We start from the raw sequence: 110,994 nt of genomic DNA on the forward strand, positions 1-110,994 counted from the left end.
GAAGACCGCGGGCCTGCTCACCCTCCATTTTGCCGACGGCGCAATCGATGCGCGGGTTGAGAATGGCGGCAAGCCGTCTTATGCGAAGCCGAAGGACCGGGAAGCGGCGGCGTTGCGCCAGCAGGACCTCTTCTAGGATGGCGTGGCCGATCCCATATATGTTGCGAAGGAGCCGAAGATGCTGATGAACGCGGGCCGCCTCGCCAAGCTCGATTATGCCGCCAACGGGTTTAGCGTATTGGTGCCGGGCGATCATGTCCTGTGCGCGATATCGGGCGCTGCCATCCCGCTCGACGAATTGCGTTACTGGAGCGTGGCGCGGCAGGAAGCCTATGCCGGCGCGGCCGAAGCGACCGAGGCGGAGCAGAAGGCTTGATCGCAGCGCGGTGCGGCCTCGGCGCCGCGCTGATCGCATCGCTGCTGGCGGGCTGCACCCCGGCCATCATCCCGGCTGCGCCACCGCCACCCGCGCCCTATCCGGCGCCGACCGTCACCGACAATGCCGACTTCCGGCTGTCGGGCGCGTTGGTCCAGGGCGGGCTGGCCCTCGGGACGGCCCCTGCGGGCACCCGCACCCTGCTGCTCGATGGAAAGGCGATCGGCTTCGCGCCAGATAATCGCTTCCTGATCGCCTTCGATCGCGATCAGACGGCTACGGCCATGCTCGAGGCCCGGCTGGCCGACGGCTCGATCCATCGCCGCACCCTGACGATCGCGCCGCGGAGCTGGCAGATCGAATCGCTGCCCACTCTGCCGCGCGGCACCACGCCGACCCCGGAGTTCCTCGCTCGCCGCAAGATCGAGCTCGAGCAGATCGCCGCGGCGCGCGCGCTCGATACCGGTGCGACCGGCTGGCGCCAGCGCTTCATCTGGCCTGCAAAAGGCCGGATCAGCGGCGTCTTCGGATCACAGCGCATCTATGCCGGCGAGCCCGGCGCGTTCCACTCGGGAGTCGATGTCGCCCGGCCGGCGGGAACGCCGATCGTCGCGCCAGCCGACGGCGTGGTAATCCTGGCGGCGGCGGCGCCCTTCACGCTGGAGGGCAATCTGCTGATGATCGATCATGGCATGGGCCTGAACTCGGCCTTCCTCCATTTGTCGCGGATCGACGTGACGGTGGGACAGGCGGTGCGGCAGGGCCAGCCGCTCGGCGCGATCGGCATGACCGGCCGCGCGACCGGCCCGCATCTCCACTGGGGCATGAAATGGCGCGACGCACGGATCGATCCCGCGCCGCTGGCGGGGGCGATGGGCGGCTAGCCATACGAGAAGGGGGGCTTCCCAAGGGAAGCGCCCCAATTTTTCATCGGATGACTGATCCAGGCGTCAGAACTTCACGTGCACGCCCGCATAGATCATCCGGCCCAGCACATCATAGGTGTCCGCCACGGTGTTCGTGCCCGGCCATTGGCTGTTGCCGCCCGGGATGAACGGAGGCTGCTTGTCGAGCAGGTTGTTGGCGCCGATGTAGAATTCGAATTTTTCGGCGACATCGAAATTAACCTGGAGGTCGTGGTAGGTGTAGGACGGGATCTTGAACGAACCCGAAGTCGCCGTGACGGGTCCCATATATTTCAGGCGATAATGTAGCGAGACCGGGCCGATGACATAACCGGCATTGAAGGTGAACTGGTCCTTGAAGCCTGTGCCCAGCTGCTGGCTGTTATAGGTATCGGCCGTGCCGAGTTCATTCTGAAGCGCGTCGCCCGCGAACGCCAACTGCTGCTGCTTGAACTTGTGGTTGTAGTAGAAGTCGAGAGACACCTGCTGCTCGTCGCCGAAGAAGCGGGTCTTGAAGTTGTAGCCCGCCTGGACGTCGATGCCCGCCACCTTGTAGGACGCAGCGTTGATGTAGAGCTGATCGACCTGGGTGATGAAGCCATTGGCATTGCGGGTGACGAGACCGCAAAAATTGGCCGATCCGGTCTGGAAGCACTGGTCAACCGCGGTCTGCGGATTGATCGACGCGACGGCGTTCTTCACCTTGATCGAATAATAGTCTGCCGTCAGGAAGAAGTTGCGCAGGAACCGCGGCGTGAAAGTGCCGCCCACGGTCAGGGTGTCGGTCGATTCCTCCCGCAGACCGGGATTGCCGCCAGTAAAGCCGAAAATCGTCTGCGCTTGCGCGAGCGTATAGGCGAAATTGGGATGCGTCGCCAGGTAGGTGGAGATGCCCGGAATGGCGGAGCAGCCGGCCGGGAGCGTAACCGTCGGTGCGCTCTCACCGAGACCCTGACGCTGGTCGCAAGGGTCGACGACCTGCTGCGCGGTGCTGGCCTGCGGCCGATAGAGCTCACCCAGGTTCGGCGCGCGGACGGCGCGGGCGTAGGTCGCCCGGAAGTTGAGGTCCGGGGTCGGCGCGTAGGTGCCGCCATATTTATAGGACCATACCGTGCCGACGGTCGAATAATCGGCAAAGCGCACCGCACCGTTAAGCTCGAGCTTATGGATGGCCGGGATGCCGCCCAGGATCGGTGCACTGATTTCGCCATACAACTCCTTGGAATCAAAGCTGCCGAACGCGTTGCCGTTCAGTAGCTGCGAGCTGTAGCCGGATCGGGTGAAGGGATCGTAGACTGCCGAAACCTTCTCACGGTGATATTCACCGCCGATCGCGACGCCAAGCGCCCCGCCGGGCAGGTCGAACGGCGAACCATCGACGTTCAATGAGGCGACGTCCTGATAGCTTTTCTGCAGGAAGTTCGCGATGACCATCTCGCCTGGCGTGGCGCCGGGGACGGTGACGCCCTGGCCGGTATAGGTGCTCAGCCATTTGATCTGCGCCGGCGTGTACGTCTGGCGACCGAAGGGGTTGATAGGCACGCAGCCCGCCGCGCGGGCCACCGGATCGGCGCAGACGATCTGACCGTTGAGCGTCGTCGCCTGCAGCGAAGCGCCATAATTGGTCATCAGGATCGCTTCGTTGAACGTATTGTCGCGAACCTGGCTGTGTTCGTAGGAAAGGTCATAGTGCCAGGTCGAGCCGATATCACCCTTGAGGCCGATAACGCCGCGATAATAGTCGCGCTTGTCGTGTGGGCTGCGATCGAACAGCCCGTTTGACCGCTTGGCGGGATGGAGAGCGGCATCGGGGCCGACCGCCGCAGCGATCGCCGCGGGCACATAGGGGTTGTTCGACGAGATGCCGGGAAAGGGCGATGCGTCGAAATTGAATACCGACCGGCCCTGAGTGCCCTGATCGTCGGCCCCGAATGGCTCGAGATGACCGCTCGCCTTTGTCCTGTTGTAGGTGAACTCGCCATAAAGTTGGATCGAGTCACTGAAGTCGTAATGGCCCAGAACCGATCCGGTGTAGCGCTCGACCGGCGTGGTCAACAGCCGCTCGGACGCGCGATTATAGAGCTGATCGGGCGTTCCCGTGAACGGGATGACGTTATTGGCAGGATCGAACGTATAGCCGTTCCCATGGGAATCGAAGAACAAGCCCTGCGGCGTATAGGGGCTGCGCGTTGGTGAATCATTCCGCGAAAAACTTCGCGCGCGCGATGGGACGGCTTTCGACCTGGTATAGGTGAAATTGGCGGTGATATGGCCCTTGCCCTCGAGAAAATCCTGACCGGCCAATGCCGAGAACAGCGGCGTTTCGCCATCGCCGCGGCTCGAGATCATGTCCTGAGCGTGAAGGTCGATGCCCGTGAAATTGTTCTTCAGGAGGATGTTGACGACGCCGGCGACGGCATCTGAACCATAAACCGCCGAGGCACCGCCGGTGACGACTTCGACACGTTCGATGAGATCGGTCGGGATGTTGTTGAGATCGACCGCCGAGGTGCCTGGCACGCCGACGCTGCGCCGACCGTTGATCAGCACCAGCGTTCGCGAGGAACCGAGGTTGCGGAGGTTTACGACCGCCACACCCTGCCCGAAGCTCGCAAAATTCGACGCCGAGGTGCCCGGCGATTGGCCAACGATCGGCAGATCACGCAGAGCATCGAGTAGATTCGTGTGGCCGACATTCCCGATGGAGGCCGCGGAAACGACGGCGACGGGGACCGGCGACTCTATCTGGGGACGCGCGATCCGCGAGCCGGTCACGATAATGAGATGGCTGTCGTCGGCCTCCGCATCCGCGGCTTTACCGGCGGGTGTCGTTTGCGCTGCCGCCGGCGAAGCCGCCAGCGCGATGCCGATAGCTAGCGCAGCAGCGCTGCAACCTAGCCCGAATCGGCCGAGGATCTTCATTTTCATGTACACTTTCCAGTCCCTTTTCTGGAGCGAGCGAGAAGATTCCGTTTCATGCTCAACCTTCGCAAACGTCGCCTGCTGGCACGCTGCGCCATTTCCCTCAGCTATGTCGGCAAATGTGCGGGAAACCTGATCTAAGTGTAAAGCATGAGTTAATATACGCCGCGTGTTGCCTTCAGGTTGTCGCGTTTATGCAACAGGTGTGACATATCCGTAAACTGAACCTCCACTACCGATTATTATAGCTCATCGCTGGAGACGGTGCCCCGTCCGGTGGAGGGGCGGTCAAGACGCTCGTCAAACTTCAGCCCCCGGCAACACAACGCCTCTTGGCGCCGACCAATGGGCGAAGGGGAGGACATCGACCCCGTCCGAACCTAAACATGGTCCGGCATCGGCTGACGCTTCGACAAATAAGGTCGCGCAGTTCACGCCTTCGCATGATGTGCTTCGCTCGGCCCGCGTTGATCATCGCGCCTGCGAACTGGCGGACCTGGCGCTTAGGTCAGCCCTCGATGTCGATCCGCAGGACTGCGTCGCACCCGCAACGACGGATCGGGTAAAAAATGCGACTAAACTGCTGTAAATAATAACTTTTGTTATCCGATCGCCGCCATTCCAGAGGCAGATGAGTTTCTCTTGAGCGTCAGCGAAGGCTTGAGTCGAGGGCTCTCCCCTTCTCCGGCGCAAGGCATGCCCCTCCGGGTCGCCAAGCAAAGGGACTCACGTGAACCAGATCAACCGCAAGATGCGCTGCGCCATTTGGGTCGCGGGAGCAGCGCCGCTCGCCATCAGCGCGGCGCTGTCCGCGCCCGCCCACGCCCAGGCGACGCCCGCGCCCGCAGCAGCCGCAGCCGAGCCTATACCCCCGGAAAACGTAATCATCGTCACGGGTTCGCGGATCGCCCGGCCAGAGCTTGCGGCAGCCACGCCGATCGCCGTGGTCGGCTCACCCCAGATCCAGGCCCAGGGCGTTACCAACGTCTCGGATCTGGTGCAGGAGCTGCCGCAGGCGGGCATCCCCGGCATCAGCACGACAAACAGCAACTTCAACACCACCGGCAACGGCATTTCGACGATCAACCTGCGTAACCTCGACACGGCGCGCACGCTGGTGCTCGTCAACGGCCGTCGCTTCGTGCCGGGCGTAGCAGGCACGTCTATCGTCGACGTCAACAATATCCCGACCGACTTCGTCGATCGGGTCGAGGTCGTGACCGGAGGCGCTTCCGCGGTCTACGGATCCGATGCCATCGCCGGCGTCGTCAACTTCGTCCTCAAGGACAAGGTCGATGGCCTGATCGCCCGCGGCCAATATGGGCTCACGTCACGTGGCGACAATCGCCGATATTCGGCGAGCCTGACCGGCGGCATGTCCTTCGGATCCGACGATCGCGGATCGGTGATCGCCAACTTCACCTATGACCGCGATTACGGCCTGCTCTCGCGCAAGCGCAAAATCTCGGCGCAGGACTGCCTCTTCACCTGCGGCCCGGAGGCCTACAGCTCCTTCGCCGAGCAGGGCCGCTTCGTGCTGGTCGGTGATTCACCCGAGATCCTGACGACCGCGGAAGGCACCCCGACCGACACCTTCACCTTCAATCCCGACAACAGCGTCGTGACGGGCTTCCCGGTAGGCTACGGCTATAACCGCAACTCGGCGCGCCGCATCTCGACTCCGGTGGAGCGCTATCTTGGCGCCGCATCGGCCAAATATGAGCTGACCGATCATGTCACCGCCTTCATCGAAGGCACCTACGCCCATACCCGGTCGTCATCCCAGATCGAGGCCGCGCCGTTCGGCGCCGGCGCCGGCATCCCGCAGCCCGACCTGCCGCTGGGCTACGGCATCGACAATCCGTTCATCCCGGCGTCGATCGCGTCGGCGATCGCGGCCCGCAACAGCGATGCCGATCCGACCAACGACATCACCTCGATCAGCTTCGCGCGCCGACAGACCGAGATATTCACTCGCAGCAACACCAACCGCCGCGACACCTTCCGCATCGCCGGCGGCTTCCGCGGCGATATCGCCGACAAGTGGAACTACGAGGTTTCCGCGGTCTATGGCCAACTCAAAGACCATACGCAGACCCAGGATGTCGACTTGACCAAATATGCCGCCGCGCTCGATGCGGTGCGCGATCCGACCGGCGCAATCGTGTGTCGCGACCCCGCTGCGCGGGCAGCCGGCTGCGTGCCGATCAACCTGTTCGGCTATAACAGCGCCTCGCCCGAAGCCTCGGCCTATGTGCGCTCCGCCGTCCCGCGCAGTGACGACGTCAAGAACACCCAGCTGGTCGTCACCGCGAATATTTCCGGCACGGCCGTAACGCTGCCCTATGGCGACCTGAAGGTATCGGTAGGCGCCGAATATCGCCGCGAGAAGAGCGTCGACAATTGGGACCCGCTCACCAATGCCGGCCTCAATTCGGGCAACCTGACTCCGGACACGATCGGCAAATATAATGTGAAGGAGCTGTTCGGCGAGGTCGACATCCCGCTGCTCAAGGACCTGCCATTTGCCCGATCGCTCAGCCTGCAGGGCGCGGTGCGCTATTCGGATTATTCGACGATCGGCAAGGTGTTCAGCTGGAATGCCGGCGCCGAATATTCCCCGGTCGACGGGCTGCGGCTGCGCGGCAATTATGCCGTCGCCAACCGCGCGCCGAACATCAGTGAGCTGTTCTCGGCGCCGTCGGAGACCTTCCCGACCGTGCAGGACCCCTGCAACGGCATCACCGCAACCAGCGGCGGCGGCGATTTCGCCGCGGCGTGCCGCGACATCCCGGCGGTCGCCGCGGCGATCGCCCGCGCCGGCATCTTCCAATATGGTCAGGCCGATCTGCAGGGCATCAACGGCTTTGATGGCGGCAATCCGAACCTGCAGGAGGAAAAGGGCAAGACGCTGACGCTGGGCGCGGTGATCTCGCCGCGCGCGTTGCCGGGCTTCAGCCTGACGGCCGATTATTTCGACATCAAGGTGTCGAACGCCATCGGCATCGTGCCGCGCCAGACCTCGATCCAGGAGTGCCTGACGACCGGCCTTGCGCAATTCTGCAACAACGTCATCCGCGATCCGAACACCGGCTTCATCACCACCGTGAACGCGCAGAATATCAACATCGCCAACCTCCGCACTCGCGGCATCGACTTCAACCTCAACTATAACCGCAGGCTGGGGCTGATGGCAGACGACCGGCTGGCGGTGAACATCCTCTACACGCGGACCCTGAAGTACAAGACCCAGTCCGACCCGTCGGCGCCGGTCGAGAGCGGCCTCGGCAATCTCGAATATGGCGAGGTGTTCAAGCACAAGATCAACGCCACCATCAATTACAGCTTCGGGCCGATCAGCCTAAACTGGACGACCACCTATCTCAGCAAGATGGTCGACACGCCGGTCGACGAGTTCGATCCGGCCGGCACGCTCGACTTCCTGATCAACAGCGCCGGCCTGACCCCGGAGCAGGCCGCGCGGGCGGTGTCGCACAACAACATCAAGGCGCGCCTATACCACGACGTCCAGCTGCGCGCCCGCGCCGGCGACAAGGAGCAGTTCGAGTTCTTCGTGGGTGTCGACAACCTGTTCGACCGCAAGCCGCCGATACTGGAAGATGGGCTGTTTTTCGGCTCGATCACCGGAACGACAACGGCCGCCGACGTCTACGATCCGTTCGGCCGGCGCTTCTATGCGGGTGTGCAGGTGAAGTTCTGATCGAGCGGCCTGCCCGAACACGCTGCGATTAGATTGACCCGCTCATCCAGAGTAAGGGCTGAGCTTGTCGAAGCTCGCATCGGAGGACGTCCTTCGACACGCCACTTCGACAAGCTCAGTGGCTGCTCAGGATGAGCGGATGATTCAACCTAAACGCCGCATCCTCTAAAAAGGCGGGGCGGGCTCCTCAGGTCCGGGTGGCGCCGGGCTTCCACAGGATGTCGCCCTCGCCGCCCAGGTTGAGGTAGCGGGCGAGCACGAACAGATGGTCGGACAGCCGGTTGATGTAGGCGAGCCCGACCGGATTGAGGCCGACATCGGCGTTCGCCGCCACCGCCGACCGCTCGGCCCTGCGACAGGTCGCACGCGCGAGATGGACCGCCGCCGCTGCGGGCGACCCACCCGGCAGGATGAAGCTGCGCAGCGGTTCGAGCGCCTCGTTCATCGCGTCGATCTCGCGCTCGAGCCGCTCGACCTGCGATCCGACGATGCGCAACGTCATGTCCGACGGTGCGAAATCGGGGCCGGGGGTCGCGAAATCGGCGCCCAGGTCGAACAGCTCGTTCTGGATACGGCCGAGCTGGGCGCGAGCCTCTTCGGGCAGCGCCTGCGTCAGCGCGACGCCGATCGCAGAGTTCAGCTCGTCGACATCGCCGATCGCGGCCATGCGCGGCGCATATTTGGGCAGGCGCGATCCATCCACCAGCCCGGTTTCGCCGGCGTCGCCGCCCCGCGTGTAGATCCTGTTGAGACGAACCATCGCGGGGAGGTCAGCTGCCGCGGCTCATGATCAGCAGCAGGATCACGAGGATCACCGCAATCGCCTGAAAGGCGATGCGCTGCCGCATCATCCGGTTCTGCTTGAGCCCCGACTGGTTGAGCCCGCCGCCCTTCAGATCCTCCTCGGTGGTCCGCAGGAAGGCGATGATCCCCCGCACCAGCGCCACGACGGTCGCGATCATGGCGGCGACGATAAGGATCAAGAAGAGCGTGTTTCCCATGGTCCCCATGTAGCGCGACAGGCGGTGAATTACACCCCTTGCTTTGGGGTGCGCTGGCATAGTTCCACTATCGAAAATACGTCATGCCAGCGCAGGCTGGCATCTCATGAGATCAGCGCGCCACCCTCGTCCAGCAGGTCACGCCACTCCGGATTAGCCTCCTCGATCAACCGGAGCTTCCACGTGCGATCCCAAGCCTTGAGCGCCTTCTCCCGCACGATGGCTTCCTCGATCATAGCATGCTCTTCGGCATGGACGAGCCGCGTCAGGTTATAGCGACGGCAGAAGGCCGTGCCCTGGCCTTGCCGGTGCTGTTCGACCCTCGCGGCCAGGTCGGCGGTCACTCCGATGTAGAGGACACCGGCAGGCTTGTTGGTCATGATGTAGGTCCAGCCGCCTCGCCGCATGCGGCGAGGGTAGCGCGACTCTGCTGAGATGCCAGCCTTCGCTGGCATGACGCTTTTGTTAGAGAGCTCGTCATGCCAGCGAAGGTTTGCATCTCAGTCTTGCGCAGAGCGCCGCCGCGTCCACCCCCTCGGCGCGCATCGTGGCGAGCGCCGGCGCGCCCGCGCGTTTTGCCAGGCGCTCGCCCTTCTCGTCGGTCAGCAGCCGATGGTGATGGTAGCGCGGCGTCGGCAGGCCGAGCAGCGCCTGGAGCAGGCGATGGAGGTGGGTCGCCGCCAACAGGTCCTCGCCGCGAATAACGTCGGTGATTCCCTGCGCCGCATCGTCCACGGTGACTGCGAGATGGTAGCTGGTCGGCGCGTCCTTGCGCGCGAGCACGACATCGCCGTGGATCTCCGGCGTCGCCGCCACCGTGCCGGCCGCCTCATCATGCCAGCTCAGCGGCCCGGCCGGCGCCGCGGCCATGGCGATGTCCAGCCGCCAGGCATGCGGCTCGCCAGCGCCGATCCGCCGCGCCCGCTCGGCATCGCTCAGCGACCGGCACGTCCCGGGATAGATCGGTCCATCCGGCCCGTGCGGCGCACTTGCGCTGGCGGCGATCTCGGCGGCGATCTGTGCACGGGTGCAAAAGCAGGGATAGGCCAGGCCCGCTGCCCGCAGTTGATCCAGCGCAGCGCGATAGAGCGGCAGCCGGGCCGACTGGAACAGCGGCTCGCCGTCCCATTCGACCCCCAGCCAGCGCAGGTCCTCCATTATTCCCGCAACATGTTCGGGGCGGCAGCGGGTCGGGTCGATATCCTCGATCCGCAGCAGGAAACGCCCGCCGCGCGCGCGCGCGAAATCATGCGCGAGCAGCGCCGAAAAGGCGTGGCCGAGGTGCAGCCGCCCGGTCGGGCTCGGCGCGAAGCGGGAAATTACACTTTCGTGCATTCGGACTCTTGACGAGGAGTCGCCGGAAATGCTGTCATGCCCATGTCACGCTTTCGAGCGAAAGAGTGGCCACGAGGGCGCGGCCGGTTCGGCCATAAGCGTTCCGGTGTGCGAACGGAAGGCTGTGGGCTGGTCCGGGTGGAGCTCTCCATCTCGTGCGGAAGGCTCTGGTGGTTCATGTACCATTCCGATCTCATGCGACATCCGGACAGTTGTCCAGCGCTCGTGCTCAACGCCGATTACACGCCGCTGAGCTATTACCCCTTATCCTTGTGGAACTGGCAAACCGCTATCAAGGCGGTTTTTTTGGAACGGGTCGACATCGTCTCGCAATATGATCGCGAGGTACACAGCCCGAGCTTCGCTATGAAGCTGCCTTCGGTGATCGCGTTGCGCCAATATGTGAAGCAGTCCGAGCATCCGGCGTTCACCCGCTTCAACCTGTTCCTGCGCGATCGCTTCTCCTGCCAATATTGCGGCTCGCTGGCGGATCTGACCTTCGATCATGTCGTCCCGCGCGCGCAGGGCGGGCGCACCACCTGGGAGAATGTCTCGACCGCCTGTGCGCCGTGCAACCTGCGCAAGGGCGGCCGCACCCCCCAGCAGGCGCGGATGCGCCTGTTCGAATCGCCGTTTCGCCCGACCAGCTGGCAGCTCCAGGAAAACGGCCGCAGCTTCCCACCCCACTATCTGCACCAGAGCTGGCGCGACTGGCTCTATTGGGACATCGAGCTCGAGGCCTGATCGAGCGCGCGGCTTTCAAGCCAAGTCACCCGCTCGTCCTGAGCAGCCACTGAGCCTGGCGAAGTGGCGTGTCCAAGGCCAAGCTGCGCCCCGCGCACCATTGCTCCTTCGATGCGGTCTTTGTCTATGCTCAGCCCTTACTCTGGATGAGGGGGTCAATGTAATCGCAGCGTGCCGTGATCGAATGCGCCGCCCATGACGCCACCGTGCCGAACGCCGTTGCCCCACAGGCCATCCCCGACTAAGTAGTTTCCCGGAACGCACGGCTCGGGTCCGGGGGACGCTGGTTCGGCGGCGGGGGAGTTTGCGTAATGTTTTCGTCCGAAGTGCTCCTGCGCGAGGGGCGAAGCCGCCGCGCCGCGCCGCGGAGTGCGAGCGCTTTCGACACCGATATGCGCAGCGTTTCGTCGCCTTCCCGGTCACCCTGCCGGATCATCGACATCTCGATGAGCGGTGCGCGGCTGCGGCTCTATCAGGATCTCGCACCCGATACGTCAATCCGCATCTCGCTGCCGGGAAAGGGGCTGATCGACGCACGGATCGTCTGGGCGGACGGCCGCGAGGCCGGTTGCAGCTTCGATCACCCGCTCGACGAGGCGAGCGTGAAGATGCTGCAAGCGAGCGCCGAACGCCCCGCGACGCGCTGAGTCAGCCGCGTACCGGCAACTCATCCAGCATTTCGTGGAGCGCCCCCAGACAGTCCGCGCCGAGCTGCTTGGATCGCTCCGGCGACCATCCGCGCTGGGCGTCGGGCAGGTCGCGATTGTCCTTGAACGGCATCTCCAGCGTTGCGGCGACGCAGCCGAAGCGGTTGGCGAGCTGATTGGTCGACATCGCGAGATTGGCCTTTCCCGCCGATGCCGCCGGATAGCCGTAGCGCGTCTGGAAATCGGGCGTGCGGCGCGCGAGCGTATCGCGGAACAGATGATATAGCCGGCCCTGCTCCGCGGTCCAGTTGGGGATGCCCTCGAAGCCGGCGATGAAGACGTAGGGGATCGCCTCGTCGCCATGGACATCCATCGCGAAATCGACGCCGGTCGCGTCCATCCTGCGCAGGACATGCACGACCTCGGGGCTGCGATCGAGGCTGGGCTCGTGCCATTCGCGGTTGAGGTTGATGCCGACGGCGTTGGTGCGCAGATGGCCGCGGCGCGAGCCGTCGGGGTTCATGTTTGGGACGATGTGGAAGGTGGCGCGCCGGCGCAGGCTGCGCGCGATCGGGTCGGACGGATCGGTCAGCCGCTCGAGCACCCCTTCCATCCACCATTCCGCCATCGACTCGCCAGGGTGCTGCCGGGCGTAGAACCACAGCTGCCGCGTACCTTCGCCGATCGTCAGCAGATCGATGTCCTGGCCGTCCAGGGTGGCGCCGAGCCGTTCATGGCGCACTCCCGGCGCAGCTGCGATCCTGGCGACCAGGTCGTGATGCCGTTCCATCGAATAGGGCGCGAAATAGGCGAGCCAGACGCTGTCGGCCTCAGGCGTGAAAGCGATCGTCAGCACGCCGTTGGCAAAGCTGGTCGGCACCCGGAACCAGTGCTGCCGGTCGATCGAAGCGCAGGCCCGATAGTCTTTCCAGCCGTCGGGATAGGCCGATCCGCCGGCATTGGTGATGCGCAGGCTCACCGGCTGCCCCTTGGCGCCGGTCAGCCGGAAGTGGAACCATTGGTAGAAGTCTGACTGATGATCCTTGACGATGGCGAGGTCCAGAACGGTGCCGTCGCGATGGAGAAGGGCGATGTTGCCGCTGTCGAAGCCGCTGGAGATATCGATGCTGTGGGGATCGGTCATTTCACCGTGATAGTCTCGCCCGACTGGCCGGGGAAGCCCCGGAACAGCGCCTCGGCGAGGCGCGCCGCGGCCGCTTCGGGATTGGCCTGCGGGCTGCCGTCGCGCGCCACCGATTCGGCCCGGCCTTCCCAGATCACGGTGCCTTCGGAACGCCGCTTGAGCTGGACCGACAGCTGCGTCAGCACGTCCATGCGTTGCCGCGCCTGGCCTATCGGGAAGCTCACCGCACCGCCGAGGCCGACGCTGGTGCCGCGATGCCAGCCGCCGCCGCTTCCGCCGCCGACGCCGATCGAAACCGACGAGCGCTGCGCCTCGCCGGCCGGGCGCCAGGAGCGGCTCACCTCGGTCACTGCCACCAGTTCGGACTTGGCGAGGTTCGGGGCGATGCTGAAGCCGAGCCGGTTGAGTTCGCCCTGCACGATGCGGGCATAGGTCTGGAACTCGAGATCCTTCGCCAGCGTGGGATCGCGCGGCTCCACGGCCACCGCGCCCGGGGCGATCGGCTGGCCAAGATGGAAGCGGGTGACCCGCATCTCGGGCGTCTGCGCCGCGCATCCGGCAAGGACGAGCGCTGTTCCGATCATCACCGCCCAGGCGGCGAATTTGTTGGCGATCATAAGTTCATCCCTCCAGAGATGCCTGGCATCGAAACGCATGGGCAACATTTTCGCTGCATATAGGATGAATGGTTGCGAGCAACCGCCCTCAAACGCCGGGCGCGTTTTTGATTTTGCCCTCAGACGCCGGGCGGCAGGCATCCGCCTGCCTTGGCTTCGCGCCAATAAGGCGCGGCGGCCGTCGGCCTTGCGAAGCCCTGGTCGGGCTCCGACGCCGAGCTTGGCGTCCCGCTTGCCAGAGCCCCGCAACGCCAGCCCCAGGCGCAAGCGTCGCGTGGTTCGAAGAGGCAAGCGCGCACAGCGCGTCCGAGCTTATTGCGAGGAAGCCAAGCAGGGCGGAGGCCCTGCGCCGGCGTTTGAGGGCCAAAACAAACTTGACTCCCTCCAGCCGCCGCCATAGGGGAGCGCCTCGTTTTTCCGATATCAAATAGAGTGAAGGCAGGCGTTACGGCCATGAAGATCCGGAATTCCCTTAAGTCGCTGAAGGACCGTCATCGCGACAATCGCGTGATCCGCCGTCGTGGCCGCACCTATGTGATCAACAAGACCAACCGCCGTTTCAAGGCGCGTCAGGGCTAATCGATCCGCTGCAGCAGCGCCGCACACGCGCCGTCATCTTCGATGTCGGCAATGTGCTCTACGACTGGAACCTCCGGCAATTTTTCGCACAGCTCGTGCCCGCGCACGAGCTGGAGCTGTTCCTGCGCGATATCGTCAATCTCGAATGGCACGGCCAGCATGATGCCGGCCGGCCCTTTGCCGAGACCAGCGCCGAACTGATCGCCATCTGGCCGCGCTTCGCCGAGGCCATCGCTGCCTTCGGCCCGCGCTTCTCCGAAACCGTCACCGGCCCGATGCCTGGCATGGAGGCGCTCGTGCGCGCCCTACACGGCAGCGGCGTGCCGCTTTACGCGATCACCAATTTCAGCCATGAATTCTGGCCGCCCTTCCGCGCCCGCGAGGCGGCGATCTTCGATCTGTTTACCGACGTGCTGGTCTCGGGCGAGGTGCGGCTGGTGAAGCCCGATCCTGCAATCTACGCGCTGGCACTGGATCGGTTCGAGCTGGCGCCCGGCGAGGCGATCTTCATCGATGACCGGGCCGAGAATGTGGTAGGCGCGGAGGCGGCGGGGATGCTGGGGCATCTGTTCCAAGGCGCGGGGCCGCTGGCGGAAGAACTGCGGCGGCTGGGCCTGCTGAAGGTGGACGGCCTCTAATCTCCTCTTCATTCAAACTGAAGCGTCACCCCGCCCCCTTCGACTGCCGGCAAGGCAGCCGCTCAGATAAACTCTAGCCTACTTCTTCCTTCGTCATTCCCGCGGACGCGCACTGCTGTCCGGAATTCTCTATCGTCATGCCAGCGAAGGCTGGCATCCATGTCTCTCTCCTTCTCGATGGCCTCGAAAATGGCGAAAGACATGGACCCCAGCCTTCGCTGGGGTGACGCAGGAGGGAGAGCATGCCCTCGATCAAGAAAACGATGTCTGAACGATGGTCTTCCGACCAAATCCCCAACAATTCCGGTCTGCACATGGCCGGACGCAAGAAAATCCCGGACAGCAGTGCGCTTTCGCGAGAATGACGATGAGGAGAGGGGAGATGAGTCACTCTCCGAACGGATAGGTATCGGGAACGCCCGGCTTGTGATGCTCCGGTCCGAGCGGCGTCACCGCCTCCGTCTCGTCGAACCAGACATAGGCATCGAACTGATCGGGCAGCACGGCCTGCGAATAGTGGCTCCAGAGCTCTGTTTCCGGCCGATAGATCACGCCGATGAAGCGCTCCAGCCGAGGCTCCGCCAACCTGCGGCGCAGCGCCTCGTGCCGGTCCGGCGAGAAATCGAACAGGGCCCGCGGCTGTCCGGCTTCATGGAATAGCCGCTCATAGCTGTCGCGGCGCGACGGCAGAACCCGCTTCACTTCCATGTCGCCGTCCCAGTCGCTCGCCGCAGCCACGGTGCCGCTGTGCGTCCCGAACCCGACCAGCGCCACATTACCGTCGAATGTCTCGCGGCATAGCTGGCCGATGTTGAGTTCATCGCGGGCGGTGCCCATGTCGGTGTGGCGCGCGTCGCCGATATGGCTGTTATGCGCCCAGACGATCGCCTTCGCCTCGCTGCCCTTCGCCTCCAGGATATTCTCGAGCGTCTCGAACATGTGGGTGTCGCGCAGATTCCAGCTCTCCGCGCCGCCATAATACATGATCCGGTAATAGCGCTCGGCCGAGGCGATCAGCCGTGCATTCTGCGCCGCATCGAGGAAGCCATCCTCGTCGCCCGCGGCATAATCGAGCTGTCTGGCGAGCAGCGCCCGGCATTGCTCGATGACGGCCGCTTCGCATTCCGCATAACCGCGCTGCAGGGCGGCGCGGCCATAGGTGGCGGGGTCCTTCTGCCACGGCGTCAGGCAGCCATAGCGCTCGCGGGCGATCCTGGCCGCCTGGGGATCGACGCGGTCGAGATAGTCGAGCACCGCCGCGATCGATCCGTGCATGTTGTAGATATCGAGACCGTAGAAACCGGCGCGACGGTCCATGGCGGCGATCCCGTCATTGTGCTCGCGCATCCAGGCGGTGAGTGCGACGATCTCGATATTGCGCCACATCCAGGTCGGAAAACGCTGGAATGGAGGTTCGGCCGCCTCCCGTTGTGGCCGATGGCGGACATAGCGGTCGACCGCCGCCGCATCGGGCCAGTCGGCCTCGACCGCGACGATCGTAAAGCCATGCTGTGCGATCAGGTGCCGCGTGATCGCCGCCCGGGCGCGATAATATTCCGCCGTCCCATGGCTGGCCTCGCCGAGCAGCACCACGCGGCGATCGGCGAAGCGATCGAAGAGGCGGCCAAAGGCAGGATCGTCGAAGTCCGGCAACGGCTCTGCGGCTTCTGCGATCATCTCCGGCAGGCTTTGCGCGCGGGAGGCGCCGGGGCGGTGATCGCTGGCCGCGCGGCGGCCGTCCTCGGGCCAGCCCTGCTCGCCGATTAGCGGCACGAATGTGACCGACCCGAGATTCTCCTCCTCGTAGCTTCCGGCGCTGGTGCGCGTCACCTTGCACAGCGACTGGTGTTCCGGCTTCCCCACCGGGACGACCAGCGTGCCGCCGACCTTGAGCTGCTCCTTGAGCGCGCGGGGCACCTCGGGGCCGCCGGCCGAGACAAGAATGGCATCGAACGGCGCGTGCTGCGGGAGGCCCAGAGTGCCGTCTCCGATGTGCACCTCGACATTACGATAGCCGAGCGCCTCGATGCGCTGCCGCGCCAGTTTGCCCAGCGCCTCGCGCCGCTCCACCGCGAACACCCGGGCGGCTATGCGGCCGACCACGGCTGCCGCATATCCGGAGCCGGCACCGACTTCCAATACATGGTCGCCGGAGCCGATCTCGGCCGCCTCGATCATCGCCGCGACGATATAGGGCTGCGAGATCGTCTGGCCCTGCTCGATCGCCAGCGGGGCATCCTCATAGGCGAACTCCTCCATGCCTTCCGGCACGAAGCGCTCGCGCGGCACCTCCTGCATGGCCGCCAGAACGGCCTTGTCGCGCACGCCCCGGCGCGCGATCTGGGTGGCAACCATGCGCTTCCGCAACTTCGCGAAGTCAGCCATCCGCCGGGACCTCCGATGGCTCGCGCACCGGCACCCCGAGTGCACATGGTTCGGTCAAGTCGAGATAGAGCTGCATCAGTCGAACCTCGCCGGCTGGATGCGTATGGCGATGGGCTGCGCAAGCGGCCGCCATCGGCGCGCGGCGATCACATCGTTGCTCTGCACCGCCTTCCGCCCGCGCCCGCGATCGAGCGACCAGGTGATGTGATAGGTGCCGCCGCCGGGCCGATCGGTCGTCCCGTCGATCGAGACCACCATTGCCTGCAGGCCTTGGCCGTCATCGATGCTTCCGACGATGGCTCCTTCGGTCGCGCTCGGCAAAGGCTCGTCCGCCGACGCACCGGACTTCAAGGTGATGTGGTCGGCAATGACGTCGGGCCAGACCGGCGGCAACCGATCCAGCAGTGCGGTCCGGTGCTCCGGGTCGAGCTTCCAGCCGATGACAGCCATGGCTCACCGCTTGGGATAGGGATCCGCCGGCGGCGCATGGTCGGCCCGCGAAGTCTCGCCGCGCGCGCGGTTGTCGGGCGACGGGTCCTCGCCGGCCGCGCGCGCATTGCCGCCGACCTCCGCCTCGCCGCCGGGCTTCGGCCTCGGCGCCCGCTGTCCCCCTTGGGCTGCATGCTCGTCGAGCGTCGGATCGCGCAGATTATTTTCGGCGGCGCCCTTGCCGCTATTCTCACGCATCCTTTCTCTCCTTGTCCTGGTTCCTCTGGGTCATTGGACGGTCGGAAGCGCCTCGCGGCAATCGGCAGCGCATTCGCGGCACATTTCTGCGCAGAGCGTGCAATGCTCATGGTCGTGCCGCGCGCATTCCTCGGCGCAGAGTTCGCAGATGCGTGCGCAGGTCTCGAGCATCAGCCGCAGCGCCTCGATATTCTGGGCGGTTCGCCGCACCGCCAGCCGGGCGGTCGCCGCGCAGACATCGGCACAGTCGAGACAGGAACGGATGCACTGCGACATGTCCATAGCCTCGGCCACGCAGGCGTCGGCGCAGGAGGCGCACATTTCCGCACAGAACATCGCGTGCCGGGCGGCGGTCGCGAGCGCTTCGTTGAAATCATCCCCCACGTCGGGGTGAAGCTGGATCATCTTGTGAATGGACATGATGCACCTGCAGGATCAGCCGACGGCTTCGCTCCTTCGAGCTGTGCCGAGGAAGCGTTACCGATCCAACGCGGTTCCCGAGGGCCAGTATGTTGCGGTGACATAATCTGTAAGTCGTGCCGAACTTGCGCCCGCTCAAGCCGCTGCTTCACATAGATTTGCCACCCGCTCCCTTGCCCATGGCCGGATGCGTCAATGGTCCGCCAGACGCTTTCGCGCGCGCCGCATGGGCGCGGTTTCCGGCATCCGAAGCAGCACGGGCAGCACGCCGCACGCCACCACCGCGATCATGACGCCCGGCGCCAGCGTCCAGCCGCTCCGCTCCAGCAGCAGCTGCGCGACATAGGGAGCAAGGCCGCCGAAGATCGCCGTCGCAGAGGTCACGCCGAAGGCGAGGCCGCTCAGCCGCGCTTCGCCTGGGAACTGCTCGGCGGTCGCGGCCGCGGCGACCGCGCTGACGCCGCCGGCGACCCCGGCGAGGACGACGGCACCGAGGATCGCCTGCGCGTAGGCCGAGTTCGACATCACCCAGAACATCGTGACCGGCAAAGCCGCGCCGAGGCCGGCAAGGCAGATGAGAACCGGCTTGCGCCCCCACCTGTCCGACAAGGCGCCGGTCAGCGGGGTCACCAGTATCACCGCGATCGCAGCGATCGTCGCCAGCCACAGCGCCCGCGCTTCATCGAGAGCACCAATCGAGGTCAGGAACACCGGCACATAGGTTATCCCGACATAATAGGAGATCGAGCCCAGCGCCGAGATCGCGAACCCGCGCAGCATGCCCTTGCGGTGATGGGTGAGGCTATGGCGCAGCGGGTTACGCGGCACGGTGCCGCTTACCCGCTGCCGTTCGAACTCCGGCGATTCGCGCATGCTCGCCCGCGCCAGCAGGATGGCGGCGGCCAGGGCGGCGCCGAACAGGAAGGGAATGCGCCATCCCCAGCTGATGAGCGCCTGTTCGGGCATTGCGCTGACCGTCAGTGCCGCGACGCCGGCGGCGAGCAGCGCGCCCACCTCGCTCGCCGCGGCCGCCAGCGACGTGACGAGGCCACGCCGGTGCGCCGGGGCGCCTTCGAGCAGATAAGCGACCACGCCGGTATATTCGCCGCCCACCGAGAACCCCATCACGCAGCGCATGACGAGCAGCAGCACGCCGGACGCCGGCCCGATCTGGGCGGCTGTCGGCAGCAGTGCGGTTATCAGCATCGCTGCGGTCATCATCGCCATCGAGATGAGCATTGTCGGCCGGCGGCCGTGGCGATCGCCGATATGGCCGAACAGCATCGCCCCCAACGGCCGCATCAGATAGGCCACCGCAAAGCCGCCCAATGTGACGAGGATCGAGTCCTGGCCCGTGAAGAACACCCGGGCAAGCGCGGTGGCGAGGTACAGATAGAGGGTGAAGTCATACCATTCGACGATCGTGGAGAGCGCCGCGATCGCTATCGAGGCGCGCGGCAGCAGGCGAGCGGAGTCCTCCGAATGTCCGCCAACGCGGGCATCGCCGGGCTTGGAACTAGCCTGTGTGATCGCCGGTTCTTGCGTGATCTTCCCCTGGGTCTGAACCTTGATATGGCGCTGAAGGCGATCGGCCTCAACTGCAGCCCGAAAACTTCGGAGGCGGCGCGCCGGTCGCCTTGCTATTGCACGATCGCGCCAATCAGGAGAGGAGGGCATCCATGAGCGAAATCGCGATCGAGCTGGCAAGCGACTTTGGCGACGCAGTGATCGCGGGCCTGTCGCAGCCGCGCAAGAGTATCCCGGCGCGCTACTTCTACGATGTCCGCGGCTCCGAGCTGTTCGAGGAGATCACCCGTCTTCCTGAATATTACCCCACCCGCACCGAGACCCGGCTGCTGAAGGACCATGCCTCTGACCTGGAGCGCTTTGCCGGACGCGGACGCGCCGTCGTCGAGTTCGGTGCCGGTTCGGCCGTGAAGACACCGCTGCTGCTCGATGCGACTCACGCCAGCACCTATGTTCCCATCGACATCTCGGGGGAGTTTCTTGAAGCGTCCATGGCGCAGCTCGCCTCCATTCGCCCCGGATTGCGGATTCTGCCGGTCGTCGACGATTTCACCCAGCCGCTGGACCTGCCGCCGCTCGAGGGACCGCTGATGGGCTTCTTTCCCGGATCGACCATCGGCAATTTCGATCATCGCGCCGCGGTCGACCTGCTCCGATCGTTCCGCAAGACGCTCGGCGCGGATGCCCGCCTCGTCATCGGCATCGACACCCGCAAGAACTCGCGCCTGCTGGAGGCGGCCTATGACGATGCCGCGGGCGTCACCGCGGCATTCAACGTCAATCTGCTGCACCGGATCAACCGCGAATTGGGCGGCACGATAGATGTCGAGGCCTTCGATCACCGGGCGGTCTGGCATGACGGCTATGGCCGCATCGAGATGCACCTCGTGGCGAACCGCGATGTCGCCTTCAGCGCCGCCGGACGGCGCTTCTCGATGCACATGGGCGAAACCATCCACACCGAGAACAGCTATAAATACACGCTGCAGGAAGCCCGCCTGATCGGCCGAGCCTCCGGCTGGGAGCCGATCGCCTTCTGGACCGACCCCGACGAAATGTTCGGCCTGCACGTCTGGTCCGCCGCGCCCGACGAGCCCCACCCATGAACCCGCTGGCCCAGCCGGACGAGAACGCCGGAGCGGGGTTCGAACAGCGCTATCGGGCGGTGCGCGCCGCCACCGAGGCGCTGACCGCCCCTCTCTCGGCCGAGGACTGCCAGGTGCAGTCGATGCCCGATGCGAGCCCGACCAAATGGCATCTCGCCCATACGAGCTGGTTCTTCGAGACCTTCCTGCTGGCGCCCCTGCTGCCGGGCTACCAGTGCCGCGACCCGGCCTATGCGCTGCTGTTCAACTCCTATTATGTCGGCGTCGGCGAGCGCTTCCCGCGCCCGCAGCGCGGCATGCTGTCGCGGCCGTCGCTGAAGGAGGTCCACGACTATCGCCGCCATGTCGATGCCGCGATGATCCAGCTGATGGCGCGCGTCCCCGCCACGTCGTGGTGCGACCTCGTCGAGCTCGGCCTGAACCACGAGCAGCAGCATCAGGAACTGATCCTGATGGACATCCAGCACGCCCTGTCGCTCAACCCGCTCCAGCCCGCCTATCGCCCAGCCCAGCCGCCCGTCGGCGGCAACGCCCCGGCCGAGTGGCTGAGCATGCCCGGCGGCCTGTACGAGATCGGCCATGACGGCCACGGCTTCGCCTTCGACAACGAAGCGCCGCGCCACCGCGTCTGGCTGGAGCCTTTCGAGATCGCCGACCGGCTCGTCACCGCCGGCGACTATCTCCGCTTCATCGACGACGGCGGCTACCGGCGGCCGGAGCTGTGGCTCTCGGATGGCTGGGCGACGGTCGAGGCGGAGGGCTGGACCGCCCCGCTCTACTGGCAGGAGGAAGACGGCGCCTGGACGCGCTTCTCGCTCGAAGGCCGCCAGCCGATCGCCCCCGCCGCGCCGCTTCTGCACATCAGCTATTATGAGGCCGACGCCTTCGCCCGCTGGTCGGGCTGCCGCCTCCCCACCGAAGCCGAATGGGAAGCCGCAGCGGTCCAGTCGCGCCTGCGCGACATCGACGACCACGCCTGGCAATGGACCGCCTCGCCCTACGTCGCCTACCCCGGCTTCACCGCAGCGGAGGGTGCGGTCGGCGAATATAACGGCAAGTTCATGGTCAACCAGTTCGCCCTGCGCGGCGGCTCGCTGGCCACGCCGCCCGGCCATGCGAGGCCAAGCTACCGCAACTTCTTCCCGCCCTCGGCGCGCTGGGTGTTCGCGGGGATCAGGCTTGCGCGCAATTCTTCTGGCTTGCCGGGTTGCGCTTCGGAACGTTCATGACGTGAGAGCGGCTCAGCGCCTAGCCGGCATGATATCCGCCATCGATGCACACCGGCGACCCCGTCATATAGCTGGCATCATCGGAGCACAGAAAGAGGATGACCTTGGCTTGCTCGCCCGGTTCGCCAAGTCGACCGAGTGGCACGGTGCTCTTCAGCCCTTCTCGAGCCGCAGATTCTCCGGGACCGACAATCTGGTCGATCATCGGCGTATCGACGGCGTGGGGCCGCACCATCAGGACGCGGACCCCATGCGGAGCAGCTTCAAGGGCGGCTGATTTGGTCAATCCTTCGACGGCGTGCTTCGAGGAAACATAAAGCGACATCATCGGGGCGCCACGACTTCCAGCCACCGACGACATGTTGATGATCACGCCCGACTTTTTTTCGATCATGACGGCGAGTTCGTGCTTCAAGGCGAAGAACATGCCGCGCACGTTTACGTTGAATACGGCGTCGAACTCCTGCGCCGTCTTTTGATGAAGCGGCTTGAACTCGCCGTCCAGGATTCCTGTATTATTGATGGCGACGTCGATCGATCCAAAGCGCTTGAGCGCGCTGTCGATCGCCCGCTGGATATCAGCTTCTATCGCGATATCGCCGGTCAGGCACAGCGCCTTGGCTTTACGCGCGGCCAACTCCGTACCCAATGCCTCATTGGCCGTCGAATTCCGACCGAGCGTGACGATATTTGCCCCGGCGTCGGCGAAGGCCTCGACAACGGCCCGACCAATACCCGATGTTCCACCGAACAGGAGGACGGTCTTCCCCGCATATGAATATCGGCTCATGGGCGCAGGTCATCCAACATTTGAGGATTGCAAAGGCGCACCGTTTGCCAACGATGTTCCGGCGAATGTCTCCGCGTCGTGTGCAGGCAGAGAGGCGCGCCTTGCACCCCACCGCCCGCCTCGAAATATCCTGCGAAGGTAGATTGTCAACAATCGCCCCTAGCCCCCATAATCCTGCACCTCGTCCCCCGTCCGCGTACGAGATGGATCGTCGACAAGGCGGCAGGAGACGACAGCGATGGCCGCCCCCCCCCCCGCGGGGCTACGGTCCGGCCCCGCGACCTCCGGTCAGCGTTCGCTGCGCGCGCGCAGCGCCGGGCGGTCGAGGATCGTTACGGCGCGAGCGCCCGGCAGGGCGATGGTGCCGGCACGCTTGAGGGCGGTCATCTGGCGGCTGACCGTCTCGATCGTCAGGCCCAGCACCGCCGCCATTTCGCCGCGCGCGAGCGGCAGATCGAAGGTGAGCGGGCCGCCCGGCGCCGCGCGGCAGCCGGTTGCCTTGGCGCGATCGGCCATGTCGAGCAGGAAGCCCGCGACCTTGGCCGCCGCCGAACCGCGCGCGAGGCTCACCATCCGGGCACGCGCATCGCCAAGCGCAGCGAGCGCGCGTTCGAGCAGCAGCCGCTCCATCCGCCTGTGATCGCCCAGCATCTGCTCGAACGGCGCGCGCGGAAAGACGCATAGCTCGGCGTCGGTCAGCGCGGTAATGCTGAAATCGACCTGTTCAGCAAAGGGGCGCCCGACGAAATCCGCCGGGTAGAGCAGGCCTACGATCTGTTCGCCGCCGTCGGCGGTGGTCGCGCCCAGCTTCAGCACGCCCGACAGGAGATTGGCGCAGACGATGTTCTCTTCGCCGGCCCAGGCGATCGTCTCGTTGCGCTGCACCCGCCGCCGCCGTCCGAGCCGGTTGAGCGACGACAGTTCGGCATCGGTCAGGCTGCCGCACAGCGCCTGGTCGCGCACCGCGCAATCGGCACAGATATCGATCTGCATCATCGCCACAGCATAGCCGTGCCGCGCCGGAAATCGAACCGGATTTGATCGCGATCAAAGCCGCGGCGCGCGAGGCGGTCCAGAGCCGGGCCCACACAGAAGGAGGTACATGATGCTCGGTTTCTTCGGCGACCATTTCCTCATCATTCCGCTGGCGGCCTGCGCCGTCTTCATAGTGGTGATGGGCTTCGTCAGCATAGAGGACGCGCTGCGGCGTCACTGACGGGTTCGCAGACCCGGAGCGTCGGCGCCCGACCCTTGCGCGGGCGCCGGCGCCGTCACTTTGCGGCGAGCCGTTATCGGGCATAACCCTTCAACTCATCCCCCGTCAGCCGCACGACATGGATCATGTTCGTCGACCCCGGCGTGCCGAACGGTACCCCGGCGATGATCACGATGCGGTCGCCGGCTTTGGCCAGCTTGTGGCGCAGCGCCATGCGGCGGGCCTTGCCGACCATTTCCTCGAAGCTGGCGACGTCGCGGGTGCGGACGGCGTGGCTGCCCCATAGGATGCCGGCCCTGCGCGCGGTGGCGAGTTTCGGGGTGAGCACCATCAGCGGCACCGAGGGGCGCTCGCGGGCGATGCGGCGGGCGGTGGAGCCCGACAGGGTGAAGCAGACGATCAGGCTCGCGGAGACGGTGTCGGCGATCCGTGCCGCCGCCTCGGCCAGCGCGTCGGCGGTGGTCGCGTCGGGGTGGGTCTCGGTGAAGTGGAGCCGCGCGGCATAGCCGGGGTCGCTTTCCACCGACATCGCGATCGCATTCATCATCGCGACGGCTTCCTCGGGCCACTGGCCGCTGGCGGATTCGGCCGACAGCATCACCGCGTCGGCACCGTCATAGATGGCGGTGGCGACGTCGGACACTTCGGCGCGGGTCGGGCTGGGCGACTGGATCATCGATTCGAGCATCTGGGTGGCGACCACCACCGGCCGGCCCATGCGCCGCGCGGTCTCGACGATGCGCTTCTGCATCGGCGGCACCCGCTCGGGCGGCAGCTCGACGCCGAGGTCGCCGCGCGCCACCATCACCGCGTCTGCGAGCTCCAATATCTCCTCGAGCCGCTCGACCGCCTGGGGCTTCTCGATCTTGGCGAGCAGCGCCGCCTTGCCGCCGATCAGGCTGCGCGCCTCGGCGACATCCTCGGGCCGCTGCACGAAGCTGAGCGCGATCCAGTCGGCGCCATGTTCGCAGGCGAAGGTCAGGTCGCGGCGGTCCTTCTCGGTCAGCGCCGCCATCGGCACGATCACGTCGGGGACGTTAAGCCCCTTGCTGTTCGACAGCGCCCCGCCGACCTCGACCATCGTCTCGATATGATCGGCGCGCACCGTAAGGACGCGCAGTACCAGCTTGCCGTCGTCGAGCAGCAGCCGCGCGCCCGGTTCCAGCGCCTCGAATATCTCGCGGTGGGGCAGCTCGACCCGGCTCGCGTCGCCGGGCGCCGGGTCCCGGTCGAGCACGAAGCTCTTGCCGGTGGCGAGCTGGACGATGCCGTCGGCGAACTTGCCGACGCGCAGCTTGGGGCCCTGCAGATCGAACAGGATTGTCGTAGCGCGGCCGAGCTCCTTCTCCATCGCGCGGATCGCCTGGATGATCGGCAGCTTGTCCTCATAGGCGCCATGGCTCATGTTGATGCGGAAGGCGTCGGCGCCGGCGCGGAACAGCTTGGCGATCATCGCGGGCGAGGCACTGGCAGGTCCAAGAGTCGCGAGAACGCGCACCTTGCGCAGGCGGGGGGTGATCTGGTTGTCCACTAGGCGTCCCTGCTGTTCGACGGGCCGAAGGAGGCGCCCGAGATAAAAGCAACGCCCGATATGGCAAGCCTTTCCGCCATCGTTTCGTCATGGTTCGTCGCATCGGATGCGGTTCGGATGATTCCCCGTTGAGCGGCCCGGCGGCACTCTCTACAGCCAGCGCCTTCACGAATCTCACGGGGTATCCGAATCATGGCCGAAGCCGACACGACCGAAGACAGCGGCAGCATCGCGGCGCAGGAGCTGCGCCTGTTCGTCGAACGCGTCGAACGGCTCGAGGAAGAGAAGAAGGGCATCGCCGACGATATCAAGGAAGTGATGTCGGAGATGAAAGGCCGCGGCTACGACACCAAGATCGTCCGCAAGATCCTCGCCATCCGCAAGAAGAAGAAGGGCGAGCATGAGGAAGAGGCGATGATCCTCGAAACCTACATGGCTGCGTTGGGTATGATATAGTTTTTGTTGAGCCTCAAACGCCGGGCGGCCGGCCTCCGCCGGCCTTGGCTTCGCGCCAATAAGGCGCGGCGGCCGTTCGGCCGCTTCTCGGCTGCGCCTCGCGCCATCGCCGAACTCGGCCTCGAACATGACAATCCATCCCTAGAGCCCGGCGTCGGAGCCTGCTAAGGCTCCGCAAGGCCAAGGGCCGCCGAGCTTATTGCGAGGAAGCCAAGCGGGGCGGATGCCCGGCGCCCGGCGTTTGAGGGGCTAAACAAAAATGTCCACCTTCCAGCTAGACAGCGCCACCAGCCGCGCCAATCCGACGCCCGCGCCGATGAAGCGGCTGACCGTGCCGGCGATCCGCAAGGCCAAGGGCGGCGAACCGATCGTGGTGCTGACCGCCTATACGATCCGCATGGCGCAGATCCTCGATCCACATTGCGACATGCTGCTGGTCGGGGACAGCCTGGGGCAGGTGCTGTACGGCCTGCCGTCGAGCGTGCCGGTCAGTCTGGACATGATGATCGCCCATGGCGCAGCGGTGGTGCGCGGCAGCTATCACAGCCTGGTGGTGATCGACATGCCGTTCGGCGCCTATGAGGAAAGCCCGGCCCAGGCATTTCGCTCGGCCGCACGGATCCTGAAGGAAACCGGAGCCGCCGCGGTCAAGCTCGAAGGCGGCGAGGCGATGGCCGAAACCGTCGCTTTCCTGGCGGCGCGTGGCGTGCCGGTGGTCGGCCATGTCGGACTGACTCCGCAGGCGGTAAACACCCTTGGCGGCTATGGCGCGCGCGGCCGCAGCGAGGAAGAACGCGCCAAGCTGGTGCGCGATGCCAGGGCCATCGCCGATGCGGGCGCCTTCGCACTGGTCGTGGAAGGCGTGGTCGAGCCGATCGCGGTGGAGATCACCAAGGCGATCGCCATCCCGACGATCGGGATCGGTGGATCGGCCGAATGCGACGGCCAGGTGCTAGTGGTGGACGACATGCTCGGCATGTTCGACCGGGTGCCGCGGTTCGTGAAGAAATATGAGCAGCTCGCCGAAAAGATCGACGCCGCGGTCGCGCATTATGCCGGCGAGGTCCGCGCGCGCACCTTCCCGACCATCGAGCAGACCTACCAGCCCAAGGCGTGAACCTTCCTCCGCGACGAAGGCGATGGCTCCAGCCGCGTTCATCCACCATCTATTGACTATGGCACCGCGCGCTAACGCCAGCTAAGAGGGCGGCGATCCTTGTTCTGGAGATGATGCTTGGCCTCGACGCCGCCCACCGAAGAAGCCTTTCTGCGCGAAGTCGACGATGAGCTGCGCCGCGAGCAGATCCAGACGATGTGGAAGCATTATGGCACGCTCGCGCTGGTCGCGATCGGCGTGCTGCTCGCCGGCTTTGCCGCCTTCCTGTTCTGGCGCGCCGAGAGCACTCGCAAGGCCGAGGAGCAGGGCGAGCGGATGAGCGCCGCGATCGCCGACATTCAGGCGGGCCGCAAGACGGCGGCGGCACAGAAGATCGAGACGCTGATCGCGGAAGGCGGGCCGGGCTATCGCGTCGCCGCGCTGTTCACCAAGGCGGCGCTGGCCGCCGACAAGGGCGACGCGAAGGCCGCCGCTGCCATCTATGCCGGCATAGCCGCCGACGGGGACGTCGCCCGGCCCTATCGCGATCTCGCGCTGATCCGCCAGACGCTGATCGAATATGACAGCCTGAAGCCGCAGCAGGTGATCGACAGGATGAAGCCGCTCACGACCGGGGATAATGGCTTCTTCGGCACCGCAGGCGAACTGACCGCCATCGCGATGATCCAGACGAATCGGCCAGCCGAGGCCGGACGTCTGCTCGCCGCGGTCGCCCGCGATGCGCGGACCCCGGCGACACTGCGCGCCCGCGCGGGGCGCCTCGCCACCAGCCTCGGCGTCGATGTCAAACCGGCTGCGACGGCCAATATTGCTGACAAGGACTGATTGCATGAACCGGAAGTTTTTCGCCTTGGCGGCGGCGCTGGCGCTGACGACCACCTTGGGCGGCTGCGGCATTTTCGGCGGCGGCGAGGGCAAGAAGCCTAAGACGCCGGTGCTGGGCCAGCGCATCGCGGTGCTGACGGCCGAAACCGGCGCCGAGATCGACCCCGCGCTCGAGGGCGTGCCGGTCGTGCTGCCCGACGAGCAGGTCAATCCGGAATGGACCCAGCCGGGCGGCAACGCCGCCAAATCGATGGGCCACCTCGCGCTCGGCCAGCATCTCGCCGTCGCCTGGGATCGCAAGATCCCGGGATCGAGCAAGAAGGCCAGGCTGGGCGCTGGCCCGGTGGTCGGCGGCGGCAAGGTCTATGTGCTCGACGTCAACGCCCAAATCCACGCTTTCGACCTGAAGACCGGCGCGCCGGTGTGGACCAGGGCCGTCACCGACAAGGACGGCAACAAGCCGTCGCTGTTCGGCGGCGGGGTGAGCTACGACAATGGCAAGGTCTATGCGACCAACGGCGTCGGCGATGCCGCGGCGTTCGACGCCGGCACCGGCAATCAGCTGTGGAGCGTGCGGCCCGGCGGCCCGCTGCGCGGCGCACCGTCGATCGGTAACGAAACCGTCTATGTGATGAGCCAGGACAACCAGCTGTTCGCGCTCAAGGAAGCCAATGGCGAGACGATCTGGACCGCGAGCGGCAGCCTCGAAAACGCCGCCGTGTTCGGTGCGGCCGCTCCGGCAATCGGCCAGGGCACCGTCGTTGCCGGCTTCTCCTCGGGCGAACTGACCGCCTATCGCTACGAAAATGGCCGCTCCGTGTGGCAGGACTCGCTGTCGCGCACCAGCATCACCACGTCGGTGGCCAGCCTGGTCGACATCGACGCCTCGCCGGTCATCGAGCAGGGCCGCGTCTATGCCATCGGCCAGGGCGGCCGCATGGTGTCGATGGACATCCTGACCGGCCAGCGGCTGTGGGAACTCAATATCGCCGGCATCAAGACGCCCTGGGTGGCGGGCGAATGGCTGTTCGTCGTGACCGACGATTCCAAGCTGCTGTGCATCGCGCGCAACAGCGGCAAGGTCCGCTGGATGACCCAGCTGGCCCGCTACAAGGACGCCAAGAAGCGCAACAAGCCGATCGGCTGGTCCGGTCCGGTGCTGGCCGGCGGACGCCTGATCCTGGCCAGCACGCAGGGCGATATTGTCAACGTCGCCGTGGCGGATGGCACTGTCGGTACCAGCACGAGGCTGGGCTCGACGATCTACCAGTCGCCGGTGGTGGCGGACAGCACGATGCTGGTGCTGACGGACGGCGGCAGGCTGGTGGCTTATAAGTAGCCGCTGCGCGGCGGCCTCAAACGCCGGGCGCAGCACATCCGTGCTGCTTGGCTTCCTCGCAATAAGCTCGGGCGGCCGTTCGGCCTTGCGGGGCCCAGTTGGGCTCCGACCATGAGCCCGGCGTCGGAACACGCCAGTGTTCCGCAAGGCCGAACGGCCGCCGCGCCTTGTTGGCGCGAAGCCAAGGCAGGCGGATGCCTGCCGCCCGGCGTCTGAGGCAGCCCCGAATTCTTCGGGGCTAACAAAAAACATCCGTGCCCTGTAAAGGGCGCGGATGAAACGCTTACCCACCGTCGCGATCGTCGGCCGCCCAAACGTCGGCAAGTCGACGCTGTTCAACCGCCTTGTCGGCAAGAAGCTCGCCCTCGTCGACGATCTGCCCGGCGTGACGCGTGACCGACGCGAGGGCGATGCAACGCTGATCGGGCTCGATTTCAGGATCATCGATACCGCGGGCTACGAGACCGACGACGCCGAGACTCTGCCGGGGCGGATGCGCGCGCAGACGCTGGCGGCGGTGCGGGGCGCCGATGTCGCGCTGTTCATGATCGATGCGCGCGCGGGCGTAGTGCCGCTCGAAGAGGAGATCGCCCGCTGGCTGCGCAGCGAAGACACACCCGTGATCGTCATCGCCAACAAGGCCGAAGGCAAGGCCGGCGAAAGCGGCGTGATCGAGGCGTTCGGGCTAGGCTTCGCCGAACCGGTTCCGCTCAGCGCCGAGCATGGCGAAGGCATGGCCGACCTGTTCGACGCGCTGCTGCCCTATATCGACCGGCCTGACGGCGAGGACGAGGAGGAAGACGCCGAGGACGAGGAGAACGGCCCGCTCAAGCTCGCCATCGTCGGCCGCCCCAATGCCGGCAAGTCGACGCTGATCAACAAAATCCTCGGCGAAGAGCGTATGATCACCGGCCCGGAGGCCGGCATCACCCGCGACTCGATCGCAATCGACTGGGACTGGACCGCACCGGATGGTACCGTGCGCCCTATTCGGCTGATCGACACCGCGGGCATGCGCAAGCGCGCCAAGGTGCAGGACAAGCTCGAGAAATTGTCGGTGGCCGACGGCCTCCACGCGGTCGATTTCGCCGAGGTGGTGGTGCTGCTGCTCGATGCGACGCTTGGACTGGAGGCGCAGGATCTGCGGATCGCCGACAAGGTCCTCCAGGAGGGCCGCGCCCTGATCATCGCGCTCAACAAATGGGACGTCGCCGCCGATCCGCCCTCACTGTTCCAGGGGGTGCGCACAGCGCTCGACGAGGGGCTGGCGCAGGTCAAGGGCCTGCCCCTGCTCACCGTGTCGGGGATTACCGGACGAGGCATCGATCAGCTGCTCCAGGTCGCCTATGAAAGCCGCGATGCCTGGTCGAAGCGGATATCGACGGGCCAGCTCAACCGCTGGTTCGAAAAGGCGATCGAGGCCAATCCGCCACCGGCGCCGGGCGGCAAGCGGATCAAGCTTCGCTACCTCACCCAGGCCAAAACCCGGCCGCCTGGCTTCATCCTGTTCGGAACCCGCGTCGACCAGCTGCCCGAAAGCTATCGCCGCTACCTCGTCAACGGCATCAGGCGCGATCTCGGCTTCGGTGCGGTGCCGGTGCGGCTGACCTTGCGCGCACCGAAGAATCCGTTCGGCTGATGGCGCCGCGGCGGCTGGACGCGCGGGGGATGCGCTGCCCGTGGCCGGTGCTGCGCCTCGCCAAGGTCATGCGCGAGCAGGGCGGGCCGATATTGATCCTTGCAGACGATCCGATCGCACCGGGCGAGATCGCCGCGCTGGCCGCGGCCAGGGGCTGGATGGTCGCCGCGGCCGACGAGCCATCCAGCTGGGTCGTCGTCGAAACGCCAAGTCCGTAACGACCTTGGAAAATCCGTAATAATACAATGGGCTCGCAGTAACCTGTCGTTTACGTCCCTGATCTATGGTGATCCTTCGCAGCTGATGGTGGCGAGCAGGGAACAGCTATGGGTCAGACGGGCAACGGTGTGGTGAACTGGACGACCTTCGGCCAGACGCGTGCGCTGATCGGCAATGATTTCGCCAAGATACTCGGCTATTATCGGGATGACGCCGCCAAGTGCGTGGTCGCGGTCGAGCAGGCCTATAAACTGCGCGATGCTATCTCGATGGTGCGCCCCGCCCACACGCTGAAGGGCGACTCGCTTCAGTTCGGCGGCGAAGCGCTTGGCAAGCTTGCCGAACATATCGAGCATAGCGCCCGCCGCTGCGTCGAAGAGCACAGCGCCCCCGATTCGCTCGACACCGAGATCCTGCGGTTGCGCCCGATGCTTATCGAGACGCTCGCCCACTTCGAACGCGAACTCACGAACAACGCGGTGCCGATGCGCCGGCCGGCTGTCTCGGCAGGATTCGGTCGCAAGCAGGGCTGATTACTTCCGCTTTCCCCCTCCTTTTCAAGACTCGGCTACAGAGCGCCTATCGAATTCCGCAATGTTCGAGAATAGGTAGCCGACGAAGGCACCGACCAAGGCGGCAACGGTGCTGCCATCAATGATCTTCTCTAATGCCAGTATGATGACAGCGGGAACGAAAGTAGCGACTGCAAGAAATTGGATCGCTCTCACCCCAAGGCCCTTACCACTCAAAATCCGATTGAGGACCATGCTGATGACCGCGAGCGGAATGGTACCGGCTACGATAAGTTCTACCCATTCGCGCGCTGTCATTGCGGTCCCTCCCTCGACTAGCCTATTTAGTGGCGCTGGCGGCGTTTTCCGCGTTCCAGCGCCGGAGGCTATTGTTCCTCGTACAGAGCGAGCAACCGGCGGAGCACATCATCTGCCTGTTGATGTTGTCGGTCATTGCAAAGTAGTCGTTGCATTTTGGTATGTGGCGAGGCGCATCATGACCTCGGTCTCTGCCCCACGATAGGCCAGCACGCCATCTAGGCGAGCCTGCGACATGGCATAGGTGGCTTCTCGCAACGGATTTTGTTTGGCTCGTTCTACCAGCAAGACCACGACGCATGGTTTGCGCTGGTATTTTTCCAGCTCCATTTTCAGAATTAGGGCTTGGAGCGCCTTCGAATCGCTCGTTGCGAGAAAAACCGCCAGTGGCGCGGTACCCGAGTTGAAATGAACGACAACATCCGCAGGGACTGCCGGCACCTCCGGCACAGCAGGCGCATGCTCCTCGACACGGGCGACATCATCAAATTGCTGGTGGATCGACTTCATCGCATCATCGTGCCAAGTACGCTTTACACGTTCAGGTGTGAGCAATTGGAAGTCCTGAAGGCGAAGCATGAATGCGAGGAGCTTTAGTGCGGCCTCCCCAACATCATGTTCTGCGACCTCGGGAGAGCGAACCACCATCGCTTTCTCATCAAAAGTCAGCTCGTATTCGTTTAACAACGATAGGAATGCTTCGCCACGCGTGCCATCGCCGAGGTCGATGCCCGCCGCCTCAAGCGCTGCGATCTGAACGCCGGCATCCTCAAGCTGATAGATGCCGTGGCGAATCAACAAAGCGTAGAGGACAATCGGGTCACCATCCTCGAAGGAATAAGGCGTGGTTATCGCATAACCGCTTGGCACCCTACGAACGTCAAGGGCATTGCAGAAAGCGCGGCATAAGGCCTCCTTCATGCCATCCCCCACGCTTCTTGCTGGACATTGAATATCTGGAAGGCGAGGGCGGTCGCCTCGCCTTTGCCCGCAATTGGTTCGCGCTCGCTAGCGCAGTCCTTCAGCCGCTCGCCTGACTGCTTTACGACGCCCCAGGAGAGTTGGTCGAGGTTGTTCGGCTTCAGGTGGACATGCCAGCCCAGATGACTCGCATGGTATTCGAGACGCGCGATCAATCCTTGATCGGTGTCGGACACCAGCGCGAGCCAAGCAAGGTACTCGTGCTTCCCGGCATGATAGGCGATTAAGAGGCGCATGGGCGTTTCATTGGACGATAGCTCATGAACGCACCAGTCCCAGCCTGTGCCCAGTCGGAAGCTATGATTCTTCGAGAGCGGAAATTCGCTCTTGGCCATTTTCCCAGTCTTCCACGCGCCGATCGTAGTGACCGTTTTGTGCGCACGCGCGGCCCAGATAACGCCCCCCATGGCTCGTCTTTAGCCAGATCGTTACCGTTCTGCAATTAAGCTTGCTACGTATATGATCGCGCTTTCAAATGGATGGGCGCAGGGGTGGGTGCGAACGCCAGCGAGCTTCGGCGATTGTTGCGGCGGGCTTCGCCAAGGGCATCGAGCCCTTGGCTCCGCACCCCACCCTTACGTCCCTCCCCTGAAGGGGAGGGAGAATATGTATCACTCCCCCGCCGGGCTTGACTGCAGCTGGATATAATTCTGCATCCCCATCCGCGCGATCATCTCGAACTGGGTTTCGAGGAAGTCGACATGCTCCTCCTCTCCGTCCAGGATCGACTGGAGTAGATCGCGGCTGATATAGTCGCGCACCTGTTCGCAATAAGCGATGCCTTCGCGCAGCAGGGGAATTGCCTCGTTCTCCAGCGCCAGGTCGGCCTTGAGCAATTCCTCGACCGTTTCGCCGATGCGCAGCCGCCCGAGCATCTGGAAATTGGGCAGGCCATCAAGGAACAATATCCGCTCGGCGAGCCGATCGGCATGCTTCATCTCGTCGATCGACTCTTCATATTCGGCCTTGGCGAGCTTCGCGATGCCCCAGTGGCCAAGCATCCGATAATGCAGGAAATATTGATTGATCGCGGTCAGCTCGTTCTTGAGCGTCTCGTTAAGGATCTCGATGACCTTTGCATCGCCCTTCATGTTCGCCTCCGCAGCTGGTTCGCTCCCGACGATAGGAGCATGCGCTGGGAATTACACGAAATTCTGCGGTCAGGCGGCGACCGCTTCTTCCTCGATGATGGTGCGCGCGAAGGGCAGGCACTGGCCGCAGCGCGGCCGGCGGCCGAGCACCTCATAGGCAGACCGCGGACAGCTGGCGCCTTTGCGGACGGCGGCGCGCACATCCGATTCCTTGATGGCATTGCAGACACAAACAACCATGTTGGGCACCTCTCTCGATTCGAGAAATAGCGCTATTGCGACTGACTAGCAATAGTAATTAGGTGGTAGCTTGCATGATAGGCGCGCGGATGCTCTAGCCGCGCCGATGACCGCCACACCGCTCGATCGTCCGGCCAGGATCGCCGCCGCCTTCGGCCGGGCCCATCGTTATGAGGAAGCCGCTGCCGTGCAGCGCGCGGCGGCCGTGGCATTGGCGCGGCGGATCGCCGCAGCCGAGCTGCCGCCGCGCCCGCGCATCCTCGAGCTGGGCTGTGGCACCGGCTTCCTGACTCGCGCCATCGCCGAGGCGATCGGCCCGGCCCGCTGGACCGTCACCGACATTGCGCCCGCGATGCTCGAACGCGCGCGCGCAGCTTTGGATTTCGACGCCGACTTCCGGGTCGCCGATGGCGAGGCCGTCGATCCGGCGCTCGGCGCCTTCGACCTGATCGCATCCAGTCTTGCCTTCCAATGGTTCGAAGATATGCCGGGCGCGGTGGCACGGCTGGCCGACCGGCTGTGCGACGCCGGGTTGCTGGCCTTCACGACGATGGCGGCCGGCAGCTTCCCGGAGTGGACCGCCGCGCTCGCCGCCGAGGGGCTATCGTCTGGCATGCCCGCCTATCCCGACCAGGCGGCGCTCCGCTCGATCGTCCCGCAGCACCTGTCGGGTGAGATCGAGGTCGTCGACATGGCCGAACCGCAGCGCGATGCCCGCAGCTTCCTGCACGGGCTTAAGGCGATCGGCGCGTCTATCCCCGCTACGGGCTACCGCCCTTCGCCGCCCGCCGCGCTGCGCCGAGCAATGGCGCGATTCGACGCAGGGCCGCGCATCGTCACCTATCGGATCGGTTTCTGCCTGCTGCGCCGGATCAGCGGCTGATCATGACAGTGACTTCGCCGTCCGCCATGCCCGACAGCGCCAGGACATAGCGTCCGGGCAGCAGATCATAGTCGAGGATCTTGGCGACCGCCGAGCCGGCCGGCCCGGGCCGATCCCCGACCGGCTCCAGCGCCTTGCCGTCGCGGACCATGTCGACCCAGCCGGGCGCGCCCAGCGCGACATGATAGCGGCCGCCCTCGTCGATATCGACCGACAGGATCGCGCCATGATTGGCGGGCGCATGCGGCAGCGGCGGTGCGATCGCATAGCTCAGCTCGCGCTGCGGGCTCAGCCTTATCATAGCGGTTTCGCCCGGATCGATCGGAACCTCGCCGAGGGCGGGCGCCGAAAGCAGCAGCGCCATCGCCATGCCCAGGATCTTTGCGCGCATGCATTTGTCCTTCATCCGCCGAGCGAATTCTCATCGCTGGCTGTCGCCATCACCGCCTCGCCCGCCTGCCGCATCTCTCTGGCCAGCTGCGCGACGAGCTCGGCTGCGGGCAGCGCGCGGGCGAGCGGTGCGGCCTGACCGGCCCATTGCGCGCCATAGCCATAGTCGCCCTTGGCCTTTGCGGCGGCATTCAACGCCTTTCCCGCATCATAGGCGATCGGATAATCGGGTATCGCCGCGGGATCGCAAGCGAGTGCCGTGAAATGATTTGCGAGCGAGCGGGCCGTCCTTCCGGAGATGGCGCGGGTCATCTCGGTCCGTTCGCATGCAGCCAGCGCGGCGCGATAGCCGCTGTCGGCAGACGATTCGGGACAGGCGATGAACGCGGTGCCAAGCTGTGCGGCCTGCGCGCCCAGCGCCAGGGCGGCGGCGATGCCAGCGCCATCCATGATCCCTCCGGCCGCAATCACCGGACGGTCGAGCGCGCGCACCAGCAGCCGGGTCAGCGCGATCGTGCCGAGCCGCTCGTCGCGCGCGTCGGGATCGAACAGGCCGCGGTGGCCGCCCGCTTCATAGCCCTGTGCCACCACCGCATCGATGCCGGCGGCGGCCAGCATGCGTCCCTCGGCGAGGCTGGTGGCATTCGCCACCAGGAAGATGCCGGCCTCGCGCAGCGCCTGCACCCGCGCCGTGTCGGGCAGCCCGAAGTGAAAGCTGACGATCGCCGGCCGCGTCTCCAGCAGCATGGCCAGCATCGCGTCATCCTCCACGAAGCTGCGGTAGATCTCGGTCAGTCCGGCCGGCGGCTCGGCCCCGTAGCGGGCGAAGAGCGGCCGCAGCGTCGCTATCCAGGCGGCCTCCTTGTCAGGATCGGCGCGAGCAGGACGATGGCAGAACAGGTTGACGTTGAATGGCCGGTTGGTGCCGGCCCGCACTGCATCGATCATGGCTCGCGCGCCGACGGCATCGGTGGCGCCCACGCCGATCGAGCCGAGCGCGCCGGCGTTCGAGACGGCGGCGGCCATCGCCGGCGTCGAGACGCCCGCCATCGGCGCCTGGATGATCGGCAGGCTGAGACCGAGACGGGCGGCAAGCGGGGTCATGCGGGCGCGAGGGCCATAGCGGTTCGCCTTCAGCCGCTGTTGCGCAGCGCCGTCGCGATGGCGTTGATCGACAGCTGGATGCCCTCGCGGACGCGCGGATCGTCCTCACCGTGGCGGTGGCGCTTGAGCAGTTCGATCTGGAGCAGGTTGAGCGGCTCGATATAGGGCAGACGCAGCCGGATCGACTGGTCGAGCGACGGGTTTTTCTGGAGCAGGCGGGTCTGGCGGGTGATCGACAGCAGGCGATCCTGGGTCATCTGCCACCCGTCGCGAATCCGGCCGAAGATCGCCTTGCCCATCGCCTGGTCCTCGACCAGCGCGACATAGCGTTCGGCGAGATCCATGTCGGACTTGGCGAGCACCATCTCCAGATTGGCCAGGGTAGACTGGAAGAAGGGCCAGGCCTCGAGCATCTCGCGCAGCAGGCCGATGTCGCTGTGCGCCTTCAGGCCCTGGCCGACGCCATACCAGCCCGGCAGCATCACGCGCGCCTGCGCCCAGCTGAACACCCAGGGGATGGCGCGCAGATCCTCGATCCGGTCGCTCTTGGTGCGGCTGGCCGGGCGCGAGCCGATCTTGAGGTCGGCGATCTCGGCGATCGGCGTCATCTGGCGGAAAAAGGTGCGGAAGCCCTCGGTCTCGTAGACCAGCCCGCGATAGGCCTTGAAGGCTTCGCCGGAAATCTCGTCCATCGCGGCGAAGAAGCGCTTGGAGTCGGCGGGGTTGAGCGCGGCCTCTTCGAGGCTCGCCAGAAGCGTCGCCGACGCCATCGCCTCGAGATTGGCCGCGGCGCTCTCGCGCGTGCCATATTTGGCGGCGATCACCTCGCCCTGCTCGGTGATGCGGATGCGGCCCTGCACCGTGCCGTGCGGCTGGGCGAGGATCGCCGCAAAGCTCGATCCGCCGCCACGCCCGACAGCGCCGCCGCGGCCGTGGAACAGCTGGATCGCGGTGCCCGCCTTGGCGAACACCGGCTTCAGCGCGCTCGACGCCTCGTGGAGGCTCCACACCGAGGTGAGGTAGCCGCCGTCCTTGTTCGAATCGGAATAGCCGACCATCACCTCCTGATGCCCGCGCGCAGCCGTCACCGCGGCGACCTCGGGCAGGTCGAACCATTTGGTCATCACCTCCGGCGCGCGCTGGAGATCGCCGATCGTCTCGAACAGCGGCACCGCCATGATCGCCGCGGTCGGCGGATCGCCCGGAACGTACAGCCCTGCCTCCTTGAGCAGGACGTTGACCTCGAGCATGTCGGAGACGCTCTCTGCCTTCGAGATCAGATAGGTGGTGATCGCCTGCGGCCCGTAGAGCTTATGCGCCTCGGCGGCGGCGGCAACGATCTCCAGCTCCGACAGCGTCTCCTCGCTATACGCCCCGAACGGCGTGCGCAGCAGCCGTTTCGAGGCGAGTTCGCTACGCATCAGTTCCACGCGCGCATCTTCGCCGAGCGACATATAGTCGGCTTCGACTCCCGCGACCTTGAGCAGATCGGCGATCACCCGCTCATGGACATCGGCATTCTGGCGCATGTCGAGCGTCGCCAGGTGGAAGCCGAAAGTCTCGACCGCGCGGATCAGCCGGCCGAGTGAGCCGCTGCCCGACAGCGATCCCGCACCCGTGCGATTGAGCGCCTGGGCGATCTCGATCAGGTCGGCGCACAGCGCGCCCGGCGTCTCGTAAGGTCCGCCTTCGGCGCTGGTCGCGGGCAGGCGCGCGGGCAGCCGGCCGGTGAGTTGCTGATAGGTCTTCGACAGCCGCGAATAGATGCCGGTGATGGCGCGGCGATAGGGCTCGTCGCTGCGGGTCGAGCTCTTGTCGCCGCTGGCTTCGGCGAGCTTCTCGACCTCCCAGGTGACTTCGGCCAGCTCGGTCGAGATCGACAGTTCGGCGCCGAGTTCGTGCAGCTGGCGCAGATAATAGCCGATCACCGTTTCCGCCGCCCGCGACAGCGCCAGGCGCAGCGAATCGGCATTGACGAAGGGATTGCCGTCGCGGTCGCCGCCGATCCAGCTGCCGGGGCGCAGGAAGCTGGCCGGCCGATGGCCGAGCGCGCGCTGCCAGCGCGAATAGAGCGCGGGCAGGGTCGGCAGGAAGATGTCGCGCAGATAGGCGAGCGCGGTCTCGACCTCGTCGGCGACATAGAGCTTCTCACGCCGCAGCGGGCGAGTCTGCCAGAGCAGCGCGATCTGGCGGTAGATCGCCTGGTCGATCAGGTCGCCATCGGCGGTTTCGACCCGGCCGATATCCTTCAGCATCATCAGCTCGGCGATCTTGTTGCGATGATCGATCATGCTCTTGCGCCGCACCTCGGTCGGGTGGGCGGTGAGCACCGGCGCAATCAGTGCGGTTTCGAGCATCTCGACGACGCTAGACCGCGAAATGCCCTGGCGCTCGAGCCGGTCGAGCGCCGCGGCCACGTCGGCGCCCGGCTCGGCGGCGATCCCCTGGCGGTCTTCAGCCAGGTTGGCGAGCATCGAGAACAGCATGAAGCCGCGGACGAAGGCAAGCGTATCGTCCAGGCTGAGCGCGTCGAGCCCGGAGTCGATGTCATCCGCATGCACGATCCCGCGCGCGCGATCGACCGAGGCCGAACGGATATACTCGATCCGTCGGAAGATCTGTTCGCCGCCATAAGCCTTTATGACATCGCCGAGCAGGCGGCCAAGGAAGCGGATGTCAGGATTTTGGGTGATCGGCGGCGTGCTGGACATAGCGCGAATGCTGCGCCGCAATAAATGGGGCGTCAATGCTATAGTTGGCGGGCTCAGCCGAACAGCTCGTCGAGAAAATACCGCATCGAATGCCAGCTGCGCCGATCGGCGACTGGGCTGTACATGTCTTCGCGCGTCGGATTGGTGAAGGCGTGGACGGTGTGGCCATAAGCGTGAACCTGCCAGTCGACGCCGGCTTCGGTCAGCTCCTTTGCCAGGCCCAGCACCGTCTCGGGCGGATCGAGCGGGTCGTCCCAGCCGTGCAGCACGAGGATCTTTGCCTTGACGGCGCCATTGGCGAAGGACGGGGGGTCGTAGAGACCGTGGAAGCTCACGACGCCCGCGACCTCGGCGCCGCTGCGCGCGAGATCGAGCACGCACTTGCCGCCGAAGCAGAAGCCGATCGCGGCCACGCGGCTGGGGTCAGCTTGCGGGCCGACCGCTCGGGCTGCTTCAAGCGCCGCCAGCAACCGGCCCTTGAGCAGCGCCCGATCGGCGTTGAGCGCGCCCATCGCGGCGCCCGCCTGGTCGACGTCGGCCGGCCAGTGCCCGACGCCGTAGAGATCGATCGCGACGGCGACATAGCCGAGTTCGGCGAGGCTGCGCGCCTTGGCCTCCTCGAAGCCGCTCCGGCCCATGAAGGTCGCGGCGATCAATATGATGGGGCGCGGTGCAACGCCCGCATCGTCCCATGCCGCATAGGCTTCAAAGGCGACGCCGTCATGATCGTAGCGGATGGACTTGTTGGCAATCGGCATGTTCGAAACTCCCTGGAAGCGCAGCTTCGCGCCGCCGATCTGTCATTGCAAGGGTGACAGGCCCGCAGCCGCCCCCTAAGAGGCCGCTTTCCCGCGAAGAAGAGGAATTGATGCCGACGCTCGTCCTGATCCGCCACGGCCAGTCCACCTGGAATCTCGAAAACCGCTTCACCGGCTGGTGGGATGTCGACCTGACCGACAAGGGCGTCGCCGAGGCGATCGCGGCAGGCGAGCTGATGGCCGCCAAGAGTCTCGATTTCGACATATGCTATACGAGCTTCCAGACCCGCGCGATCAAGACGCTGAACCTGGCGCTGGAGGCAATGGGCCGGCTCTGGCTGCCGGTCGAGAAGGACTGGCGGCTCAACGAACGCCATTATGGTGGGCTCACCGGCCTCAACAAGGCCGAGACGGCGGCACGGCACGGTGACGACCAAGTGAAGATCTGGCGGCGCAGCTTCGATACGCCGCCGCCGGTGCTCGAGGCCGGCAGCGAGTTCGACCTCGGCAAGGACCGCCGCTACGCCGGCATCCCGATCCCGTCGACCGAAAGCCTCAAGGACACGATCGCGCGGGTCATTCCCTATTGGGAGGCGCGGATCGCGCCCGACCTGAAGGCGGGCAAGCGGGTGGTGATCTCCGCCCACGGCAATTCGCTGCGCGCGCTGGTCAAGCATCTCTCGCATATCCCTGACGACGAGATCACCGAGCTTGAGATACCGACCGGCCAGCCGATCGTGTACGAACTGGCCGACGATCTGAGCGCCAGGGATCGCTATTATCTGTCGGAGCGCTGATATAATCGCGACAATCGTCATCCTCGCGAAAGCGGGGATCCATGGACGGCGAGGCATTCGAACAATAAGCCGTCCGTAATCGTGGATTCCCGCTTTCGCGGGAATGACGGAAAATGGATTGGATTGGGGGGTCACATGGCCACAGCGCCGCTGATCGGGATCATCATGGGCAGCCGCTCCGATTGGGAGACGATGAGCCATGCCGCCGCCACGCTCGAGGCGCTCGGCATAGCGCATGAGACGAAGGTGGTGTCCGCGCACCGCACGCCGGAGCGGCTTTACGACTATGCGAAGTCGGCGGCCGGACGCGGGCTGCAGGCGATCATTGCCGGCGCGGGCGGCGCCGCGCACCTTCCCGGCATGGCCGCGGCGATGACGCGGTTGCCGGTGCTGGGCGTTCCCGTCGAATCCAAGGCGCTCAAGGGGATGGACAGCCTGTTGTCGATCGTCCAGATGCCCGGCGGCATTCCGGTCGGTACCCTCGCGATCGGCAAGCCCGGCGCAATCAATGCCGCGCTGCTCGCCGCGGCCATGCTCGCCAACCATGATCCGGCGCTCGCCCAGCGGCTCGAGGCGTGGCGCGAGAAGCAGACGGCGGATGTCGCGATCGAACCGTACGACTGACGCGATGGCGATGATTGCTCCCGGCAAGACGATCGGCATCATCGGCGGCGGCCAGCTCGCCCGGATGCTCAGCATGGCCGCCGCCAATCTCGGCTATCGCAGCGCGATCTACGCGCCCGAGCCGAGCGGCCCGGCCGCCGACGTCTCGTCGCGCTGGGTGCAGGGCGCCTATGACGATAGGGACGCGCTGGCCGCCTTCGCCGCGACCGTCGATATGATCACCTATGAGTTCGAGAATATCCCGGTGGGCCCGCTGGAGGGCCTGCGCGTTCCGCTCGCGCCGCATCCGCGCGCGCTGGCGACGGCGCAGGACCGCGCCACCGAGAAAGCCTTCGTCCAGGCGATCGGCGGCCAGCCGGCCCCATGGGCCGTCGTCTCCGGCCGCGAGGATCTCGATGCCGCGCTGGCCCTGATCGGCGCTCCGGCGATCCTCAAGACCCGCCGCTTGGGCTATGACGGCAAGGGCCAGGCGCGGCTCAAGACGGCGGCCGACGCGGACGAAGCCTGGGCGTCGATCGGCTGGCAGCCGGCGGTGCTCGAAGGCTTCGTGGCGTTCGAGCGCGAATTCTCGCTGCTCGTGGTGCGCGGCGACGATGGCGCGATCGCGACCTGGGATCCGGTGCTCAACGTCCATGAGGACGGGATTCTCGCGTTGTCCGCGGTCCCCGCGCCGCTGTCGCCGACGACGGTCGAGGCCGCTCGCACCCTGGCGGAGAAGATCGTGGCGGAACTCGACTATGTCGGGGTTCTCGCGATCGAATTTTTCGACACGCCCGCCGGGCCGGTGTTCAACGAAATGGCTCCGCGGGTGCACAACAGCGGGCACTGGACGATCGAGGGCGCGGTCACCTCGCAATTCGAGAACCACATCCGCGCAATCTGCGGGCTGCCGCTCGGCGCAACGACGCGGGCAGCCGCCCGGGTGGAGATGCGCAACCTGCTCGGCGACCAGGCCGGCGATTGGGACATCATCCTCTCCGATCCCGCCGCCCACCTCCACCTCTACGGCAAGGCCCAGCCCCGGCCGGGCCGCAAGATGGGCCATGTGACGAAGCTGTTCTTCGACTGAGGTTTCTAAGCTACGTCGCCCCAGCGAAGGCTGGGGCCCATGGCTCTCGGCATGACAGGTGGTGCCGAGAGAGGCGACAGACATGGATGCCAGCCCGCGCTGGAGAGTGGTCCGCTATTCGTCAGGCGTTGAGGGTCTCGTACAGGTCTATCCAGTCCGGATTGGCGCGCCCGATCAGGTTGAGTTTCCACGATCGCCTCCACGCCTTGAGCGCCTTCTCCCGCGCGATCGCGTCTTCGATCCGATCATGCGGTTCGATGTAAACAAGGCGCTTCAGCCTATGCTGCCGACAGAAATCCGACCCGCTCCCTTCGCGATGCTGCGTCACGCGCGCTGCGAGGTTGGCAGTCACGCCGACGTAGAGCGTGCCACTGGGGACATCGGTCATGATGTAGATGTAGCCGCCAGCCATGAGCCGTAGCTTGCGACGAAATAGCCATGGATGCCAGCCTGCGCTGGCATGACGACACGCGTCTGGGCTTTGGTTTTTATATCAACCGTCGCCCCAGCGTAGGCTGGGGCCCATGGCTCTCGACAAGACAGATGGCGCCGAAAGCGGCGACAGACATCGATACCCGGCTCGCGCTGGCGCGACGCTTGAGAGTGATCGCTAATCGTCAGGCGTTGAGGGTCTCGTACAGGTCCATCCAGTCCGGATTGGCGCGCCCGATCAGGTTGAGTTTCCACGATCGCCTCCACGCCTTGAGCGCCTTCTCCCGCGCGATCGCGTCTTCGATCCGATCATGCGGTTCGATGTAAACAAGGCGCTTCAGCCTATGCTGCCGACAGAAATCCGACCCGCTCCCTTCGCGATGCTGCGTCACGCGCGCTGCGAGGTTGGCAGTCACGCCGACGTAGAGCGTGCCACTGGGGACATCGGTCATGATGTAGATGTAGCCGCCAGCCATGAGCCGTAGCTTGCGACGAAATAGCCATGGATGCCAGCCTGCGCTGGCATGACGACACGCGTCTGGGCTTTGGTTTTTATATCAACCGTCGCCCCAGCGTAGGCTGGGGCCCATGGCTCTCGACAAGACAGATGGCGCCGAATGAGTGGGCAGACATGGATGGACGGGCATATGTAGGTCCGCCTACCCCCGCCGCACGCCCGACATCTCGGCCCGGCCGAAGGCGCCCATCGTGATCGTGCCGGTAAGCCGGTCGCCCTCGATCACGGCCTTTCCGACCAGCGTCATCGGCATGGGTTTTCGCGTCGGCATCTTCCACATCAGCTTGTCACCCTCGATCCGGCCGTCGACCACCGGCAGCTCGCCGATGTCGGCGACGTTGCTGCCGGTGAAGCGATCGCCGTCGCGGACGATGGTGAAGACCGAGGCTTGTTCGCCGAACGGCGCCTTGGTGATGCAGTCCCAGATTTCAGATGTCATTTCCCGGCTATGGCCTTTTCGACCGGAATACCCAAGCCCTTAAGCTGCGGCTCGACCTTGGCGGCATCGCCGACGACCACCCAGATCAGCTCGTCCGGGCGGATCGCCGCACGCGCGGCCTGGTCGAGTTGCGCCGCGGTGAGGGCGCGGTAGCGGGCCGGCAGCTTCGTGTAATAATCATCGGGCCGGCCGAGCGTGTCCATCGTCACCAGCGCGCCGAGCAGGTCGTTCGACGTTTCGAATGATCCCGGCAGCGAGCGGATCTGGTTGTTGATGGTGCGCTCGCGCTCCTCCTCGTTCACGCCCTTGTCGCTGAGGAAGCTCTTCATGTCGGCCAGCGCCGCCGCGATCGACGGGCCGGTCTGGTCGGTCTGGACCGGCGCGATCACGTAAAAGGGCATCGTCTCGCGCAGCATCTGGGCCTGGGTGAAGGCGCCATAGGCCCAGCCCTTGGTCTCGCGCAGGTCCATGTTGAGCCGCGACAGGAAGCTGCCGCCGATCACGTCGTTGGCGGTGACCAGCGCCAGCGGATCATCGGTGCCCTTGGTTGGCAACAGTTCGCCGGCCATGATGTAGCTCTGCGGGCTCTGCGGGCGGTCGATCAGCACGATCCGCGACGGGCGTGCCATCTTGTCGAGGCGGAAGATCTTGGCGCCCTTGGGAGCGGCGGGGTTGGCCCAGCGGCCGAAGCGCGCCTCGAGCAATGGCTTGAGTTCGGCCAGCGTGGTGTCGCCGGTCACGAAGATCTTAGCAGTGTCGGGCCGCAGCCAGCTGTCGTGGAAGGCGAGCAGATCCGGGCGGGTGACCGCCTTGACGCCCGCTTCAGTGCCGCTGCCCGACAGCGGTACGCCATAGGGGTGCGCGGCGCCGAACAGCAGCGGCGGCAAGGTGCGCCGCGCCACGCCGCGCGGCTGGGCGTTCTCGGCGGCGATCCCGGCAAGGATCTGGCCGCGCAGCCGCTCGATCTCGGCCGGGGCGAAGGTCGGCCGCTGGACGATATCGGCGAGCAGGTCGAGCGACGGCGCGAGGTTGGCCTTGAGGGCGAACATCGAAACGCTGGTGCGATCCATCGACGCGCTCGAGCTGATCTGCGCACCGAGCCGCTCTTGCGCCTCGGCGATGCCAATCGAATCGAGCTTGCCGGCGCCCTCGTCGAGCAGCGCCAGCATCAGCCCCTGGGTGCCGAGCTTGGCCTTGGGATCGGCGGCGTTGCCGGCGTCGAACACCATTGACAGGCGCACCGTCGGCACCGTCGTGCGCTGCGCGAACACCACCTGGATGCCGTTCGACAGGGTGGTGCGCTCGATCGCCGGAAAGGTCAGGTCGTTGATCGCCTCGACCGGCGGCGGCGAGGAGCGGTCCACCGCGGCCAGCGGCTGCTGCGCCATCGAGATCGCCGGCGCCGCGGCCCCGCCCTCGAACTTCGGATCGCGATAATAGCGCGGGCTCATGCCGCCCGCATCGCCCACCGCGCTGCCGCCGGCGGCGACCAGATCGGACGGGGTCCGCTCGCCGGGCTCGACCACCAGCCGGTAGGCCGGCCGCGCCAGCCATTTCCGCACGGCCGCCTGCACGCTCGCCGGCGTGACGGCGGCGGTCGCCAGCAGGTCCTTCTTGTATTTCTCCGGATCGTTCGAATAGACCGCGCCCTCGGCCAGCGTCACCGCCTTGCCGTTGAAACCGCCGACCGTCTCCAGCCCGGCAATCTCGCCCGCAGCCTGCTTGGTCGTGGCACGAGTCACCTCGTCGGCGCTGGGTCCGGTCTTGATGAAATCGGCGATCAGGTCGTCGAGCTGCTTCGCCACCAGCTTGGCGTCGGTGCCGGGCTTCACGTCGGCGGTCACCTCGACCATCGAGATCTTCTCGAACGGCTGGACGCTGGCTGCGACCGACACTGCGGTCTTGGCCTTGCGCACCAGCGCATTGTCGAGCCGGGACGAGGCCAGCCCGCCGAGAATGTCCATGCCGATGTCGAGCGGGATCAGATCGGGGTCGTTGATTCCGGGCACCACCCAGTTGCGGTAGATGCGGGTGGTCGCGACTCGATCCTTCATGATCTGGTCGACCGGCGCCTTGAGCGTCGGCACCGCCACCTCGGGGCGCGGCGTCTCGGGTCCGCGCGGGATATCGCCGAACCACTTTGCGACTTTGGCCTTTGCGGTCGCGGCATCGATATCGCCCGCCAGCACCAGCACGGCGTTGTTCGGTCCATAATGGGCGCGGAACCAGTTCTTCACGTCCTCCAGGCTGGCGGCGTCGAGATCGGCCATCGAGCCGATCGTCGAGTGGTGATAGGGGTGACCCGCCGGGAAGAGCGCGGCGAGCTGGGCATATTCGACCAGGCCATAGGGCTCGTTATCGCCCTGGCGCTTCTCGTTCTGGACGACGCCGCGCTGGTTATCGAGCTTGGCTTTGTCGATTGCGCCGAGCAGGTGGCCCATTCGGTCGGATTCGAGGAACAGCGTCATGTCGAGCGCGCCGGTCGGCACCGTCTCGAAATAATTGGTGCGGTCGAACCAGGTGGTGCCGTTGAGATCGGTCGCGCCGATCGATTCGAGCGGCTTGAAGAAATCGTCGTTGGCGTTCTCCGACCCATTGAACATCAGATGCTCGAACAGATGGGCGAAGCCGGTCTTGCCCTGAGGCTCGTCCTTCGAACCGATATGATACCACACCGACACTGCAACGACCGGCGCCTTACGGTCGGTATGGACGATCACGCGCAGGCCGTTAGGAAGGGTGAAGGTCTCATAGGGTATGTCGACTGCCTTCACGAGCGTCGCGACGGACGCGGGCTCGGCGGCAAGGACGGGGGCGGTAAGGCTGGTCGCAAGCAATAACGCGGCAAAGGGACGGAACAGGGAACGACGCATCGGGGGGAGCTTTCCGCAAGGGGAGGATTGGCGCCAGTCTAGCCGCTGGCGCGCAAGGTGCAATATCCGGCTAATACGCGTTGCCTTCCCTCCCTTTCCAAGGGAGGGGGTCGAAGGGTGAGTGCGAGCGCAGCGAGCGTCCGTCATCGCCGCGGAGAACTTCGTCAGGGGCATCGAGCCCCTGACTACGTCACCCACCCCTACGCCTTTCCCTTGAAAGGGAGGGGAAGAAGAGGAAAGAGCAGCCACCAAACCCTTGTGTTGCACAAAAGCCACACCATATCGGCGGCGTCAGGAAACAGGGATCAGGCATGAACCTCGAAAAATTCACCGACCGCGCCAAGGGTTTTCTCCAGTCGGCGCAGACCGTCGCGATCCGGATGAGCCATCAGCGGATCGCCCCCGAACATCTTCTGAAGGCACTGCTGGAAGACGAGCAGGGCATGGCCAGCGGGCTGATCAAGGCCGCGGGCGGCGATCCCGGCGTCGCCCTGCGCGCCACCGACGCCGCGCTCGCCAAGATTCCGGCGGTCTCGGGCGGCGGCGCGCAGCAGACGCCCGGCATCGACAACGACCTCGCCCGCCTGCTCGACCAGGCCGAGCAGATCGCGCAGAAATCGGGCGACAGCTATGTCACCGTCGAGCGCATGCTGCTCGCGCTGACGCTGGCCACGACCAGCCCGGCGGGCAAGGCGCTGGCCGAGGCCGGCGTGCGCAGCGAGGCGCTGAACAGTGCGATCAACGAGCTGCGCGGCGGCCGCGCCGCCGACACCGCCAGCGCCGAGGACCGCTACGACGCGCTCAAGAAGTTCGCCCGCGACCTGACCGCCGCAGCGCGCGAGGGCAAGCTCGATCCGGTGATCGGCCGCGACGAGGAGATCCGCCGCACCATCCAGGTGCTGGCGCGGCGCACCAAGAACAACCCGGTACTCATCGGCGAGCCCGGCGTCGGCAAGACCGCGATAGCCGAAGGCCTGGCGCTGCGCATCGCCAATGGCGACGTGCCCGATGGCCTGAAGGACCGCAAGGTGATGGCGCTCGACATGGGGAGCCTGATCGCCGGCGCCAAATATCGCGGCGAGTTCGAGGAGCGGCTGAAGGGCGTGCTCGACGAGGTGCGCGGCGCCGAGGGCAGCATCATCCTGTTCATCGACGAGATGCACACGCTGATCGGCGCGGGCAAATCCGAAGGCGCGATGGACGCCGGCAACCTGCTCAAGCCGGCGCTGGCGCGCGGCGAGCTGCACTGCATCGGCGCGACCACGCTCGACGAATATCGCAAATATGTCGAGAAGGACGCCGCGCTGCAGCGGCGCTTCCAGCCGGTGTTCGTCGGCGAGCCGACCGTCGAGGACACGATCTCGATCCTGCGCGGGCTCAAGGAGAAATATGAGCTCCACCATGGCGTGCGGATCACCGACGGCGCGATCGTCGCGGCGGCGACGCTCAGCCATCGCTATATCAGCGATCGCTTCCTGCCCGACAAGGCGATCGACCTGATGGACGAGGCCGCGTCGCGGCTGCGCATGGAGGTCGAGTCCAAGCCCGAGGAAATCGAGAATCTCGACCGGCGGATCATCCAGCTCAAGATCGAGCGCGAGGCGCTGAAGCGCGAGACCGATGCCGCGTCGAAGGACCGGCTCGACGCGCTCGAAGCCGACCTGGTCGAACTCGAGGAGCAGTCCGCCGAGCTGACCACGCGCTGGCAGGGCGAGAAGGACAAGATCAACGCCGAGGCGCGGCTGAAGGAACAGCTCGACGCGGCGCGGATCGAACTCGACCAGGCGCAGCGCCGCGGCGACCTCACCCGCGCGGGCGAGCTCAGCTATGGCGTGATCCCCGGGCTCGAACGCGAACTGGCCGAGGCGCAGGGTGCCACCGCCGGCGCGATGCTGCGCGAGGAAGTCACCGGCGAGGACATCGCCGGCGTCGTCAGCCGCTGGACCGGCATCCCGGTCGACAAGATGCTCGAAGGCGAGCGCGAGAAGCTGCTGGCGATGGAGACCGAGCTCGGCAAGCGCGTGATCGGCCAGAAGGACGCGGTCGAGGCGGTCGCGCGCGCGGTGCGCCGCTCGCGTGCCGGCCTGCAGGACCCGAACCGGCCGCTCGGCAGCTTCCTGTTCCTCGGCCCGACCGGCGTCGGCAAGACCGAGCTGACCAAGGCGCTCGCCGAGTTCCTGTTCGACGATTCGTCGGCGATGGTCCGCATCGACATGTCCGAGTATATGGAGAAGCACAGCGTCGCCCGGCTGATCGGCGCCCCTCCCGGCTATGTCGGCTATGAGGAGGGCGGCGCGCTGACCGAGGCGGTGCGGCGCCGGCCCTATCAGGTGGTGCTGTTCGACGAGGTCGAGAAGGCGCATGGCGACGTGTTCAACGTGCTGCTGCAGGTGCTCGACGACGGCCGCCTGACCGATGGCCAGGGCCGCACCGTCGATTTCTCGAACACGCTGATCATCCTGACCTCGAACCTCGGCAGCCAATATCTGTCGAACCTCGCTGACGGACAGGACGTCGACAGCGTCGAGGATCAGGTGATGGACGTGGTGCGCGCCCATTTCCGGCCCGAATTCCTCAACCGGCTCGACGAGATCATCCTGTTCCATCGGCTGGCGGCCGAACATATGGGCCCGATCGTCGATATCCAGGTCGGCCGGGTCGGGCAGTTGCTGAAGGATCGCAAGATCCGGCTCGAACTATCCGATGGCGCCCGCACCTGGCTCGGCCGGGTCGGCTATGATCCCGTCTATGGCGCACGGCCGCTCAAGCGCGCGGTGCAGCGCTACCTGCAGGACCCGCTCGCCGACGCGATCCTGCGCGGCGACGTGCCCGACGGATCGACGCTTCGGATCGACGAGGGCGAGGGGAAGCTGGAACTCAGCGCGGCGTAAGGCCGCGCCCGGGCGGTGGCCGGGTCGGGCGACGGCCGCCGGGCCCGGCTACCGCCCTTCCTCTTGGTCATCCTCGCGAAAGCTGGCTGTCGCTGGCATGACGGCTATGGGTGGGGTGGTAAGGCGACGCGCAGCTTGCACTGGATGTGAGCTGTTAGCTGCCGCTGGTTCCTGCCGGGTTGTTGATGTTTGTGGGATAGGTGCCATGACCTTCCCGCACTAGCCCTCCATCGAAAACCAGCACCTCGGACACAGTGACGCCCTTCTGATTGAGGTACTGAATCACCAGTGTGTTGATCCCGGCAAACACTGCCTCGACGGTAAAGTGAAGGTCGGGAATGCGGCGCAGGCCCTCCGCCCAATAGGACCGAAGCGCGGCTTTTCCCCGCAATACGCCTGCCGTCTCGGGCAAGAGGCTCGCGGCAACAGGCGATGTAAAGACCACATCTTCGTGGAAGTGTGCCAGAACACGGTCAAGATCGTGAGCATTCCAGCCCGCGCACCATTGCGCTGCGAACGTGGTGGTATCGAGGTCTGTCATCTTGCCATTCTGTTCAAGCGGCCTGCGCCAAGCAAGCAACAAACGTCCGCTTATGGGTATCGCGCATAGCTCCAATAACGTCCGCAAGTGGGTCGTAGACCGCCCCTATCGCGCCTCTTTGCGCCGTACCAGCGCGGCGATGCAGGAGGCCCGGTCGATGTCCTCGCCGGTCGGCAGGCGCGCATCGACATGGGTGACGAGCGGTTCACGGCCCGGGCCCGGCGGGTAGAGATAAGCGTCGAGCACGCAGACGCCGCTGGCATATTGGAGCTTTCGCGCCGGCTCCTCGCGGACATCCTGGTTGGGCGTGCCGAACAGGGCGATCAGGGCGCGGGCGTCCTGGCCCAGCACCCGGTCGAGCCCTGCCTCGGCGCGCACCGGCGGGGGTGGCGCGACGACCAGTGGGGGCTGGGTCGGTCCGCAGGCGGCGAGGATCGCGAGCGGCGCGAGCAGGGTCAGGCGCTGGATGTTCATGCTTTCCCGAGAGCATCATCCGAGCGGTGACGCAAGCGGGTGTCGCCAAGCGGCTTTGCGGCGGCGGCGGAGTTGGCTAGGACGACGGCAATGGCTTCCGCCCGCTATGATGTGCTCGCGATCGGCAATGCGCTGGTCGACGTGCTTGTCCATAAGGATGACGCGTTCGTCGCGGCGCAGGGCCTCGATCGCGGGGTGATGCAGCCGATCGCGCCAGACCGCGCGGTGTTGCTGCACCAGGCAATGGGCGACTGCGAGGAGGTGTGCGGCGGTTCGGCGGCTAATACCATGGCGGCCCTCGCCCGGCTCGGCCTGCGGCTCGCCTTTGTCGGCCAGGTCGGCGACGATCGGCTGGGGCGGACGTTCGCAGCCGACATGGCAGCGAACGGCATCGACTTCCCGTTGCCGCCCATCGCTGCGCCAACCGGGCGTTGCCTGATCATCGTCAGCCCCGACGGCCATCGCACGATGAACACCGCGATCGGGGCATCCGAATATCTCCCCGCCGCTGCCTTCGATGCCGCGCTCGCTGCGGAGGCGGCGATCCTCTATGTCGAAGGCTATATGTGGCGCACCGAGGAGCCGCGCGCAGCGTGCCGCGCGGCGCTTGCTGCGGCGCGCGCGCATGGCCGCCGCACCGCCTTCACGCTTTCCTCGGAATATTGCGTGCGACAGCATCATCAGGATTTCGTCGGTCTGCTCGCCGAGGGCCTGGTCGATATGCTGTTCGCCAATGAGGGCGAGCTCGCCGCCTTGAGCGGGCTGGCCGATTTCGAGGCCGGCCTCGGCTGGGCGGCGGCGCGGGTGCCGCTGCTGATCGCGACGCGTGGCGCCGATGGAGCGATCGGCATCGAGAAGGGGCAGCGCTACGAGACGCTGGCAGAGCCGTGCGGGCCGGTGGTCGACACGACCGGCGCGGGCGACCTGTTCGCGGCCGGCGTGCTCGCGGGGCTGGCCCGGGGCCGCGACCTTCCGACCGCGCTCCGCATGGGATCGATCGCGGCGGGCCGGATCATCGGGCTGATAGGCCCGCGCCTGCCCGAGGGCGAGGATCTCGGCGCGACGATCGAGGGGCGGCTGGACCCAGCGGTTGGTCGGTAGACAGTTCTTTTGTTCGGTGGGCTATCGCTGTCAGCTGATCGGCGGCACCGGTAGCGGCGGCATGTCCTGGTCGGTCTCGTGGGTCTCGACGATGCCGCGGCCAAGGTTGCTCTTCCGGTAGCCGTAGACAAAATAGACCACCAGCCCGATCGCGGCCCAGCTGAAGAACAGCGTGATCGTGTAGTTCGACAGGCTGAAGAACAGATAGAGGCAGCCGAGGATCGCGACTGGCGCCACGATCGCGATCGCTGGGGTGCGGAACGGACGCTTGCGGTCGGGATCTGTCCTGCGCAGCACCAGCACCGCGATCGACACTGCCGCGAAGGCGAACAGCGTTCCCGAGTTGGAGATGTCGGCAAGCGCGCCGACCGGGAACAGCGCCGCGAAGATCGCGACGAACACCCCGGTCATGATCGTCACGACGTGGGGCGTGTGAAAGCGCGGATGGACCTTCGAGAACACCGCCGGCAGCAGGCCGTCGCGGCTCATCACGAAGAAGATGCGGGTCTGGCCGAACATCATCATCAGGATCACCGACGGTAGCGCCAGCCCGGCTGCGAGGCCGAGCAGGTTGCCGATCTGCGGCCAGCCGATCTCTCGCAGGGTCCAGGCCAGCGCTTCCTTCGAACAGACCACCTTGGCGTCGCCGATCGCCGAGCAGGCGGCGGTCAGCTCGGCCGAGCCGGTCGGCAAGGCTGCGCCGGATGCGTTCATCATCGGCTGCGCGCCCACCCCACCGATCACGCCGGCGGCGACGAGCATGTAGAAGATGGTGCAGATGCCAAGCGAGCCGATCAGGCCGATCGGCATGTTGCGCTGCGGGTCCTTGGTCTCCTCGGCCGCGGTCGAAACGGCGTCGAAGCCGACATAGGCGAAGAAGATCGAGGCCGCCGCCGCCGAGATGCCGCCGAAGCCGGTCGGCGAGAAGGGGTGGAAATTCTCCATGTTCATCACCGGCAGCGCCAGCACGACGAACAGCGACAGCGCCGCGATCTTGATGCCGACCAGGACGGCGTTGACGGTCGCGCTCTCCTTGGTACCGAGTACCAGCAGCCAGGTGACGAGCCCGGCGATGATCGCCGCAGGAAGGTTGATCATGCCGCCGTCGATCGGCCCGAGGATCAGCGTCTTGGGTAGGGTGATGCCGGTCAGATGCTGAAACAGGCCGACGACATAGCCCGACCAGCCGACCGATACCGCCCCCGCCGCGATCGCATATTCGAGGACCAGCGCCCAGCCGACCATCCATGCCACCAGCTCCCCCATCACGGCGTAGCTGTAGGTGTAGGCGGAGCCGGAAACCGGCACCATTGCCGCCATTTCTGCATAGCACAGCGCTGCGACCGCACAGACGAAGCCGGCGATGATGAAGGCGAGGATCATGCCGGGACCCGCCTTCTGGGCGGCCTCGGCGGTGAGGACGAAGATACCGGTACCGATGATGCCGCCAATGCCCAGCATGGTCAGCTGGAAGGGGCCGAGGGAACGGTGCAGCGACTTTCGGGCTGCGGTGGCGAGGATGGCGTCGAGTGGCTTTACGCGCCCAAAGATCATGCGGATTTCCCTTGTCCGGCGGGGCCGTACGCCCGCCGCCTGTCATGGGAAGCGGAGCCTAACCGGTAATTCGGCCCGCGCAATAGAATTGCGCGGGCGTGGCCTTCACGCCCTGGGCACCATCTCGCGGAACTGTCGGCCGCCAAAGATATGGACATGGAGGTGTGCAACCTCCTGATGGCCATGGCCGCCGATATTGGCGAGCAGGCGATAGCCGGGTTCGACCAGTCCCGCCGCGCGCGCGACATGGCCGACCGCGCGGATGAAGCCAGCTATTTCGGCATCGCTGCCCGTCGCGGTGAAATCGTCCCACGACACATAGCGCCCCTTGGGGATGACGAGGATATGGACCGGCGCCTGCGGGTTGATGTCGTGGAAGGCGAGCGCGAACTCATCTTCATAGACGGTCTTCGACGGCAGCTCGCCGCGCAGGATGCGCGCGAAGATGTTGTCGTCGTCATAGGGCAGGGTGGCGTCGATCGGCATGGCTTGTTCCCTTGATGGGCGTCATGCCAGCGGAGGCTGGCATCTCGGGCGGCAAGGACGGACCAATGTCGCGAGCTCCGCCTGCGATCCCAGCTTTCGCTGGGATGACGCGAATTAGGATGATGTCCGTCCGGCTTTCTCCGCCAGGCCGGATGTCCCTTCGCGACGGTCAAGCTCGGCCATCACGTCGCTGAGCGGAACGCCCGCCGCCGCGAGCAGTACTGTCAGGTGGAAGAGCAGGTCGGCGGCTTCGCCGGTGACAGCCTTCGGATCGCCGGCCATGGCCGCGATTACCGTCTCCACCGCTTCCTCGCCAAGCTTCTGGGCGATCTTGGGCATGCCCCGCGCGAACAGCGAGGCGACGTAGGACGTCGACGGATCGGCGTCGCGCCGCGCCTTGATCGTCGATTCGAGCTGTTGGAGGGTAGCGGTCATAGCTGCCGCTTCAAGCGCGCTGGCGCGATCAGGTCAACGCAGAAAGAACTCGGCCCCCGTCTTCCCGCCACCGATTAGATCGGCGGAGGGAGGACGGGGGCCGGCTAAGCATCGCAACGCTACAGGGGAAAGGATAAATCTCTAAGCAAACCGAACAGAAGCAAAACTACGGGTCCCGGCGTTTCCGGCTGGCGACGCGGCCGACGAACACGCCAGCGAGCGCGATCAGGAACATGCCCAGCGCGCTCGGCTGCGGCACGTTGCGCAGCCATGCCGATACGAGGCCGAGCTGCGCCCAGGCGGGAGAGGCAACCGCGAGGGCAGCAATCAACGCAATTACCCCCCGTAATGCGGCACTTACCATCGGATCACCTCCCCCCGCCTTCGCCCCCGGCGAGCTGGAAAATCGGGTACGCGGGTACGCCGGATATTAAGCCAGAATCGTGCCAGATGCTGGAATCCGCAGATTTCCGCCACCTCAGCGCCATGTGGGCCATTGTCATCGCTGATCTGTGTAAGGAATCCCGACGCTTGCGAGGCCTCGGGACCTAGTGCGGGGCAAAGAAAAACCGCGGCGACTCCCGGCAAGGGCGTCGTCGCGGTTCCGTAGTTCGATGATCCGTCGCCCCCGCCTGTCGGCGAGGGCTGCGGGATCAGGCGCCGAGGTCGGCGGTGTCGATCTTGACGCCCGGGCCCATGGTCGAGCTGACCGCGGCCTTCTGGAGGTACTTGCCCTTGGCGCCGGTCGGCTTGGCCTTGACGATCGCATCGACGAAGGCGTCGAAATTGGCGCGCAGATCTTCCGCCGGGAAGCTGGCCTTGCCGATTCCCGAATGGATGATGCCGGCCTTTTCGACGCGGAACTCGACCTGGCCGCCCTTGGCAGCCTTAACGGCTTCGCCCACGTTCATCGTGACGGTACCGAGCTTGGGGTTCGGCATCAGGCCCTTCGGACCCAGAATTTTGCCGAGCCGGCCAACCAGACCCATCATGTCCGGGGTCGCGATGCAGCGGTCGAAATCGACCGTGCCGCCCTGGATCGTCTCGAGCAGGTCTTCGGCGCCGACGACTTCGGCACCCGCCGCCAGGGCTTCTTCAGCCTTGGCGCCGCGCGCGAACACGCCGACGCGAACATCCTTGCCGGTGCCCTTGGGCAGCGTCACCACGCCGCGGACCATCTGGTCGGCGTGACGCGGATCAACGCCCAGGTTCAGCGCGACCTCGATGGTTTCGTCGAACTTGGAGGTGGCATTGGTCTTGGCGAGCTTGATCGCCGCATCGACGTCGTAAAGCTTGTCGCGATCGACCGAAGCGGCCTGGTTCTTCTGCTTCTTGCTGAGCTTGGCCATGATATCAGCCCTCCACCACTTCGAGGCCCATTGCGCGGGCGCTGCCTTCGATGATGCGGGTCGCCGCGTCGATATCGTTGGCGTTGAGATCCTTCATCTTCGCTTCGGCGATCTTCGTGAGCTCCGACCGCTTGATCTGGGCGGCGACGACCTTGCCCGGCTCCTTGGAACCGGACTTCAGGCCGGCAGCCTTCTTGATCAGGAAGCTGGCGGGCGGCGTCTTGGTGACGAAGCTGAAGCTGCGGTCGGCATAGACGGTGATGACGGTCGGCAGCGGCGTGCCGACTTCCTGGTCACCGGTCTGCGCGTTGAACGCCTTGCAGAACTCCATGATGTTGACGCCGCGCTGGCCCAGCGCAGGACCGATCGGCGGCGATGGGTTCGCCTTTCCAGCGGGCACCTGGAGCTTGATATAGCCCGTGATCTTCTTTGCCATGTTTCACTCTCTTTCAAGTTTAGCGGTCCATGCGGCACTCCCGAAGGCCTGCCTCCCGCAACATTGTGCCTCTAAGGCACGATCCGGTTTTAGCCGGAACCTCTTAGTCTCGTCATTCCAGCGAAAGCTGGAATCTCGCTACTTCTTCGTCTTTCGATCAGCCAGAAGGCAGGGAGATCCCAGCTTTCGCTGGGATGACGTTCAATCCTTACTTAACCCGTTCGACCTGCTCGAACTCGAGTTCGACCGGGGTCGCGCGGCCGAAGATCGAGACCGAAACCTTGACGCGGCTGCGGTCGAAGTCGAGTTCCTCGACGATGCCGTTGAAGCTCGCGAACGGGCCATCGAGCACCTTGACCTGATCGCCGATCTCGTAGTCGACCTTGAGCTTGGCCTTGGGGGCGGCCGCGGCGGCCTCCTCCTTGGTGTTCAGGATGCGCGCGGCCTCGGCCTCGCTGATCGGCTGCGGCTTGCCCATCGAGCCGAGGAAGCCGGTCACCTTCGGCGTGTTCTTCACGAGGTGATAGACATCGTCGTTCATGCTGAGCTTGGCCAGCACATAGCCCGGAAAGAATTTCCGGTCCGACGTGATCTTCTTGCCGCGGCGGACCTCGGTGATCTTCTCGGTCGGCACTTCGACCGATTCGACCAGCTGCTCGAGCCCCATGCGCGCGGCATCGGCCAGGATCGACTCCTTGACCTTGTTCTCGAAGCCCGAATAGGCGTGAATGATGTACCAGCGCGCCATGAACGCCAACGTCTCCGTATCCCGGAGCGATTTCCTGTCAGATCAGATCTGACGGCTCGGAAATCGCGACCACCAAAAAATCTAGCCCAAGAGCGACAGCAGGAACTTCACGATCGCCGCGAACAGCTGATCGAGCCCGAAGAAGAATATCCCCAGCAGCAGCGTCATGATTCCCACCATGATGGTGGTCGTCACGGTCTCCTTGCGGCTCGGCCAGACGACCTTCGCCGTCTCGGCCTTTACCTGCCGGATGAACTCGCCGGGTGAAGTCTTCGCCACGTCCTCGCCTATGCCCAATCAACGGGCAGCTGCCCGTCGAACCTCGAAATAACGACACGAGGCCTCAGTCCGCTTTGGAGCCTTGCGGCTGCGGACCGTGACCTCGCTTTTCTCGACCCCGTCGGCCTTCGCCCTACCAGTTTGACATGGCAGGAGTGGAGGGACTCGAACCCACGGCCCTCGGTTTTGGAGACCGATGCTCTACCAACTGAGCTACACTCCTCCGGGTCCGAGACGCGGGCACATAGCGGTGGCACCGTTGGAGTGCAAGGGGTTGACGACGTGCGAAGCGGTCAGGGCGTATATAGCACGCCCGCATCGTCGATGTCCCAATAGGCACCGCCAGCGCCGTTGGTGCGAAAGGAGATTGGCACGGCGATCCGATGACCGCAGGGCTCGAACGTCCAGATCTCGTTCCACGAGCCTTTCAGCCTGATGCCGTAGATATCGGGGCCGAGATCGGCGCTGCTGCCGGCGATGCGCATGCCCGTCGGGGTGATGTCGCGCGGGCTGCAGGCCGAGTCGGCGGTGCGCAGCTGCTGGAGCGCGGCATTGACCGCGCCTCGCAGTGCCTCGCGCGACAGCGACGGCCAGGCATAGCTGGTGCCCTGTCCGGCGAAGATCCCCTGCAGCGTCCGGCCATCGGCGGCGCGCAACAGCAGCACGCGGATCGGATCGGCCGGGGGGCAATCGTCGAGCGTGACCGGCACCAGCCAGCCATTCTCGATCTGGCCCTTGGCGATCATGGTGGTGATCATGCCATCGAGACTGACCGGCGCGAGCTTGCCGAGGGTGATCTTGTTCGGTGCGCAGCGACCGCGCTGGCGGGCGTCGACGGTGACCGCCGCGCCGACCGCGCGGGCGAGCGCCGCATCGTCCGGCAGGGGCTTGCGATTGAGGTCCTCGAGGTCGCGCTTGAAGATGGCGGGATCGCCGAGCGGATCGAGCGGGGCGGCGGGCAGCGGCGTGGCGACCAAGATGGAGATGAAAACCGCTGAGCAGAGCCCTGATATTCACACGGCGATCCGATGGGGACTATGCCGCGATGTCGTAGCCCTGGATCTCGCCTGCCAGATAGAGGTTGCGCGCCTTGGCACGGCTCAGCTTGCCTGAGCTGGTCTTCGGCAGGGTCCGCGGCGGCACCAACTCGACGACGCAGTGCATGCCGGTGATCGCGCGCACCTTCTCGCGGATCTGGTCACGCAAGCGGGCGCGCTCGCTGGGGTCGGAGGTGCGGCACTGGACCAGCACGGCCGGGGTCTCCTCGCCGCCCGGGGTGGTGATCGCGAAGGCGGCGATGTCGCCCGCCTTGAAGCCCGGCAACTGCTCGACCGCCCACTCGATGTCCTGCGGCCAGTGATTCTTGCCGTTGATGATGATCATGTCCTTGGCGCGACCGACGATGAAGATGTAGCCGTTCGAGATATAGGCCATGTCGCCGGTATCGAGCCAACCGTCGACCATGCAGGCATCGGTCGCCTCCGGGTCGCGAAAATAGCCCTGCATGATCGACGGGCCCTTGGCCCACAGCTTGCCGATCATCTTCTCCGGCAGCACCGCGCCGTCATCGTCACGGATCTCGACCGCCATGTCGCGCACCGGCTTGCCGCAGTTGACGATCGCGCGGAAGCGGCGCGGCCGATCCTGACTGTGGTCGCCGCCCGACAGCTGGGTCTCCTCGACCAGCTCCACGACGATGCCCTCACCGGGGGGCATGATCGACACCGCCAGCGTCGCCTCGGCGAGGCCATAGCTCGGCAGGAAGGCATTGGCACGGAAGCCGGCTTCGGCGAAAGCATCGACGAAGGCCTGCATCACGTCCGGACGGATCATGTCCGCGCCGTTGCCGGCGAGCCGCCAGCGCGACAGGTCGAAACGGTCCGACGCCTTGGTCTGGCTCGACATGCGCCGCGCGCAGATATCGTAGCCGAAGGTCGGCGAATAGCTGATCGACGTGCCCTCGTTGCGGCTGATCATGTCGAGCCACGCCAGCGGACGGCGCGCGAAATCCTCGGTCTTGAGATAGTCGGTCGACACCTGGTTGGCGACCGGCGACAGGAAGCAGCCCACCAGCCCCATGTCGTGATACCAGGGCAGCCAGCTGATGCAGCGGTCCTGCGGTTCGACCAGCATGCCGTGCGAATGCGCCGCGAGATTGTTGAGCAGCGCGCGGTGGGTGACGGCCACGCCATGCGGAAAGCGGGTCGAGCCGCTCGAATATTGCAGATAGGCGATATCGTCCGGCGATGCCTGCGGCAGGATGGCGTCGATCGCCTCGCGCGTCTCGAACACTTCGTAGCTCAGTCCCTCGACACCGCGATGGAGGGCTGCGGCCGCCGCCATCTCCTCAAGCTCGGCCGGGTAGAAGAAGAGTTTCGGATCGGAGCTGGAAAGCTGGACGATCAGCTGGTCTATGTAGCTGTCCTTGCCGCCGAACGAGGTCGGCAGCGGCAGCGGCACCGGCCAGGCGCCGGCATAGATCGCACCGAAGAACAGCGCGGCGAACAGCGGCCCGGTTTCGGCGACCAGCGCGATGCGGTCGCCGGGACGAATCCCGGCGGCGATCAGCCGACCGGCATTGGCAATGCTGTCGGCGCGCAGCCTGGCATAGGGATAGGGCTGGACAAGCGTCCCGCGCGCGTCGTGGAAATTCAGGCCGCGAACCCCGGCGGCCGCGTAGTCGAGCGCCGCTCCGAGGGTATCGAAATCGGCGAAACGGCGCGGCAGGGCGTCCATCGTGGGCGTCGGCACCAATGCCATTATAGTCTCGTTCCTCTGTATCGTCGAAGCGCTATCCACCCGGTCCAGCATCAGTGCGCCTCCCTTGGGGCCACCGTAGCCGCCGGGCAGCCTTGTTCACGCTGCCCGCCTTCGCCGATGCCCGCGTTCAAAATCCGGCCCGACTGTGGCACAATCATGGCGCATGCCCCGAACGACCCCCAAAAACCTGTCGCCATACGACGCCGCGACGCTCGAACGCGCTGCACTCGACTATGCGGCGCGCTATGCCACTACCCGCGCCAAACTGGCCGCCTATCTGCGCCGCAAGCTGCGCGAGCGCGGCTGGGACGGCGAAACGCCGCCGCCGGTCGAGGCGCTGGTCGAGCGCTTTGCCGAGCGCGGCTATGTCGACGACCGCGCCTTCGCGGCGGCGCGCGCCGATTCGCTGCTGCGGCGCGGCTATGGCGTGCGCCGCATCGGCATGGCGTTGCGCACGGCCGGCATCGATGCCGAGACGAGCGCTGCGCTGCGCGGGCAGATCGACGCCGGCGCGGAACAGGCGGCGATGCTCTACGCACGGCGCAAGCGGATCGGTCCCTTTGCCCGCCGCATTCCCGATGTGACGGAAAAGCGCCGCTGGATCGCCGCGATGGCGCGCGCGGGCCACCCCCTGGAGCTGGTTTTGCGTGTGCTCGGGGCTGAGCCTGAGGAAGAAGATGTTGATCATCGGCATTTTCCGGGCAATGGCGGATAACCGGTGTCGGAATAGCTTCGTTTCAAAGCCGGTCTGTGATAAAAAGCCCATCTAGGCAGCGGGTGTCTCGACGATGAATGAACAGTCTGTTGCGTCTGTGACGTTGCGCGACGTGAGCTTGGATAGCGACCAGGAACGCGTGTCGATGTCTGCAGGCGAACCTGCCGAAACTGTTGTAGGCGCGGTCAAATGGTTCGATGCCACGCGTGGCTTCGGCTTCATCGCGTCCGACAATGGGCGTGGCGATGTTCTTGTCCATTTTTCCGTGCTGCGCGACCATGGCCGGCGCACGCTGCCGGAAGGCGCCCGGATCGCTTGCGAGGTGGTGGCGCGTGACCGCGGCCTGCAGGCCCGTCGCATCCTGGCCATCGACCTGTCGACCGCGACGGGTCCGGACCCCGACCTGATCGCCAAGCGCAACGCCGATCGGGTCGATCCGACCCAACTGATCGATAATGCCGGCGAGCCCGAGGCAGTCGTGGTCAAATGGTTCAACCGGCTCAAGGGCTATGGCTTCGTGGTCCGCGAGGGCGACACCCAGGACATCTTCATCCATATGGAAACAGTGCGTCGGGCCGGCTTCGCCGATCTCGCCCCCGAAATGCGGATGAAGGCGCGTATCGCGGAGGGTCGCAAGGGCCCCCTCGCGGTGGAACTGATCCCCAACTGACGATGGTGTTCGCTGTGCGGCTTCTTGGCGTCCTGGCGCTCGCCGCGCTTGCGGGCTGTACGCCAGGCGCGGCGCGCTCGGCGGATACCCCGGCTGCCGCCTCGAGCGGCGGCGCGCTGCTCGCGCCGCTGGCGATCAAAACCGCCCGGGGCGTGGTCGAGTTTCGCGTCGAAGTCGCGAACACTCCGGACCAGCAATCGCGCGGGCTGATGTACCGCACCAGCCTGCCCCATCATGGCGGAATGATCTTTCCGATGGCGCCGCCGCGCTTCGCTGCCTTCTGGATGAAGAACACCTATATCCCGCTCGATATGATCTTCATTCGTCCGGACGGCACGATCGCCAGGATCGCCGCGAACACCGTTCCGGAAAGCCTCGAAACCATCGAATCCGGCGAGCCGGTGTCGGCGGTTCTCGAGATCGTCGGCGGCGGTGCGGCCGCGGACGGCATTGCCGAGGGCGACAAGGTCAGCTGGAAGACGCGTTAGTTTGTTTGCTCCTCAAGCGCCGTGCGCAGGGCCTCCGCCCTGGCGACCTGAGCTTATGCGAGGACAGCCAAGGCCGCAGAGGTGACCGCTGGCGCCTGAGGCCAAACAAACAACGGTTGCGCGCGCTAGCGCGCAACGGCTAAGCGAGGTTTCATGCTCAAGAAGATCTTCACCTGGTGGAATGGCGCCACGATCGGCACGCTTCTTTTCAGCAAGCTCAACGGCACCCGCGTGGGCGAGGATTCGCTCGGCAATGTCTATTTCGAGGGCGGGCAGACCACCGATGGCCGCGCCCGCCGCTGGGTGATCTATTCGGGTGCCAACGACGCCAGCCGGGTGCCCCCCGAATGGCATGGCTGGCTGCACCACAGCACCGACCTCACTCCGGATCAACTGCCGCAGCCGCGCAGCTGGCAGAAGAGCCCGCAGCCCAATCTCACCGGAACCGATGCCGCCTACCGGCCGGCGGGCGCGCTGGAAAAGGGCGGCGTCCGGGCCGCCGCGACCGGCGATTATGAGGCATGGAGCCCGAGCTGAACCATGAAGTCGTTGTTTCGTGAAAATATAGGCGAGGCGCTGGTCGGCCTGTTCGTCATCCTCTTCGCAACCTGGTTCGTCTGGTTCGCGTGGTCGGCCACTGGCGGCGGCACCAAGGCGGGAGCGATCCATGTCCACGCGCTGTTCCCCAACTCGACCGGCGTGAACGTCGGCAGCGAGGTTCGTGTCGCCGGCATGAAGGTCGGTACTGTCACCGCGCAGAAGCTCGATCCGCGGAGCTTCCAAGTCGATATGACGCTGGCGCTCGACCCGGCCGTAAAGCTTCCTGCCGACAGCAGCGCCGCGATCACGTCCGAGGGCTTCCTCGGCGCGACTTTCATCTCGCTGATCCCGGGCGGCGACCCTACCCCACTCAAGAACGGCGATACGATCGCCGATACCCAGGGCGCGATGGACCTGATGAGCATGGTCGGCCAGTTCATCAACAAGTCCGGCGGCAGCAGCGCGCCGGCCGAATCCGCGCCTGCGGAAGCCGCCAAGCCGTGAAGCGGATCCTGCTGGGCGCCGTCGCGCTCGGCGGCATTGCGGGCGCTGCGACCTGGGCGGTGAGCCAGGAGCAGGCGCCGATCGAGGCGGTGCCTTCGGAAGAGCAGACAGCGTCGCCGATCCTGGCGCCGGCAGCCGGCGAAAGCGAACCCGGCAACAGCAGCGCCGAGGTCGCGGCGCCGAACGCCGTGGTCGAGAAGATCCCCGACAAGCCGCTGACCACCGAAGGCACGCCGCTCGATCAACGAGTTGCGGTGCTGGGTCTGCTCAACAAACGCAACGGTGAGTCGCGCGACCTGACGCTAAGGCCGGGTCAGGCGGTCCGTGTCGGCGATGTCATCCTCCGCCTGCGGGCTTGCGAGACGACCGCGCCCTGGGAGGACCAGAAGCTGACCGGCGCCTTCGTCCAGACTGACGTACGCAACCGCGACGGCAGCTGGCGGCGGGTGTTTTCCGGCTGGTTGTTCAAGGAATCCCCGTCGCTGAATGCGGTCGAGGATGCGGTTTACGACGTGTGGCCCAAGAGCTGCACGATGGTGCATCCGGATATCGGCCCCGACACGGTGCGCATCTCCGGATCGGTCACGCCATCCAAGGCGAAGAAGTCCGGCGGCGACCAGCCCGCCGCTGCGCCGACGGCACCGCCCGCCACGCCCATCGCGGAATCCAACAGCGCCACATAGGCGTCGCGGCTCACCTCGATCGCGCCGAGCGACTGCAGGTGATCGGTGATGAACTGGCAATCGAGCAGGGTGAACTTCGCCGCCTTCAGCCGCGCGACGAGGTGCGCGAGCGCGACCTTCGATGCATTGCTCTCGCGGCTGAACATGCTTTCCCCGAAAAAAGCGCCGCCCAGCTTGACGCCGTAGAGGCCGCCGACCAGCCGGCCGTCATGCCATGTCTCGATCGAATGGGCGTGGCCGCGGCGATGCAGATCGGCATAGGCGACTTCGATAGCGGGGTTTATCCATGTATCGGGCCGATCCGAAGTGCTTGCCGCGCATTCCGACACCACCTGCGAGAAGGCATGGTCGGCGGTCACGGTGAAGCGCTCGGAGCGGATCGTCTTCGCCAGCGAGTGCGACAGCCGGAAGCCATCGAGCGGCATTATCCCACGCTTCTTCGGCTCGACCCAGTAGACATCGTCCGCCGCGCGGCTGTCCGCCATCGGGAAGACGCCGATAGAATAGGCTCTCAGCAGCAGGTCCGGATCGATCGCCTTCATCGATTCACCCCTCGATCCCGCAAATATAGCGGATCGCGGCGAAATCGGAAGACGCTACCCGGAAGGATGATCGGAAGGCGTCATTCCCCGTTCTTCATCGCCTCGCGCTCGGCGCGCGCAGCCTCGAGGAACTGACGCATGCAGCCGGTCTGCCCGTTCGACCCCTGCGGCGAGCAGCTATTGGGCAGGCCCTTGCGGCTGACCATGTCGAGCGTCCGCGCGCGGTCGACCCAGCTCTGGGTGACAGCCTCGCGCTTCTGCTTCCGGAACTGTTTCGGGATGCGATAGCGGTCGCTCTCCGGCTGGCGCGCGCAGACGATGATCTCCTCGTCGCCGCTGCGGGGGCAGGGATCGTCGCCGAACACGACGAGCGTGCTGATCCGCGGCGGCGGCGGTTCCTCTGCCTTGGGAGCGGCAGCGAGCGGCGTGGCGGCCAGAAGCAGCGGAATCAGGATCAGCGATTTCATGACAGCAGCTAACGCGCGAACGGCTTGCGGGCTGCTGAATAAATCCTCCCCGTCCCGGGGAGGATTAGAACTTGATGCCGCATTTCTTGCCGTCGGCCTTGTCCTCCTCGCAGGCCTTGCGAGCCAGTTCGCGGAAGCAGCCGGAAGCGCCGCCCGAGCCGCTGGTGGAGCAGCTGTTGACGCCGCTGCGGCCGACATATTCCAGGCTGGCAGCGCGATCGCCCCAGTTTTCGTTGCCGCGGTCGGTGGATTTGCGCAGCTGCTCCGGGATGCGATAGCGCTCCGCCTCGGGCATGCGCCGACACACGACGATTTCCTCGCCGTTGCTGGTCGGGCAGGGGTCGGTGCCGAAGATGGTGAGCACCCGTTCGGTGCGTTGCGCCTCGACCGGCGCCGCCAACGGCAGGGCTGTCGCCAGGGCGGCGATCGCCAGAGCCGGGGAAAGCAAGCGAAGGGTCTTCATCGGCTCGGATCCTGTCCTATGGGTGCTTCTTATATGTGGCGCGACAGGCGAATGGCAATGCGGCAACCGAGCCGGATCGCGCCCGACAGCAGTGGATAAGCGAGCGCCTGTTCCGCGCCTGCCGCCAGCGCGGTTTCGCGATGCTCGACCTCCTCGGCACGGAACTCGCCGATCGCGGCGCTCAGCTCGGGATCGCTGTCGCCGAGCTGGTCGAGCTGCTCGCCATAATGGCGGTCGATCTCGGTTTCGATCGCGGCGGTGCAGGCCATCGCCGCCTTCGGGCCGATCAGCGCGGTCGCCGCGCCCAGCGCGAAGCCCGCCGCATTCCATAGCGGGTGCAGCGCGGTCGGCCGGACACCCCGTTCCGTGATCATGCGGTCGAAGATCGCCCGATGGCGCGCCTCCTGCTCGGCCATGCGCGCGATCGCCCGCGCCTCGTCCGAACGCTGCCCCATCACTGCGAGCTGGCCGGCATAGATACGGGTCGCGCCGAACTCCCCGGCCTGGTCGACCCGGAGCATCGCCGCGCGTTGTTGCGCGTTGGCGACGGGTGAAGACGCCGCGCGTTGTTTGTCGTCTGCGCTCATCTGCGCCTCCAAAGGGCGATAATGGCGACCCCGCCCAGGATCGAGAAGATCGCGTTGAAGCCGGCCAGCGATATGCCGAACAGCGTCCATTGCGGCACGTCGCATTGGATCATCGGCGTCGCCATGATCTGCGCGAGCAAGTCTGCGCTCGATCCGCTGGTCATTGGGGCGGAACAGCGGGTGATGCCCGCCCACCAGTGATATTCGACGCCGGCATGGAAGACGCCGATCGCACCACTCACGAGGATCGCGACGATCGCCAGCGCGACGAGGGTCCGGCCGAGCGGCTTTTCGGGAACGGCGGAGGCGGTCAGCGCCAGCGCGATCGCCGCATAATGCGGCCAGCGCTGCCAGTGGCACATCTCGCAGGGAAACAGCCCGCCGATATATTGGGAGCCGACCGCCCCCGCCATCAACGCCGCGGGAAGCAGGAGGGCGGCGAGGCGAGCCTGGGCAAAGCGGGTCATCGGGAGGATATAGCGGGCTGGCGCGGAAGAAATAAGCCCCCGTTTCCCCCTCTCCTCCTTGAACGGACAGAGAAGAAAGTTCGGAGGGAAGCGGGCGCGAGCCTCCAGAAACCGTCATCCCGGACTTGATCCGGGATCCCGCTGCGTTTGCCCGCGCATAAACGGCCGAACGGAAGAGAAAAGCGAGATCCCGGATCAAGTCCGGGATGACGTCAGTGGGAAGGGGCTGACGGTGCTTTCTTACCTCGCCCCGCGTTTCGCGCCGGCCAGCGCCGTGCGCAGCGCCGGCTGCGACATGCGGGCGATCGTCTTGACGGCATAATCGAGCTGGAAGTCGTCGACGCCCTGCTTCTTGAGCGCGTCGGCGGTTAGGATGAAGCGCGGGTCGGCCTTGCCGTCATCCTCGAGCACCTTATCGTCGATCTTCGCCTCGTTGATCAGGTGGCGACGGAGATCGGCCTCGCGCAGGCGCGGGCGATCCTTGTAATCGGGATCGCTGAGCTGGGGCACGAGGATGTCGGGATTGATCCCGCCTTCCTGCACCGAACGGCCGGACGGCGTGAAATAGCGCGCCGTGGTCAGCTTGAGCGCGGTATCGTCGGACAGCTCCATGACCGTCTGGACCGAACCTTTGCCGAAGCTGCGCTCGCCCATGACGAGCGCGCGCTTCTGGTCCTGGAGCGCGCCCGCGACGATCTCGGCAGCAGACGCCGAACCGGCATCGACCAGCACGATCATCGGCAGGCCGTGCGCCATGTCGCCGGCCGTGGCGAAGCGGCGTTCGATATCGGTCTTCTCGCGGCCGCGCTGCGAAACGATCTCGCCGCGCTCGAGGAAGATGTCCGACACGTCGATCGCCTGGTCGAGCAGGCCGCCCGGATTGGAGCGCAGATCGACGACATAGCCGAGCGGATCATGGCCGAGCGACTTCTGGATGCCCGCAATCGCCGCGCGCACCGAATCGCCGGTGTTCGAATTGACGAAGGTGTTGATGTTGATGATGCCGACCTGGTCCTTGACCTCCCATTTGACCGGCTTGAGCTGGATCAGCTCGCGGGTCAGCGAGACGTCGAACGGCTTGTCCCGGCCGGGACGGACCACGGTCAGCGAGATCTTGCTGCCGGGCTTGCCGCGCATCTGATCGACAGCCTCATCCAGCGTGCCGCCATAGAGAAGCTTGCCGTCGAGATGGGTGATATAGTCGCCGGTCTTGAGCCCCGCCTTCTGCGCCGGGGTGTCCTCCTGCGCGGTCATGATCTTGACGGCGCCGTCCTCCATCGTGACCGACAGGCCGAGGCCGCCATAGGCGCCCTGGGTCTGGGTCCGCATATTCTGTCGATCGCGTGCGTCGAGATAGGCGCTGTGCGGATCGAGGCTGGCGAGCATGCCGTCGATCGCGCCCTTCATCAGCGTGCGGTCGTCGACCTTGTCGACATAGTCGGCGCGGACGCGCTCGAACACGCTCATGAACTGGTCGAGTTCCTTGTAGGTGCTCATGTCGACAGCACTGATCGCAGGCGTCAACGTGGCGACAAGCGCTCCAGCGCCGAACAGTCCAACCGAACGCAACAGGGTCTTCGTCTTCATCAGTCGCTACATCCCAGGAGAAGTCGCCATACTACAGGCATTTCGCGTTGCGGCAAATAGGTCGGATTGGCTCAACCCATAGCAGCAAGGTGGTTAGCGAAGCGTGTCCGGTCAATGCGCTGCTCCGCATTGTGCCCATCTACCTCCTCATCCCGGCGGAGGCCAGGATCTCAGTCGTGGTTCGCGACCTCAAATCCGTCCTGGACGACCGAGACCCCGGCCTTCGCCGGGGTGACGGATTAGGGCTCACCGCCATTGAGCATGCCGCTGTCAAATCAGCAGGCGTTCGATCGCCTGGGCCAGCGCCACGTAGAGCTTGCCCATGTCGGACGAGATCATCGTCACGGCGAGCGCACCGCCGTCGCGGCTGGCGAGGACGCGGCGGAGCAGCGCTTCGAAGTCGTGGATATAGCGGTTCACATGCTCGCGGAATTCGACATTGCCGTCGTACAGCTGGGCGATCAGCCCGGCTTCCTCCTTGCGCAGCAGCCGCACCGCGGCGCGGGTGAAGGCGCCGTGATCGCCATGGAGATAGGCTTTCCACGCGCCGTCGGGCACGTCGTGCGACAGCAGCTTGGTCACGTCGATCGCTGCCGAGTTGAGATGCTCGACGAGGATCGCCACTTCGCGGCTGACCTCCTCCTGCTCGACATGCTCCTGCCGCGCCTGCGCTTCGGCGACGCGCTTCTCCATATTCGCGCTCGCTTCGGCGATCGTCAGCATCTGGGTCAGCAGCCGCTCGCTGGCCAGGTTGGCGGCGGTGACGGCGGCCTCGGCCGTGTCCGAGATCAGGTGGATGCGCTGCGTGATCTGGGTGCCGAAAGTGCGCTCGATCGCCTCTGCGCCGCTCTTCGCCAGCTTTTCGCTCGCATCGGGGATAATCGATTCGAGCGCCGCGCGCGCGCCGCGCGCCGCCTCGCCTGCGGTTTCGCGGACCTTGAGGATCGCATCGACCAGCTGCCCTCCCGACAGCTCCGACAGCGAACGCATGTTCGATTCGCCTTCGGCGATGAGCCGGCCAAGCTCGTTCGAATGGTCGCGCAGCGCCTCGAGGCGGGCATTGGCTTCCTCGGCGAAGGCATCGGACAATTCGCGCTGGCGCTCGAGCATCGTGTCGCCCTCGGCCGCGATGCTGGCCATGCGGCGGGCCGCCTGATCGCCCAGCCCGGCGATCGCCTCGCGCTGGCGGTCGATCATGGTGTCGGCAGAGCCTAGTCGGTCGGTGGCGCGCTCGACGGTTGCGGCGAGTTGTTCGGCCTGGGCGGTAATCGCGCGCATCGTCGCGTCGCCACGCGCCGCCTCGCTCTCGACCCGCTGCATCGTCTGCGGCAGATCGCGTTCGACGTTGCCGATGATCGAATCGAAGGCGATGCGCAGCCCGTTGGCGCGGTCGGTCAATGTCCGCGCCCCGGCCATGCTGCTGGTCACGGCCTGTCCGAGATGGTCGACATGCTCGCTCAATGTCACGATCAGTTCGGCGAGGTCGGCAGTCTGCTCCGTACCGGTCGCGCCCAGCGCCTCGAAGCGGCTCTCGATCGCGCCCAGCGCCTGCTCCAGATTGGCGACGAGCCGGCGGGCGTCCTCATCCTGGCGGGCAAGCTGGGCCGACAGCGCCTCGGCCTGCGCGCCCATTTCGCCAAGCCGTTCGGCGATCGAGGCTGCGGCTATCGTGCCGGCTTCGTCCAGAGCCGCGCGGCCATGGTCGATCATCGCCGCCATCGCCTCGCGCTGCAGGTCCATGCCCGCCCGGGTCTGTTCGATGGCCATGGTCGCGCGGTCGAGGGTGGTGTCGATCGCCTGACCAAGGCCGGCAGTCGTCTCATCGATCGTGCGCGCCGTGCGCTCGGTACGGGTTTCGATCCGCCCGATCTGGGTGGCGAAGCGGCCCGTGGCGGCGCCGATCAGCTCGTCGGCTTCATGGCTGCGTGCGATGATGGCGGCCAGTGCCTCCGACAGGCCGTCGGCATGCTCGCGCGCGGTGCCGCCGATCCCGCGGATCAGCTCGGCGACCTCGTTGACGATGCCGAGCGAACGGGGAAGATCCTGCATAAGTCCGGTCATGTCGGAACGGGCGACGCCGGTCGCATCGTGCAGCAAGCTGGTCTGACGGGCGAGCAGATCGGTTTCGTCGCGCATGTCCATGCTGATCTGCTGCAGCCTGCGGGCGGCGCGGTCGCCCTCCTCGAACAGTGAGTCGGTATGGGCAGCCAGTTCACCACGGCGGCTGTCGAGCGCGGCGACGACGCGCGCGACCGCATCCTCGAGTCGGCGGCTTTCGGCCCGCATCGACACTGCCGTCTCGCCGAAGCGTCCGGCTTCGCGTTGGGGGCTGCGCTGGACCAGCATATAGACGATGCCGAGCAGGGCGAGCGGCCCGCTGGCCAGTGCGATAGTGTTGGCGATGGCCGTCGCATCGAGCGGCACAGGGCCCGCGCCACCGATCCACAAGGCGATCCAGCCGGCCGCGGCCGCGCCGAACAGCGCGCCGATCACCATGTCCGCGGTGCGGCGCGGCGGCATCGGTGCAGCGGACGCGGCATCGGCGGGAATATCGTCAGGTGCCGCATCGACGAGCAACAGTTCGTCGATGTCAAGATCGCTTTGAACAGCCGTTTCAGGGAGTTGTACAGCAGCAGCTGCTGCGCGCACGGCATCCGCCTCGGCCGCGTTCGCGGCGCGCCAGCTATCCAGCGGATGCGGTGCCTTCCCCATGAGCCGGGATTCTATAGGAATCGCGAATCGAGCGATAGCCTCGGCCTAACGAAATCTTTACCCGATTGGCCGTTTATGGAGGCATGTCCTTCGAACCTGGAACCCTCGATCATCTGCTCGCCCAAGCTGTTGGTAACGACAGCGCCGTCGCGAGTGAATTGCGCGCGCTGTTCCTTGCGTCGGCGACCATGCATGTCGCTGCGATGTCGCAGACAGCCGCGGCAGCCTCGTGGTGCGAAGAAGCGCTCAAGCTGCAGGGCCTCGCCGCCAGTTTCGGCATGACCGGCCTGATGGAGGCCGCCGCGCGCGCGGCGCGCGCCGATCCGGATCCGCTGTTGCTCGAGTCGCTGGCGGGCGCCCTGGCCGAGTGTCGCTGAAAGCTGCACCGCACCGGCCTATTGCGAAGCACTTCACCCAAACGATCAGGCTCTTGCCGGGTGCCGAGAATGATGGGCTTTGCCGAATCGCCTAGCAGCGCCTATCCCGCTCCGCTTGTCGAAGGGGGATCGAGACTTGCCGCTCGCAGCGCTTATCGCAGCGCAGGATCAGACGGATTTCGGTGACGGGTTGCGGGCGACGCTGCCGCTCGCCGGCAGGACGCTCGTCGAATATCAAGCTGGTCTCGCGCTTGCGGCGGGGGCTGGCCATATCGTCGTTCTGGTCGAGCGGGTCCCGGCGGCGCTGGCGCAGGCAGTCGATCGGCTGCGGCGACAGGGCGCCCGAGTCGAGATCGCGCGCAGCGTCGCCGATGCGATCGATCGGATGCATCCCGACGAGCGGATCCTGCTGGTGGCCGACGGTGCAATAGTGGCGCAGGGCGCCGTCGATGCGCTCGCGGCCGCCCGCGCGCCGGCGCTGCTCGCGGTACCCGACACCCAGGATCATGCCGAGTTCGAGCGCATCGACGCGGCGCAGCGCTGGGCAGGGTTCGCGCTGCTCGGCAAGCCCGCGCTCGCGGCGACGGCGCAGATGCTCGGCGAATGGGACCTGGGCTCCACGCTGTTGCGCCGCCTCGTCCAGGCCGATGCCGAGCGCATCGAGGCGCTCAACCCTACCGGCGATCGGCCCTTGCCGGCACCGGTGCTGGCGATCGGGCCGGCTGCGATCAGCACGATCGAAGCAAATCTGTTACGCCGCGCCGATCCTGGCGACGGCAATTGGACCGAGCGCTATGTTCACCGCTTTATCGCGACGCCGCTGATCGGTCCGCTGATCGCGCGGCAGGTCGATCAGGCGCATGTCGCCATCGCTGCGATAGCGCTCGCCTGGCTCGGCGCGCTTCTCGCGGCGTTCGGTCTGTTCTGGGCCACGGTGCTGCTGCTGCCGCTTGGCGCGGCGACCGCGTCCGCGGCGCGCCGGATGGCGCGGATATGGAATGGTGCGGCGGCACCGGCGGTGCTTCCTGCGCTGGCGCGCCATGCCGCAGGCCTGGCCGCGCTTATCCTGCTCGCCAGGGTACTGGCGGCGGAGGGCGGCTGGGGCTGGTGGATGGTGGCTGCGCTGCTTCCGGCGGCGCTCGCCGGGCTGCTCGCGCTGGAGCCGATCGTCGAGGCGATCCGGCCGCTGGCCCCGTCGCCCTGGCTGGCAAGCGCGGACGCGCTGCTGTGGCTGGCGCCGTTCATGGCTATCCTCGGCGGCTGGCGCTGGATGGCGGCGGCGCTGGCCGCCTATGCTTTGATCTCCTTCCTGCGAAGGTTCATTGCAGCATGGAAGGGTGCGCGGTTTTGTGTCAAATGAGGGTTTAGCTTCGATTTAACGACATTCCACTATGACCGAAGCATGATGGGGCTGGAAGACGAACGGCTGAACGGGGAACGGCCCGCGGAAACGCGATGGCTGACCGACGCCGTACGCGCGCTTGACGGTCTCGAAAATCGCGTGGGCCGCGTTGCCAGCGAGCTGTTCCACAACGACGCCTTCAGCCTTTCGGACCAGCATCGTGCGCAGATCACCCAGCTGATGCGCGCGCTGATCGGCGCGATAGAGGACGAGCTCAGGATTCGCATCGGCAGCGCTCTTCCAGCCGACTCGCCGGCCGGACTTGCGGCTGCGCTCGCCTCCGCGCGCGTCGCGATAGCGCTGCCGCTCCTGGAGCGCACGCAGTTGCTGCGCAAGCCCGATCTCGTCGCGGCGATGCTGCGCCGCGTCGACGAGCACCGCCTGGCCGTGCGGTTGGGTCGCGATTCGCCCGGTCATGTTGCCGATCTCGCGCAGCGGCTGCTGGACCTTGGGGACGAGGCGATCGCAGAGGCGGTTATGGCGCTGCTGATCGCGGAAAGCCGCCGCTACGACCAGTTTGGCGACCCCGCGCTGGCTCGTACCGATCTTCCGCCCGGGCCGCATCGCCGGTTGCTGTGGGCGGTCGCGGCGGCACTGCGCCATTACCTGATCCGGCGGCACGCGATGCCCGATGCACAGGCCGATCTTCTGCTCGCCGGTGCGGTGCGCGATCTGCTGGACGATCACGATGATGACGATACGCTCGAAGGGCGCGCGGACGCGCTGGCGGGGTTGCTCGGCAATGCCTGCCTGATCGACGATGCACTGCTGTCGGCTGCGCTTGAGGAGGGCTGGCTTGCGCTGTTCACCGCCGCGATCGCGCAGCGGGCCGGGATAGATTCGACCGGGGTCTGGTCGATGATCGCCGATTCATCGGGCATGATGCTGGGCACGGTGTTGCGCGCTATCGATTGCAGCCGCGACGCCGCGGTGACCATGATCTGGCGGATCGGGTCGGCCGAGGGCGCGAGCGAGGAGGCGCTTGTCGAGCGCGCCGACGCGTTCGACCGACTCGATGTGCGCGATGCTGCGGAGGCGGTGCTGATCTGGCGGCTCGATCCCAATTACCGCCGTGCTGTGATCGAGATCGGCGGCGGCCGCGGCGCTGGATTCGCGCGGTGAACGCGCATGCCGCGGTTCGCCCCGTCCATGGCAGGGTAGACAACCGGGGGCGGCTGGTGGAGGCGGATCCGCCGCTGCTGCGCCTGCAGGAACAGGCGGGCGGGGTGCGTGGGGGTGCGCTGGCAGTGCCTCAGCTGGCGTCGCTGGCGCGGCTGACGCGGCGGCTCAAAATCACGATCTCGCGCCGCGTGGTGGCCGCCTATGGCGACCAGGATGTCGACCTGTGGGTGCGGGTGAAGCCCGACGGCGATGGAGTCGAGCTGACGATAACCGGCTGGCAGGAAATCGCTGCAAGCCAGCCCCAGCCGGGGCTGGAGGCGGTGCGTTGGCGCGATTTCAGCCGGGCGAGCGCGGACTGGATCTTCGAAACCGACACGATGCTGCGCGTCACCCAGCCGCCGGTCGGAATGCCAGGGGCGATCGGCCAGCCGATCGATGCGCTATTCGCATTGAGCCGCGACGAAGCCGGCGGGAGCCGCATCGCCGGCGCGGCGCGGGCTTTCGAACGATTCGAGGACGATGGCGCTGTCCTGCTGATCGGCGCCGGCATCCCGGTGTCCGTCACCGGGGTGCCGTTGGTCGATGGAGTGGGGCGGCTGGCGGGATATCAGTTATTGGTCAGCCGCCGATCGTCCGATGCCACCGGTGCGGGCCATAACGCCGACGTCATCCTGTTCGACGAGGCATTCGGCACTCAGCTGGGCCGGGCCATGCGCGAGCCGCTCGACCGCATCATCGCCAATGCCGATGCGATCCAGGACCGCGGCGACGGGCCGGTGCGGCGCGATTATGCCGACTATGCGGAGGACATCGCCGGCGCCGGTCGCCACCTGCTGGCGCTGGTCGAGGATCTCGTCGATCTGCAGACAATCGAGCGGCCGGATTTCCGCCCGGAGGCGGATGTCGTCGACCTGGCCGACACCGCGCTGCGCGCCGCGGGGCTGCTCGGCGTCCGCGCGGCGAACAACAATGTGCGGATCGACGCCGCCACCCCCGCCGAGCCGGTGATGGCGAGCGGCGACTTCCGGCGTGTCCTGCAGGTGCTGATCAACCTGCTGAGCAACGCGATCCGGCATTCGCCAGCCGACGGGACCATCTGGATACGTTGCGAGCGCGAAGGCGACATTGCTGCCGTGGTCGTGGCGGATGATGGCCAGGGCATCGCCGAGGGGGATCAGGAAAAGATATTCGATCGCTTCGAGCGGCTGGGATTGCGCGACGGCACCGGCAGTGGCCTTGGTTTGTACATCTCACGGTGCCTGGCGCGCGCGATGGGCGGCGATCTCGGCGTCGACAGCGCGCCTGGGCAGGGCGCGCGGTTCGTCTTCACGCTGCCCGCGCGAGGGTAGTCCCCGCCATTCCCGCCGCCGGGCAACCCCATGGAAAAGGGCGGGACCTTCGCCCCGCCCCCCTTGATGTCTTACGATGTCGTCGGTTCAGCGAGCGCTGACGGGCACGTAGTCGCGCTGGTCCGGGCCCATGTAGAGCTGGCGGGGACGGCCGATCTTCTGTTCCGGGTCGGAGATCATCTCGTTCCACTGCGCCACCCAGCCAACCGTGCGGGCCAGTGCGAACAGGACGGTGAACATCGTCGTCGGGAAGCCGATCGCCGACAGGATCACGCCCGAATAGAAGTCGACATTCGGGTAGAGCTTCTTGTCGATGAAATATTGGTCGGACAGCGCGATCCGCTCGAGTTCGCGCGCAGTGTCGAGCACCGGATCGCTGATGCCGAGCTTGTCGAGCACTTCGGTGGCCGCCTTGCCGAGCACCTTCGCGCGCGGATCGAAATTCTTGTAGACGCGGTGGCCGAAGCCCATCAGCCGGAACGGATCGTCTTTGTTCTTGGCGCGGGCGATATATTCGGGGATGCGATCGGGCGTGCCGATTTCGCGCAGCATGTTGAGCGCGGCTTCGTTGGCGCCGCCGTGCGCGGGGCCCCACAGGCAGGCGATGCCTGCGGCGATGCAGGCAAACGGGTTGGCGCCCGACGAGCCCGCGAGGCGGACCGTCGAGGTCGATGCGTTCTGCTCATGGTCGGCGTGGAGGATGAAGATCTTGTCCATCGCCGATTCGATGATCGGATCGATCTCATAATCCTCGGCGGGAACGCCGAAGGTCATCCGCAGGAAGTTGCCGGTGTAGCTCAGCTCGTTCTTTGGATAGAGGAAGGGCTGCCCAACCGCATATTTATACGCCATCGCGGCGATCGTCGGCATCTTCGCGATCAGCCGGTGTGAGGCGATCATCCGCTGCTTGGGATCGGTGATGTCGGTCGAGTCGTGGTAGAAAGCCGACAGCGCGCCGACCACGCCGCACATGATCGACATTGGATGGGCGTCGCGCCGGAAGCCGCGATAGAAGGTCGCGAGCTGCTCGTGCAGCATGGTGTGGCGGCTGATCGTATAGGTGAACTTGTCCAGTTCGTCTGCGCTCGGAAGTTCGCCGTTGAGCAGCAGGTAGGAGACTTCCATGAAGCTCGACTGCTCGGCGAGCTGGTCGATCGGATAGCCCCGATGGAGCAGTACGCCGGCGTCGCCATCGATATAGGTCAGCGCCGACTGGCACGAAGCGGTCGACGTGAAGCCGGGATCGTAGGTGAAGGCGCCGGTCGTCGCATAAAGCTTGCGGATGTCGATGACGTCGGGGCCGACCGTGCCCGACATGACGGGATATTCCGACGCCTTGCCGTCGAACTCCATCTTAACGTTGTCCGCCATGTTACTTCCTCCTGGTTCGCCCCTTCACCGGCAGGCCGGCTCGGTCCTCGTCGTGTACGCTTTTTACCCGCTTCTAACCCAATCGATCGTCCAGCCTGCCCAAGCTCTCCTCGCGGCCGAGCAGCGCCAGCACATCGAAAATACCCGGAGAGGTGGTACGGCCGGTCAACGCCGCCCGTAGCGGCTGCGCAACCTTGCCGAGGCCGATCCCCCCGTTTTCCGCCACCGTCCGGACCGCCGCCTCGAGCGCGGGCGCCGACCAGTCGGCAGTGGCTGCAAGGGCGTCGCGGGCCTGCGCCAGCAGCGTCTTGCCCGGACCGTCTAGCAGCGATCCAGCCTTCTCGTCCATATCGAGCGGGCGAGTGCGAAACAGAAAGGCTGCACCTTCCTTCAATTCATTGAGATCCTTGGCTCTTACCTTCAGGAACGGGATGCTGCGAAGCAGTAGTTCACGGTCGCCGGGGCTGAAATCGCGGCCCACCTGCGCCGCGACTCCGGCCGCGATGAGGTCGGCCAGCCGGCTGTCGTCGGCTTCGCGGATATAATGGCCGTTGAGATTCTCGAGCTTCTTCAAATCGAACCGCGACGGTGAGCGCCCGACGCCATCCAGGCTGAACCAGGCTATTGCCTGCGCGCGGTCGATGATCTCGTCGTCGCCATGGCCCCAGCCCAGCCGGAGCAGATAGTTGTTCACAGCTTCGGGCAGCATCCCCATCTCGTCGCGATAGGCATCGACGCCCAGTGCGCCGTGACGCTTGGACAGCTTGGCGCCGTCGGCGCCGTGGATCAGGGGGATATGGGCGTAGATTGGATCGGGCCAGCCCAGCGCGCGTATCATCGCCAGCTGCCGGAAAGCGTTGTTGAGGTGATCGTCGCCCCGGATGACGTGGGTGACGCCCATGTCATGGTCGTCGACGACGACCGCGAGCATGTAGGTCGGGGTGCCGTCCGAGCGGAGCAGGATCATGTCGTCGAGCTCGGCATTCTGGACGGTCACCGGCCCCTGCACGAGATCCTCGATCGTGACCTCGCCTTCGCGCGGCGCCTTCAGGCGGACGACGAAGGGCGCGCCGGCTGGCGCTTCCGCGGGGTCGCGATCGCGCCAGCGGCCGTCATAGCGCAGCGGCTGCCTGGCGGCGCGCTGCTGTTCGCGCAACTCGGCCAATTCCTCGGCCGTCGCATAGCAGCGATAGGCATGCCCTTTATCGAGCAGTTCCTGTGCCACTGCGGCGTGGCGATCGGCGCGCGCGAACTGGTAGACGACATCGCCGTCCCAGCCGAGGTTGAGCCAGTTCATTCCGTCGAGTATGGCGTCGATCGCCGGCTGCGTCGACCGAGCCCGGTCGGTATCCTCGATGCGGAGCAGGAACTTGCCGCCGTGATGGCGGGCGAACAGCCAGTTGAACAACGCGGTTCGCGCGCCGCCGATATGCAGGAATCCGGTTGGCGACGGCGCGAAGCGAGTGATGACCTCAACTTTGGGGGTCTGATTTTCGGTGCTTGCGCCCACGCGCGCTTTCTCCAAGATCGGCACGATGGCCAGCGAAGTCGAGGCGCCCCGTATAGCATTTTCGGCTCCGGTCAAATTGACTGGCGAGTCGGGCGTTGCAGACCACGATCGTAGCGGGGGTGGTCGATGCTCGATCGCGCACCCAGCATAGCGGCTCTGGCTCTCCGACCCCGGGGCCGCGCCGCCATGGCAGGCGTGCTCGACCGGATCGAGCGTGCTCTGGAAGCGGAGCGCGACCAGCTCGGTTTGTGGGTGCCGGTCATGGTCGCCGCCGGCATCGCCCTGTGGCTGGTCCTGCCAGACCGCGTGGCCTGGCTGGCGGCCTTGGCCGCGCTCGCCGGGGTGGCACTGGCCGGCTGCGCGATCGGCGTCGAGCGCAGGATCGGCCGGGCCGTGCTGGTAACCGGACTGGCGGCTCTGATCGGCATGATCATCATCTGGTCGCGGGCGGACTGGGTGGCTGCATCGCGGATCGATCGACCGCTGGTGACCATGGTTGCCGGGCGGATCGAGACGGTCGAGCGGCTGCCGGCGCGCGAGCTGGTGCGGCTGACGATAGCGACCGATCCGGGCCTGCTTCCGCCACGCATCAGGCTCAATGTGGATCAGGCCGATGTGCCAGCGCTGGTGCCGGGCGGCGCGCATATCGCCGTGCGCGCGCGGCTGATGCCGCCCGCACCGGCGGCGGTGCCTGGGGGCTACGACTATGCACGCACGGCCTGGTTCCTCGGCATCGGCGCGGGGGGAAAGGCGCTCGATCCTCCGAAGATCGAGGCTCGAGCCGGCGGCGGCTTTTCAACATGGCTCGCTGATCGCCGGGCGCGGCTGTCGGCGCATATCGAGCAGCGCGTCACCGGCGCCAGCGCCGGCGGGATCGCCGCATCCTTCGCTACCGGGGATCAAGGCGCCATCGGCGAGGAGGATGCCGAAGCGATACGGCGCTCCGGGCTGGCCCATTTGCTCTCGGTGTCGGGGCTGCACGTCTCGGCGGTGGTCGGCGGCGTGATGCTGCTCGCCCTGCGGCTGTTCGCGCTCAGCCCGCGGCTGGCGCTGCGCGCGCCTCTGTTGCTGATCGCGGCGGGCGTCGGCGCGGTGGCGGGGATAGGCTATACCCTGCTGTCCGGCGCGCAGGTGCCGACGATCCGCTCGTGCGTCGCCGCGCTGCTCGTGCTGGCCGGCATCGCCATGGGGCGCGAGGCGATCACGCTGCGGCTGGTGGCCGCCGGCGCCCTGATCGTGCTGCTGTTCTGGCCCGAGGCGCTCGCCGGGCCGAGCTTCCAGTTGAGCTTCGCCGCCGTCACCGCGTTGATCGCCTTCCTGGAACATCCCAGGGTGGCGGCGTTCTCGGCTGGACGGGACGAGCGCTGGGCGGCGCGGTTCGGCCGCGGGCTGGCGGTGCTGCTGCTGTCCGGCATGGTGATCGAGGCGGCGTTGGCGCCGATCGCTCTGTTTCATTTCCACAAATCGGGTCTCTATGGCGCCGCCGCCAACATCGTCGCTATCCCGCTGACCACCTTCGTCATCATGCCGCTCGAGGCGCTGGCGCTGCTGCTCGACGTTGCGGGTTTTGGCGCGCCGTTCTGGTGGCTGGTATCGAAGGCGCTCGCGCTGCTTCTCTGGATCGCTCATCGGGTCGGCGACGCGCCGGGTGCGGTGGCGATGTTGCCGAGCATGGCGTGGGGCGCCTTCGCCCTGATGGTGGCGGGCGGGCTGTGGATCGCGCTGTGGCGGACGAAGATGCGGCGATGGGGAGCGGTGCCGCTGGCGATCGGCGCGGCTTGGGCGCTGCAGTCGCCCGAGCCGGACCTGCTGGTGACGGGGGACGGCCGGCATGTTGCCGTGGTGCTGGACGACGGGCGGGTCGCGTTGCTGCGGGATCGTGCCGGCGACTATATCCGCGACGTGCTCAGCGAGGCGGCGGGCGTCGATGGCGAGCCTGTGCCGATCGACGCCCTTCAGACGGCGCGCTGTTCCGCCGACCTGTGCGAGGCGCAGCTCCGGCGCGGCGGCCGCCGTTGGATGGTGCTCGCGACCCGCAGCCCCTATCTCGTCGACATAGCCCGGATGAACCGCGCCTGCGCGCGCGCGGACATCGTCATCAGCGACCGGCGGATGCCGCGTTCGTGCCGGCCGCGCTGGATCCGGATCGACCGGCCGCTGCTGGCGCGGACCGGCGGGCTGTCGATCGATCTCGAACGCGGCCGGATCGACAGCGTGGCGGCCGATGTCGGCCGCCATCCGTGGTCGACTTTCCGGCTATAGGGCTCAGGCCGTCAGGATCAGGCTTTCGCGCTGGCGACCAGGGTTGGCCACACGCCCGACTGTACCGAGTTCATGATGCTCTCCAGCATGTCCATGTCGCCGCGCTCGGTGCGGAAGGCGATATAGGCCCCATAATCGGCTTCGCTATCCCATTCCTCGAACAGGAACATCTTTGTGCCCTGGCGGAGCACCTGGAGGCTGCGGAAGCCTTTAAACTTGGCGGTGTCCCCGATCATGGTCTTAAAGCTATTGGCGAAGGCGTCGATCGCCTCAGGCTTCACATCTAATTCCATGGTGATGAAGACCCCGTCGGACATATTATCTCTCCTGCGCCGCTGATGCGCCGCCGGAATGCCGCACGACATGCGGCGGGTCAACGGGTGGGCGAACGATGCGTGTGACAAAATGCGCGGGCGCAGACGACAGGAAGGCAGTGGGAAAGCTCACTACGCCCGCCGTCATTCGCGCTTTCGCGAGAAAGACGGGCTCAGGAAGGAGGCGAGCGCTTCAATAGCGGCGCAGCAGACCTGCGAGCTTGCCCTGCACCTGCACCTGGTCGGGCTTATAGCGCTGGGGATCATAGGCGCGATTGGCTGGATCGAGCCGAATCATCGCGCCTTCGCGGCGGAAATATTTGAGGGTGGCCTCGCTGTCGGCGATCAGCGCGACGATGATGTCGCCGTCGCGCGCCGTCTCGGCTTTCCGGATCAGCGCATAATCGCCGTCGAGAATGCCGGCCTCGACCATGGAATCGCCGGATACCTCGAGTGCATAATGTTCACCCGGGCCGAGCAGCGCGGCTGGCACCGACAAGGTGCTTTGGCCTTCGAGCGCCTCGATCGGCAAGCCGGCGGCGATGCGGCCGTGCAGCGGGATTTCGAGGACATTCTCGTTCGCTGCCTGCGGCACGATCGGCGGCGCCTTCGACGGCGCGGCCGGCGCCTTCGCGATCATGTCGGGCATGCGCAGTACTTCGAGCGCGCGCGCCCGGTTCGGCAGACGGCGGATGAAATTGCGCTCCTCCAGCGCGCTGATCAGGCGATGGACGCCCGACTTGGACTTGAGGTCCAGCGCATCCTTCATCTCCTCGAACGAGGGCGACACGCCGGTCTCGACCAGCCGATCATGGATGAATAGGAGAAGTTCATGTTGCTTGCGCGTCAGCATGGCGATTGCCCTCGTCTAGAACGGACGGAGAACATTTAGGCAACCGGGACGACTCTGTCAAGCGATCGGAATGATGTCGATATCGGCGCCCGGCGCCAGTGCCGGAGACTGGGGCGGCCGCACGATCAGCACCTCCGCTTCGACTAGCGCGGCGAGGCCGGCGCTGTCCTGGCCGATGAGCGGAACCGCCCGCCCTTCGCTCCATCGGCCGCGCAGATATTCGGCCCGGTTGCCGGTCGCCGGGAGCGCTGCGCCGAGCCTGGTGAGCACCGGCGTGGATATGGGGCTGCGCGCGCCGAGCAGATGCGCCACCAGCGGCTTCAGGAACAGCATGGCAGTGACGAAGGCCGAGACCGGATTGCCGGGTAGTCCCAGCACGATCGCCTCGCCGAGCGTGCCGATCATCACCGGCTTGCCGGGCTTGAGCGCGACCTTCCAGAAATCGATGCGGGCGCCGGCCTTCTGCAGGGCGGGCAGGACGAGATCATGATCGCCGACCGACGCGCCGCCGGTGGTGACGATGATATTGGCCTGGCCGGCGAGCGCGGAGAAGGCCGCAGCGATTGCGTCGAGATCGTCGCGGACGATGCCGTGATCGGTGACGATGGAGGTCGGCCCCGCCAGCATCGCCGCGAGCATCGGCCCATTGGAGGCGGGCAACAGCGCGCCGCTGGTGGGCACGCCCGGCCGCACCAGTTCGTTGCCCGTCGAGACAATGGAGATGCGCGGCCGGCGGCGGACCGCGAGCGCGCCATGGCCGCCGCTGACAGCAAGCGCGATCGCCGCTGCGCCGATTGCCGTGCCCGCGGCGATCAAAATATCGCCCTGCGTGAAATCGCTGCCGGCGCGGCGGATATGCGCGCCGGGCCCGCGCGGTCCTTCGCCGGCCATGGTCAGCCGGTCGCCGTCGCGCGCCGCTTCTTCCTGTACCAGGATCGCATCGGCGCCCGCTGGCACTGGCGCCCCGGTGAAGATCCGCGCCGCCTCGCCCGCTGCGAGCGCCCGGCCAAGGCCGCCGCCCGCGGCACTTTCGCCGACGACGGTCCAGGGGCCGGGCCGCTCGTCGAAGCGGATCGCATAGCCGTCCATCGCCGACAGATCGAGCGCGGGCTGAGTGCGGCCGGCGACGACATCGGCGGCGGCATGGCGCCCGTTGGCCTGCGCCAGCGGCACCGTTTCGATCGGCAGTGGCGGCCTGAGCGCGATCATCCGCGCTTGAGCCTCGGCGACCGGAATAAGCGCCATTACGCCGCCCAGTCGCCAGACTTGCCGCCGGTCTTCGACAACAGCCGGACGCCTTCGATCCGCATGCCCCGATCGAGCGCCTTGGCCATGTCGTACACAGTGAGCAGCGCCACCGAGACCGCGGTCATCGCCTCCATCTCGATGCCGGTGGTGTAGGTGGTGACCACCGCGGCGGTGGCGCGGATGCCATCGGCTTCGATTTCCAGGTCCAGCGTCACGCCGGAGATCGGCAGCGGATGGCAGAGCGGGATGAGGTCGGCGGTCTTCTTGGCCGCCATGATCCCGGCGACCCGGGCCACCGCGAGCACATCGCCTTTCTTGACCGATCCGGCGCGTATCGCATCCAGCGCGGGCGCCGCTATGAGGATCCTTCCCTCGGCGATCGCCTGGCGCCTGGTCTCGGCCTTGGCCGAAACGTCGACCATGCGAGCGGCGCCCTCATCGTCGATATGGGTGAGCTTTCCGGTCATGCGCCGGTCAGCAGTCTGCGCGTCGCCGCGGCGACATCGGCCTGGCGCATCAGCGATTCGCCGACCAGGAAGCAGCGCACGCCATGCTCGGCCATCGCGTCCAGGTCTGCCTTTGAGCCGAGCCCGCTCTCGGCGACGAAGGTGCAGCCTGCGGGTGCGTTGGCCACCAGCTCATAGGTGCGTGACAGATCGATCGAGAAGTCCCGCAGATCGCGATTGTTGACGCCGATCAGCCGCGACTTCAGCCGCGCCGCGCGCGCGAGTTCGGCGGCGTCGTGAACCTCGACCAGAACATCCATGCCGTGCTCGATTGCCGCAGCCTCGATCTCGGCCATCGCGCCGTCGTCGAGCGCAGCGACGATGATCAGGATCGCATCGGCCCCCAGCGCGCGCGCCTCGGTCACCTGCCACGGGTCGACCATGAAATCCTTGCGCAGGCAGGGCAGCGAGCAGGCCGCCCGCGCCGCCACCAGATAATCGTCATGGCCCTGGAAATAGGGCGCGTCGGTCAGCACCGACAGGCAGGCGGCACCGGCCTGCTCGTAGGCGCGGGCGTGCGCCGGCGGATCGAAATCGGCACGGATCAGGCCCTTGGAAGGTGACGCCTTCTTGATCTCCGCGATGAGGCCATAGCCATCGGCAGCCTTGCGATCGAGCGCGGCGCGGAACCCGCGAGGGGCGCTTGCCGCGCGGGCGCGGGCGGTGAGATCCGCGAAGGACATCGCCGCCTTGGCGCGCGCCACATGGTCGCGTTTGGTGTCGCAGATTTCGGTCAGCTTGTTGCTCATCGCCGCGCGGCATAGCGCGAGACGGGGCGGCAGGCTAGGCTGGCGCGCAGCCCGGAGCCTAGTAGTTGAACAGCTGCGCGGCGCCTTGGAGCAGGATCGCGGCCGAGCCCAGGTAGATTGCTCCCGACCGTGCCGCCCGCGCCCGCGCATGGCGAGCCCGCCGCTCCGTCCAATGCTCTCCGGTCCGCCTGGCAGTGGCGGCGCGAGCTGTGCCGAGCGCCTCGCGCCACGCATAGAGCCGCAGCGCGGCGAGCAAGGCGAGGAACAGGCTGAGGCAGGCGAGCAGCGACATCAACGCATCTATCTCCGATATTCGATTACCGAAGAGTTAGGATCGGCAGCTCGAACGATATAGCCCATGTCGTCCTCATACGGGCGCAGCGCTATGATCTCGATCACTCGCCGTTACGATGCCGCCATTGAGCGAAGATTCGTCGCTCTCGTCAAGTAAACTATCGTATCTGGTGCTCAGGTTGATTCACCCGCCCATCCTGAGCAGCCACTGAGCTTGTCGAAGTGGCGTGTCGAAGGACGTCCTTCGATGCGGTCCCTTCGACTGCCTGCAAGCAGGCGCTCAGGACATGCTTCGCCTTCGCTCAGCCCTTACTCTGGATGAGCGGGTCTATCTAATCTCAGCTTGCTCTATCGCAACGCCGCGTTGATCTTGGCCAGCGCCGATGCCGGTGGGGTCAGCTCGCGATCGGATAGCGCGTTGAGCGGGCGCTTCACCGTGCCCAGCGCGTCGTGCAGGTCCTCGGCGTTCGGATCGACATAGAGCAGGCCAGTGACGATCTCGCCGACCGCCTCGCGCTGGTGCAGGTAGCTCATGGCGCCGACCCGATCGGTGGGATCATAGTCGGCAGCAACCTTGCGCAGCACCAGCACCGAACCGTCATGCTGCGCCACTTCGACCAGCGAACCCGGCTCGTAGGATGCCGTCACCGGCGCCCGGCCGAGCAGTACGTCCAGCCGGTTGACCGCCTCATTATGCTCGCGCACCCAGTCGAAGCTCTTCGTCGAACCCTTGTGGTTGTTGAACGCGATGCAGGGGCTGAGCACATCGATGAACGCCGCGCCCTTGTGCCGCAGCGCCGCCTTGATCAGCGGCACCAGCTGCTCCTTGTCGCCGGAGAAGCTGCGCCCCACAAAGGTTGCGCCCAGCTGCAGCGCGAGCGCCACGAGGTCGATGCCGCTGTCGGAATTGACGACGCCTTTCTTGGACTTGCTGCCCTTGTCGGCGGTGGCCGAGAACTGCCCCTTGGTCAGCCCGTACACGCCGTTATTCTCGACGATATAGGCCATGTTGACGCCGCGGCGAATGGCATGGGCGAACTGGCCGAGCCCGATCGAGGCGCTGTCGCCATCGCCCGATACGCCCAGATAGATCAGCTCGCGATTGGCGAGGTTGGCACCGGTGAGCACCGATGGCATGCGACCATGCACGGTGTTGAAGCCGTGGCTCGCGCCGAGGAAATAATCCGGCGTTTTCGACGAACAGCCGATCCCCGACATCTTGGCGAGTCGGTGTGGTTCGAGGTCGATCTCGAAACAGGCCTGGACGATCGACGCACTGATCGAATCATGTCCGCAGCCGGCGCACAGGGTCGAGACCTTGCCTTCATAATCGCGCCGGGTGAAGCCGAGCGCGTTCGTCTGCAGCGACGGATGATGGAATTTTGGCTTGGTGATGAACGTCATTTCACCATCTCCCCGACGGTGGTGCCGATGCCCGCGCTCATTCCCCGAGCGAGCTCGCGCTCGATGAAGCGCGCTGTGATGGGCGAGCCGTCATAGTTGAGGACCTTGACGAGTCGGGCCGGATCGACCCCGCCCTCGTTGATCAGCAGCGCGCGCAACTGGGCATCGCGATTCTGCTCGACCACGAACACCAGTTCGTGAGCGGCGATGAAATCGAACACCTCGCCCGAAAAGGGGAAGGCACGGATGCGCAGCGCATCGACGGCAATGCCCTCGCCGTCCAGCCACGCCAGCGCCTCGTCCATCGCCGGCGAGGTCGATCCGTAATAGATCACGCCATAGGAGGTCGACCGCGTCGCCTTGTGCAGGATAGGCGCCGGCACCAGCGCCTTGGCGCTGTCGAACTTGCGCAGCAGCCTTTCCATATTGTCGACATAGACCGCGCCCTCCTCGCTGTAGCGCGCATAGGGATCGCGCGAGGTGCCGCGGGTGAAATAGGCGCCCTTCGATGGATGGGTGGCGGGTAGGGTGCGATAGGGGATGCCGTCGCCATCGACATCCTTGTAGCGCCCGAAATCGGCGCCGGCCTCGAGCATCTCGGCGGTCATCACCTTGCCGCGATCGAGCGGCCGGCTCTCGTCCCAGGCGAAGGGCTCGATCAGCCATTCGTTCATGCCCATGTCGAGATCGAGCATGACGAACACCATGGTCTGCAGCCGATCGGCAAGGTCGAAGGCGAGCGCGCCGAACTCGAAGCATTCGCCCGGCCCCTCTGGCAGCAGCAGCACATGCTTGGTGTCGCCGTGGCTGGCATAGGCGGCGGACAGGATGTCGGACTGCTGGGTGCGGGTTGGCATGCCGGTCGACGGGCCGCCGCGCTGAACATCGAAGATCACCGCCGGGATCTCGGCGAAATAGCTCAAGCCGATGAACTCCTGCATCAGCGATATGCCGGGTCCCGAGGTGCAGGTGAAGGCGCGGGCGCCGTTCCAGCCGGCGCCGGTGACCATGCCGATCGAGGCGATCTCGTCCTCGGCCTGCACGATGGCGTAGCGCGCGTCTCCCGTGTCGGGATCGTGGCGCAGCTTCTTGCAATAGTCGATGAACGCTTCGGCCAGCGAGGTCGACGGCGTGATCGGATACCAGGCGCAGACGGTGGCGCCGCCATAGACTGCGCCGAGCCCCGCGGCGGTGTTGCCGTCGACGAAGATTCGCTCCCCGACCGCATCGGCACGGCGCAGCTGCAGGCCGAGCGGCTTCAGCGAGGCGTTGGCATGATCGAAGCCGATGCCCAGCGCCTCGATATTGGCCGGGATCAGCGCCGGCTTCGAGGCGTATTCCTCGGTCAGCAGCGCCTCGACCACCTCACGCTCGATCCCGAGCAGATAGGTGAGCGCGCCCAGGTAGATGATGTTCTTCAACACCTTGCGTTTCGAAGGCTCGACATAGGCTTCGTTGCACAGCGCGGTCAGCGGAATGCCGACGATGTTGATGTCCTTGCGGAAGCGGTCCACCGGCATCGGCTTGGTCGAGTCGTAGAACAGATAGCCGCCGCTCTCGATCTCGGCGATGTCGCGGTCCCAGGTCTGCGGATTCATCGCCACCATCAGGTCGACGCCGCCGCGACGTCCGAGCCAGCCTTCACCGCTGACGCGGATCTCGTACCAGGTCGGCAACCCCTGGATGTTGGAGGGGAAGATGTTGCGCGCGCCGACGGGCACGCCCATCCGCAGGATCGCCTTGACGAACAGGCCGTTGGCCGAGGCCGAGCCCGAGCCGTTCACATTGGCGAATTTGACGACGAAGTCGTTCACCGCGCTCAGGGCCTTGGTCATTTCGAGCACCCTCCAGCATGGGTCATCTCGATCAGTGTCTTCTGCATGTCCCACGCGCCGGTCGGGCAGCGCTCGGCACACAGCCCGCAATGCAGGCAGACATCCTCGTCCTTCACCATCACCCGGCCGGTCGGCAGGGTCGACGAGACGTACAGCTCCTGCGTCAAGTTCAGCGCGGGCGCCTTCAGCCGGGGCCGGAGTTCATCTTCGTCGCCATTGACGGTGAAGGTGATGCAGTCGGTGGGGCATATGTCCGCGCAGGCGTCGCATTCAATGCACAGCGGCTTGGCGAACACGGTCTGTACGTCGCAGTTCAGACAGCGCTGCGTCTCCGCCCAGGTGCGCGGATCGTCGAAGCCGAGCTCGACCTCGGCCTTCACGTCAGCCAGCGCGGCGGCGATCGGCAGCAACGGCACCTTCTGGCGATCCTCCGCCGAGATGTCGTTATCGTAGCTCCATTCGTGGATGCCCATCTTCTGCGACGAGACAAGCACGCCCGGCGGGGGTCGCAGCCGCAAGTTGGTGCCGCGGCAGAAATGGTCGATCGACACTGCCGCATCATGGCCATGCGCAACCGCCCAGATGATGTTCTTCGGCCCGAATGCCGCGTCGCCGCCGAAGAACACCTTCGGCAAGGTTGACTGGAAGGTGACCTCGTCGACGGCGGGCATGCCCCACTGGTCGAACTCCAGGCCGATGTCGCGCTCGATCCAGGGAAAGCTGTTCTCCTGGCCGACCGCGATCAGCACGTCGTCGCATTCGAAATGCACGTCGGGCTCGCCGGTCGGCTGCAGCGTGCGGCGGCCCTTCTCGTCGATCAGCGGAGCGACCTTCTCGAAGATCACACCGGTCAGCCGGCCATCTTCATGGGTGAACGCCTTGGGCACCAGATAATTGTGGATCGGGATGCCTTCATGCTGCGCATCCTCCTTCTCCCATGGCGATGCCTTCATCTCGTCATAGCCGGAGCGGACGATGACCTTCACGTCCTCTCCGCCCAGCCTGCGCGACGTACGGCAGCAATCCATCGCGGTGTTGCCGCCGCCGAGCACGATCACGCGCTTGCCGATGCTGCCGACATGCTCGAACGACACGTTCGCTAGCCAGTCGATGCCGATATGGATATTCGCCGCCGCCTCGCGCCGGCCGGGCAGGTCGAGATCGCGACCGCGCGGCGCGCCGGTGCCGACGAAGATCGCGTCATAGTCCTGGCGCAGCAGTGCCGCCATGCTGTCGATCCGCTGGCCCAGCCGCATGTCGAGGCCGAGATTGACGATGAAGCCCATCTCCTCGTCGATCACGCTTTCGGGCAGGCGGAAGCGCGGGATCTGGCTGCGGATCATGCCGCCGGCCTTGGCATCGGCGTCGTAGACGGTGACGTCATAGCCGAGCGGCGCGAGATCGCGCGCCACCGTCATCGCCGCGGGGCCGGCGCCGATGCACGCAACTTTCTTGCCGATCTTCTTCTTGGGTGGCACCGGCATTCGCGCGGCGACGTCGCCCTTGTTGTCGGCGGCGACGCGCTTGAGGCGGCAGATCGCCACCGGCTCCTCGTCGACCCGGCCGCGGCGGCAGGCGGGCTCGCACGGACGATCGCAGGTCCTGCCCAATATTCCGGGGAAGACGTTAGATTTCCAGTTCACCATATAGGCGTCGGCATGACGCCCCTGGGCAATCAGGCGGATATATTCCGGAACAGGCGTGTGGGCCGGACAGGCCCATTGGCAATCGACGACCTTATGGAAATATTCCGGCGCCTCAATGTTGGTAGGCTCCAACGCGACGAACTCCTCTCACCAGCTCCCATGTCTGAGAACAGGACGGTCCGGGCTGGCTGGCCCGGTCGATCCTGCGTTCGCAGGGGATGCTCTGCCTAAAGCTTAACGCGGTGAACCGGGCCTAGCCAGCCTTCAATCGCGATTTTTCTGCGATAGGTCAGAATTTTCTGCCCCATCGACAGCGAAGCCGGCCGCGCGGTATCGAAGGCCGCGGTCGGGAGGGAGCAGGCAGTGAAATATGAACGCGCCAAGCATGCCGCCCGCAGCACCGACAGCTTCATCTTCAACCAGCTGATCCCCTATATCGGCAACAAGCGTAAGCTGCTGCCGCTGATCCAACAGGCGATCGCGGCGAGCGGCATCGCGCCCGGCGACAGCTTCGTCGATCTGTTCTCGGGCAGCGGCGTCGTGGCGCGCTTCGCCAAGGCGCAGGGCCTGCGGGTCATCGCCAATGACTGGGAACCCTATTCGGAGCAGATCAACCGCTGCTATATAGGCTGCAACGCCCCGCCATCGTTCGGCGCGGACGGTTATGCCGACATGATCGCACACCTCAATGCCCTGCCGCCGGTTGCCGGCTGGGTGACCGATCATCTCTGCCCCGAAGACGACGAGCATTATGTGATCGGGCGAGATCGGCTGTTCTTCATGCGCAAGAACGGCATGCGCATCGACGCGATCCGCCAGGAGCTCGAGCGGCTGAAAGACGCCGCCGGCATCGACGAGGCGCAGCTTGCCTGCCTGATGGCGCCTTTGCTTTACCAGGCTTGCTACGCCAGCAACACGTCGGGCCTGTTCAAGGGCTTCCATGCCGGCTGGGGCGGCAGCAACGGCACGGCGCTCTATCGGATCTGCGGCGATCTGCGGCTCGAGCCGGCGGCGTTCTGCGATAATGGGCAGGCCAACGAGGTGACCCGGCTCGACGCGCAGCGCTTTGGCCGGGAGCATGGCCGGAGCTATGACTTGGTCTATGTCGATCCGCCCTACAACCAGCACCCCTATGGCTCGAACTATCATGTCCTGAACACGATCGCGCTGTGGGACAGCCCGCCGCTGGAGCGCAAGATCAGCGGCCATGGCGACAAGTCCGCGATCCGCCGCGACTGGCGGACGGAACGGCGCAGCCCCTATAACAACGCGCGCGAGGCCGCCGGCGCCTTCGCCGCGCTGGTGGATGGCCTCGCGGCGCGCTGGATCGCGATCAGCTACAGTACCGACGGCAATATTCCGCTGCTGGAACTCGCCCGGGCCTGCTGCGCGCGGGGGGCGACATCGGCCTTCATCCAGCCCTACAAGCGCTATCGGGTCAGCGCCCAGCGCTTTTCCCGCAAGCCGATGAATGCGGAGTTCGTGCTGCTCGTCGACACCGCCAAGCCCGCGCCCTGCTCGGCCGAAGCGATCTGCGGCGAGATTCTGGAGCAGGAACGGCAGGCGCTACGCAGTCATCGCGAAGCAGCGGATGTCTGGGACAGCCTCTAAGCCCGTCGCCTGATAGACCAGATCAGTGCGGAGAGGCTGGTGATGATCGCCGCGAGACCGATCATTACCTGCTCGGGAAATATAATCATTGTGGCTCCTTTTCAGAGCCTATGTTCTCTTTATGTTCCTACATTTCAAACAAATTGCAACCGCGTCTCCCCACAATACCGCTCGAAAACAACGGGATAACGCAGTGTGTCCGTAACGATGAGCTCGATCTTCACTCCACGACAGGGAGCAGCACGGCGCTCGCTGCGGCTCCGCCGGTAAACACGCTCTGCGTCGCCTTGTGGTAATCGCCGGGCCTGGCACGGAAGATGTTCGACACGTAGCTCTGCGGGTTACGGTCGTAGAGCGGGAACCAGCTCGACTGGACCTGCACCATGATGCGATGGCGCGGCAGGAAGCTGTGGTTCACCGTCGGCAGCTCGAAGCGGTAATTCTCGACCTTGCCAGATTTCAGCGGGCGCGGCTTGTCGAAGCCGTCGACATAGCGCCCGCGGAAGATCTCCATGCCGATGCCGAGCTGATAGCCGGCAAGTTTGGCATCCGACGTCATCTCCTCGGGATAGACGTCGATCAGCTTCACCACCCAGTCGCTGTCGGTGCCGGTGGTCGCAGCGAACAGATCGACCATCGGCCTGCCCAGGATATGCACCGCTTTGGTCAGTGGCTCGGTGACATAGGTCAGCACGTCTGGCCGGCCATCGACGAAGCGCTGGTCTGATACCAGCCACGGCTTCCACGCATCGGCATTGGACCAATGGATCGGACGGGTGACGAACGGCACCGGCTTGGCGGGATCGGAGACATAGTCGTCGCGGCCGGCTTTCGCGCCCTTGTTCCAGCCAAGCGTTGCGCCGGGCTGCAGGTAGAGCGCGGTAAGCCTGGTGTCGAAGATGCGGGCTGTCGGCTGCCAGCGGTTGCGGCCGCTGTCATAGGTCAGCACCGGCGGCGTGGAGATGTGCGGGCTGCCGCTCTTCAGATATTGATCGAGAAATGGCTTCATGACGTCGCGGCGGAACTGGAGCGCGGTGTCGCCGGTGAAGCGCAACGGTCCGAGCGACGATCCGTCATAATTGACGCCGCTGTGCCGCCACGGCCCGACCACGAGATGCAGCCTGCCGTCGCTGTCCTTGGGTTGGAGCGCACGATAGACCGCGGCGGCGCCATAGCTGTCCTCCTGGTCCCATTGGCCGACCACCAGCATCATCGGGATGGTGAACGGCCGCGCCGCCAGCAGCTTGTCGACCGCCTGTTCCCGCCAATAAGCGTCATAGGCGGGATGCTCGGCCATCTTGCGCGCGGCCGGCAACGCGTCGAGCCCATAGGCCTTCATATAGTCGCCGGCCGATCCGCTTTTGAGCCACAGCGCATATTGGTCGCCGCTGCCCGACGCCACGTCGTCGCCATCGTTCTTGGTGCCGGTCTGCGCGGTGAGATAGTCATAGGTGTTCTGGCGGAAGGCGCCGTTGTGAAACCAGTCGTCGCCGATCCAGCCGTCGACCATCGGACTCATCGGCACCACCGCCTTGAGTGCCGGATGCGGATCGATCGTTGCCATCAGCGTCGTGAAGCCGGGATAGGACGAGCCGGTCATGCCGACGCGGCCATTGGTCTCCGGCACGTTCTTCACCAGCCAGTCGATCGTATCATAGGCATCGGTGGCGTGATCGACCGGCGTGTCGTTGAGCGGACCGCGCAACGGCCGGTTCATCACATAGTCGCCTTCGGACTTGTTGCGGCCGCGCACATCCTCATAGACCCGGATATAGCCGTCGTTGACGAACTCGGCGTCGGAGACCGGCAGGATCTCCTCGATCTTCTGGCTCTGGTTGCGACTGGTGGTGTCGCCCGCATTATAGGGAGTGCGGGTGAGGAGGATCGGCGCGTTGGCGGTGCCCTTGCGCATCACGATCACCGCGAACATCTTCTTGCCGTCGCGCATCGGGATCATCACCTCGCGCCGGATATAGTCTGCCGCCGGCGTGACCGTCTCGAACTTGTCGGGAATGTCGGGGGTCATCGGCGGTGTCTGGGCAAGGGCGGCTGAGGCGATCGCGATAAGCGCCGCCGCGCCGAGAATTGTGCGCTTGATCATTCAGCCACTCCGAGATCCGGCACGACGCTATAATGTTCGTCATCCCAGCGAAAGCTGGGATCTCGGTTCATTTTGCGCCAAGGAAAGGGAGATCCCAGCTTTCGCTGGGATGACGTAGGCGCTAAAGGGCCGCCCATGATCCTCGTCATCGACAATTATGACAGCTTCACCTGGAACCTCGTCCACTATCTGATGGAGCTGGGCGCCGAGGTCGAGGTGGTGCGCAACGACGCGATCGGCGTGGGCCAGGCGATGTCGAGCGGGGCGGAAGCCTTCCTGATCTCGCCGGGCCCGTGCACGCCGAACGAGGCGGGCATCTCGCTCGATCTCGTCGCCGCCTGCGCTGCCAACAGCCGCCCGTTGCTTGGCGTGTGCCTGGGACACCAGTCGATCGGCCAGCATTTCGGTGGCAAGGTCGTCCGCGCGCCCCAGCTGATGCATGGCAAGACGAGCCCGATCCTGCACGACGGCACCGGGCTCTACGAAGGACTGCCGTCGCCCTTCACCGGAACCCGCTATCATTCGCTGATCGTGCCCGAGGAGGGACTGCCCGCCGATCTGCTGATCAACGCCCGCACCCCGGATGGGCAGGTGATGGGCGTGCGCCATGCCACTCTGCCGATCCACGGCGTGCAGTTCCATCCCGAGAGCATCGCCACCGAGCATGGCCATGCGATGCTCGCCAATTTCATGCGGGCGGCCGGGATGCGGGTCAAAGAGCGCGCGTGACCTTGCCGCAGCTGCCGGATCCGCACACGCCGCTCGACCAGCAAACCGCCCATGAGATCTTTGCGGCCATATTGGATGGCGCGTTCGATGAGGATCGCCTCGTCGCTTTCCTGACTGCCATGGCCGAGCGCGACGAGACTGGCGCCGAGATCGCCGGCGCTGCGCTGGCTATGCGCGAGCGGATGATCCCGATACGCGCACCGGCCGGTGCGATCGACGTGTGTGGCACCGGCGGCGATGGCGCACACAGCCTCAACGTCTCGACCGCGGTGGCCATCGTCGTCGCCGCGGCCGGCGTGCCGGTCGCGAAGCACGGCAACCGCGCCGCATCGTCGAAGGCCGGCGCCGCCGATACGCTCGAGGCATTGGGACTGGATCTCGATCGTGCCTCCGAGCGCGCCGAGGGATCACTTGCAGAGATCGGCCTGTGTTTCCTGTTCGCGCAGAAGCATCACCCCGCGCTGAAGCCGCTCGGTCCGATCCGCAAGCGGATCGGCAGGCGGACGATCTTCAACCTGCTCGGGCCGATCGCCAATCCGGCCGGCGTGACCCGTCAGTTGATCGGTGTCGCGCGGCCCGATTTCCTGCCGGTCTATGCCGCCGCGATCGAACGGATCGGCTGCGATGCGGCCATGCTCGTGTCGGGTGATGAGCCGCTCGACGAACTGTCGATCGGCGGCCCGAGCAGCCTGTTCCGGCTCGGCAGCATCGGCTGGGGGCCGGAACGGTTCGAGCCGGAAACTGCAGGACTGAGCCGTCACCCGCTCACGGCGATCCGGGGTGGCGACGCAGCGTTCAACGCGGCCGCGCTGCGTCGGCTGCTCGCGGGCGAGGCCGGCGCCTATCGCGATGCCGTGCTTCTGAACGCGGCTGCGGCGTTGATCGTCGCGGGCAAGTCAAGTAATTGGCGTGACGCCATTTTCGTTGCGGAAGAAGCGATCAATAGCGGCGCGGCCAGGTCGCTTCTGGCGCGGTGGATCGCCTATTGATCGTCTTTGACGCGGCGTATCGGCGGGAACCTCCCGATAATTTCGGGGTTGAATACCATTACGCTTTCGAAAAGATTGGTGACACGCTTGATGTCGAACAGAATATCTTCAGGCAACCCCGGGCTCGACACGATCCTGAACGGCGGCCTGCCCCCCAACCGGCTTTACCTGCTGGAAGGCTCGCCGGGATCGGGCAAGACCACCCTTGCGCTGCAATATCTGCTAGAGGGCGCAAGGCAGGGCGAAAGCTGCCTGTACATCACCCTCTCCGAGACCAGCGAGGAACTGCATGCGGTGGCCGCATCCCATGGCTGGGATTTGTCGGGCATCGATCTGTTCGAGTTCGCCCAGGCCGAGCAGGTGCTCGGCGGCGACCGCGATCAGTCGGTGCTCTACAGCTGGGAGGTCGAACTTGGCGAAACCGTGCGGTTGATCGAGGAGCAGGTCGAGCGCACCAATCCCCGCCGGGTAGTGTTCGACAGCCTGTCCGAGATGCGGCTGCTTGCTCAGGATGCGCTGCGCTACCGGCGGCAGGTGCTGGCGCTCAAGCAATTCTTCGCCGGTCGGGACACGACCGTGATCCTGGTTGATGACCTGACATCGTCGGGCGGGGAGCGCGACACTCATCTGCACAGCCTGTGCCACGGCGTCATCACGCTGGACCGGCTGACACTCGACTTCGGCGCGGCGCGGCGGCGGCTGCAGGTCCAGAAGCTGCGCGGCGTCGATTTCGTCGCGGGCTATCACGACCTCGTCATTCGCAAGGGCGGAATCGAGGTCTTCCCGCGCCTGATCGCATCGGACCATGCCCGAGACTTCGATAATAGCATGGTGTCGAGCGGCGTTCCCGGACTCGACGCGCTGTGGGGCGGCGGGCCGATGCGCGGCACCAGCACCCTGCTGACCGGACCGGCGGGCGCGGGCAAGACGTCGATCGCGATGCAGTTCATCGTCGCCGCCTGTGCGCGCGGCGAACCGACGACGATGTATCAGTTCGACGAACGGATCAGCACGCTGCTGGCGCGAACCGGCAAGCTCGAGAGGCAGCTCCAGCATTATATCGACAGCGGCTGCCTCGTCATCCGGCAGATCGATCCGGCCGAGCTGTCGCCGGGTCAATTCGCAGCCATGGTGCGGGACGAGGTGGAGCGCCGCGGATCGCGGATGATCGTGATCGACAGCCTCAACGGCTATCTCGCGGCGATGCCGCAGGAGCAGCAGCTGATCCTGCAGATGCACGAGCTGCTGTCCTATCTGAACCATTATGGCGTGGTCACCTTCCTGATCAATCCGCAGCACGGGCTGGTCGGGTCGATGTCGACCAGCCTCAACATCTCCTATGTCGCCGACAGCGTGGCGCTCATCCGGTTCTTCGAAGCCGAGGGCCGCATCCGCAAGGCGATCTCGATCCTGAAGAATCGCGGCGGACAGCATGAGGATGCCATCCGCGAACTCCGGATCGACGGGCACGGCATTCGCATCGGCGCGCCGCTCACCAACTTCCGCGGCGTGCTGACCGGAACGCCCGAATATGTCGGCGTCGGGGCACCCTTGATGGAAGATCGCAGTGCCGCATAGGACGGCCGAGTTCGGCCACAAGGTCCTGATTGCGGCGCCCTTCGGCAGGGATGCGGAAAGCGTCTGCCAACTCCTGAAGCGCGAGGGTTACGACGCGACGGCGTGCAGGAACCTGAGCGAGATCGCGGCCTTGCTCGACGATCATGTAGGGGCGGTGGTGCTGACGGAGGAGGCGATCGGCGTCGACCACCGGCCGTTGCGGACGGCGCTCGCGGCCCAGCCGGCCTGGTCGGACGTGCCTTTCGTGGTGCTGGCGGCGCGCCGGATGGGACCGCTTCCGCCAGGGCAGGCAGCCGTGCTTCGCATCTCCGAGGTCATCGACAATTTCACGGTGCTCGAACGACCACTGAGTTCGCTGTCGCTGCTCAGCGCGGTGTCTTCGGCGCTGCGCTCGCGCCAGAAGCAGTTCGAGATGCGCGACCATCTTGCCCAGATCGAGCTGCGCAATGCCGCGCTGGCGCGCAGCCAGGACGAACTGCTCGAGAGCGAGGCCAAGTTCCAGGCGATAGCCGATTCCATAGATCACATGGTCTGGTCGACGCTACCCGATGGCTATCATGATTATTATAACCAGCGCTGGTACGATTTTACCGGTGTGCCGCAGGGTTCGACCGACGGCGAGGCCTGGACCGGCATGTTCCACCCCGCGGACCGGGAGCGCGCCTGGTCGCGGTGGCATCAGTCGCTGATCAGCGGTGAGCCCTATCACATCGAATATCGGCTGAAGCACCGGTCCGGCGCCTATCGCTGGGTGCTCGGGCGCGCACAGCCGATGCGGGATGCGGCGGGCGCGATCGTCCGCTGGTTCGGCACCTGCACCGACATCCAGGAAATTGTCGAGGCGCGCGATGTGCTCGCCAAGAGCCGCGAGGACCTCGAGGCGATGGTGCGCGAGCGCACCGCGGAACTGGCCCGGGCGCATGAGCATCTCCATCAGAGCCAGAAAATGGAGGCGGTCGGGCAGCTCACCGGCGGCATCGCGCATGATTTCAACAATATGCTGACGGGCATCATCGGCGCGATGGACATCATGCGGCGGCGGATCGCCTCGGGCCGTCTCGATGACGTCGACCGCTTCATGGACGCCGCGACGACCTCCGCCTTGCGCGCGGCGGGGCTTACCCAGCGCCTGCTGGCCTTCTCGCGGCGTCAGTCGCTGGATTCCAAGCCGCTCGACGTCAACGCGCTGGTAGGATCATTGGGCGATCTGCTCGAGCGCACGATCGGCGAGCAGATCGCGCTCGACATGCAGCTCGATCCTGCGGTGCCGGCGGGCATCGCCGACGCCAACCAGCTCGAAAGCGCTATCCTGAACCTGACGATCAACGCGCGAGACGCCATGCCGGAAGGCGGCATACTCACCGTCGCCACCCGCTATGCTGAGCTGAACGCGGCGCAAGCCACCGACATCGTCGATGCCGAGGCGGGGAGCTTCGTGGTGCTGAGCGTCTCCGACACCGGCGTCGGCATGCCCGCCGATCTGCTCGACAAGGTGTTCGAACCCTTCTTCACCACCAAGCCGCTGGGCCAGGGAACCGGGCTGGGACTGTCGATGGTCTATGGCTTCGCGCGTCAGAATGGCGGTTTCGTCTCGATCGACAGCATTGAGGGCGCGGGTACGACGGTCAGTATATACCTCCCGGCAGCCGATCGGCGGGGCATCGTGGCGGAGGCGGCCGGGTCCGCTGCGCCGCAGGGCGATGGCCAGCGGGTGCTGGTGGTAGAAGACGACGCCTCGGTGCGGTTGCTGATCCGCGACGTGCTGGAGGAGGTTGGATATACCGCGATCGAGGCCTCCGACGGCGCATCGGCGATACCGGTGCTGGCCTCGGCCGTGCCGATCGACCTGATGATCTCGGACGTCGGCCTGCCGGGTATGAACGGCCGCCAACTGGCGGAGACCGCGCGCGACTACCGCCCCGAACTGCCGATACTGTTCGTCACCGGCTATGCCGAAAGCGCAACAATTCGCTCGGGTTTCCTCGGCGCCAACATGAGCATGATCACCAAGCCCTTCTCGCTCGACGACCTAGGCCAGAAGGTCGGCGAGATATTGGCGGCGGGTAAACTGGCGGCGATCAGCGAGTAGAGCCTGATGCGGCAAGCCCGGAGAGGCGATCGGCCGGTATCGCGGCGGCGGCCTGCTTCAGCTCCGATATGTCCGCAACCCGCCCCTCGGCGGAGACCATGAACCGGTTGGCGATCAGTTCGCTGTAGCTGCCGTCACGGGAATCGCGGTCCCATTTCTCGGTTACCATCCGGCCGCCGACCATCTGGGTCTTTTCGTAGCCGGTCGCGGTTTCCCGATTGGATTGCAGGTTCATCGCGCCACCGAGCGCCGCGAAAGCCCCCGCCGCCGCGATGTCGGTCAGCTCCAGCCGGATATTCCTGTCGCCATTCTCGTAGCGCGCCTCGGCATGCGTGCCGCCGAGACCGCCCGCATTCGCGCCGGAACTGGCGATCTCGGTGCGCTTGTAGCTTCCCAGGCTGGCGGGCAACAGCGCCTGCAGCGCCGATGGCGCCACGGCAGCCGCCGCCTTGCCATCCGTGCCAGCTTTCAGATTTTGGGCCGTCAGCTCCGCCTGCTTGGCGGCTGCGTCGAGCTTGCCGAGATCGACCGTGCCTAGGCCCGGAACGGTCATCGTGCCCGAGACGCCGGCATCAGTCATCGTCACCGGCGACGCGAACATCCGGCCGACGGTCGAGGTGATCGCGCCCATGATCACGAACAGCACGATCGCGGCGATGATCGTCACCACCGTATAGCCCAGCGCCTTGTCGGCCGGCGCCCGCATCAGCAACGGAAGGCCGGTGTAGAGGAGATACAGGCCATAAAGGCCGAGCAGCCCCGCGATCGGCGCCAGTTGGGGCAGGATCATCAATATGCCGGCTACCCAACCGGCCGTGTTCGAATAGGCCGCGACCTTGAACGCCTGGGTCCGGTTCCTGACTCCGGCGAACGTCGGCGCGAGCGCGTCGATGATCAGCGCCAGGACGTACACGGTGACCAGCGACAGGATATATTGCGTGATCGCCGCGCCGATCGCCGTGGCCGGAGACAGCCGAAGCGTGATGCCCAGCATCGAATAGCCGAACAGGAGGTTGCCGATTAGCCCGGCCAGCGCCGGCACGGCAGCGAGGATCAGGACATAGGAGCGATAAATCTCGCCGATCGTCGTCGGCTCGGCGTCGATCACCGGCCACTCGGTTTTTGGCGTTACGATGATGTTCTTGGCGCGGTCGACGAGACCGTTATGGACATGGGCCATGATCACCCTCCCCGGTAAGAGGTGGCGCCCGCCCTGCTTGCATGATCGGCCATATCGATGCCCAATTGCAAGCGGCTTCGTTACGGTGTCGGCCGGGCGTTTCCAGCTGGCTGCATCCAACCGGCCGCCGGGCCCCAACTCTTATGCGCCCTTGCCAGCCGCAGCGGGCGGCGCTTAGGCAGGGGCATGGCGGACAGGATCTGGCGGGCTCGAGACCATCATGTCGCGATCATCGGCGCGGGCTTCTCGGGCACCCTGCAGGCGATTAACCTGTTGCGTCATGACGGTCCGCGCGCGACGCTGATCGAGCGCCGGCCGGCAGCGGGCCGTGGCATAGCCTATTCGACGGCGCACCCCGACCATCTGCTGAACGTGCGCGCCGCCAATATGAGCGCGCTGCGCGACGATCCCGATCATTTCATCCGATGGCTGGGCGCAAACCGCCCGGGCCTCGGCGGCTTCGTGCCGCGGATGGTCTATGGCGACTATCTCGCCGATCTGCTCGATGAGGCGATGGCGCGAAGTGGCGACCGGCTGACGCGGATCGAAGGCGAGGCGCAGGATGTCGCGCTGGACGACAAGGGCGCCACGATCGTCCTGCACGATAGTCGCCAGCTGCGCGCCGATGCCGTGATCCTCGCACCTGGCAACCTCCCGCCGCATCAGCCCCCGGCGCTGGCGAGCGCGGCCATCGATGCCGACCGCTATCTGGCCGATCCCTGGGCCGCGGACGTCGCCGCGGGCCTCGGCGATGGCGACACGATCCTGATCGTCGGCACCGGTCTGACGATGGTCGACGTTGCGCTATCGCTCGACGCCCGCGGTTTCCGGGGCAGGATCGTCGCCATGTCGCGTCGCGGACTGCTTCCCCAGGCGCATGCCGAGGGGGCCATGGCGGCGCCGCTTTCCCAGCGCCCGTCGCTCGTGCCATCCAAGCTGCTGCAATCCGTGCGGTCGCGGGCGGTGGGCAGCGGGTGGCGCGCGGCGGTCGACGCGCTGAGGCCGTTCACCCAGGATATGTGGCTGGCCGCCGATCCCGCCGCCCGCCGGCGCTTCCTCCGTCATCTAAGAGCCTGGTGGGATATTCACCGCCATCGGCTGGCGCCGCCGGTGGCAGCGCGGATCGCTGGCCTGCGCGAACGGAGGCAGCTCGAAATCCTGGCGGGGCAACTGGTCGGCGCAAAGCCTTCAGAGGGTGCGGTCGATGTCGAGTGGCGGCCGCGCGGAACGGACGAACTGCGGATGCTCCGGGTCCGCCGGATCGTCAATTGCACAGGCCCGCAAGGCGATCTCCTCCGCACAACCGAGCTGCTGCTCAGCCGACTGTCGGAGCGGGGGCTGATCCGGCCCGATGCCGAGCAGCTCGGCATCGACGTCAATCCGCAGTGCGAGGCGATCGCCGCCGATGGCCGGGCCGATCGCCGCCTGATGGTGGTAGGCCCGATGACCCGCGGAACCTTCTGGGAGATCGTGGCGGTGCCCGATATCCGCGCCCAGACCTGGTCGGTGGCACGAAGGCTGTCGCATGCCCATTGGGTCGAGGGCGAGGGTCTTTGATCAGCCGGGCTGTCAGCCGGCGGCCCAGAACATCACGACCAGCGTGGAGCAGACCACCACCACCCAGGCCTCGAACAATATCCTGAGCGGCAGCACCGCGTCGCGCAGCTCCATATAATGCAGGCCGATCAGGCGCGCCTTGAGGAAGGCGAGCAGCAGCACGGCCGTCCCCGCCAGGCGCGCGTCGGCAACGCTGCTCTCCGCCCAGGATATATAGGAGATCAGCGTCAGCGCGACGAGCAGCACCCAGATGGACAGCGGCGAGCGGAGTATGGCCATGCGAGTCATCCGTGCAGATAGAAGATGGCGAACAGCACCACCCACAAGATGTCGATGAGATGCCAGAACAGCGCGCAGCTCTCGATCGCCGCCGTCGCACCGGGGGTCAGCGGCCGCGCGACGCGGGCGCGCACGAAGGACAGCGCCGCCAGCCCGGCACAGACATGCAGCAGGTGCACGCCGGTGAAGGTGAAATACAGCATGTAGAAATTGTTCGTCGACGCCAGCAGTCCGTCGCGGATCTTGTCGCCATATTCGAAATATTTGACGACCACGAATGCCGCACCCAGCAGCATGGCGATCGTGGCGTGGCGCCGAGCCGGCGCAGCGCGGCCGGCACGGGCGGCTTCGATCGCCAGCACCACCGCGAGCGAGCTGGTGAGCAGCAGCAAGGTATTCACCAGCCCGAACGCCTGCACCATGTGCGCCTGCGAGGCGGCGAACAGGGCCGGCTCCAGCGCCCGATAATAGGCGTAGGTACCGAAAAAGAGGGAGAAGATGAGCAAGTCGCCCAGGATGATCACCCAGACGCCTGCTTCTCCTGGCACTCGCCTGATCATTTGCCCTCTTCCCGATCGAAACCCGAATCCCACCATGAATAGATGTCTGGCATGTCAGTCGAGACGCGTCCTGGAAAGACTGGCGGCCGCTTCTCGAGGAAGCTGGCGACACCTTCCGACACATCGGCCGAGCCCTTGCGGCTCTGCAGCGCCAGGGTCTCCAGCCGGTGGGCGGTGCGCGGGTGCGGTTCACCAGCCATGCGCCAAACCAGCTGGCGGGTCAGCGCGACCGAGACCGGTGCGGTCTGCGAAACGATTTCGTCGGCAATCGCCCTGGCGGCGGGCATCAGCGCCTCTGACGCGTGGACTGAACGCACCAGTCCGGCGGCCAGCGCCTCCTCGGCGCTGACGCTGGCGCCGAGCAACAGCCAATCGATCGCCCGGCTGAGTCCGACGATGCGCGAGAGGAACCAGCTCGACGCCGATTCGGGCACAATGCCGCGGCGCACGAACGGAAACACGAACTTGGCGCTCGTCGAGGCGAGGCGGAAATCGGCGGCCAGCGCGAGCGTCGCGCCGACTCCTGCCGCCGGCCCGTTGAACGCGACGATCACCGGTTTCTGACAGTCGAACAATCGCAAGGTGATGATGGCGCCGAAATCGCGCACTGCCGGATCGCTCCAGTCGCGCTCGTCCTCCGCGGCATCTGACTGCGCCGTCTCGCCCAGCGCGCCCGAGGCGAGATCGGCGCCCGCGCAAAAGGCGCGGCCGGCGCCGGTGACGATCAGCGCCCGTACCGCCTCGTCGCGATCGGCGCGATCGATCAGCGCCACCAGCGCTGCCGCCATCGCTCGCGACATCGCGTTGAGCTGGTCGGGCTTATCGAGCGTGATCGTCGCGACCCCATGCTCGGCCTCGTAGCGCAGGCCGCTCTCCGTCATGCGTCGATCAGCCGCCCGATCTCGACATTGGCGAGGCCGTCTTCGCCGGTTTCCTCGCAGTGGACGCGGCACATGTTTTCGATGTTGAGATAGACCTTGCTCCCTGGCTTCTGGGAATGCAGCGGCAGGCGGGCAAAGGCGTTCTTCACGTCTGCGATGAGCGTATAAGGCGTGCCGTCAACTGCCACGGCGCGGAAGATCACAGTGTCCGGCAGGCCGTCTTCGCCCTCGCCATGGTTCTCGATCTTGAGCGACTTGATCACCTGGTTGCCGGCCGGAACCGCGACATAGCCTTCGGCCGTGCTGTTCTCGGGCCGGACCACGTTGCGCACGGTGAACAGGTGAAGTCCCATGCTCGGGAAATTGAAGAAGGACCAGTTGTGCGACAGCGTCATCTGGTCATTGCGCATGCCCCAGCTATGATCGCGATAACCCGATCCATCGACGTCGATCGTCTTGCCGGCGAAGTCGCCGGCCTTGAACGATAGCCGGCCCTTCGCGGTCATGCACTGGCCCTGGTGGCGGAAGGCATTGCGTTCGAACGCAGTGTTTTCCGAGACAGAGAATTGATCCGGGTTCACGTCGGTGCAGGCGAGGAAGTCGAACAGGTGGAAGCGGCGCTGGAAATCCAGCTCCGCCGCGACATTGTCGTCCTCATAGCTGACCTTGAAGCGCGCCTGCGGCTCCAGAAATTTCAGGTTCAGATTGCCAAACTGGAGTTCCCGGGCCTGCTCGAACGGCGTCGGCATGGTGGTTTCCTTGCCGGCGATGATGTTCTTGCCCTGATGCATCACGGTGAACGAGGCGAAGGCGCGATCGAAGGTGGGCTCGGCGGTCGAGTGGGCCATGCAGCACAGGTCGCGCTCGGTATCCATGAACACCCAGAAGTAATTCTCCTTCCAGCGCAGCCAGGCGCGGGCGGGGATCGAGTGCGGATAATCTTCGTGGAGCAGCATAAAGGAGCCTTTCGTCAGCGCTCTTGGTGCGAATTCATTGCCAGTTGGCCTGGCCGCCATCGACCGGGATGGTGGCGCCGGTCACGTAGCGAGCGGAGTCGGATGCGAGGAAACGGACGACGGCGCCGACATCGCGCTGCGGATCGCCGACGCGGCCGAGCGGTACCGTCGCCAGAAACGCATCCGGTCCGCCGGGCATTGCGTCGAGCCATCCGACCAGCGAGGGCGAGGCGGCGAGCGGAGCAATGACGTTGACCCGGATGCCATCTCTTCCCCATTCACTGGCCGCGGTGCGGGACAAGGTGCGGATGGCTTCCTTCATCGAGCCGTAGACGCCGGCGCCGGTGGTGTCCCAGGCGATGGCGGCGGAGCTCGCTATGTTGACGATCGCGCCGCCGCCGCGCGCCTTCATCGCCGGATGACAGGCGCGCATCATCCTGAAGACGGCGAGCGGCCCGGTTTCGAACGTGAGCCGGTAGCCCGCGTCGTCCAGCTCCATGATCGGCCCGAGCACCGCCTGCTGCGCATTGTTCACCAGAATGTCGATGCCGCCGAAACGATCCTGCGCGCTGCCGACGATCCGCGCCAGATCCTCGGCGCGTGCGATATCGGCGATGACGATGCTGGCCGTGCCGCCCAACGCGGCAATCTCGGCGGCGACCGCCTCGAGGGGCGCTGCGGTGCGACCGGCGATGGTGACGGCGGCGCCGGCTTCCGCCAGCGCCACGGCGATTCCCCGGCCGAGTCCCTGGCCTGCGCCGGTGACAACCGCCGAGCGACCCGATAGATCGACGACATCAGCCATGACCAATCGCCTCGTGCGATTCGCCTTTCATATCCTCTCGCCTCCCATCGCGGTGCCAAACAGGTTTACTGCACAATCGTACGCTGGCAATCTAATCCTGCCGACCCTCGCCGCGTGGAGAGAAAACCGATGCCGTCGAATCTTCAAACCGTTCTTGCCTTCATCGACCTGTGGGCCATCCCCGATCTCGATCGGATCATCGACGCGCTGGCTCCGGACTGCCGCTATCACAACATGCCCTGGGAACCGCTGATCGGGCACACCGCGATCCGCGACGGTCTCGCTGCATTCATCGGCACCAGCGACGCGATCGACTGGCGCGTGTTCCACGCCGCCGAATCCGCCGACGGAACGGTCATGACCGAGCGGCTCGATCGTTTCCGCGTCGGGGGCAAGTGGATCGAGATCCCAGTGATGGGTATCTTCGAGCTTGCCGATGGCAAGATCACCCATTGGCGGGACTATTTCGATGCCGCTATATTCCAGTCGCAGATGGACGCACTGACCCCGGCGTGACGCGGGGCCGCCTCGCCGCGGCACCACCGCGGTTCAGCTGCGTGCCAGCACGGTTTCCAGCACGCCGGCGATGCGGTTCAGCAGGCGCTGGCTGAAGTGCGCGCCCGCGCTGGCGACCAGCACGTCATTGCTCAGGCCCTTCTCGAAGGACTCGCGGCCGCCATGCAACACCAGCGTCATGAGGCGGAGACCGCCGCGCAACGCGAAGAAATCGATCTGGCGCTGCGGGATGTTCGGCCCGCCGGCGTCGCGATAGGCTTGCATGAAACGATCCCAGTCGACCACGGCGCTGACATAGGGGTAGCAATAGCCCAGGTCCTCGCCCGGATGGCCGATATTGGCCTGCTCCCAATCGAGCACCGCCGTGATCCGGCCATCCTGCCCAAGGATGTTGTGGAACACCATGTCGTTGTGGACGATCGCCTGGCGGTCATCGGGCGCATCGGCATTGCTGCGCAGCCACGCGATGGCGGCCGACATGGTGAGCGAAGGCCAATGCGCCAGGCTGGTCCACACCGCCGCCAACTGGTCGATGTCGGCACGCCAGCCGGCGACGCTCGAATCGGTCCGCGACACGGGCAGCGTGCCAAGCAGCGTGTCGAACGGCTGCGAGTGGAGCTTGGCCATCTCCCCCGCGAGATCGAGCACGAGCTGCTGCGAGCTGACATTGCCCCAATAGTCGGTCAGCGCCGGGCTGCCGGGCGACCGCTCGACGATAAGGAAGCGGGCGCCGAGCGGGGCTTCGTCCTCTTCCACCAGGATCGGGCGCGGTACGCGCATGCCGGCGGCGTACAGCATGGATAGAAGGGCAAACTGGGTCGCTTCCCCGACGAAACTGCTGCTGACCTGCTGTCCGGGGATGCCCCGCTGCACCACCATCCCGCGCGGCAGGCTGTCGCTGCCGCTGATCTCGAACAGCGCCGTCTGGCGCGAACGTCCGCCGGTGATGAGCTTGAAATTCTCGATCGTCAGAGACGTGTCGCCCGACCAGTTCCGCAAATAGCGTTCGAGCGCAGCGGGTTCGATCTGCGACCCGTCGCTCCCCGACTGCGTGGCCTCCGCGCGCTCCACCGCGTCGTAGCGGGCGACGCTGGCGAGCAGCGCGGCGCGCTCCCAGGCAATCGCCGCACGCGAATCGTCATTCGAGAGGTCGCCGCCGGCATCGATCTCCTGCGCCAGCCGCGCGATGGCGTGGCCCGTCTGGCGATGGGCGGCGGCATTTTCGGGCGGTCCGTTCAGCCGGTCGCAGTCGGCCTGTTCGGCGCTCGCAAAGGCAGCCGGCACCGGCACCGGACTCGCCGGATCGAGGGCGTTTGCAACCGCGGTCAGCACGCGAATGCTGTTGTCGAGCGCGTCTCGGGGGGCATTCTCGCCGATCGCCGGCCGAACCTGAAGGCGGAGCGCTTCCGCCGCGCTCCACAGATATTGCGACATGCTCATCGCGTCCGGCTTTCCCGCGTCGCGCACCAAAACGCCGATCCTCTCATCGAATCCTCCTCCATGGCCCGTGCTGCGCTCTAAACGGCCGGCCGTCAACCAGGACGCTAGCATACCAATATTGCGCCAGTCGCGAAATGTGATAATATGCATGCATAAAATATGCGGCTATATAAACAAGCCTTCCCGAGGAGAGGACCATGGCTGAGATCATCGAGCTTTCGGACAAGCGGGTGCTGGGGGGCGAGCGCTACACCTCTGCTGCGTTCATGGCTGCCGAGTGGGACAATGTCTGGACCAGGAGCTGGCTGATAACGATCCGGGCCGACGATATTCCCGAGGCGGGCGACTATATACTCGAGGAAATTGGCCGGGAATCGATCCTGATCGTGCGGCAGGAAGACGGAAGCGTGCGCGCCTTCTACAATGTGTGCCAGCACCGCGGGAACCGGCTCGTGCTGGAACCGGAGGGCAGCATGCCGGCCTTCACCTGTCCCTATCACAGCTGGCGCTTCGAGATCGACGGCCGGTGCAGCCATGTGCAGGACCCCGAGGATTTTCCGGCCAATATATGCGAGCGGTCCTCGCTGGTTGCGCTGTCCTGCGAGTTGTTCGCCGGATTCGTGTGGATCAACATGGATCCGGATTGCGCGTCGCTGCGCGATTCCCTCGGCCAAATCTGGGACGAATGGGCGGTTTATCCGCTCGATCGCATGATCCGTACCCAGGCGATCACCGTCCGCATGCCATGCAACTGGAAGCTGCTGCTCGATAACTTCCACGAGACCTATCATCTGCCGACCGCGCATCCCGAAGGGATCGAATATGCCGAGGACAGCTATCTCGAAACGCGGATAGAGCTGTACGAGAACGGGCATGCGCTCGGGCAGACCAAGTGCGGGCAGGCAGCGCATCGCCTGCCCGACAGCAAGGCGCGGCTGACAGAAGTCGTCGCCGCGGATCTCGCGCGCTGGGAACTGGACCCAGCGGCGTTCGTCGGGCGAGAGGACGAGACCCGGGCGGCGCTCCAGAAGCAGAAGCGCGCTTTGGCCGAAGCGCGTGGGCTCGGCTATTATGCCGGGCTCAGCGACGATCAGCTGACCGACGTCTTCCACTATACGGTTTTCCCGAACTTCGCGACGTCGATCAACGCGGACGGCATGCTGTTCCTGCGCGCGCTGCCGCATCCGACCGATCCGCAGCAATGCCTGTTCGACAGCTGGTACTACACTTTCGGCGCGCCCAGTTCGCACGCCTCGCTCGTCACCCTCGACGGCAACCAGCCGATCCAGCGGGCGGAGCGCGAGATGGTGAACTATGGGGCGAAGAGCCTCGGCGTGGTGCTGGATGGCGATGCGTGGGTGATGGCTGGCCAGCAGCTTGCGATGAACTCGCGTGGCTATCGCGGCGCCATCCTAGCGAACCAGGAGCGCCGGATCGCACAATATCACGGCATGATCGATCGATATATCGACGGCTATCGTCCGGGCGGCAGCGCCGGCAAGCGACGCGCCGGGTGACCGCGGGGCACTTCACAACGGCTTGAGCGGCTGTCATGTGCGGTGCAGGATGATTCTCGGCCCCCGGGGGCCGCGAACAGGGGACGGACCTATGGTGAACGCACAACGCAAGCTCAGGGCAACGACGAAACCCGAGCCGGCGCCGTGCGACGATTCGGTGCTCGAGTTCAAGTTCGAAATGCCATATCAGGCGCAGGTGTTCGCGCGGTTGCTGCAGAACGATTATGTCGGCCGCATAGCGGAGTATGGCATCGCACCCGCGCAGTCGTTCGTGCTGGCCGAGCTATGGTATAACGAGCCGCTCTCCCAGGTCGAACTGGCGCGCCGTCTCCACATCGGCAAGGCGACGATCGGCCAGACGCTGAACCGGCTCGAACGCGCCGGCTTGATCGAGCGCCAGCGCCAGACAGACGACAGGCGGGTAATCCTGATCCACCTGACCGAGAGTGGGAGGGCCCTGCGACAGCCGCTGGAGCAGGCCGCGCTCGAGCAGCGCGTGATGATCCGCGATCTGCTGGGTGGCAAGGCGGTCGATGCCATGGGCGAATTGATGCGCCAGGCGATAAAGCGCCTGTCCCGCCTCGGCGTCGGAGGATAGGGCGCTAACACATAGTTCGCTGGCAAACGGACTTGACCGCCCCCACGGTTGCTTTAGCCTGATCCGGAAAGCCGCGGAACGGCGCGGCAGGCGGAGGGTTCATGTCGGACGCGCGGACGAGTGCTGAGCAATGGCGCACCGTCGCCATCCTGTTCCTGATCCTGAATCTCGCCCTCGGGGTGAATTTCGCCGGCTATGGCTCCCTCGTCGGTGCGATCGAGGCCGAATTCGCCACCACGCGTGCGCTGGCATCGGCCGGGTTGAGCATGCTGACGCTGGCCCTTGGGTTGATTTCGCCGCTGGTCGGCGGACTGATGCGTCGCGTGCCGATCCGCCTGCTGATGGCCGTCGGGATCGTCCTCAACGCAGGCGGCTATCTGTTGCTGAGCCAGCTCCACTCGATTCTCGGACTGCTCGCCTGCTACGCGCTGCTGATCGGACCCGGTTTCTGCCTGTTCAGCGTGGTGCCATGCACTGCCATCATCGCCAACTGGTTCGACCAGCGGCGGGGACGCGCACTGGGCATCATCAACATGCCGGTCGGCAACAGTGCGATGCCCGTCGCGGCGGCGGTGATGCTGACCTCCTATGGATTGCGCGCCACGTTCATAGGGGGCGCTGTCCTGCTGCTGGCGCTCCTGCCGCTGTTGCTGTTGCTGCGCGAGAGGCCCGCCACAGCCGCACGCGCTGCGGATGCTCCTGCGCTGCCGCCGAAGACGAAGCCGCTCTCCGTCGCCGCGATCCTCGGGTCGCCCGCCTTTCTGGTGCTGACGCTCGGCATCAGCCTGCTCAGCGCGGGCGGACTGGTAATGGTGACGCACCTCGTCGCGCTTGGCATGGGCCGCGGGCTGGAGCTTTCCTCGGCATCCCTGCTGCTTGCGGCCTTCGGGCTGGCGGCTTGATAGGCGCGCCCGCCTTTGGCTGGATTGCAGACCGGATCGGCGCGCGGCTGGCGCTGGCGCTGCTATGCTTTGCCAGCATCCCGCCATGGCTCGCACTGATCGTAGCGGGCGGCAGCCTGCCGGTGCTGTTGCTGATCGCGGTGCTGATCGGTGCATGCTGCAACGCCGTTCTCCCGCTGTTCGGCTTGGCGATGAGCGAATGGCTGGGCGAACCCAATCTCGGCCTGGGGATGGGGCTGTGCTATCTGCTCCAGATCCCGTTCGTGTTTGGGGCGGGTCCGTTCGCCGGCGCGCTGTTCGACTATTATGGCAGCTACACGCCCACCATCCTGCTGCACTGCGCGAGCTTTGCGGTGATGGGGACGATCTTCCTGCTGTTCCGCCAGCCTGTCATTCCGATGCCGTTGGTATGCAGGCCTTCCAATTCTGCAGATGGTATGCCAGCATAAGAATCAGAACAGCGCTGAATTGAGATGGAGGATGACGATGGCAGATGATTTAGCCGCACAGGTGCGCCTGCTGCTCGATCGGCAGGAGATCGAGCATGTCCTGAAACTCTATTGCCGCGCGATAGATCGGCTCGACATGGAACTTCTCAAGTCGATCTACCATCCGGAGGGAACCGATGATCACGGCTCCTACTCCGGCAATGCGCATGGCTTTGCGGACTATATCATCCCGGCGATGCGCGAGAGCATCATCGACGGGATGCACACCGTGACGCACTGCACGATCGATGTCGACGGCGACTTCGCGACGTCGGAATCCTATTATTGGGCGTATCAGCAGACCACTGGCGGCTACGAACATATCAAGGCGTTCTTCGGCGAAACCTATGCCGACGCCCAGGTGAAAGCCGGCACGATCGACAATCCGCACGATTTCTATTGCGGCGGCCGGTATATCGATTTGTTCGAGCGGCGAAACGGCGCCTGGAAGGTCCTGCGCCGCAAGATCACCAACGAATGGAACGATATCCGCCCCACGCAGCGGATTACCGCCGAGGGCCATGTCGCGGTATTCAACCTGCCTGGCCGGCGCGACCGGCAGGATCCGGTCTATCTCAACCGCATTCCGGACAGTGCCGGGCAAACCAAAGCCGCCTGAAGCGTGTCGCAGCAGAAGCCAGGAGAGCCATTATATGGCAAACGACTATGACGTGATCATCATCGGCTCCGGCGCGGCGGGCATGTCTGCCGCGATCGAGGCGCGCCAGGCCGGGGCGCAGGTGATGGTGGTGGAGGCCGACGATCATCTCGGTGGCGCCACCCGCAACTCGACCGGCGTGGTCTATGCCGCGGGCACTGCGACGCAGCGCGAGGCTGGCATCCCCGACGATGGCCCCGATGCGCTCTACGATTATGTGCTGACGCTCAACCAATATGCGGTCCGCCCCGATCTGGTCCGGATCTACGCAGATGAAAGCGCGGCCATGGTCGACTGGCTGACCGAAAAAGGCTGCGTCTTTCCAGCTACCATGCTCGTCCATTCCGATGTCAGCGGCGTCATGCGCGGACACACGTCGCAGAGCTTCGGCATGGGTATCGCCGATGCCCTCATCAACCGGGCAGGGGCGCTCGGAGTCGAAACCGCGCTCGGCAGTCGCGTCGAGCGCCTGCTGTTCGAGGATGGCGCAGTGACCGGCGTCGTGGTCGATGGCCATGAGCTGCGCGCCGGCGCGGTGGTGATGGCGACCGGAGGGTTCGGCAATAATCCCGAGATGCTGCGCAAATGGTTTCCGTCGGCCGCATATCATGGCGACAAGGCCTGGGCCGTACATCGCGACGCGCCGTTCATCCTCGGCGACGGCATCGTGCTGGGCGAATCGGTCAACGCGCAGATCACCGGCTATGATCGTGGGCTGATCCAGCCGACCCCCTGTTTCGACAGCCGCTTCGTGGAGGCCTTCCTGCCGCCTTGGGTGATAGCGGTGAACGCCGAGGGGAAACGCTTCATGGCGGAATGGGATTCCTATGCCGTCGTCGGCTATCTGATCAACGAGCAGACCGGCCGGCGCTGCTGGGCTGTGTTCGATCACCGGACGATGGTCGCCAATGGCGACGATCTTTCCTATGCCGATCCGTACAATAGCGGCCTCGCCAGTTCGAGCTGGGAGGAGCACACGATCCTC

General features: G+C 65.8%; 113 protein-coding genes, 1 tRNA gene and 1 pseudogene (2 of these 115 cut by a window edge). 48 read left to right on the plus strand and 67 right to left on the minus strand.

Annotated elements, in window-relative coordinates:
- The 3 genes in view from xseA to AAC645_RS05305 are tightly spaced (at most 42 nt apart) and all read left to right on the plus strand, a layout consistent with a single transcriptional unit that may run on beyond the window.
- Window positions 1-136 carry the final stretch of an exodeoxyribonuclease VII large subunit gene (gene xseA, locus AAC645_RS05295; RefSeq protein WP_340314385.1) on the plus strand. 1,331 nt of this gene lie to the left of the window's left edge, so 136 of the gene's 1,467 nt are visible here — the last part of the coding sequence; its start codon lies off the left edge, out of view; its stop codon occupies window positions 134-136.
- 42 nt (window positions 137-178) lie between these two features.
- Window positions 179-376: a DUF2093 domain-containing protein gene (locus tag AAC645_RS05300; RefSeq protein ID WP_340314566.1), complete on the plus strand. Its 198-nt coding sequence runs from the start codon at window positions 179-181 to the stop codon at window positions 374-376.
- Window positions 376-1,260, plus strand: a complete 885-nt coding sequence (locus AAC645_RS05305; RefSeq protein ID WP_422785798.1) for a M23 family metallopeptidase — start codon at window positions 376-378, stop codon at window positions 1,258-1,260. Before AAC645_RS05300 ends, AAC645_RS05305 begins: the two co-directional genes overlap by 1 nt.
- Before the next feature lie 66 nt (window positions 1,261-1,326).
- Here AAC645_RS05305 and AAC645_RS05310 read toward each other — a convergent pair whose 3' ends face one another.
- Window positions 1,327-4,209 carry a TonB-dependent receptor plug domain-containing protein gene (locus AAC645_RS05310; RefSeq protein ID WP_340314388.1) on the minus strand — a complete coding sequence of 961 codons (2,883 nt, stop codon included), beginning with the start codon at window positions 4,207-4,209 and terminating at the stop codon, window positions 1,327-1,329.
- Between the two features lie 724 nt (window positions 4,210-4,933).
- Between AAC645_RS05310 and AAC645_RS05315 the strand changes: the two genes are divergently transcribed.
- A complete protein-coding gene (locus AAC645_RS05315; RefSeq protein WP_340314390.1) occupies window positions 4,934-7,924 on the plus strand; it encodes a TonB-dependent receptor plug domain-containing protein in 2,991 nt (996 codons plus the stop codon).
- A gap of 187 nt (window positions 7,925-8,111) precedes the next feature.
- Here the strand turns inward: AAC645_RS05315 and AAC645_RS05320 are convergent, their stop codons facing one another.
- The 4 genes from AAC645_RS05320 to gluQRS all read right to left on the minus strand — a co-directional run bounded on the left by AAC645_RS05320 (window position 8,112) and on the right by gluQRS (window position 10,260).
- Window positions 8,112-8,684 carry a cob(I)yrinic acid a,c-diamide adenosyltransferase gene (locus tag AAC645_RS05320; protein ID WP_340314391.1) on the minus strand — a complete coding sequence of 191 codons (573 nt, stop codon included), beginning with the start codon at window positions 8,682-8,684 and terminating at the stop codon, window positions 8,112-8,114.
- A gap of 10 nt (window positions 8,685-8,694) precedes the next feature.
- Window positions 8,695-8,925 (minus strand): twin transmembrane helix small protein, encoded by a 231-nt coding sequence (locus tag AAC645_RS05325; protein ID WP_340314392.1) that lies wholly within the window; start codon window positions 8,923-8,925, stop codon window positions 8,695-8,697.
- A gap of 104 nt (window positions 8,926-9,029) precedes the next feature.
- Window positions 9,030-9,332: a GIY-YIG nuclease family protein gene (locus AAC645_RS05330; RefSeq protein ID WP_340314567.1), complete on the minus strand. Its 303-nt coding sequence runs from the start codon at window positions 9,330-9,332 to the stop codon at window positions 9,030-9,032.
- A gap of 70 nt (window positions 9,333-9,402) precedes the next feature.
- On the minus strand, window positions 9,403-10,260 hold the full coding sequence (gluQRS, locus tag AAC645_RS05335) for a tRNA glutamyl-Q(34) synthetase GluQRS (protein ID WP_340314393.1): 858 nt from the start codon (window positions 10,258-10,260) through the stop codon (window positions 9,403-9,405).
- Between the two features lie 177 nt (window positions 10,261-10,437).
- Here gluQRS and AAC645_RS05340 point away from each other — a divergent pair, with 177 nt between their 5' ends.
- Window positions 10,438-11,004: an HNH endonuclease gene (locus AAC645_RS05340; RefSeq protein WP_340314394.1), complete on the plus strand. Its 567-nt coding sequence runs from the start codon at window positions 10,438-10,440 to the stop codon at window positions 11,002-11,004.
- 311 nt (window positions 11,005-11,315) lie between these two features.
- Entirely contained in the window at window positions 11,316-11,651 is a 336-nt protein-coding gene (locus AAC645_RS05345; RefSeq protein ID WP_340314395.1) for a PilZ domain-containing protein, read from the plus strand.
- A gap of 1 nt (window position 11,652) precedes the next feature.
- Here the strand turns inward: AAC645_RS05345 and AAC645_RS05350 are convergent, their stop codons facing one another.
- Together AAC645_RS05350 and AAC645_RS05355 are read right to left on the minus strand one after the other, a co-directional pair.
- On the minus strand, window positions 11,653-12,795 hold the full coding sequence (locus AAC645_RS05350; RefSeq protein ID WP_340314396.1) for a M14 family metallopeptidase: 1,143 nt from the start codon (window positions 12,793-12,795) through the stop codon (window positions 11,653-11,655).
- Complete coding sequence (locus tag AAC645_RS05355) at window positions 12,792-13,412, minus strand: DUF4136 domain-containing protein (RefSeq protein ID WP_340314397.1); 621 nt, start codon at window positions 13,410-13,412, stop codon at window positions 12,792-12,794. The genes AAC645_RS05350 and AAC645_RS05355 overlap by 4 nt, the downstream gene beginning before the upstream one ends.
- A 453-nt stretch (window positions 13,413-13,865) precedes the next feature.
- On the opposite strand from AAC645_RS05355, the gene ykgO reads away from it, so the two are divergent.
- The 3 genes from ykgO to AAC645_RS05370 all read left to right on the plus strand — a co-directional run bounded on the left by ykgO (window position 13,866) and on the right by AAC645_RS05370 (window position 14,994).
- Entirely contained in the window at window positions 13,866-13,991 is a 126-nt protein-coding gene (ykgO, locus tag AAC645_RS05360; RefSeq protein ID WP_003046794.1) for a type B 50S ribosomal protein L36, read from the plus strand.
- Window positions 13,992-13,999: 8 nt separating this feature from the next.
- Window positions 14,000-14,629 (plus strand): HAD family hydrolase, encoded by a 630-nt coding sequence (locus AAC645_RS05365; protein ID WP_340314569.1) that lies wholly within the window; start codon window positions 14,000-14,002, stop codon window positions 14,627-14,629.
- 242 nt (window positions 14,630-14,871) lie between these two features.
- Window positions 14,872-14,994 (plus strand): hypothetical protein, encoded by a 123-nt coding sequence (locus AAC645_RS05370; RefSeq protein WP_340314398.1) that lies wholly within the window; start codon window positions 14,872-14,874, stop codon window positions 14,992-14,994.
- 22 nt (window positions 14,995-15,016) lie between these two features.
- Here the strand turns inward: AAC645_RS05370 and AAC645_RS05375 are convergent, their stop codons facing one another.
- The 5 genes from AAC645_RS05375 to AAC645_RS05395 form a co-directional block, all read right to left on the minus strand.
- Window positions 15,017-17,014, minus strand: a complete 1,998-nt coding sequence (locus AAC645_RS05375; RefSeq protein WP_340314399.1) for a protein-L-isoaspartate(D-aspartate) O-methyltransferase — start codon at window positions 17,012-17,014, stop codon at window positions 15,017-15,019.
- Between the two features lie 75 nt (window positions 17,015-17,089).
- Window positions 17,090-17,464 (minus strand): hypothetical protein, encoded by a 375-nt coding sequence (locus AAC645_RS05380; protein WP_340314400.1) that lies wholly within the window; start codon window positions 17,462-17,464, stop codon window positions 17,090-17,092.
- A gap of 3 nt (window positions 17,465-17,467) precedes the next feature.
- A complete protein-coding gene (locus tag AAC645_RS05385) occupies window positions 17,468-17,701 on the minus strand; it encodes a hypothetical protein (RefSeq protein WP_340314402.1) in 234 nt (77 codons plus the stop codon).
- Between the two features lie 30 nt (window positions 17,702-17,731).
- On the minus strand, window positions 17,732-18,121 hold the full coding sequence (locus tag AAC645_RS05390; protein ID WP_340314403.1) for a four-helix bundle copper-binding protein: 390 nt from the start codon (window positions 18,119-18,121) through the stop codon (window positions 17,732-17,734).
- Window positions 18,122-18,313: 192 nt separating this feature from the next.
- A complete protein-coding gene (locus AAC645_RS05395) occupies window positions 18,314-19,798 on the minus strand; it encodes an MFS transporter (protein ID WP_340314404.1) in 1,485 nt (494 codons plus the stop codon).
- Between the two features lie 2 nt (window positions 19,799-19,800).
- Here AAC645_RS05395 and egtD point away from each other — a divergent pair, with 2 nt between their 5' ends.
- Together egtD and egtB are read left to right on the plus strand one after the other, a co-directional pair.
- Entirely contained in the window at window positions 19,801-20,754 is a 954-nt protein-coding gene (gene egtD / locus AAC645_RS05400) for an L-histidine N(alpha)-methyltransferase (protein ID WP_340314405.1), read from the plus strand.
- The gene (egtB, locus tag AAC645_RS05405) at window positions 20,751-21,983 is read left to right on the plus strand and encodes an ergothioneine biosynthesis protein EgtB (protein WP_340314406.1); all 1,233 of its coding nucleotides are present in this window, start codon (window positions 20,751-20,753) and stop codon (window positions 21,981-21,983) included. Before egtD ends, egtB begins: the two co-directional genes overlap by 4 nt.
- Before the next feature lie 19 nt (window positions 21,984-22,002).
- Here the strand turns inward: egtB and AAC645_RS05410 are convergent, their stop codons facing one another.
- The 3 genes from AAC645_RS05410 to pyk form a co-directional block, all read right to left on the minus strand.
- A complete protein-coding gene (locus AAC645_RS05410) occupies window positions 22,003-22,773 on the minus strand; it encodes an SDR family NAD(P)-dependent oxidoreductase (RefSeq protein WP_340314407.1) in 771 nt (256 codons plus the stop codon).
- A 288-nt stretch (window positions 22,774-23,061) separates the two neighbouring features.
- On the minus strand, window positions 23,062-23,769 hold the full coding sequence (locus AAC645_RS05415; RefSeq protein WP_340314409.1) for a Crp/Fnr family transcriptional regulator: 708 nt from the start codon (window positions 23,767-23,769) through the stop codon (window positions 23,062-23,064).
- 293 nt (window positions 23,770-24,062) lie between these two features.
- The gene (gene pyk / locus AAC645_RS05420) at window positions 24,063-25,520 is read right to left on the minus strand and encodes a pyruvate kinase (protein WP_340314410.1); all 1,458 of its coding nucleotides are present in this window, start codon (window positions 25,518-25,520) and stop codon (window positions 24,063-24,065) included.
- Window positions 25,521-25,712: 192 nt separating this feature from the next.
- Between pyk and AAC645_RS05425 the strand changes: the two genes are divergently transcribed.
- The 7 genes from AAC645_RS05425 (at window position 25,713) to AAC645_RS05455 (ending at window position 31,648) form a co-directional block, all read left to right on the plus strand.
- Window positions 25,713-25,976 carry a DUF2312 domain-containing protein gene (locus AAC645_RS05425; protein ID WP_340314412.1) on the plus strand — a complete coding sequence of 88 codons (264 nt, stop codon included), beginning with the start codon at window positions 25,713-25,715 and terminating at the stop codon, window positions 25,974-25,976.
- Window positions 25,977-26,235: 259 nt separating this feature from the next.
- Complete coding sequence (panB, locus tag AAC645_RS05430; protein ID WP_340314414.1) at window positions 26,236-27,093, plus strand: 3-methyl-2-oxobutanoate hydroxymethyltransferase; 858 nt, start codon at window positions 26,236-26,238, stop codon at window positions 27,091-27,093.
- Between the two features lie 117 nt (window positions 27,094-27,210).
- Window positions 27,211-27,918 carry a tetratricopeptide repeat protein gene (locus AAC645_RS05435; protein ID WP_340314415.1) on the plus strand — a complete coding sequence of 236 codons (708 nt, stop codon included), beginning with the start codon at window positions 27,211-27,213 and terminating at the stop codon, window positions 27,916-27,918.
- 4 nt (window positions 27,919-27,922) lie between these two features.
- The gene (locus AAC645_RS05440; protein ID WP_340314417.1) at window positions 27,923-29,257 is read left to right on the plus strand and encodes a PQQ-like beta-propeller repeat protein; all 1,335 of its coding nucleotides are present in this window, start codon (window positions 27,923-27,925) and stop codon (window positions 29,255-29,257) included.
- A gap of 274 nt (window positions 29,258-29,531) precedes the next feature.
- On the plus strand, window positions 29,532-30,896 hold the full coding sequence (der, locus tag AAC645_RS05445; protein WP_340314419.1) for a ribosome biogenesis GTPase Der: 1,365 nt from the start codon (window positions 29,532-29,534) through the stop codon (window positions 30,894-30,896).
- Window positions 30,896-31,114: a sulfurtransferase TusA family protein gene (locus tag AAC645_RS05450; protein WP_340314420.1), complete on the plus strand. Its 219-nt coding sequence runs from the start codon at window positions 30,896-30,898 to the stop codon at window positions 31,112-31,114. Before der ends, AAC645_RS05450 begins: the two co-directional genes overlap by 1 nt.
- Before the next feature lie 108 nt (window positions 31,115-31,222).
- Window positions 31,223-31,648 carry an Hpt domain-containing protein gene (locus tag AAC645_RS05455; protein WP_340314421.1) on the plus strand — a complete coding sequence of 142 codons (426 nt, stop codon included), beginning with the start codon at window positions 31,223-31,225 and terminating at the stop codon, window positions 31,646-31,648.
- 24 nt (window positions 31,649-31,672) lie between these two features.
- On the opposite strand, the gene AAC645_RS05460 is transcribed toward AAC645_RS05455, so the two are convergent.
- From AAC645_RS05460 to AAC645_RS05480, 5 genes are all read right to left on the minus strand, one after another.
- Complete coding sequence (locus tag AAC645_RS05460; RefSeq protein ID WP_340314422.1) at window positions 31,673-31,945, minus strand: hypothetical protein; 273 nt, start codon at window positions 31,943-31,945, stop codon at window positions 31,673-31,675.
- 132 nt (window positions 31,946-32,077) lie between these two features.
- Window positions 32,078-32,866: a DUF1828 domain-containing protein gene (locus tag AAC645_RS05465; protein WP_340314424.1), complete on the minus strand. Its 789-nt coding sequence runs from the start codon at window positions 32,864-32,866 to the stop codon at window positions 32,078-32,080.
- Window positions 32,863-33,261 (minus strand): hypothetical protein, encoded by a 399-nt coding sequence (locus AAC645_RS05470; RefSeq protein ID WP_340314425.1) that lies wholly within the window; start codon window positions 33,259-33,261, stop codon window positions 32,863-32,865. The genes AAC645_RS05465 and AAC645_RS05470 overlap by 4 nt, the downstream gene beginning before the upstream one ends.
- 276 nt (window positions 33,262-33,537) lie before the next feature.
- A complete protein-coding gene (bfr, locus tag AAC645_RS05475) occupies window positions 33,538-34,017 on the minus strand; it encodes a bacterioferritin (RefSeq protein WP_340314426.1) in 480 nt (159 codons plus the stop codon).
- Between the two features lie 69 nt (window positions 34,018-34,086).
- Window positions 34,087-34,257, minus strand: a complete 171-nt coding sequence (locus AAC645_RS05480; protein ID WP_340314427.1) for a (2Fe-2S)-binding protein — start codon at window positions 34,255-34,257, stop codon at window positions 34,087-34,089.
- A gap of 106 nt (window positions 34,258-34,363) precedes the next feature.
- Here AAC645_RS05480 and AAC645_RS05485 point away from each other — a divergent pair, with 106 nt between their 5' ends.
- Entirely contained in the window at window positions 34,364-35,140 is a 777-nt protein-coding gene (locus tag AAC645_RS05485; protein ID WP_340314430.1) for a methyltransferase domain-containing protein, read from the plus strand.
- Here the strand turns inward: AAC645_RS05485 and AAC645_RS05490 are convergent.
- Genes AAC645_RS05490 through AAC645_RS05505 form a run of 4 tightly spaced genes read right to left on the minus strand, consistent with a single transcriptional unit; the run spans window position 35,130 to window position 40,103 of the window.
- Window positions 35,130-35,531 (minus strand): hypothetical protein, encoded by a 402-nt coding sequence (locus AAC645_RS05490; RefSeq protein WP_340314432.1) that lies wholly within the window; start codon window positions 35,529-35,531, stop codon window positions 35,130-35,132. The genes AAC645_RS05485 and AAC645_RS05490 overlap by 11 nt on opposite strands.
- A gap of 11 nt (window positions 35,532-35,542) precedes the next feature.
- Window positions 35,543-36,634 (minus strand): NAD(P)H-dependent flavin oxidoreductase, encoded by a 1,092-nt coding sequence (locus tag AAC645_RS05495; protein WP_340314433.1) that lies wholly within the window; start codon window positions 36,632-36,634, stop codon window positions 35,543-35,545.
- A gap of 29 nt (window positions 36,635-36,663) precedes the next feature.
- Window positions 36,664-39,345, minus strand: a complete 2,682-nt coding sequence (gene ppc / locus AAC645_RS05500) for a phosphoenolpyruvate carboxylase (protein ID WP_340314436.1) — start codon at window positions 39,343-39,345, stop codon at window positions 36,664-36,666.
- A 53-nt stretch (window positions 39,346-39,398) separates the two neighbouring features.
- Entirely contained in the window at window positions 39,399-40,103 is a 705-nt protein-coding gene (locus AAC645_RS05505) for a dienelactone hydrolase family protein (protein ID WP_340314437.1), read from the minus strand.
- 110 nt (window positions 40,104-40,213) lie between these two features.
- Between AAC645_RS05505 and gpmA the strand changes: the two genes are divergently transcribed.
- The 3 genes from gpmA (at window position 40,214) to AAC645_RS05520 (ending at window position 42,593) form a co-directional block, all read left to right on the plus strand.
- Window positions 40,214-40,900, plus strand: coding sequence for a 2,3-diphosphoglycerate-dependent phosphoglycerate mutase (gene gpmA / locus AAC645_RS05510; protein WP_340314438.1), 687 nt, complete (start codon window positions 40,214-40,216; stop codon window positions 40,898-40,900).
- Between the two features lie 135 nt (window positions 40,901-41,035).
- Window positions 41,036-41,524, plus strand: coding sequence for a 5-(carboxyamino)imidazole ribonucleotide mutase (gene purE / locus AAC645_RS05515; RefSeq protein WP_340314439.1), 489 nt, complete (start codon window positions 41,036-41,038; stop codon window positions 41,522-41,524).
- Window positions 41,525-41,528: 4 nt separating this feature from the next.
- Entirely contained in the window at window positions 41,529-42,593 is a 1,065-nt protein-coding gene (locus tag AAC645_RS05520; protein WP_340314571.1) for a 5-(carboxyamino)imidazole ribonucleotide synthase, read from the plus strand.
- Window positions 42,594-42,714: 121 nt separating this feature from the next.
- Here the strand turns inward: AAC645_RS05520 and AAC645_RS05525 are convergent, their stop codons facing one another.
- From AAC645_RS05525 to AAC645_RS05540, 4 genes are all read right to left on the minus strand, one after another.
- Window positions 42,715-43,005 (minus strand): GIY-YIG nuclease family protein, encoded by a 291-nt coding sequence (locus tag AAC645_RS05525; protein ID WP_340314441.1) that lies wholly within the window; start codon window positions 43,003-43,005, stop codon window positions 42,715-42,717.
- Between the two features lie 205 nt (window positions 43,006-43,210).
- Entirely contained in the window at window positions 43,211-43,501 is a 291-nt protein-coding gene (locus AAC645_RS05530) for a GIY-YIG nuclease family protein (RefSeq protein WP_340314442.1), read from the minus strand.
- Window positions 43,502-43,684: 183 nt separating this feature from the next.
- The gene (locus AAC645_RS05535; RefSeq protein WP_340314443.1) at window positions 43,685-43,981 is read right to left on the minus strand and encodes a hypothetical protein; all 297 of its coding nucleotides are present in this window, start codon (window positions 43,979-43,981) and stop codon (window positions 43,685-43,687) included.
- Complete coding sequence (locus tag AAC645_RS05540; protein WP_340314445.1) at window positions 43,978-46,854, minus strand: M16 family metallopeptidase; 2,877 nt, start codon at window positions 46,852-46,854, stop codon at window positions 43,978-43,980. Before AAC645_RS05540 ends, AAC645_RS05535 begins: the two co-directional genes overlap by 4 nt.
- A 311-nt stretch (window positions 46,855-47,165) precedes the next feature.
- On the opposite strand from AAC645_RS05540, the gene clpB reads away from it, so the two are divergent.
- On the plus strand, window positions 47,166-49,745 hold the full coding sequence (clpB, locus tag AAC645_RS05545) for an ATP-dependent chaperone ClpB (protein WP_340314447.1): 2,580 nt from the start codon (window positions 47,166-47,168) through the stop codon (window positions 49,743-49,745).
- A gap of 154 nt (window positions 49,746-49,899) precedes the next feature.
- On the opposite strand, the gene AAC645_RS05550 is transcribed toward clpB, so the two are convergent.
- Together AAC645_RS05550 and AAC645_RS05555 are read right to left on the minus strand one after the other, a co-directional pair.
- Window positions 49,900-50,286 carry a nuclear transport factor 2 family protein gene (locus tag AAC645_RS05550; RefSeq protein ID WP_340314448.1) on the minus strand — a complete coding sequence of 129 codons (387 nt, stop codon included), beginning with the start codon at window positions 50,284-50,286 and terminating at the stop codon, window positions 49,900-49,902.
- Between the two features lie 105 nt (window positions 50,287-50,391).
- Window positions 50,392-50,760 (minus strand): hypothetical protein, encoded by a 369-nt coding sequence (locus AAC645_RS05555; RefSeq protein WP_340314449.1) that lies wholly within the window; start codon window positions 50,758-50,760, stop codon window positions 50,392-50,394.
- A 90-nt stretch (window positions 50,761-50,850) separates the two neighbouring features.
- Here AAC645_RS05555 and AAC645_RS05560 point away from each other — a divergent pair, with 90 nt between their 5' ends.
- Window positions 50,851-51,861 (plus strand): adenosine kinase, encoded by a 1,011-nt coding sequence (locus AAC645_RS05560; RefSeq protein ID WP_340314450.1) that lies wholly within the window; start codon window positions 50,851-50,853, stop codon window positions 51,859-51,861.
- A gap of 30 nt (window positions 51,862-51,891) precedes the next feature.
- Here the strand turns inward: AAC645_RS05560 and AAC645_RS05565 are convergent, their stop codons facing one another.
- The 11 genes from AAC645_RS05565 to AAC645_RS05615 all read right to left on the minus strand — a co-directional run bounded on the left by AAC645_RS05565 (window position 51,892) and on the right by AAC645_RS05615 (window position 59,908).
- On the minus strand, window positions 51,892-53,415 hold the full coding sequence (locus tag AAC645_RS05565) for an amino acid permease (protein ID WP_340314451.1): 1,524 nt from the start codon (window positions 53,413-53,415) through the stop codon (window positions 51,892-51,894).
- Between the two features lie 105 nt (window positions 53,416-53,520).
- On the minus strand, window positions 53,521-53,901 hold the full coding sequence (locus AAC645_RS05570; protein WP_340314452.1) for a histidine triad nucleotide-binding protein: 381 nt from the start codon (window positions 53,899-53,901) through the stop codon (window positions 53,521-53,523).
- 114 nt (window positions 53,902-54,015) lie between these two features.
- The gene (locus AAC645_RS05575; RefSeq protein WP_340314453.1) at window positions 54,016-54,336 is read right to left on the minus strand and encodes a phosphoribosyl-ATP diphosphatase; all 321 of its coding nucleotides are present in this window, start codon (window positions 54,334-54,336) and stop codon (window positions 54,016-54,018) included.
- 166 nt (window positions 54,337-54,502) lie between these two features.
- Complete coding sequence (locus tag AAC645_RS05580) at window positions 54,503-54,700, minus strand: PEP-CTERM sorting domain-containing protein (protein WP_340314454.1); 198 nt, start codon at window positions 54,698-54,700, stop codon at window positions 54,503-54,505.
- 289 nt (window positions 54,701-54,989) lie between these two features.
- Entirely contained in the window at window positions 54,990-55,685 is a 696-nt protein-coding gene (gene rplA, locus AAC645_RS05585) for a 50S ribosomal protein L1 (protein WP_340314456.1), read from the minus strand.
- Window positions 55,686-55,689: 4 nt separating this feature from the next.
- Window positions 55,690-56,121: a 50S ribosomal protein L11 gene (gene rplK / locus AAC645_RS05590; protein WP_340314457.1), complete on the minus strand. Its 432-nt coding sequence runs from the start codon at window positions 56,119-56,121 to the stop codon at window positions 55,690-55,692.
- Between the two features lie 208 nt (window positions 56,122-56,329).
- Window positions 56,330-56,869 (minus strand): transcription termination/antitermination protein NusG, encoded by a 540-nt coding sequence (nusG, locus tag AAC645_RS05595; protein ID WP_340314458.1) that lies wholly within the window; start codon window positions 56,867-56,869, stop codon window positions 56,330-56,332.
- 81 nt (window positions 56,870-56,950) lie between these two features.
- On the minus strand, window positions 56,951-57,148 hold the full coding sequence (gene secE, locus AAC645_RS05600; protein ID WP_340314460.1) for a preprotein translocase subunit SecE: 198 nt from the start codon (window positions 57,146-57,148) through the stop codon (window positions 56,951-56,953).
- 147 nt (window positions 57,149-57,295) lie between these two features.
- A tRNA-Trp gene (locus tag AAC645_RS05605) sits at window positions 57,296-57,371 on the minus strand.
- A 70-nt stretch (window positions 57,372-57,441) separates the two neighbouring features.
- A complete protein-coding gene (locus AAC645_RS05610; RefSeq protein WP_340314461.1) occupies window positions 57,442-58,125 on the minus strand; it encodes a hypothetical protein in 684 nt (227 codons plus the stop codon).
- A 58-nt stretch (window positions 58,126-58,183) separates the two neighbouring features.
- Window positions 58,184-59,908, minus strand: a complete 1,725-nt coding sequence (locus AAC645_RS05615; RefSeq protein ID WP_340314463.1) for a fatty acyl-AMP ligase — start codon at window positions 59,906-59,908, stop codon at window positions 58,184-58,186.
- A gap of 163 nt (window positions 59,909-60,071) precedes the next feature.
- Between AAC645_RS05615 and AAC645_RS05620 the strand changes: the two genes are divergently transcribed.
- The 6 genes and pseudogenes from AAC645_RS05620 to AAC645_RS05645 form a co-directional block, all read left to right on the plus strand.
- Entirely contained in the window at window positions 60,072-60,623 is a 552-nt protein-coding gene (locus AAC645_RS05620; protein WP_340314464.1) for a regulatory protein RecX, read from the plus strand.
- A 145-nt stretch (window positions 60,624-60,768) separates the two neighbouring features.
- A complete protein-coding gene (locus tag AAC645_RS05625) occupies window positions 60,769-61,293 on the plus strand; it encodes a cold-shock protein (protein ID WP_340314465.1) in 525 nt (174 codons plus the stop codon).
- 14 nt (window positions 61,294-61,307) lie between these two features.
- Window positions 61,308-61,781 (plus strand): DUF192 domain-containing protein, encoded by a 474-nt coding sequence (locus AAC645_RS05630; RefSeq protein WP_340314466.1) that lies wholly within the window; start codon window positions 61,308-61,310, stop codon window positions 61,779-61,781.
- Between the two features lie 153 nt (window positions 61,782-61,934).
- Entirely contained in the window at window positions 61,935-62,318 is a 384-nt protein-coding gene (locus AAC645_RS05635) for an NADH:ubiquinone oxidoreductase subunit NDUFA12 (RefSeq protein ID WP_340314467.1), read from the plus strand.
- A 3-nt stretch (window positions 62,319-62,321) separates the two neighbouring features.
- Window positions 62,322-62,825, plus strand: a complete 504-nt coding sequence (gene mlaD / locus AAC645_RS05640; protein ID WP_340314468.1) for an outer membrane lipid asymmetry maintenance protein MlaD — start codon at window positions 62,322-62,324, stop codon at window positions 62,823-62,825.
- Between the two features lie 254 nt (window positions 62,826-63,079).
- A pseudogene (locus AAC645_RS05645) lies at window positions 63,080-63,295 on the plus strand (DUF2155 domain-containing protein); the annotation flags it as partial.
- 35 nt (window positions 63,296-63,330) lie between these two features.
- On the opposite strand, the gene aat reads toward AAC645_RS05645, so the two are convergent.
- The 7 genes from aat to AAC645_RS05680 form a co-directional block, all read right to left on the minus strand.
- Window positions 63,331-64,050 carry a leucyl/phenylalanyl-tRNA--protein transferase gene (aat, locus tag AAC645_RS05650; RefSeq protein ID WP_340314469.1) on the minus strand — a complete coding sequence of 240 codons (720 nt, stop codon included), beginning with the start codon at window positions 64,048-64,050 and terminating at the stop codon, window positions 63,331-63,333.
- A gap of 80 nt (window positions 64,051-64,130) precedes the next feature.
- Entirely contained in the window at window positions 64,131-64,517 is a 387-nt protein-coding gene (locus AAC645_RS05655) for a hypothetical protein (protein WP_340314470.1), read from the minus strand.
- Between the two features lie 64 nt (window positions 64,518-64,581).
- Window positions 64,582-64,980 carry a hypothetical protein gene (locus AAC645_RS05660; RefSeq protein ID WP_340314472.1) on the minus strand — a complete coding sequence of 133 codons (399 nt, stop codon included), beginning with the start codon at window positions 64,978-64,980 and terminating at the stop codon, window positions 64,582-64,584.
- A gap of 29 nt (window positions 64,981-65,009) precedes the next feature.
- Window positions 65,010-65,567 carry a demethoxyubiquinone hydroxylase family protein gene (locus tag AAC645_RS05665; protein ID WP_340314474.1) on the minus strand — a complete coding sequence of 186 codons (558 nt, stop codon included), beginning with the start codon at window positions 65,565-65,567 and terminating at the stop codon, window positions 65,010-65,012.
- Window positions 65,564-66,034, minus strand: coding sequence for a disulfide bond formation protein B (locus tag AAC645_RS05670; protein WP_340314476.1), 471 nt, complete (start codon window positions 66,032-66,034; stop codon window positions 65,564-65,566). The genes AAC645_RS05665 and AAC645_RS05670 overlap by 4 nt, the downstream gene beginning before the upstream one ends.
- Before the next feature lie 240 nt (window positions 66,035-66,274).
- Window positions 66,275-67,621 carry a S41 family peptidase gene (locus tag AAC645_RS05675; protein WP_340314477.1) on the minus strand — a complete coding sequence of 449 codons (1,347 nt, stop codon included), beginning with the start codon at window positions 67,619-67,621 and terminating at the stop codon, window positions 66,275-66,277.
- 270 nt (window positions 67,622-67,891) lie between these two features.
- Complete coding sequence (locus AAC645_RS05680) at window positions 67,892-70,333, minus strand: hypothetical protein (RefSeq protein WP_340314479.1); 2,442 nt, start codon at window positions 70,331-70,333, stop codon at window positions 67,892-67,894.
- 83 nt (window positions 70,334-70,416) lie between these two features.
- On the opposite strand from AAC645_RS05680, the gene AAC645_RS05685 reads away from it, so the two are divergent.
- The 4 genes from AAC645_RS05685 to AAC645_RS05700 all read left to right on the plus strand — a co-directional run bounded on the left by AAC645_RS05685 (window position 70,417) and on the right by AAC645_RS05700 (window position 74,583).
- Window positions 70,417-70,710, plus strand: coding sequence for a hypothetical protein (locus AAC645_RS05685; RefSeq protein WP_340314480.1), 294 nt, complete (start codon window positions 70,417-70,419; stop codon window positions 70,708-70,710).
- Between the two features lie 136 nt (window positions 70,711-70,846).
- The gene (locus AAC645_RS05690) at window positions 70,847-72,070 is read left to right on the plus strand and encodes a hypothetical protein (protein ID WP_340314481.1); all 1,224 of its coding nucleotides are present in this window, start codon (window positions 70,847-70,849) and stop codon (window positions 72,068-72,070) included.
- Between the two features lie 42 nt (window positions 72,071-72,112).
- A complete protein-coding gene (locus tag AAC645_RS05695) occupies window positions 72,113-73,234 on the plus strand; it encodes a DUF2336 domain-containing protein (protein ID WP_340314482.1) in 1,122 nt (373 codons plus the stop codon).
- The gene (locus AAC645_RS05700) at window positions 73,231-74,583 is read left to right on the plus strand and encodes a sensor histidine kinase (RefSeq protein ID WP_340314484.1); all 1,353 of its coding nucleotides are present in this window, start codon (window positions 73,231-73,233) and stop codon (window positions 74,581-74,583) included. Before AAC645_RS05695 ends, AAC645_RS05700 begins: the two co-directional genes overlap by 4 nt.
- An 87-nt stretch (window positions 74,584-74,670) precedes the next feature.
- Here the strand turns inward: AAC645_RS05700 and AAC645_RS05705 are convergent, their stop codons facing one another.
- The gene (locus tag AAC645_RS05705) at window positions 74,671-75,954 is read right to left on the minus strand and encodes a citrate synthase (protein WP_340314485.1); all 1,284 of its coding nucleotides are present in this window, start codon (window positions 75,952-75,954) and stop codon (window positions 74,671-74,673) included.
- A 73-nt stretch (window positions 75,955-76,027) separates the two neighbouring features.
- The gene (gltX, locus tag AAC645_RS05710) at window positions 76,028-77,464 is read right to left on the minus strand and encodes a glutamate--tRNA ligase (RefSeq protein ID WP_340314487.1); all 1,437 of its coding nucleotides are present in this window, start codon (window positions 77,462-77,464) and stop codon (window positions 76,028-76,030) included.
- 126 nt (window positions 77,465-77,590) lie between these two features.
- Here gltX and AAC645_RS05715 point away from each other — a divergent pair, with 126 nt between their 5' ends.
- Window positions 77,591-79,726, plus strand: coding sequence for a ComEC/Rec2 family competence protein (locus tag AAC645_RS05715; protein WP_340314489.1), 2,136 nt, complete (start codon window positions 77,591-77,593; stop codon window positions 79,724-79,726).
- 17 nt (window positions 79,727-79,743) lie between these two features.
- Here AAC645_RS05715 and AAC645_RS05720 read toward each other — a convergent pair whose 3' ends face one another.
- The 9 genes from AAC645_RS05720 to AAC645_RS05760 form a co-directional block, all read right to left on the minus strand.
- Window positions 79,744-80,043, minus strand: coding sequence for an antibiotic biosynthesis monooxygenase family protein (locus AAC645_RS05720; RefSeq protein WP_340314491.1), 300 nt, complete (start codon window positions 80,041-80,043; stop codon window positions 79,744-79,746).
- Between the two features lie 190 nt (window positions 80,044-80,233).
- Window positions 80,234-80,893 (minus strand): transcriptional repressor LexA, encoded by a 660-nt coding sequence (gene lexA / locus AAC645_RS05725; RefSeq protein WP_340314493.1) that lies wholly within the window; start codon window positions 80,891-80,893, stop codon window positions 80,234-80,236.
- 57 nt (window positions 80,894-80,950) lie between these two features.
- Window positions 80,951-82,138 (minus strand): molybdopterin molybdotransferase MoeA, encoded by a 1,188-nt coding sequence (locus AAC645_RS05730; protein WP_340314494.1) that lies wholly within the window; start codon window positions 82,136-82,138, stop codon window positions 80,951-80,953.
- A complete protein-coding gene (gene moaC / locus AAC645_RS05735) occupies window positions 82,138-82,608 on the minus strand; it encodes a cyclic pyranopterin monophosphate synthase MoaC (RefSeq protein ID WP_340314496.1) in 471 nt (156 codons plus the stop codon). The genes AAC645_RS05730 and moaC overlap by 1 nt, the downstream gene beginning before the upstream one ends.
- Window positions 82,605-83,396 carry an indole-3-glycerol phosphate synthase TrpC gene (gene trpC, locus AAC645_RS05740; RefSeq protein ID WP_340314497.1) on the minus strand — a complete coding sequence of 264 codons (792 nt, stop codon included), beginning with the start codon at window positions 83,394-83,396 and terminating at the stop codon, window positions 82,605-82,607. Before trpC ends, moaC begins: the two co-directional genes overlap by 4 nt.
- A gap of 58 nt (window positions 83,397-83,454) precedes the next feature.
- Window positions 83,455-83,688 carry a hypothetical protein gene (locus AAC645_RS05745; RefSeq protein WP_340314499.1) on the minus strand — a complete coding sequence of 78 codons (234 nt, stop codon included), beginning with the start codon at window positions 83,686-83,688 and terminating at the stop codon, window positions 83,455-83,457.
- Window positions 83,689-84,038: 350 nt separating this feature from the next.
- On the minus strand, window positions 84,039-85,094 hold the full coding sequence (locus AAC645_RS05750) for a 2-oxoacid:ferredoxin oxidoreductase subunit beta (protein ID WP_340314500.1): 1,056 nt from the start codon (window positions 85,092-85,094) through the stop codon (window positions 84,039-84,041).
- Window positions 85,091-86,929, minus strand: a complete 1,839-nt coding sequence (locus AAC645_RS05755) for a 2-oxoacid:acceptor oxidoreductase subunit alpha (protein ID WP_340314501.1) — start codon at window positions 86,927-86,929, stop codon at window positions 85,091-85,093. The genes AAC645_RS05750 and AAC645_RS05755 overlap by 4 nt, the downstream gene beginning before the upstream one ends.
- Entirely contained in the window at window positions 86,926-88,707 is a 1,782-nt protein-coding gene (locus AAC645_RS05760; protein WP_340314502.1) for an FAD-dependent oxidoreductase, read from the minus strand. Before AAC645_RS05760 ends, AAC645_RS05755 begins: the two co-directional genes overlap by 4 nt.
- A 231-nt stretch (window positions 88,708-88,938) precedes the next feature.
- On the opposite strand from AAC645_RS05760, the gene AAC645_RS05765 reads away from it, so the two are divergent.
- Window positions 88,939-90,186, plus strand: a complete 1,248-nt coding sequence (locus AAC645_RS05765) for a DNA adenine methylase (protein WP_340314503.1) — start codon at window positions 88,939-88,941, stop codon at window positions 90,184-90,186.
- Window positions 90,187-90,406: 220 nt separating this feature from the next.
- Here the strand turns inward: AAC645_RS05765 and AAC645_RS05770 are convergent, their stop codons facing one another.
- A complete protein-coding gene (locus AAC645_RS05770; RefSeq protein ID WP_340314505.1) occupies window positions 90,407-92,287 on the minus strand; it encodes a CocE/NonD family hydrolase in 1,881 nt (626 codons plus the stop codon).
- Between the two features lie 135 nt (window positions 92,288-92,422).
- Here AAC645_RS05770 and AAC645_RS05775 point away from each other — a divergent pair, with 135 nt between their 5' ends.
- The 4 genes from AAC645_RS05775 to AAC645_RS05790 all read left to right on the plus strand — a co-directional run bounded on the left by AAC645_RS05775 (window position 92,423) and on the right by AAC645_RS05790 (window position 97,672).
- Entirely contained in the window at window positions 92,423-93,016 is a 594-nt protein-coding gene (locus AAC645_RS05775) for an anthranilate synthase component II (RefSeq protein ID WP_340314506.1), read from the plus strand.
- Window positions 93,013-94,005: an anthranilate phosphoribosyltransferase gene (trpD, locus tag AAC645_RS05780; protein ID WP_340314507.1), complete on the plus strand. Its 993-nt coding sequence runs from the start codon at window positions 93,013-93,015 to the stop codon at window positions 94,003-94,005. Before AAC645_RS05775 ends, trpD begins: the two co-directional genes overlap by 4 nt.
- A gap of 90 nt (window positions 94,006-94,095) precedes the next feature.
- Window positions 94,096-95,583: an ATPase domain-containing protein gene (locus AAC645_RS05785; RefSeq protein WP_340314508.1), complete on the plus strand. Its 1,488-nt coding sequence runs from the start codon at window positions 94,096-94,098 to the stop codon at window positions 95,581-95,583.
- Window positions 95,573-97,672, plus strand: coding sequence for a PAS domain-containing hybrid sensor histidine kinase/response regulator (locus tag AAC645_RS05790; RefSeq protein ID WP_340314509.1), 2,100 nt, complete (start codon window positions 95,573-95,575; stop codon window positions 97,670-97,672). The genes AAC645_RS05785 and AAC645_RS05790 overlap by 11 nt, the downstream gene beginning before the upstream one ends.
- On the opposite strand, the gene AAC645_RS05795 is transcribed toward AAC645_RS05790, so the two are convergent.
- Window positions 97,662-98,852 carry a Yip1 family protein gene (locus AAC645_RS05795; RefSeq protein ID WP_340314510.1) on the minus strand — a complete coding sequence of 397 codons (1,191 nt, stop codon included), beginning with the start codon at window positions 98,850-98,852 and terminating at the stop codon, window positions 97,662-97,664. The genes AAC645_RS05790 and AAC645_RS05795 overlap by 11 nt on opposite strands.
- Before the next feature lie 186 nt (window positions 98,853-99,038).
- Between AAC645_RS05795 and AAC645_RS05800 the strand changes: the two genes are divergently transcribed.
- Entirely contained in the window at window positions 99,039-100,409 is a 1,371-nt protein-coding gene (locus AAC645_RS05800) for an FAD/NAD(P)-binding protein (RefSeq protein ID WP_340314511.1), read from the plus strand.
- Between the two features lie 12 nt (window positions 100,410-100,421).
- On the opposite strand, the gene AAC645_RS05805 is transcribed toward AAC645_RS05800, so the two are convergent.
- Genes AAC645_RS05805 through AAC645_RS05825 form a run of 5 tightly spaced genes read right to left on the minus strand, consistent with a single transcriptional unit; the run spans window position 100,422 to window position 103,890 of the window.
- The gene (locus AAC645_RS05805; RefSeq protein ID WP_340314512.1) at window positions 100,422-100,688 is read right to left on the minus strand and encodes a cytochrome C oxidase subunit IV family protein; all 267 of its coding nucleotides are present in this window, start codon (window positions 100,686-100,688) and stop codon (window positions 100,422-100,424) included.
- A 5-nt stretch (window positions 100,689-100,693) separates the two neighbouring features.
- Window positions 100,694-101,236 (minus strand): cytochrome c oxidase subunit 3, encoded by a 543-nt coding sequence (locus AAC645_RS05810; RefSeq protein WP_340314513.1) that lies wholly within the window; start codon window positions 101,234-101,236, stop codon window positions 100,694-100,696.
- Window positions 101,237-101,244: 8 nt separating this feature from the next.
- Entirely contained in the window at window positions 101,245-102,129 is an 885-nt protein-coding gene (locus AAC645_RS05815) for an enoyl-CoA hydratase-related protein (RefSeq protein ID WP_340314515.1), read from the minus strand.
- Entirely contained in the window at window positions 102,126-103,085 is a 960-nt protein-coding gene (locus AAC645_RS05820) for a hypothetical protein (protein WP_340314516.1), read from the minus strand. The genes AAC645_RS05815 and AAC645_RS05820 overlap by 4 nt, the downstream gene beginning before the upstream one ends.
- Window positions 103,086-103,119: 34 nt before the next feature.
- Window positions 103,120-103,890, minus strand: a complete 771-nt coding sequence (locus tag AAC645_RS05825) for an SDR family NAD(P)-dependent oxidoreductase (RefSeq protein WP_340314517.1) — start codon at window positions 103,888-103,890, stop codon at window positions 103,120-103,122.
- Between the two features lie 129 nt (window positions 103,891-104,019).
- On the opposite strand from AAC645_RS05825, the gene AAC645_RS05830 reads away from it, so the two are divergent.
- Window positions 104,020-104,406: a limonene-1,2-epoxide hydrolase family protein gene (locus AAC645_RS05830; protein WP_340314518.1), complete on the plus strand. Its 387-nt coding sequence runs from the start codon at window positions 104,020-104,022 to the stop codon at window positions 104,404-104,406.
- 33 nt (window positions 104,407-104,439) lie between these two features.
- On the opposite strand, the gene AAC645_RS05835 is transcribed toward AAC645_RS05830, so the two are convergent.
- Entirely contained in the window at window positions 104,440-105,873 is a 1,434-nt protein-coding gene (locus AAC645_RS05835; RefSeq protein WP_340314519.1) for a phosphotransferase family protein, read from the minus strand.
- A gap of 170 nt (window positions 105,874-106,043) precedes the next feature.
- On the opposite strand from AAC645_RS05835, the gene AAC645_RS05840 reads away from it, so the two are divergent.
- The 6 genes from AAC645_RS05840 to AAC645_RS05865 all read left to right on the plus strand — a co-directional run.
- Window positions 106,044-107,363, plus strand: coding sequence for an aromatic ring-hydroxylating oxygenase subunit alpha (locus AAC645_RS05840; RefSeq protein ID WP_340314520.1), 1,320 nt, complete (start codon window positions 106,044-106,046; stop codon window positions 107,361-107,363).
- A gap of 91 nt (window positions 107,364-107,454) precedes the next feature.
- The gene (locus tag AAC645_RS05845) at window positions 107,455-107,961 is read left to right on the plus strand and encodes a MarR family winged helix-turn-helix transcriptional regulator (protein WP_340314522.1); all 507 of its coding nucleotides are present in this window, start codon (window positions 107,455-107,457) and stop codon (window positions 107,959-107,961) included.
- Between the two features lie 101 nt (window positions 107,962-108,062).
- Window positions 108,063-108,863, plus strand: a complete 801-nt coding sequence (locus tag AAC645_RS05850; RefSeq protein ID WP_340314524.1) for an MFS transporter — start codon at window positions 108,063-108,065, stop codon at window positions 108,861-108,863.
- Window positions 108,860-109,312, plus strand: a complete 453-nt coding sequence (locus tag AAC645_RS05855; RefSeq protein WP_340314525.1) for an MFS transporter — start codon at window positions 108,860-108,862, stop codon at window positions 109,310-109,312. Before AAC645_RS05850 ends, AAC645_RS05855 begins: the two co-directional genes overlap by 4 nt.
- 37 nt (window positions 109,313-109,349) lie before the next feature.
- Entirely contained in the window at window positions 109,350-109,970 is a 621-nt protein-coding gene (locus tag AAC645_RS05860; RefSeq protein ID WP_340314526.1) for a nuclear transport factor 2 family protein, read from the plus strand.
- Window positions 109,971-110,004: 34 nt separating this feature from the next.
- Window positions 110,005-110,994: the 5' portion of an FAD-dependent oxidoreductase gene (locus AAC645_RS05865; RefSeq protein ID WP_340314528.1), read on the plus strand. The gene runs 447 nt beyond the window's last position; only the first 990 of its 1,437 coding nucleotides appear in the window; it begins with the start codon at window positions 110,005-110,007; its stop codon lies beyond the right edge, outside the window.

Source organism: Rhizorhabdus argentea (assembly GCF_037861105.1).
GTDB classification, from domain to species: domain Bacteria; phylum Pseudomonadota; class Alphaproteobacteria; order Sphingomonadales; family Sphingomonadaceae; genus Rhizorhabdus; species Rhizorhabdus argentea.

Excerpts from the sequence above, each read along its gene's own strand:
- AAC645_RS05300 (WP_340314566.1), top strand. The coding sequence starts at position 179 with ATGCTGATGAACGCGGGCCGCCTCGCCAAGCTCGATTATGCCGCCAAC.
- AAC645_RS05310 (WP_340314388.1), bottom strand. The coding sequence starts at position 4,209 with ATGAAAATGAAGATCCTCGGCCGATTCGGGCTAGGTTGCAGCGCTGCT.
- AAC645_RS05320 (WP_340314391.1), bottom strand. The coding sequence starts at position 8,684 with ATGGTTCGTCTCAACAGGATCTACACGCGGGGCGGCGACGCCGGCGAA.
- AAC645_RS05325 (WP_340314392.1), bottom strand. The coding sequence starts at position 8,925 with ATGGGAAACACGCTCTTCTTGATCCTTATCGTCGCCGCCATGATCGCG.
- AAC645_RS05330 (WP_340314567.1), bottom strand. The coding sequence starts at position 9,332 with ATGCGGCGAGGCGGCTGGACCTACATCATGACCAACAAGCCTGCCGGT.
- gluQRS (WP_340314393.1), bottom strand. The coding sequence starts at position 10,260 with ATGCACGAAAGTGTAATTTCCCGCTTCGCGCCGAGCCCGACCGGGCGG.
- AAC645_RS05340 (WP_340314394.1), top strand. The coding sequence starts at position 10,438 with ATGTACCATTCCGATCTCATGCGACATCCGGACAGTTGTCCAGCGCTC.
- AAC645_RS05345 (WP_340314395.1), top strand. The coding sequence starts at position 11,316 with ATGTTTTCGTCCGAAGTGCTCCTGCGCGAGGGGCGAAGCCGCCGCGCC.
- AAC645_RS05350 (WP_340314396.1), bottom strand. The coding sequence starts at position 12,795 with ATGACCGATCCCCACAGCATCGATATCTCCAGCGGCTTCGACAGCGGC.
- AAC645_RS05355 (WP_340314397.1), bottom strand. The coding sequence starts at position 13,412 with ATGATCGCCAACAAATTCGCCGCCTGGGCGGTGATGATCGGAACAGCG.
- ykgO (WP_003046794.1), top strand. The coding sequence starts at position 13,866 with ATGAAGATCCGGAATTCCCTTAAGTCGCTGAAGGACCGTCATCGCGAC.
- AAC645_RS05370 (WP_340314398.1), top strand. The coding sequence starts at position 14,872 with ATGCCCTCGATCAAGAAAACGATGTCTGAACGATGGTCTTCCGACCAA.
- AAC645_RS05375 (WP_340314399.1), bottom strand. The coding sequence starts at position 17,014 with ATGGCTGACTTCGCGAAGTTGCGGAAGCGCATGGTTGCCACCCAGATC.
- AAC645_RS05380 (WP_340314400.1), bottom strand. The coding sequence starts at position 17,464 with ATGGCTGTCATCGGCTGGAAGCTCGACCCGGAGCACCGGACCGCACTG.
- AAC645_RS05385 (WP_340314402.1), bottom strand. The coding sequence starts at position 17,701 with ATGCGTGAGAATAGCGGCAAGGGCGCCGCCGAAAATAATCTGCGCGAT.
- AAC645_RS05390 (WP_340314403.1), bottom strand. The coding sequence starts at position 18,121 with ATGTCCATTCACAAGATGATCCAGCTTCACCCCGACGTGGGGGATGAT.
- AAC645_RS05395 (WP_340314404.1), bottom strand. The coding sequence starts at position 19,798 with ATGCCCTCCTCTCCTGATTGGCGCGATCGTGCAATAGCAAGGCGACCG.
- egtD (WP_340314405.1), top strand. The coding sequence starts at position 19,801 with ATGAGCGAAATCGCGATCGAGCTGGCAAGCGACTTTGGCGACGCAGTG.
- egtB (WP_340314406.1), top strand. The coding sequence starts at position 20,751 with ATGAACCCGCTGGCCCAGCCGGACGAGAACGCCGGAGCGGGGTTCGAA.
- AAC645_RS05410 (WP_340314407.1), bottom strand. The coding sequence starts at position 22,773 with ATGAGCCGATATTCATATGCGGGGAAGACCGTCCTCCTGTTCGGTGGA.
- AAC645_RS05415 (WP_340314409.1), bottom strand. The coding sequence starts at position 23,769 with ATGATGCAGATCGATATCTGTGCCGATTGCGCGGTGCGCGACCAGGCG.
- AAC645_RS05425 (WP_340314412.1), top strand. The coding sequence starts at position 25,713 with ATGGCCGAAGCCGACACGACCGAAGACAGCGGCAGCATCGCGGCGCAG.
- panB (WP_340314414.1), top strand. The coding sequence starts at position 26,236 with ATGTCCACCTTCCAGCTAGACAGCGCCACCAGCCGCGCCAATCCGACG.
- AAC645_RS05440 (WP_340314417.1), top strand. The coding sequence starts at position 27,923 with ATGAACCGGAAGTTTTTCGCCTTGGCGGCGGCGCTGGCGCTGACGACC.
- der (WP_340314419.1), top strand. The coding sequence starts at position 29,532 with ATGAAACGCTTACCCACCGTCGCGATCGTCGGCCGCCCAAACGTCGGC.
- AAC645_RS05450 (WP_340314420.1), top strand. The coding sequence starts at position 30,896 with ATGGCGCCGCGGCGGCTGGACGCGCGGGGGATGCGCTGCCCGTGGCCG.
- AAC645_RS05455 (WP_340314421.1), top strand. The coding sequence starts at position 31,223 with ATGGGTCAGACGGGCAACGGTGTGGTGAACTGGACGACCTTCGGCCAG.
- AAC645_RS05460 (WP_340314422.1), bottom strand. The coding sequence starts at position 31,945 with ATGACAGCGCGCGAATGGGTAGAACTTATCGTAGCCGGTACCATTCCG.
- AAC645_RS05465 (WP_340314424.1), bottom strand. The coding sequence starts at position 32,866 with ATGAAGGAGGCCTTATGCCGCGCTTTCTGCAATGCCCTTGACGTTCGT.
- AAC645_RS05470 (WP_340314425.1), bottom strand. The coding sequence starts at position 33,261 with ATGGCCAAGAGCGAATTTCCGCTCTCGAAGAATCATAGCTTCCGACTG.
- bfr (WP_340314426.1), bottom strand. The coding sequence starts at position 34,017 with ATGAAGGGCGATGCAAAGGTCATCGAGATCCTTAACGAGACGCTCAAG.
- AAC645_RS05480 (WP_340314427.1), bottom strand. The coding sequence starts at position 34,257 with ATGGTTGTTTGTGTCTGCAATGCCATCAAGGAATCGGATGTGCGCGCC.
- AAC645_RS05485 (WP_340314430.1), top strand. The coding sequence starts at position 34,364 with ATGACCGCCACACCGCTCGATCGTCCGGCCAGGATCGCCGCCGCCTTC.
- AAC645_RS05490 (WP_340314432.1), bottom strand. The coding sequence starts at position 35,531 with ATGCGCGCAAAGATCCTGGGCATGGCGATGGCGCTGCTGCTTTCGGCG.
- AAC645_RS05495 (WP_340314433.1), bottom strand. The coding sequence starts at position 36,634 with ATGACCCCGCTTGCCGCCCGTCTCGGTCTCAGCCTGCCGATCATCCAG.
- ppc (WP_340314436.1), bottom strand. The coding sequence starts at position 39,345 with ATGTCCAGCACGCCGCCGATCACCCAAAATCCTGACATCCGCTTCCTT.
- AAC645_RS05505 (WP_340314437.1), bottom strand. The coding sequence starts at position 40,103 with ATGCCGATTGCCAACAAGTCCATCCGCTACGATCATGACGGCGTCGCC.
- gpmA (WP_340314438.1), top strand. The coding sequence starts at position 40,214 with ATGCCGACGCTCGTCCTGATCCGCCACGGCCAGTCCACCTGGAATCTC.
- purE (WP_340314439.1), top strand. The coding sequence starts at position 41,036 with ATGGCCACAGCGCCGCTGATCGGGATCATCATGGGCAGCCGCTCCGAT.
- AAC645_RS05520 (WP_340314571.1), top strand. The coding sequence starts at position 41,529 with ATGGCGATGATTGCTCCCGGCAAGACGATCGGCATCATCGGCGGCGGC.
- AAC645_RS05525 (WP_340314441.1), bottom strand. The coding sequence starts at position 43,005 with ATGGCTGGCGGCTACATCTACATCATGACCGATGTCCCCAGTGGCACG.
- AAC645_RS05530 (WP_340314442.1), bottom strand. The coding sequence starts at position 43,501 with ATGGCTGGCGGCTACATCTACATCATGACCGATGTCCCCAGTGGCACG.
- AAC645_RS05535 (WP_340314443.1), bottom strand. The coding sequence starts at position 43,981 with ATGACATCTGAAATCTGGGACTGCATCACCAAGGCGCCGTTCGGCGAA.
- AAC645_RS05540 (WP_340314445.1), bottom strand. The coding sequence starts at position 46,854 with ATGCGTCGTTCCCTGTTCCGTCCCTTTGCCGCGTTATTGCTTGCGACC.
- clpB (WP_340314447.1), top strand. The coding sequence starts at position 47,166 with ATGAACCTCGAAAAATTCACCGACCGCGCCAAGGGTTTTCTCCAGTCG.
- AAC645_RS05550 (WP_340314448.1), bottom strand. The coding sequence starts at position 50,286 with ATGACAGACCTCGATACCACCACGTTCGCAGCGCAATGGTGCGCGGGC.
- AAC645_RS05555 (WP_340314449.1), bottom strand. The coding sequence starts at position 50,760 with ATGAACATCCAGCGCCTGACCCTGCTCGCGCCGCTCGCGATCCTCGCC.
- AAC645_RS05560 (WP_340314450.1), top strand. The coding sequence starts at position 50,851 with ATGGCTTCCGCCCGCTATGATGTGCTCGCGATCGGCAATGCGCTGGTC.
- AAC645_RS05565 (WP_340314451.1), bottom strand. The coding sequence starts at position 53,415 with ATGATCTTTGGGCGCGTAAAGCCACTCGACGCCATCCTCGCCACCGCA.
- AAC645_RS05570 (WP_340314452.1), bottom strand. The coding sequence starts at position 53,901 with ATGCCGATCGACGCCACCCTGCCCTATGACGACGACAACATCTTCGCG.
- AAC645_RS05575 (WP_340314453.1), bottom strand. The coding sequence starts at position 54,336 with ATGACCGCTACCCTCCAACAGCTCGAATCGACGATCAAGGCGCGGCGC.
- AAC645_RS05580 (WP_340314454.1), bottom strand. The coding sequence starts at position 54,700 with ATGGTAAGTGCCGCATTACGGGGGGTAATTGCGTTGATTGCTGCCCTC.
- rplA (WP_340314456.1), bottom strand. The coding sequence starts at position 55,685 with ATGGCCAAGCTCAGCAAGAAGCAGAAGAACCAGGCCGCTTCGGTCGAT.
- rplK (WP_340314457.1), bottom strand. The coding sequence starts at position 56,121 with ATGGCAAAGAAGATCACGGGCTATATCAAGCTCCAGGTGCCCGCTGGA.
- nusG (WP_340314458.1), bottom strand. The coding sequence starts at position 56,869 with ATGGCGCGCTGGTACATCATTCACGCCTATTCGGGCTTCGAGAACAAG.
- AAC645_RS05615 (WP_340314463.1), bottom strand. The coding sequence starts at position 59,908 with ATGGCATTGGTGCCGACGCCCACGATGGACGCCCTGCCGCGCCGTTTC.
- AAC645_RS05620 (WP_340314464.1), top strand. The coding sequence starts at position 60,072 with ATGCCCCGAACGACCCCCAAAAACCTGTCGCCATACGACGCCGCGACG.
- AAC645_RS05625 (WP_340314465.1), top strand. The coding sequence starts at position 60,769 with ATGTCTGCAGGCGAACCTGCCGAAACTGTTGTAGGCGCGGTCAAATGG.
- AAC645_RS05635 (WP_340314467.1), top strand. The coding sequence starts at position 61,935 with ATGCTCAAGAAGATCTTCACCTGGTGGAATGGCGCCACGATCGGCACG.
- mlaD (WP_340314468.1), top strand. The coding sequence starts at position 62,322 with ATGAAGTCGTTGTTTCGTGAAAATATAGGCGAGGCGCTGGTCGGCCTG.
- aat (WP_340314469.1), bottom strand. The coding sequence starts at position 64,050 with ATGAAGGCGATCGATCCGGACCTGCTGCTGAGAGCCTATTCTATCGGC.
- AAC645_RS05655 (WP_340314470.1), bottom strand. The coding sequence starts at position 64,517 with ATGAAATCGCTGATCCTGATTCCGCTGCTTCTGGCCGCCACGCCGCTC.
- AAC645_RS05660 (WP_340314472.1), bottom strand. The coding sequence starts at position 64,980 with ATGAAGACCCTTCGCTTGCTTTCCCCGGCTCTGGCGATCGCCGCCCTG.
- AAC645_RS05665 (WP_340314474.1), bottom strand. The coding sequence starts at position 65,567 with ATGAGCGCAGACGACAAACAACGCGCGGCGTCTTCACCCGTCGCCAAC.
- AAC645_RS05670 (WP_340314476.1), bottom strand. The coding sequence starts at position 66,034 with ATGACCCGCTTTGCCCAGGCTCGCCTCGCCGCCCTCCTGCTTCCCGCG.
- AAC645_RS05675 (WP_340314477.1), bottom strand. The coding sequence starts at position 67,621 with ATGAAGACGAAGACCCTGTTGCGTTCGGTTGGACTGTTCGGCGCTGGA.
- AAC645_RS05680 (WP_340314479.1), bottom strand. The coding sequence starts at position 70,333 with ATGGGGAAGGCACCGCATCCGCTGGATAGCTGGCGCGCCGCGAACGCG.
- AAC645_RS05685 (WP_340314480.1), top strand. The coding sequence starts at position 70,417 with ATGTCCTTCGAACCTGGAACCCTCGATCATCTGCTCGCCCAAGCTGTT.
- AAC645_RS05695 (WP_340314482.1), top strand. The coding sequence starts at position 72,113 with ATGATGGGGCTGGAAGACGAACGGCTGAACGGGGAACGGCCCGCGGAA.
- AAC645_RS05705 (WP_340314485.1), bottom strand. The coding sequence starts at position 75,954 with ATGGCGGACAACGTTAAGATGGAGTTCGACGGCAAGGCGTCGGAATAT.
- AAC645_RS05715 (WP_340314489.1), top strand. The coding sequence starts at position 77,591 with ATGCTCGATCGCGCACCCAGCATAGCGGCTCTGGCTCTCCGACCCCGG.
- AAC645_RS05720 (WP_340314491.1), bottom strand. The coding sequence starts at position 80,043 with ATGTCCGACGGGGTCTTCATCACCATGGAATTAGATGTGAAGCCTGAG.
- lexA (WP_340314493.1), bottom strand. The coding sequence starts at position 80,893 with ATGCTGACGCGCAAGCAACATGAACTTCTCCTATTCATCCATGATCGG.
- AAC645_RS05730 (WP_340314494.1), bottom strand. The coding sequence starts at position 82,138 with ATGGCGCTTATTCCGGTCGCCGAGGCTCAAGCGCGGATGATCGCGCTC.
- moaC (WP_340314496.1), bottom strand. The coding sequence starts at position 82,608 with ATGACCGGAAAGCTCACCCATATCGACGATGAGGGCGCCGCTCGCATG.
- trpC (WP_340314497.1), bottom strand. The coding sequence starts at position 83,396 with ATGAGCAACAAGCTGACCGAAATCTGCGACACCAAACGCGACCATGTG.
- AAC645_RS05745 (WP_340314499.1), bottom strand. The coding sequence starts at position 83,688 with ATGTCGCTGCTCGCCTGCCTCAGCCTGTTCCTCGCCTTGCTCGCCGCG.
- AAC645_RS05750 (WP_340314500.1), bottom strand. The coding sequence starts at position 85,094 with ATGACGTTCATCACCAAGCCAAAATTCCATCATCCGTCGCTGCAGACG.
- AAC645_RS05755 (WP_340314501.1), bottom strand. The coding sequence starts at position 86,929 with ATGACCAAGGCCCTGAGCGCGGTGAACGACTTCGTCGTCAAATTCGCC.
- AAC645_RS05770 (WP_340314505.1), bottom strand. The coding sequence starts at position 92,287 with ATGATCAAGCGCACAATTCTCGGCGCGGCGGCGCTTATCGCGATCGCC.
- AAC645_RS05775 (WP_340314506.1), top strand. The coding sequence starts at position 92,423 with ATGATCCTCGTCATCGACAATTATGACAGCTTCACCTGGAACCTCGTC.
- AAC645_RS05785 (WP_340314508.1), top strand. The coding sequence starts at position 94,096 with ATGTCGAACAGAATATCTTCAGGCAACCCCGGGCTCGACACGATCCTG.
- AAC645_RS05795 (WP_340314510.1), bottom strand. The coding sequence starts at position 98,852 with ATGGCCCATGTCCATAACGGTCTCGTCGACCGCGCCAAGAACATCATC.
- AAC645_RS05800 (WP_340314511.1), top strand. The coding sequence starts at position 99,039 with ATGGCGGACAGGATCTGGCGGGCTCGAGACCATCATGTCGCGATCATC.
- AAC645_RS05805 (WP_340314512.1), bottom strand. The coding sequence starts at position 100,688 with ATGGCCATACTCCGCTCGCCGCTGTCCATCTGGGTGCTGCTCGTCGCG.
- AAC645_RS05815 (WP_340314515.1), bottom strand. The coding sequence starts at position 102,129 with ATGACGGAGAGCGGCCTGCGCTACGAGGCCGAGCATGGGGTCGCGACG.
- AAC645_RS05820 (WP_340314516.1), bottom strand. The coding sequence starts at position 103,085 with ATGCTGCTCCACGAAGATTATCCGCACTCGATCCCCGCCCGCGCCTGG.
- AAC645_RS05825 (WP_340314517.1), bottom strand. The coding sequence starts at position 103,890 with ATGGCTGATGTCGTCGATCTATCGGGTCGCTCGGCGGTTGTCACCGGC.
- AAC645_RS05830 (WP_340314518.1), top strand. The coding sequence starts at position 104,020 with ATGCCGTCGAATCTTCAAACCGTTCTTGCCTTCATCGACCTGTGGGCC.
- AAC645_RS05840 (WP_340314520.1), top strand. The coding sequence starts at position 106,044 with ATGGCTGAGATCATCGAGCTTTCGGACAAGCGGGTGCTGGGGGGCGAG.
- AAC645_RS05845 (WP_340314522.1), top strand. The coding sequence starts at position 107,455 with ATGGTGAACGCACAACGCAAGCTCAGGGCAACGACGAAACCCGAGCCG.
- AAC645_RS05850 (WP_340314524.1), top strand. The coding sequence starts at position 108,063 with ATGTCGGACGCGCGGACGAGTGCTGAGCAATGGCGCACCGTCGCCATC.
- AAC645_RS05860 (WP_340314526.1), top strand. The coding sequence starts at position 109,350 with ATGGCAGATGATTTAGCCGCACAGGTGCGCCTGCTGCTCGATCGGCAG.